Origin of the sequence: Mycolicibacter heraklionensis (genome assembly GCF_001021505.1) — a bacterium.
GTDB classification, from domain to species: Bacteria; Actinomycetota; Actinomycetes; order Mycobacteriales; family Mycobacteriaceae; genus Mycobacterium; species Mycobacterium heraklionense.
In genome coordinates this window covers 1-115,343 of record NZ_LDPO01000009.1, presented here as the reverse complement: position 1 = coordinate 115,343, position 115,343 = coordinate 1, and the positions used below count along the sequence as shown (strand labels likewise).

Annotated in this window: 100 protein-coding genes, 2 tRNA genes, 1 other RNA gene and 2 pseudogenes (1 of these 105 running past the window's edge); 61 read left to right on the top strand and 44 right to left on the bottom strand. The window is 67.1% G+C overall.

The window, feature by feature from the left end; genetic code table 11:
- Together ABW16_RS12655 and ABW16_RS12650 are read left to right on the top strand one after the other, a co-directional pair.
- Positions 1–1,046 carry the 3' portion of a TldD/PmbA family protein gene (locus ABW16_RS12655; RefSeq protein WP_047319519.1) on the top strand. 469 nt of this gene lie to the left of the window's left edge, so 1,046 of the gene's 1,515 nt are visible here — the last part of the coding sequence; its start codon lies off the left edge, out of view; the stop codon is at positions 1,044–1,046.
- Complete coding sequence (locus ABW16_RS12650; RefSeq protein ID WP_047319518.1) at positions 1,043–2,410, top strand: metallopeptidase TldD-related protein; 1,368 nt, start codon at positions 1,043–1,045, stop codon at positions 2,408–2,410. Before ABW16_RS12655 ends, ABW16_RS12650 begins: the two co-directional genes overlap by 4 nt.
- A gap of 21 nt (positions 2,411–2,431) precedes the next feature.
- On the opposite strand, the gene ABW16_RS12645 is transcribed toward ABW16_RS12650, so the two are convergent.
- A complete protein-coding gene (locus ABW16_RS12645; protein ID WP_047319517.1) occupies positions 2,432–11,545 on the bottom strand; it encodes a BTAD domain-containing putative transcriptional regulator in 9,114 nt (3,037 codons plus the stop codon).
- Between the two features lie 144 nt (positions 11,546–11,689).
- Between ABW16_RS12645 and htpG the strand changes: the two genes are divergently transcribed.
- Positions 11,690–13,624: a molecular chaperone HtpG gene (htpG, locus tag ABW16_RS12640; protein WP_047319516.1), complete on the top strand. Its 1,935-nt coding sequence runs from the start codon at positions 11,690–11,692 to the stop codon at positions 13,622–13,624.
- A gap of 9 nt (positions 13,625–13,633) precedes the next feature.
- On the opposite strand, the gene ABW16_RS12635 is transcribed toward htpG, so the two are convergent.
- Entirely contained in the window at positions 13,634–14,638 is a 1,005-nt protein-coding gene (locus ABW16_RS12635) for a zinc-binding dehydrogenase (RefSeq protein WP_047319515.1), read from the bottom strand.
- A 39-nt stretch (positions 14,639–14,677) separates the two neighbouring features.
- Between ABW16_RS12635 and ABW16_RS12630 the strand changes: the two are divergent.
- A pseudogene (locus ABW16_RS12630) lies at positions 14,678–15,418 on the top strand (carboxymuconolactone decarboxylase family protein).
- Between the two features lie 2 nt (positions 15,419–15,420).
- Here the strand turns inward: ABW16_RS12630 and ABW16_RS12625 are convergent.
- Together ABW16_RS12625 and ABW16_RS12620 are read right to left on the bottom strand one after the other, a co-directional pair.
- On the bottom strand, positions 15,421–16,284 hold the full coding sequence (locus tag ABW16_RS12625) for an alpha/beta fold hydrolase (RefSeq protein WP_047319514.1): 864 nt from the start codon (positions 16,282–16,284) through the stop codon (positions 15,421–15,423).
- A gap of 58 nt (positions 16,285–16,342) precedes the next feature.
- Positions 16,343–16,726, bottom strand: a complete 384-nt coding sequence (locus tag ABW16_RS12620) for a DoxX family protein (protein WP_047319513.1) — start codon at positions 16,724–16,726, stop codon at positions 16,343–16,345.
- A gap of 79 nt (positions 16,727–16,805) precedes the next feature.
- On the opposite strand from ABW16_RS12620, the gene ABW16_RS12615 reads away from it, so the two are divergent.
- Positions 16,806–17,678, top strand: coding sequence for a sigma-70 family RNA polymerase sigma factor (locus ABW16_RS12615; RefSeq protein WP_047319512.1), 873 nt, complete (start codon positions 16,806–16,808; stop codon positions 17,676–17,678).
- A gap of 168 nt (positions 17,679–17,846) precedes the next feature.
- On the opposite strand, the gene ABW16_RS12610 is transcribed toward ABW16_RS12615, so the two are convergent.
- A complete protein-coding gene (locus tag ABW16_RS12610) occupies positions 17,847–17,999 on the bottom strand; it encodes a hypothetical protein (RefSeq protein WP_047319587.1) in 153 nt (50 codons plus the stop codon).
- A 289-nt stretch (positions 18,000–18,288) separates the two neighbouring features.
- Between ABW16_RS12610 and ABW16_RS12605 the strand changes: the two genes are divergently transcribed.
- A tRNA-Ile gene (locus ABW16_RS12605) sits at positions 18,289–18,362 on the top strand.
- Between the two features lie 88 nt (positions 18,363–18,450).
- Here the strand turns inward: ABW16_RS12605 and ABW16_RS12600 are convergent.
- Positions 18,451–19,212 (bottom strand): PE-PPE domain-containing protein, encoded by a 762-nt coding sequence (locus ABW16_RS12600; protein WP_047319511.1) that lies wholly within the window; start codon positions 19,210–19,212, stop codon positions 18,451–18,453.
- 249 nt (positions 19,213–19,461) lie between these two features.
- Here ABW16_RS12600 and ABW16_RS12595 point away from each other — a divergent pair, with 249 nt between their 5' ends.
- A complete protein-coding gene (locus ABW16_RS12595; RefSeq protein WP_157864241.1) occupies positions 19,462–20,571 on the top strand; it encodes a hypothetical protein in 1,110 nt (369 codons plus the stop codon).
- 297 nt (positions 20,572–20,868) lie between these two features.
- Positions 20,869–22,830 (top strand): Ig-like domain-containing protein, encoded by a 1,962-nt coding sequence (locus tag ABW16_RS12590; protein ID WP_131721494.1) that lies wholly within the window; start codon positions 20,869–20,871, stop codon positions 22,828–22,830.
- A 49-nt stretch (positions 22,831–22,879) separates the two neighbouring features.
- Here the strand turns inward: ABW16_RS12590 and ABW16_RS12585 are convergent, their stop codons facing one another.
- The gene (locus ABW16_RS12585) at positions 22,880–23,581 is read right to left on the bottom strand and encodes a hypothetical protein (RefSeq protein WP_131721493.1); all 702 of its coding nucleotides are present in this window, start codon (positions 23,579–23,581) and stop codon (positions 22,880–22,882) included.
- A gap of 240 nt (positions 23,582–23,821) precedes the next feature.
- On the opposite strand from ABW16_RS12585, the gene ABW16_RS12580 reads away from it, so the two are divergent.
- The 8 genes from ABW16_RS12580 to ABW16_RS12545 all read left to right on the top strand — a co-directional run bounded on the left by ABW16_RS12580 (position 23,822) and on the right by ABW16_RS12545 (position 30,357).
- Complete coding sequence (locus ABW16_RS12580; RefSeq protein ID WP_412178203.1) at positions 23,822–24,697, top strand: alpha/beta hydrolase; 876 nt, start codon at positions 23,822–23,824, stop codon at positions 24,695–24,697.
- On the top strand, positions 24,697–25,554 hold the full coding sequence (locus ABW16_RS12575) for an SDR family NAD(P)-dependent oxidoreductase (protein ID WP_109519581.1): 858 nt from the start codon (positions 24,697–24,699) through the stop codon (positions 25,552–25,554). Before ABW16_RS12580 ends, ABW16_RS12575 begins: the two co-directional genes overlap by 1 nt.
- Positions 25,555–25,592: 38 nt before the next feature.
- Complete coding sequence (locus ABW16_RS12570) at positions 25,593–26,513, top strand: reductase (RefSeq protein ID WP_047319506.1); 921 nt, start codon at positions 25,593–25,595, stop codon at positions 26,511–26,513.
- A gap of 11 nt (positions 26,514–26,524) precedes the next feature.
- Positions 26,525–28,009, top strand: a complete 1,485-nt coding sequence (locus tag ABW16_RS12565; RefSeq protein ID WP_047319585.1) for a flavin-containing monooxygenase — start codon at positions 26,525–26,527, stop codon at positions 28,007–28,009.
- Between the two features lie 9 nt (positions 28,010–28,018).
- Positions 28,019–28,789: a MerR family transcriptional regulator gene (locus ABW16_RS12560; RefSeq protein WP_047319584.1), complete on the top strand. Its 771-nt coding sequence runs from the start codon at positions 28,019–28,021 to the stop codon at positions 28,787–28,789.
- A gap of 19 nt (positions 28,790–28,808) precedes the next feature.
- The gene (locus ABW16_RS12555) at positions 28,809–29,369 is read left to right on the top strand and encodes an ester cyclase (protein ID WP_109519580.1); all 561 of its coding nucleotides are present in this window, start codon (positions 28,809–28,811) and stop codon (positions 29,367–29,369) included.
- Positions 29,370–29,470: 101 nt separating this feature from the next.
- The gene (locus tag ABW16_RS12550; RefSeq protein WP_047319505.1) at positions 29,471–29,788 is read left to right on the top strand and encodes a hypothetical protein; all 318 of its coding nucleotides are present in this window, start codon (positions 29,471–29,473) and stop codon (positions 29,786–29,788) included.
- Complete coding sequence (locus ABW16_RS12545) at positions 29,785–30,357, top strand: carboxymuconolactone decarboxylase family protein (protein WP_047319504.1); 573 nt, start codon at positions 29,785–29,787, stop codon at positions 30,355–30,357. Before ABW16_RS12550 ends, ABW16_RS12545 begins: the two co-directional genes overlap by 4 nt.
- Positions 30,358–30,374: 17 nt before the next feature.
- Here ABW16_RS12545 and ABW16_RS12540 read toward each other — a convergent pair whose 3' ends face one another.
- Complete coding sequence (locus ABW16_RS12540; RefSeq protein WP_412178205.1) at positions 30,375–30,980, bottom strand: cutinase family protein; 606 nt, start codon at positions 30,978–30,980, stop codon at positions 30,375–30,377.
- 140 nt (positions 30,981–31,120) lie between these two features.
- Positions 31,121–31,753: a TetR/AcrR family transcriptional regulator gene (locus ABW16_RS12535; RefSeq protein WP_047319502.1), complete on the bottom strand. Its 633-nt coding sequence runs from the start codon at positions 31,751–31,753 to the stop codon at positions 31,121–31,123.
- 108 nt (positions 31,754–31,861) lie between these two features.
- On the opposite strand from ABW16_RS12535, the gene ABW16_RS12530 reads away from it, so the two are divergent.
- Genes ABW16_RS12530 through ABW16_RS12520 form a run of 3 tightly spaced genes read left to right on the top strand, consistent with a single transcriptional unit; the run spans position 31,862 to position 35,147 of the window.
- Entirely contained in the window at positions 31,862–32,893 is a 1,032-nt protein-coding gene (locus ABW16_RS12530; RefSeq protein ID WP_047319582.1) for a Rieske 2Fe-2S domain-containing protein, read from the top strand.
- The gene (locus ABW16_RS12525) at positions 32,890–33,978 is read left to right on the top strand and encodes an NAD(P)H-dependent amine dehydrogenase family protein (RefSeq protein ID WP_047319501.1); all 1,089 of its coding nucleotides are present in this window, start codon (positions 32,890–32,892) and stop codon (positions 33,976–33,978) included. The genes ABW16_RS12530 and ABW16_RS12525 overlap by 4 nt, the downstream gene beginning before the upstream one ends.
- 35 nt (positions 33,979–34,013) lie before the next feature.
- On the top strand, positions 34,014–35,147 hold the full coding sequence (locus ABW16_RS12520; protein WP_047319581.1) for an acyl-CoA dehydrogenase family protein: 1,134 nt from the start codon (positions 34,014–34,016) through the stop codon (positions 35,145–35,147).
- Positions 35,148–35,159: 12 nt separating this feature from the next.
- Here the strand turns inward: ABW16_RS12520 and ABW16_RS12515 are convergent, their stop codons facing one another.
- The 4 genes from ABW16_RS12515 to ABW16_RS12500 all read right to left on the bottom strand — a co-directional run bounded on the left by ABW16_RS12515 (position 35,160) and on the right by ABW16_RS12500 (position 40,161).
- A complete protein-coding gene (locus ABW16_RS12515) occupies positions 35,160–35,840 on the bottom strand; it encodes an MPT63 family protein (protein ID WP_047319580.1) in 681 nt (226 codons plus the stop codon).
- A gap of 149 nt (positions 35,841–35,989) precedes the next feature.
- The gene (locus ABW16_RS12510) at positions 35,990–37,066 is read right to left on the bottom strand and encodes a DUF1942 domain-containing protein (protein ID WP_052956883.1); all 1,077 of its coding nucleotides are present in this window, start codon (positions 37,064–37,066) and stop codon (positions 35,990–35,992) included.
- A gap of 111 nt (positions 37,067–37,177) precedes the next feature.
- On the bottom strand, positions 37,178–38,953 hold the full coding sequence (locus ABW16_RS12505) for a serine/threonine-protein kinase (protein ID WP_047319500.1): 1,776 nt from the start codon (positions 38,951–38,953) through the stop codon (positions 37,178–37,180).
- A 95-nt stretch (positions 38,954–39,048) separates the two neighbouring features.
- Positions 39,049–40,161 carry a glycoside hydrolase 5 family protein gene (locus tag ABW16_RS12500; RefSeq protein WP_047319499.1) on the bottom strand — a complete coding sequence of 371 codons (1,113 nt, stop codon included), beginning with the start codon at positions 40,159–40,161 and terminating at the stop codon, positions 39,049–39,051.
- Between the two features lie 112 nt (positions 40,162–40,273).
- On the opposite strand from ABW16_RS12500, the gene ABW16_RS12495 reads away from it, so the two are divergent.
- Together ABW16_RS12495 and ABW16_RS12490 are read left to right on the top strand one after the other, a co-directional pair.
- Complete coding sequence (locus tag ABW16_RS12495) at positions 40,274–41,110, top strand: SDR family oxidoreductase (protein WP_047319498.1); 837 nt, start codon at positions 40,274–40,276, stop codon at positions 41,108–41,110.
- A gap of 29 nt (positions 41,111–41,139) precedes the next feature.
- Positions 41,140–42,720 (top strand): class I adenylate-forming enzyme family protein, encoded by a 1,581-nt coding sequence (locus ABW16_RS12490; RefSeq protein ID WP_047319497.1) that lies wholly within the window; start codon positions 41,140–41,142, stop codon positions 42,718–42,720.
- Here ABW16_RS12490 and ABW16_RS12485 read toward each other — a convergent pair.
- Positions 42,711–43,421, bottom strand: a complete 711-nt coding sequence (locus tag ABW16_RS12485; protein WP_052956882.1) for an ankryin — start codon at positions 43,419–43,421, stop codon at positions 42,711–42,713. The genes ABW16_RS12490 and ABW16_RS12485 overlap by 10 nt on opposite strands.
- Before the next feature lie 45 nt (positions 43,422–43,466).
- Positions 43,467–44,849, bottom strand: coding sequence for an HNH endonuclease signature motif containing protein (locus ABW16_RS12480; protein WP_047319496.1), 1,383 nt, complete (start codon positions 44,847–44,849; stop codon positions 43,467–43,469).
- Between the two features lie 183 nt (positions 44,850–45,032).
- Between ABW16_RS12480 and ABW16_RS12475 the strand changes: the two genes are divergently transcribed.
- The 3 genes from ABW16_RS12475 to ABW16_RS12465 are packed head-to-tail and all read left to right on the top strand — an operon-like array spanning position 45,033 to position 50,397.
- Entirely contained in the window at positions 45,033–47,393 is a 2,361-nt protein-coding gene (locus tag ABW16_RS12475) for a Tex family protein (RefSeq protein ID WP_047319495.1), read from the top strand.
- A gap of 6 nt (positions 47,394–47,399) precedes the next feature.
- Positions 47,400–48,782 (top strand): FAD-binding oxidoreductase, encoded by a 1,383-nt coding sequence (locus ABW16_RS12470; protein WP_047319494.1) that lies wholly within the window; start codon positions 47,400–47,402, stop codon positions 48,780–48,782.
- Between the two features lie 55 nt (positions 48,783–48,837).
- Entirely contained in the window at positions 48,838–50,397 is a 1,560-nt protein-coding gene (locus ABW16_RS12465; protein ID WP_047319493.1) for an acetolactate synthase large subunit, read from the top strand.
- A gap of 56 nt (positions 50,398–50,453) precedes the next feature.
- On the opposite strand, the gene ABW16_RS12460 is transcribed toward ABW16_RS12465, so the two are convergent.
- The 3 genes from ABW16_RS12460 to ABW16_RS12450 form a co-directional block, all read right to left on the bottom strand.
- Positions 50,454–51,113: a cutinase family protein gene (locus ABW16_RS12460; RefSeq protein WP_109519579.1), complete on the bottom strand. Its 660-nt coding sequence runs from the start codon at positions 51,111–51,113 to the stop codon at positions 50,454–50,456.
- 92 nt (positions 51,114–51,205) lie between these two features.
- Positions 51,206–51,880 (bottom strand): cutinase family protein, encoded by a 675-nt coding sequence (locus ABW16_RS12455; protein WP_082134088.1) that lies wholly within the window; start codon positions 51,878–51,880, stop codon positions 51,206–51,208.
- Positions 51,881–52,034: 154 nt separating this feature from the next.
- The gene (locus ABW16_RS12450) at positions 52,035–53,282 is read right to left on the bottom strand and encodes an MFS transporter (protein WP_047319492.1); all 1,248 of its coding nucleotides are present in this window, start codon (positions 53,280–53,282) and stop codon (positions 52,035–52,037) included.
- Between the two features lie 151 nt (positions 53,283–53,433).
- On the opposite strand from ABW16_RS12450, the gene ABW16_RS27755 reads away from it, so the two are divergent.
- Positions 53,434–54,954 carry an Hsp70 family protein gene (locus ABW16_RS27755; RefSeq protein ID WP_052956881.1) on the top strand — a complete coding sequence of 507 codons (1,521 nt, stop codon included), beginning with the start codon at positions 53,434–53,436 and terminating at the stop codon, positions 54,952–54,954.
- Here the strand turns inward: ABW16_RS27755 and ABW16_RS12440 are convergent.
- Complete coding sequence (locus ABW16_RS12440; RefSeq protein WP_047319491.1) at positions 54,951–56,027, bottom strand: class I SAM-dependent methyltransferase; 1,077 nt, start codon at positions 56,025–56,027, stop codon at positions 54,951–54,953. The two genes, ABW16_RS27755 and ABW16_RS12440, sit on opposite strands and share 4 nt — an antisense overlap.
- Positions 56,028–56,109: 82 nt before the next feature.
- Between ABW16_RS12440 and ABW16_RS12435 the strand changes: the two genes are divergently transcribed.
- The gene (locus ABW16_RS12435; protein ID WP_047319490.1) at positions 56,110–56,826 is read left to right on the top strand and encodes an SHOCT domain-containing protein; all 717 of its coding nucleotides are present in this window, start codon (positions 56,110–56,112) and stop codon (positions 56,824–56,826) included.
- A 3-nt stretch (positions 56,827–56,829) separates the two neighbouring features.
- Here ABW16_RS12435 and ABW16_RS12430 read toward each other — a convergent pair whose 3' ends face one another.
- The 3 genes from ABW16_RS12430 to ABW16_RS12420 are packed head-to-tail and all read right to left on the bottom strand — an operon-like array spanning position 56,830 to position 60,357.
- The gene (locus tag ABW16_RS12430) at positions 56,830–57,462 is read right to left on the bottom strand and encodes an MBL fold metallo-hydrolase (protein WP_047319489.1); all 633 of its coding nucleotides are present in this window, start codon (positions 57,460–57,462) and stop codon (positions 56,830–56,832) included.
- Positions 57,459–58,544, bottom strand: a complete 1,086-nt coding sequence (locus ABW16_RS12425; RefSeq protein ID WP_047319488.1) for an S-(hydroxymethyl)mycothiol dehydrogenase — start codon at positions 58,542–58,544, stop codon at positions 57,459–57,461. The genes ABW16_RS12430 and ABW16_RS12425 overlap by 4 nt, the downstream gene beginning before the upstream one ends.
- Positions 58,545–58,554: 10 nt before the next feature.
- Complete coding sequence (locus tag ABW16_RS12420; protein WP_109519578.1) at positions 58,555–60,357, bottom strand: N-acyl-D-amino-acid deacylase family protein; 1,803 nt, start codon at positions 60,355–60,357, stop codon at positions 58,555–58,557.
- Between the two features lie 92 nt (positions 60,358–60,449).
- Between ABW16_RS12420 and ABW16_RS12415 the strand changes: the two genes are divergently transcribed.
- The 3 genes from ABW16_RS12415 (at position 60,450) to ABW16_RS12405 (ending at position 63,039) form a co-directional block, all read left to right on the top strand.
- The gene (locus ABW16_RS12415; protein WP_047319486.1) at positions 60,450–61,529 is read left to right on the top strand and encodes an AraC family transcriptional regulator; all 1,080 of its coding nucleotides are present in this window, start codon (positions 60,450–60,452) and stop codon (positions 61,527–61,529) included.
- 10 nt (positions 61,530–61,539) lie between these two features.
- Complete coding sequence (locus ABW16_RS12410) at positions 61,540–62,382, top strand: serine hydrolase domain-containing protein (RefSeq protein WP_233424759.1); 843 nt, start codon at positions 61,540–61,542, stop codon at positions 62,380–62,382.
- 135 nt (positions 62,383–62,517) lie between these two features.
- The gene (locus ABW16_RS12405; RefSeq protein WP_047319574.1) at positions 62,518–63,039 is read left to right on the top strand and encodes a DUF3145 domain-containing protein; all 522 of its coding nucleotides are present in this window, start codon (positions 62,518–62,520) and stop codon (positions 63,037–63,039) included.
- A gap of 14 nt (positions 63,040–63,053) precedes the next feature.
- Here ABW16_RS12405 and ABW16_RS12400 read toward each other — a convergent pair whose 3' ends face one another.
- Together ABW16_RS12400 and ABW16_RS12395 are read right to left on the bottom strand one after the other, a co-directional pair.
- Entirely contained in the window at positions 63,054–63,962 is a 909-nt protein-coding gene (locus tag ABW16_RS12400; RefSeq protein WP_047319485.1) for a diacylglycerol kinase, read from the bottom strand.
- Positions 63,959–65,539, bottom strand: a complete 1,581-nt coding sequence (locus ABW16_RS12395) for an FAD-binding oxidoreductase (protein ID WP_109519585.1) — start codon at positions 65,537–65,539, stop codon at positions 63,959–63,961. The genes ABW16_RS12400 and ABW16_RS12395 overlap by 4 nt, the downstream gene beginning before the upstream one ends.
- Positions 65,540–65,595: 56 nt before the next feature.
- Here ABW16_RS12395 and ABW16_RS12390 point away from each other — a divergent pair, with 56 nt between their 5' ends.
- From ABW16_RS12390 to ABW16_RS12375, 4 genes are all read left to right on the top strand, one after another.
- Complete coding sequence (locus tag ABW16_RS12390; protein ID WP_047319483.1) at positions 65,596–66,174, top strand: TetR/AcrR family transcriptional regulator; 579 nt, start codon at positions 65,596–65,598, stop codon at positions 66,172–66,174.
- Positions 66,171–67,709, top strand: a complete 1,539-nt coding sequence (locus tag ABW16_RS12385) for a glycerol-3-phosphate dehydrogenase/oxidase (RefSeq protein WP_047319482.1) — start codon at positions 66,171–66,173, stop codon at positions 67,707–67,709. The genes ABW16_RS12390 and ABW16_RS12385 overlap by 4 nt, the downstream gene beginning before the upstream one ends.
- A 48-nt stretch (positions 67,710–67,757) precedes the next feature.
- Positions 67,758–68,384 carry a TetR/AcrR family transcriptional regulator gene (locus ABW16_RS12380; protein ID WP_047319481.1) on the top strand — a complete coding sequence of 209 codons (627 nt, stop codon included), beginning with the start codon at positions 67,758–67,760 and terminating at the stop codon, positions 68,382–68,384.
- Positions 68,385–68,465: 81 nt separating this feature from the next.
- Positions 68,466–70,058: an FAD-dependent monooxygenase gene (locus ABW16_RS12375; RefSeq protein WP_047319480.1), complete on the top strand. Its 1,593-nt coding sequence runs from the start codon at positions 68,466–68,468 to the stop codon at positions 70,056–70,058.
- A gap of 4 nt (positions 70,059–70,062) precedes the next feature.
- Here the strand turns inward: ABW16_RS12375 and ABW16_RS12370 are convergent, their stop codons facing one another.
- Both ABW16_RS12370 and ABW16_RS12365 read right to left on the bottom strand, forming a co-directional pair.
- The gene (locus ABW16_RS12370) at positions 70,063–70,629 is read right to left on the bottom strand and encodes a methyltransferase family protein (protein WP_047319479.1); all 567 of its coding nucleotides are present in this window, start codon (positions 70,627–70,629) and stop codon (positions 70,063–70,065) included.
- Positions 70,630–70,708: 79 nt separating this feature from the next.
- Positions 70,709–71,587 (bottom strand): LysR family transcriptional regulator, encoded by an 879-nt coding sequence (locus ABW16_RS12365; RefSeq protein ID WP_047319478.1) that lies wholly within the window; start codon positions 71,585–71,587, stop codon positions 70,709–70,711.
- A 111-nt stretch (positions 71,588–71,698) separates the two neighbouring features.
- Between ABW16_RS12365 and ABW16_RS12360 the strand changes: the two genes are divergently transcribed.
- Positions 71,699–72,448, top strand: coding sequence for an SDR family oxidoreductase (locus tag ABW16_RS12360; RefSeq protein WP_047319477.1), 750 nt, complete (start codon positions 71,699–71,701; stop codon positions 72,446–72,448).
- On the opposite strand, the gene ABW16_RS12355 is transcribed toward ABW16_RS12360, so the two are convergent.
- The 8 genes from ABW16_RS12355 to aceE all read right to left on the bottom strand — a co-directional run bounded on the left by ABW16_RS12355 (position 72,449) and on the right by aceE (position 84,802).
- On the bottom strand, positions 72,449–74,905 hold the full coding sequence (locus ABW16_RS12355) for an arylsulfatase (RefSeq protein ID WP_047319476.1): 2,457 nt from the start codon (positions 74,903–74,905) through the stop codon (positions 72,449–72,451).
- Positions 74,906–75,112: 207 nt separating this feature from the next.
- A complete protein-coding gene (locus ABW16_RS12350) occupies positions 75,113–76,534 on the bottom strand; it encodes an acyl-CoA carboxylase subunit beta (protein WP_047319475.1) in 1,422 nt (473 codons plus the stop codon).
- Between the two features lie 56 nt (positions 76,535–76,590).
- Entirely contained in the window at positions 76,591–77,859 is a 1,269-nt protein-coding gene (gene kasB / locus ABW16_RS12345; RefSeq protein WP_047319474.1) for a 3-oxoacyl-ACP synthase KasB, read from the bottom strand.
- Between the two features lie 35 nt (positions 77,860–77,894).
- A complete protein-coding gene (gene kasA, locus ABW16_RS12340; protein WP_047319473.1) occupies positions 77,895–79,148 on the bottom strand; it encodes a 3-oxoacyl-ACP synthase KasA in 1,254 nt (417 codons plus the stop codon).
- A 2-nt stretch (positions 79,149–79,150) separates the two neighbouring features.
- Positions 79,151–79,450 (bottom strand): meromycolate extension acyl carrier protein AcpM, encoded by a 300-nt coding sequence (gene acpM / locus ABW16_RS12335; RefSeq protein WP_024440584.1) that lies wholly within the window; start codon positions 79,448–79,450, stop codon positions 79,151–79,153.
- A gap of 89 nt (positions 79,451–79,539) precedes the next feature.
- A complete protein-coding gene (locus tag ABW16_RS12330; protein WP_082134086.1) occupies positions 79,540–80,472 on the bottom strand; it encodes an ACP S-malonyltransferase in 933 nt (310 codons plus the stop codon).
- Positions 80,473–80,651: 179 nt separating this feature from the next.
- A complete protein-coding gene (locus ABW16_RS12325; RefSeq protein ID WP_082134085.1) occupies positions 80,652–81,968 on the bottom strand; it encodes a PucR family transcriptional regulator in 1,317 nt (438 codons plus the stop codon).
- A 44-nt stretch (positions 81,969–82,012) separates the two neighbouring features.
- Positions 82,013–84,802, bottom strand: a complete 2,790-nt coding sequence (aceE, locus tag ABW16_RS12320) for a pyruvate dehydrogenase (acetyl-transferring), homodimeric type (RefSeq protein WP_047319471.1) — start codon at positions 84,800–84,802, stop codon at positions 82,013–82,015.
- 253 nt (positions 84,803–85,055) lie between these two features.
- Here aceE and ABW16_RS12315 point away from each other — a divergent pair, with 253 nt between their 5' ends.
- From ABW16_RS12315 to ABW16_RS26395, 5 genes are all read left to right on the top strand, one after another.
- On the top strand, positions 85,056–85,577 hold the full coding sequence (locus tag ABW16_RS12315; protein WP_233424758.1) for a hypothetical protein: 522 nt from the start codon (positions 85,056–85,058) through the stop codon (positions 85,575–85,577).
- Between the two features lie 84 nt (positions 85,578–85,661).
- On the top strand, positions 85,662–86,084 hold the full coding sequence (locus ABW16_RS12310; RefSeq protein ID WP_047319470.1) for a DUF3052 domain-containing protein: 423 nt from the start codon (positions 85,662–85,664) through the stop codon (positions 86,082–86,084).
- A complete protein-coding gene (locus ABW16_RS12305) occupies positions 86,084–86,545 on the top strand; it encodes a peroxiredoxin (protein WP_047319469.1) in 462 nt (153 codons plus the stop codon). Before ABW16_RS12310 ends, ABW16_RS12305 begins: the two co-directional genes overlap by 1 nt.
- Before the next feature lie 112 nt (positions 86,546–86,657).
- Positions 86,658–86,732, top strand: a tRNA-Val gene (locus ABW16_RS12300).
- 38 nt (positions 86,733–86,770) lie between these two features.
- A complete protein-coding gene (locus tag ABW16_RS26395; protein ID WP_157864240.1) occupies positions 86,771–86,935 on the top strand; it encodes a hypothetical protein in 165 nt (54 codons plus the stop codon).
- Between the two features lie 27 nt (positions 86,936–86,962).
- Here ABW16_RS26395 and ABW16_RS12295 read toward each other — a convergent pair whose 3' ends face one another.
- Together ABW16_RS12295 and ABW16_RS12290 are read right to left on the bottom strand one after the other, a co-directional pair.
- Positions 86,963–87,169 carry a hypothetical protein gene (locus tag ABW16_RS12295; RefSeq protein WP_047319468.1) on the bottom strand — a complete coding sequence of 69 codons (207 nt, stop codon included), beginning with the start codon at positions 87,167–87,169 and terminating at the stop codon, positions 86,963–86,965.
- 7 nt (positions 87,170–87,176) lie between these two features.
- Positions 87,177–87,593: an ArsR/SmtB family transcription factor gene (locus ABW16_RS12290; RefSeq protein WP_047319467.1), complete on the bottom strand. Its 417-nt coding sequence runs from the start codon at positions 87,591–87,593 to the stop codon at positions 87,177–87,179.
- Positions 87,594–87,712: 119 nt separating this feature from the next.
- Here ABW16_RS12290 and fadD8 point away from each other — a divergent pair, with 119 nt between their 5' ends.
- Positions 87,713–89,305 carry a fatty-acid--CoA ligase FadD8 gene (fadD8, locus tag ABW16_RS12285; protein ID WP_047319466.1) on the top strand — a complete coding sequence of 531 codons (1,593 nt, stop codon included), beginning with the start codon at positions 87,713–87,715 and terminating at the stop codon, positions 89,303–89,305.
- 2 nt (positions 89,306–89,307) lie between these two features.
- Here fadD8 and ABW16_RS12280 read toward each other — a convergent pair whose 3' ends face one another.
- Genes ABW16_RS12280 through ABW16_RS12265 form a run of 4 tightly spaced genes read right to left on the bottom strand, consistent with a single transcriptional unit; the run spans position 89,308 to position 92,203 of the window.
- Positions 89,308–90,168, bottom strand: a complete 861-nt coding sequence (locus ABW16_RS12280) for an LLM class F420-dependent oxidoreductase (protein ID WP_047319571.1) — start codon at positions 90,166–90,168, stop codon at positions 89,308–89,310.
- A 34-nt stretch (positions 90,169–90,202) separates the two neighbouring features.
- A complete protein-coding gene (locus ABW16_RS12275; protein ID WP_047319465.1) occupies positions 90,203–91,039 on the bottom strand; it encodes an SURF1 family cytochrome oxidase biogenesis protein in 837 nt (278 codons plus the stop codon).
- Positions 91,039–91,533 (bottom strand): low molecular weight protein-tyrosine-phosphatase, encoded by a 495-nt coding sequence (locus ABW16_RS12270; RefSeq protein WP_167344279.1) that lies wholly within the window; start codon positions 91,531–91,533, stop codon positions 91,039–91,041. Before ABW16_RS12270 ends, ABW16_RS12275 begins: the two co-directional genes overlap by 1 nt.
- Positions 91,526–92,203, bottom strand: coding sequence for an HAD-IA family hydrolase (locus tag ABW16_RS12265; RefSeq protein WP_047319463.1), 678 nt, complete (start codon positions 92,201–92,203; stop codon positions 91,526–91,528). Before ABW16_RS12265 ends, ABW16_RS12270 begins: the two co-directional genes overlap by 8 nt.
- Positions 92,204–92,264: 61 nt before the next feature.
- Between ABW16_RS12265 and ABW16_RS12260 the strand changes: the two genes are divergently transcribed.
- Genes ABW16_RS12260 through ABW16_RS12250 form a run of 3 tightly spaced genes read left to right on the top strand, consistent with a single transcriptional unit; the run spans position 92,265 to position 95,228 of the window.
- Entirely contained in the window at positions 92,265–93,398 is a 1,134-nt protein-coding gene (locus tag ABW16_RS12260; protein WP_047319462.1) for a Nif3-like dinuclear metal center hexameric protein, read from the top strand.
- On the top strand, positions 93,395–94,129 hold the full coding sequence (locus ABW16_RS12255; protein ID WP_047319461.1) for a zinc ribbon domain-containing protein: 735 nt from the start codon (positions 93,395–93,397) through the stop codon (positions 94,127–94,129). Before ABW16_RS12260 ends, ABW16_RS12255 begins: the two co-directional genes overlap by 4 nt.
- Before the next feature lie 10 nt (positions 94,130–94,139).
- On the top strand, positions 94,140–95,228 hold the full coding sequence (locus ABW16_RS12250; protein ID WP_047319460.1) for a bifunctional RNase H/acid phosphatase: 1,089 nt from the start codon (positions 94,140–94,142) through the stop codon (positions 95,226–95,228).
- 25 nt (positions 95,229–95,253) lie between these two features.
- On the opposite strand, the gene ABW16_RS12245 is transcribed toward ABW16_RS12250, so the two are convergent.
- Positions 95,254–95,829 (bottom strand): helix-turn-helix domain-containing protein, encoded by a 576-nt coding sequence (locus ABW16_RS12245; protein ID WP_047319459.1) that lies wholly within the window; start codon positions 95,827–95,829, stop codon positions 95,254–95,256.
- Positions 95,830–96,065: 236 nt separating this feature from the next.
- On the opposite strand from ABW16_RS12245, the gene ABW16_RS12240 reads away from it, so the two are divergent.
- Together ABW16_RS12240 and ABW16_RS12235 are read left to right on the top strand one after the other, a co-directional pair.
- Entirely contained in the window at positions 96,066–97,187 is a 1,122-nt protein-coding gene (locus ABW16_RS12240) for a YeiH family protein (protein ID WP_047319458.1), read from the top strand.
- Positions 97,188–97,262: 75 nt separating this feature from the next.
- Positions 97,263–97,919 carry an SAM-dependent methyltransferase gene (locus ABW16_RS12235; RefSeq protein ID WP_233424757.1) on the top strand — a complete coding sequence of 219 codons (657 nt, stop codon included), beginning with the start codon at positions 97,263–97,265 and terminating at the stop codon, positions 97,917–97,919.
- Between the two features lie 8 nt (positions 97,920–97,927).
- On the opposite strand, the gene ABW16_RS12230 is transcribed toward ABW16_RS12235, so the two are convergent.
- Positions 97,928–98,650 (bottom strand): 2OG-Fe(II) oxygenase, encoded by a 723-nt coding sequence (locus tag ABW16_RS12230; protein WP_047319457.1) that lies wholly within the window; start codon positions 98,648–98,650, stop codon positions 97,928–97,930.
- Between the two features lie 366 nt (positions 98,651–99,016).
- Between ABW16_RS12230 and ABW16_RS12225 the strand changes: the two genes are divergently transcribed.
- From ABW16_RS12225 to ABW16_RS26020, 15 genes and pseudogenes are all read left to right on the top strand, one after another.
- On the top strand, positions 99,017–99,781 hold the full coding sequence (locus tag ABW16_RS12225) for an MlaE family ABC transporter permease (protein WP_047319456.1): 765 nt from the start codon (positions 99,017–99,019) through the stop codon (positions 99,779–99,781).
- On the top strand, positions 99,778–100,581 hold the full coding sequence (locus ABW16_RS12220; RefSeq protein WP_047319455.1) for an ABC transporter permease: 804 nt from the start codon (positions 99,778–99,780) through the stop codon (positions 100,579–100,581). The genes ABW16_RS12225 and ABW16_RS12220 overlap by 4 nt, the downstream gene beginning before the upstream one ends.
- A 14-nt stretch (positions 100,582–100,595) precedes the next feature.
- Positions 100,596–101,873, top strand: a complete 1,278-nt coding sequence (locus ABW16_RS12215; protein WP_052956880.1) for an MCE family protein — start codon at positions 100,596–100,598, stop codon at positions 101,871–101,873.
- Positions 101,870–102,898, top strand: a complete 1,029-nt coding sequence (locus tag ABW16_RS12210) for an MCE family protein (RefSeq protein WP_047319454.1) — start codon at positions 101,870–101,872, stop codon at positions 102,896–102,898. The genes ABW16_RS12215 and ABW16_RS12210 overlap by 4 nt, the downstream gene beginning before the upstream one ends.
- A complete protein-coding gene (locus ABW16_RS12205) occupies positions 102,895–104,163 on the top strand; it encodes an MCE family protein (RefSeq protein WP_052956879.1) in 1,269 nt (422 codons plus the stop codon). Before ABW16_RS12210 ends, ABW16_RS12205 begins: the two co-directional genes overlap by 4 nt.
- A gap of 1 nt (position 104,164) precedes the next feature.
- Complete coding sequence (locus tag ABW16_RS12200) at positions 104,165–105,472, top strand: MCE family protein (protein ID WP_047319453.1); 1,308 nt, start codon at positions 104,165–104,167, stop codon at positions 105,470–105,472.
- Entirely contained in the window at positions 105,469–106,587 is a 1,119-nt protein-coding gene (locus tag ABW16_RS12195; RefSeq protein WP_047319452.1) for a virulence factor Mce family protein, read from the top strand. Before ABW16_RS12200 ends, ABW16_RS12195 begins: the two co-directional genes overlap by 4 nt.
- A 1-nt stretch (position 106,588) precedes the next feature.
- Positions 106,589–108,025, top strand: a complete 1,437-nt coding sequence (locus tag ABW16_RS12190; RefSeq protein ID WP_047319451.1) for an MCE family protein — start codon at positions 106,589–106,591, stop codon at positions 108,023–108,025.
- On the top strand, positions 107,992–108,498 hold the full coding sequence (locus ABW16_RS12185; protein ID WP_047319450.1) for a tetratricopeptide repeat protein: 507 nt from the start codon (positions 107,992–107,994) through the stop codon (positions 108,496–108,498). The genes ABW16_RS12190 and ABW16_RS12185 overlap by 34 nt, the downstream gene beginning before the upstream one ends.
- Before the next feature lie 65 nt (positions 108,499–108,563).
- A complete protein-coding gene (locus tag ABW16_RS26390; protein ID WP_052956878.1) occupies positions 108,564–109,004 on the top strand; it encodes a hypothetical protein in 441 nt (146 codons plus the stop codon).
- 13 nt (positions 109,005–109,017) lie between these two features.
- Positions 109,018–109,506, top strand: a pseudogene (locus tag ABW16_RS12175) (CAP domain-containing protein); the annotation flags it as partial.
- A gap of 21 nt (positions 109,507–109,527) precedes the next feature.
- An RNA gene (gene rnpB / locus ABW16_RS23890) (RNase P RNA component class A) lies at positions 109,528–109,915 on the top strand.
- An 84-nt stretch (positions 109,916–109,999) separates the two neighbouring features.
- Positions 110,000–111,226: a tyrosine-type recombinase/integrase gene (locus tag ABW16_RS12170; protein ID WP_052956877.1), complete on the top strand. Its 1,227-nt coding sequence runs from the start codon at positions 110,000–110,002 to the stop codon at positions 111,224–111,226.
- Between the two features lie 346 nt (positions 111,227–111,572).
- On the top strand, positions 111,573–111,764 hold the full coding sequence (locus ABW16_RS24360) for a helix-turn-helix transcriptional regulator (protein WP_047319448.1): 192 nt from the start codon (positions 111,573–111,575) through the stop codon (positions 111,762–111,764).
- Entirely contained in the window at positions 111,728–113,338 is a 1,611-nt protein-coding gene (locus ABW16_RS26020; RefSeq protein WP_167344278.1) for a hypothetical protein, read from the top strand. The genes ABW16_RS24360 and ABW16_RS26020 overlap by 37 nt, the downstream gene beginning before the upstream one ends.
- A 6-nt stretch (positions 113,339–113,344) precedes the next feature.
- Here ABW16_RS26020 and ABW16_RS12155 read toward each other — a convergent pair whose 3' ends face one another.
- On the bottom strand, positions 113,345–113,695 hold the full coding sequence (locus tag ABW16_RS12155) for a hypothetical protein (protein ID WP_047319446.1): 351 nt from the start codon (positions 113,693–113,695) through the stop codon (positions 113,345–113,347).
- A 207-nt stretch (positions 113,696–113,902) separates the two neighbouring features.
- Positions 113,903–114,487: a recombinase family protein gene (locus ABW16_RS12150; protein ID WP_047319445.1), complete on the bottom strand. Its 585-nt coding sequence runs from the start codon at positions 114,485–114,487 to the stop codon at positions 113,903–113,905.
- 256 nt (positions 114,488–114,743) lie between these two features.
- Between ABW16_RS12150 and ABW16_RS12145 the strand changes: the two genes are divergently transcribed.
- Positions 114,744–115,235, top strand: coding sequence for a restriction endonuclease (locus ABW16_RS12145; protein WP_157864239.1), 492 nt, complete (start codon positions 114,744–114,746; stop codon positions 115,233–115,235).
- Positions 115,236–115,343 lie beyond the last annotated feature (108 nt).

The window sequence follows — 115,343 nt, the reverse complement described above, 5'->3', positions numbered from 1 at the left end:
ACCATGTGACGGCCGCGCTGACCGCGGTCAAGGAACAGACTTTCTACGCCGACACGTTCGGGTCTTCGATCACCCAGCAGCGAGTGCGGCTGATGCCGGTCTGCGATGCGGTCACCGTCGGGCCGGACGGCTTCGACTCGATGCGCACGCTGGCGCCACCGACCGCGCGCGGTTGGGAGGCGGTGGCCGGCGACGACGTGTGGGACTGGTCCGGCGAGCTGGCCGAACTCCCGGTGCTGCTCGCCGAGAAGGTCAAGTCCCCGGGTGTGACGGCCGGGCCGACGGATCTGGTGATCGACCCGACCAACCTGTGGCTGACCATCCACGAATCCATCGGACACGCAACCGAATACGACCGGGCCATCGGTTACGAGGCGGCCTACGCCGGAACATCGTTCGCCACCCCGGACAAGCTCGGCACGCTGCAGTACGGGTCGCCGGTGATGAACGTGACCGCTGACCGCACGGTGCCCTACGGGTTGGCCAGCATCGGCTACGACGACGAGGGTGTCGCTGCTCAGAGCTGGGACCTGGTGCGCGACGGGCGATTCGTGGGGTATCAGCTGGACCGGGTGTTCGCGCCCCGGCTGGGGCAATCTCGTTCCAACGGGTGCTCGTATGCCGACTCGCCGCATCACGTCCCGATCCAGCGGATGGCCAACGTGTCACTGCAGCCGGGTCCTGAGGACCTGTCCACCGCCGACCTGATCGCGCGGGTCGACAACGGCATCTACATCGTCGGGGACCGATCGTGGTCGATTGACATGCAGCGCTACAACTTCCAGTTCACCGGTCAGCGGTTCTTCCGGATCCGCGACGGCCGTCTGGACGGGCAGCTGCGCGACGTGGCCTATCAGGCGACCACCACCGATTTCTGGAACGCGATGGAGGCCGTCGGCGGCGCGTCGACGTGGCGGCTGGGCGGGGCGTTCAACTGCGGCAAGGCCCAGCCCGGTCAGGTCGCCGCGGTCAGCCACGGCTGTCCGTCGGCGCTGTTCCGGGGGATCAACGTGCTCAACACGCGCAGCGAGGGGGGCCGGGAATGATTCCCGCGCAACAGGTCATCGACACGGCTTTGGCGGCGGCCAAAGGCGACAAGACCGAGACCATCGTGCTGGTGACGGACCGGTCCGAGTCGTCGCTGCGCTGGGCGGGCAACTCGATGACCACCAACGGGGTCTCGACCAGCCGGACCACCACGGTCGTCACGATCGTTTACGACGACGAGGGGCCGCGGGTCGGCTCGCTGTGCTCGTCGGAGGTGGAGCCGGCGCAGATCGCCGAGTTGGTGGCCGCCTCAGCGGAGGCGGCTGCGGGCGCGCCGGAGGCTCGCGACGCCGTGGAGCTGTTGGGCGGCAATGGCATACCCGACGACTGGGACGCTGAGGTGCCGCAGACCGGCGCGGAGGTCTTCGCCGGGCTGGCCACCTCGCTGAGCCGTGGCTTTCGGGGCGCCGACCAGCTCTACGGGTTCGCTCGCCACGAGGTGGAGACGACGTTCCTGGCGTCCTCGACCGGGCTGCGGCGGCGTTTCACCCAGCCCACCGGGACGGTGGAGATCAACGCCAAACGCGACGGCGCCAGTGCCTGGGCTGGGGTCAGCACACCGGATTTCGTTGATGTGCCAACGGATTCGCTGCTGAAGCAGCTCTCGACGCGATTGGGCTGGGCGGCGCGCAGCGTCGAGCTGCCGGCCGGACGCTACGAAACGTTGATGCCGCCGTCCACAGTGGCCGACATGATGATCTATCTCGGTTGGACGATGAGCGGCCGCGGTGCCCAGGAGGGCCGCACCGCGCTGTCGGCGCCCGGCGGCGGCACCCGGGTGGGGGAGCGGCTGTCCGAACTGCCGCTGACCCTGTATTCGGATCCGCATGCGTTCGGGCTCGAGTGCGCGCCGTTCGTGGCGACCGGCACCTCGTCAGAGACCGCATCGGTGTTCGACAACGGCCTGGACATCGGCTGCGTGGACTGGATTCGCGGCGGGGTGATCAACGCGCTGGCCTACCCGCGGGCCGCTGCCGCCGAGTTCGGCGCCCCGGTCGCCCTGGCGGCCGACAACCTGCTGATGACGGGCGGTTCGGCCAGCATGGACGAGATGATCGCCTCGACCGAGCGCGGGCTGCTGCTGACCACGCTGTGGTACATCCGCGAGGTCGACCCGACCACACTGCTGCTGACCGGGCTGACCCGCGACGGCGTCTACCTGGTCGAAGACGGCAAGGTGACTGCGGCGGTGAACAACTTCCGGTTCAACGAGAGCCCGTTGGACCTGCTGCGCCGTGCCACGCAGGCCGGCATCGCCGAGCCGACGCTGCCCCGGGAATGGGGTGATTGGGCGACCCGGGCGTCGATGCCGTCACTGCGAATTCCCGACTTCCACATGTCGTCGGTGAGCCAGGCGCAGTGAGTTCTCACGTCGAGTCCTCGGTCAACTGAGCTCGTCGAATCTGGCGAGTGCGGCGCCGAGGTCTTCCTCGTCGAACAGCTCACTTCGGTTGATCAGGTCGCCATCGACGGTCAGCAGATTGACCTCAAGCCATTCGGCGTCGAAGCCGTTTGGCGACGTTCCCCGCAACACTTGGGTGACGACCGCTCCGAGATCGGTCAGCCGATGTACTGCCTCGACATAGATCTTGGCTTGGGGCGCAAGTTCCCATGCGGCATGGATGTAGGGGACCAGGTCGCCGGGCGAGAAGGCTCTTCCTCGGCGATGGTCGACATTCACCCAGTCTGGCGTTGTTGCGGGGAGCTGGTGTGCGTTGAACGCGTCGAAAGCGCGCAAAATAGTCGACCAGGTGTGCGCGTGGGCTGCCGCTTCCCCGGCGAGGTAACGGGCGTCGAGTTCGGCGACAGCGGCTTCGATGTCGTCGGGATCAAAAGTCACTGAGCGGTTCATCAGGGCGTCGGAGTCGACTTCGATGACACTCAACATGTCGACGGTGATCGGTTGATCGGGATCATCGCTGTCGCGATAGCTCCTTCGGGTCAGCGTGAGGCGAGACCCTCTGAGGGCGATGGGCTCCATCTCCATCCGCCAACTGCTGGGCGTCGTCTCCAACGTGGCATCAACGACTTTCTGCACCTCTGCGCCCTCGTGGGTGTCGCGCAGGCCTTTTCGCCGGTCCTCATATCGGCTATCCGCGCTCGCGAGCGCGAACAGTGCGTCCCCGTCACGACGGTTGTATGCGTCTGCTACGCGTGCGCAGACCCGGGTCGCGGCGTTCTCAAGCGGCGGCGTCCATCGACCGAGTTCTTCGAACCGTGCTAGCGCGGCGTCGAGGTCGTCTCCGTCGAACAGTTCGGAGCGATCGACCAAATCGCCGTCGACGGTCACTACGTTGATATCACGCCACTCGGCGTCGAAGCCCTCTTGGGAAATCCCCTGCGCCACATGGGTGACGACCGCTCCGATGTCGCTGAGTCGATGCACCACTGCGATGTAGATCCGGGTGTCCGGCGAGTCGTCCCAAGCGGCCTGGATGTACTGGACCATGTCGCCGGACGCGAAAGCCGCCCCGCGCCGGTGGTCAATACTTACCCAGTCCGGCGTCGTCGCGGCAAGATCGCGCCGGTTGAACCCGGCATAAGCACCGAGGACCAGTGACCAGGTGTGCGCGTAAGCGGCCGCTTCCCCGGCAAGGTAGCGGGCGTCGAGTTCAGCTAGCGCGGAATCGATTTCGTCGATGTCGAGCATGACCGCCGAGGTGATCCGCTGGCTGTCGTCGATCTCCAGGACGCCGAGCACGTCGGTGTGGAACGCCTCGGGCCGTTGGTCGTTGCCCGCGAAACGGTAGCGACCCAGGACAAGGCGCTCGCCGCGAGTCGCGATGACGCTCGACGACACGTTCAGGACACCGACATCAGCGGTCGCTCGCCAGTCGGCGATAACGGTGTCTCTACCACGTCGGACGCCTACGCCCACCAGCGGGCGACGATCGTCGGTGGAGGAGTCGTCGGCCAACAGCTCGGCCATCGCCTCCCAGTCGCGGCTCGCGAAGGACGACTCGAATCGCCGCTCCACTCGGCGTGCCGTGTTCTCCAGGTGCTCCAGTTGCCTTGGCTGCTGCTGTAGTTCGTCGAACCTGGCGAGCGCGGCGTCGAGGTCTTCCCCGTCGAACACCTCGCAGCGGTTGACCAGGTGGCCTTCGAAGGTGATCACGGTGATCCCGTGCCATTCGGCGTAGAAGCCGTCTGTGGAGAATTCCTGCGCCCTGTAGGTGTAGACCGCTCCACGGTCGTTCAGTCGGTGTACCGCGTCGATGAAGTGGCTCAGATCAGACGGGAAGGTCCACATAGCGCTGAGCAGTTTGGGCATTTCGCCGGGTGCAATGGGGGTCCCTCGCCGGTGATCGAGGTTCACCCAGTCTGGCGTGGTCGGGAAAAGTTCGCGCCGGTTGAGCGCGGCGAAACCTTGCATGATGAGTGACCACGTCTGTGCGTAGGCGGCGGCTTCACCAGCGAGGTAGCGGGTGTCGAGTTCGGCGAAAGCGGCATCGACGTCATCGAGGTCGAATGCGACATGGGCAACCAACTCCTCGTCGGCGTCGATCTCGACGACGCTGAGAAACTCGATGCGGAACGCCCCGGGCTGCTGGTCTCGCCCGGAGATAGCCGAGCGACACAATGCGAGGCGCCTGCCGCGGGTCGCGATGACCGTCGATGTGAGCTTGTCGCCGCCAAGCTCCGTGAAGGCTTGACCGTTGGAGATTTCGACGTCCCGACCGCGGCGGATGCCGGAGTTCACCGTATGTCGACGGTCGTCATTGACCATGTTCTGCGCCAAGGTCTTTGACATCGCAGTCCAGTCACCGACAGAGAAGTACTTCGCCACCCGGCGATAGGCCTCGCTGGCTGCGTTCGCCGGCTGCTGCGGCTGCTGGTGCAGCTCGTCGAATCTGGCGAGTGCGGCATCGAGGTCCGCTTCGTCGAACAGCTCGCAGCGGTTGACAAGGTCGTCTGCGAACGTAGCCACGAGGACTTCTTGCCATTCGGCGTCGAAGCCCTGGCCTGACGTCCCTCGCGCCGCTTGGGTGAAGACCGCCCCGTGTGTGCTCAGCCGATGCACCGCCGCGATATAGACGTGGAAGCTCTGCGCGTCGTCCCATGAGGAACGGATGTATGCGGCCAAGTCGCCCACCTCTATTGTCGCGAGTCGTCGGTGATCGATGGTCACGCAGTCCGGTGTCAGTCGGAGTTGTTGCTTGTTCGCTGCGGCGTACGTCGCTGTGAGCATTGACCACGTGCGTGCGTATGCGGCCGCCTCGCCGGCGAGGTAACGGGCGTCGAGCTCAGCGATTGCGGAATCGAAGTCGTCGACGTCGAATGTGACCAGCGCCGTGGCCAGATCGTCGGAGTTGACCTCCAGGATGCTGAGTGCCTCGGTGAGAAAGGCCCCGGATTCTCGGTCGGTGCCCGAGAAGCTGTTTCGCGCGAGGACAAGGCGTGCCCCACGGGTCGCCAGGAACGTCGTCGTCACGTCGGTGAACAGGCCGGCCGTGGCTTGGGCGTCTGCCATCGTGGCGTCTCGGCCATGTCGGATCCCCGACCCGACGACTCGACGACGATCGTCATTGACAAAGTTGTCGGCGAGTAGCTTCGCCGCGGCGTTCCAGTCGCGTGCCGCGAAGTGCGGCTGGAGGCGCGCTGCCACTTGCCATGCCGCGTTCTCCCGTTGGCGCGGCTGCTGGTGTAGTTCTTCATATCTCGTGAGCGCAGCGTCGAGGTCGGCTTCGTCGAATACCTCAGTGCGGTTGATCGTGCCGCTGTCCACCGTAAAGACCGCGATGCCGCGCCACTCGGCGTCAAGCCCGTCGCGCGAAGTCTCCTGCGCTGTGTAGGTGACGACCGCTCCGATGCTGCTCAGCCGATGCACTTGCTCGACATAGATATCGATGTCTTGCTCGACATCCCATCCGGCTTGGATGTATGCGGTGACGTCACCGGGCCCGAACGCCGCCTCTGTTCGGTGGTCGATGTTGACGCAGTCTGGCGTGATCAACGGCAGCTTGTGCTGGTTCAGCGCGGCGTAACTTCCCGCTACGGCCGACCAGACATCGGAGTGAGGTGCTGCTTCGCCGCCGAGGTAGCGCGCGTCGAGCTCGGCGATGGCGGCGTCAAAGTCGTCACGGTCGAACCCGACCCGCGCCGTCACCCGCTCGTTGGCGTCGACCTCAATCACCTCCAGCCCAACGAAGTAGTACGCCGCGGGCTCGTTGCTGGCGGTGTATCGGGTACGCGTAAGGATGAGCCGCCGGCCACGGGTCGCGACCACATCTGCGGTGAGGGCCTGATTCAGGCTGCCGGTACTGGCGAGCGCTGAAAGTTCGGTGATTACCGCGTCGCGGCCCAACCGAACGCCCGAGCCCACCACCCGACGACGGTCTTCGGTGGACACGTCGTCGGTCAGAACCTCTCTCAGAGCTTCCCAGTCGCGGGTCGTGAAGTACGACTGGAAACGCTGGTAGGCCCGGCTTGCAGCGTTCTCCAGCCGCTGCGACTTCGGGCGCAGTTCGTCCAACCTCGCCAGGGCTCCATCGAGGTCTGCCTCGTCGAACATCTCGCAGCTGCTGACCAGTCCGCCCTCGACCGTCAAGGTGTCGATAAGGCGCCACTCGACCTCCAAGCCGTCCCGCGAAGTCCCCTTGGCTACGTGGGTGATAACCGCGCCGCGGTCGGTCAGCCGGTGTACGGCTTCGGCATAAACGATGTTCTGCACCGTGTCGTCCAAGGCGACGCGGAGGTATGCCATCAGGTCGCCTTTCCCGACCGTGGCAAGCGCCCGATTGTCGATATCGGTGAACTCGGCAGTTGTCGGAGGCATTTCGCCTCGACTGAGCGCGACAAAGACCCCGGTGATAGCCGACCAAGTGCCAGCGCAGGCGGCTGCTTCGCCGGCGAGATATCGCGCATCGAGTTCGGCGAGGGCAGCCTCGATGTCGTCAAGATCGAACACGACGACCGCCACAACCTTGTCTTCCGAGTCGATCTCGATGACGTTGAGGACTTCGTTGTGAATCGCCTCGGGGTCACGGCCGGCGGCGCGAACGCGGGTGAGGACGAGACGCTCGCCGCGGGTCGCCACGGTGCCCAACATGGTTATCGTGAATCCGACCTCAGCGGTGGCCTGCAACTCCTGGATCCCGGCGGCTCGGCCATATCGAGTCCCGGAGTTGACCGTCCGCCGGCGATCATCGATCAAATAGTCCTCGGCCGCTGCTTGGGCGATAGCCTCCCAGTCGCGGGCCGCGAAGTGGGGGTAGAACCGCTCGACTACCAGCGCCGCCTTGTTCTCCAAGTGCCGGGTTCGTGAGCGTTTATCCGCGAATCGCGCTTGCAGCGCATCGAGTTCGGCGATCGCCGCATCCATGTCTTCGAGGTCGAACCACACCTGCAGCGCTATTCGCCCCTCTTCGTCGATGCCGTACACCTGGAGGAGCTCGTCGTGCGGTGCTCCAGGACTCGCGTCGGGGGTGCCGACGATCACCCGGGCGAGAGCCAGTCGCTCGCCTCGTACGGCGACGATGACATGGTCGACCCGGATGGCCCCCGCCTCGAGGTCCTGCCTGGTCTGATGCATCACCTGGTGGGTCGGAAGGTCGGTCTGCGCGAAGCCGACGATCTTGCGGCGGCTTTCGATTGACGGCTGGGGCGCAAACAGCCGCTCGAACTCGTCCCAGTCTTCGCGGTCAACAGCGGCCATCACCCGTTGCGCCGCACGGGTGGCTGCGTTGGTCAGGTCGATGGCCGGCGATTCGGCTGGTGCCGCGGGGACGGGCGCGACGCCCTCGCCCAGCATCGCGTGCGCCTTCGCGGCGAGTGCCTCAGCGCCTTTCCGCTCGTAGAGCGCCGTCGCTCGCTCCGCGGCGGCCCGTGCACCCGCCTCATCGCCGGCGGCGTTCAACACCGTCGCCAGCGCCAGACAGGCATCGCCGTGATCGACCAGGGCGTCGGTGCGTTCAGCCAGGTCGACCGCCGACTCGGCCATCTGCCGCGCCGCATCATGATCACCGCGGCGCGTCAACAACAGCGCCCGCAGCGTGCGCCAGGCGATCGACGCCTTCAAGGCGTGTCCCGCGAGCCGCTCACTTTCGGTGCACAACTCCTCCGCCTCGGCGACTCGGTCGAGGGCCAGGCAGGTACGGCCCAGCAGGGCAGCGGTCTCGGCGGTGTCGGCCTCCAGCCCCATCCGGCGAAAACCGTGGTAGGCCTGACGCAGGTGCGGCTCGGCGCCGCTGGGGTCGTCCACAACCAGCTCAATGATTCCGGCGAACTGCTCAACCTCGAGCAGGGCATGACGCAGGCCGATCTCGGTGACTGTGCGGCGCGCCGAGTCGATCATCCGTCGGGCGGTGGCGGCGCGGCCGCGGAAGGCCTCCAGGACGGCTTGGCATCGCGTCGACGTCGCCTCGACCGCAGGCGAATCCGTCGTGATTCGCAACAGTCGCACCACGTCAAGACAACGCCCGCCGGCACGCGGAACCGGATTCGGCCCCCACAGCGCCGCAAGGGGCGCTCCGGCCAGCACCGCGTTCACCCGACGGTGTTCACGTGCGTGCCGCGCCGCGGTCAACGCGCTGTCCAACGCGATCTCGCAGTCGCCGATTCGCCCAAGACGCGCAAGGCATCCGGCGCGTACGGTATGGGCCTTGGCTTCCCCTTCGGCGTCGCCCAATCCGGCCAGCTTGTCGGCGGCGGCGGCCAACGCGGTCTCGACCTCGTCCAATCGCTCTGGGCGGATCAGCATCGAGAGTTGGCCGTCGAAACACGTCGCCCACGCGGCCAGCCGATCCGAAGCGACTGTGACTGACTGCAATTGGGACACCGCACGGGTCGCCGAAGCCACCTCGCCGGCGGCAAGCAGCGCCTCACAGCGCGCGACCAGCAGCTCGGCGGCCTGGTCGGCGCGATCGGGCAGCTCGTCGTCGATCTCCTCCAGAGCGTGCAGCGCCCGGTCGTAGAGATCGGCGGCGCCTTCGTAGGCGAGGCGGGACATCGCCTGATCCGCCGCCCGTCGGCAATACTCGACGGCCTTGGCGGCGTTTCCCGCCCAAGCGCATTCGAAATAGTGGTACGCCAGTTCCGCCAGCAGCTCCCCGTCCGCGCCGGGCGTTGCTTCCAGCGTCGTGGCGATACGTTGGTGCAGTCGCATGCGCCGCACCGACGCCAGCTCGGCAATCAGCGCCTGCCGGACGATCGCATGATTGAACCGGTATCGACCGCCGGACTCTTCGATGACGATGCCGGCTTTGCACGCTTCCTCGAAGGCGTCGACGAGATCGCGTTCAACCACCTGCTCCACGAGGTCCACCGCGAAGCGGCTGCCGACCACGGCGGCCGCGGCAAGGGCCTTGTTGGTCTCTGCCGGCAGTCGCGAAAGCCTGCGGCTCACGGCTTCACGAACGCCCTGCGGCAAGGTGTTGGGGTCCCAGACGCCGCCACTTTCGTCCACATGGCGCAGTGCCTCGATCAAGAAGAACGGGTTGCCGCCGGTGACCGATGCCAACGCCCGGGCGAGCTGTTCGTCGTCGTACCCGGCCTCGGCGACATAGGCGGTCACGTCGTCGGCGCCGAGGCCGCCGAGAGCGAGGCGGTCCGCGGTGCCGTCCCGGTGCAGATCGGCGAGCATCGCCGCCAGGGGATGGGCTCGGTCGAGGTCGGTGCTGCGATACGTCGCGACGATTTGCACCCGGGTGCGGTCGCCAAAGCGCAACAGGTGCCGCAACAGCAGCAGCGTCGGTTTGGCCGCCCAGTGCAGATCATCGAGTATCAGGACGACGGGCGCACGGGCAGAGGCGAGTTCCAGCAGCGCGACGACGGCGTCGAACAGTGCATAGCGTTCGGTGTCGGGATCCGCGCGGGGCGGCGCGGACAGGTCGGGCAGCGCATCGGTCAGACCGGGAACCAGCGGAAGCAGTGCTTCAACACCTCGCAATCCCCGCAGTCTCTGCGGGCCGATGCAGGGCACCAGCGAACGCAGCGCTTCGGCGAAGGGCTGATAGGGCGCACCCAAGTCCTCGTCGGAACGGCCGTACAACACGACGGCGCCTTGCCCGAAGGCCTGTTGCGACCATTCGCCGGCCAGGCGCGTCTTGCCCACGCCGGGTTCGCCGGCGATCAGCATCGCGTGAATGCCGCCGGCGAGCGCGGCCTGCCAGGCTGCAGCAAGTTGCTCGAGCTCCAGGCCGCGGCCGACGAACCGCCCGGGGCCGGTCAGCACCGCGGGGAGGTCGGGCCGCTCGAGGGGTTCGTCGACGGTCGCTTCGAGTTGCTCGGCGGTCTGTACGCGGAGTTCGAAGACATGCTCCGGGCGCGGCAGGTTGCGCAGCGCGCGCATCCCGAGATCGGCAAGAACAACGTCGTCGGACAGGCTGTCGATGACGAGCTCGGCCGTCGCTCCGGAGCACAGGATCTGGCCTCCGATGGCCAGTGACCGCAGGCGGGCGGCGCGGTTGACCGCCCGACCGAAGTAGTCACCGTCGCGCAGCTCCACCTCGCCGGTGTGCAGGGCGATCCGGATACGCATGGGCTCGCGCAGCCCCCACGGCTCGTGAACGATTGCGTCTTGCAGTTCCATCGCCGCGGCGGCCGCAGCTGAGGGCCGGTCGAAGACCGAGAATGTGGCATCGCCTTCGCCACGCGTTTTGATGAGCCGCCCGCCGCGGGAGGTGACGACCTGCTCGACCAGTTCGTCGTGGCGCGCGAGCGCTATCGCCATGGCGGCGGCATCGGCCTCCCACGCGGCAGTCGATCCCTCGATATCGGTGAGCAGAAAGGTCACGGCGCGGGTCACCGACGGAAGATGCTGGGCCACCGGGTGATCCAGTGCGGAGTCCTGAGCGACGATCGCGGCTGCAAGCCGCCGAAGCTCCGGCCCGGGATCGACCCCGAGCTCGTCGGCGAGCAGCGACCGGACTCGTTGATACGCGCCCAGGGCTTCACCCTGTCGGCCCGCGCGATAGAGCGCGAGCATCAGCTGGGCCCACCGCCGCTCGCGCAGCGGCGCGTCGGCCACCGCGGCCTCCAGCTCGCCGACGATCTCCGCGGCCCGCCCCGTCGCGAGCAGCGCATCGGCACGGTCCTCGACCAGCGCGGCGTGTCCCTCGATCCAGCGTGTCTTCTCCGAAATTCCCCGGCGGGAGTCGGGCAGTTCGGGAGTTCCGCGCCAGAGGTTCAGCGCCTCCTCGAAGCGGACTACCGCTTGAGTGGTATCTCCGGCCGCTGCCGCATCTCGTCCCGCTCTGGTGGCCAGCTTGTAACGCGGGGCATCCACCTCAGTCGTGTTGAGGATCCAGCCCATTCCCTGCGTGAGGACGAAGCCGTCGCCCAACGCCCGGCGCAGTGAGGAGATGTGGGTCTGCAGCGCCTTGGCCGCGGTGCGCGGCGGTTCGTCACCCCAGAGCAGATCGATCAGTGTTTCGGCCGACACGACAGAACCGCCGTGCAGCCCGAGCATGGTGAGGATCGCGCGCGGTTTGGCGCCCGGGATTGTCACCCGGGCGCCGTCCCGCCGGGCCTGAAGAGGTCCCAAAACCCCCAGCTCCACGGCTTGAATGGTAGTCACGTGGCAATCGTCGGTGGGGCGATTCAACACGCGGTCAAGATCCGGTAAAGACCCGATCGGGGGCGCGTCGCAGGCGGCTTGACCCCCCGAGGAACGCGACGAAGGCGTCGGTAAAATTTGGCGCTTATGAGCGAACGTGTGGAGCAGCTGGAATTTCAGGCTGAGGCCCGACAGCTGCTGGATTTGATGGTCCATTCGGTCTACTCCAACAAGGACGCGTTCCTGAGGGAGCTGATCTCCAACGCCTCCGACGCACTGGACAAGCTGCGGCTCGAGGCGTTCCGCAACAAGGACCTCGAGGCAGACACCTCCGACCTGCACATCGAGATCGAGGTGGATAAGACGGCCCGCACCCTGACGGTCCGCGACAACGGCATCGGTATGTCGCGTGATGAGGTGGTGGATTTGATCGGCACGCTGGCCCGCTCCGGCACCGCCGAGCTGCGCCAGCAACTGCGCGAAGCGCAGAACGCCAAAGCATCCGAAGAGCTGATCGGCCAGTTCGGGATCGGCTTCTACTCGGTGTTCATGGTCGCCGACAAGGTTGAGATGGTCACCCACAAAGCCGGCCAGAGCGAAGCCATCCGGTGGGAATCCAGTGGTGACGGCACCTACACCATCGAACCCGTTGAGGAAGCGCCGCAGGGCACGTCGATCACCTTGCACCTCAAGCCCGAAGACGCCGAAGACGCGTTGCACGACTACACCGCGGAGTGGACGATCCGTGGCCTGGTCAAGAAATATTCCGACTTCATCGCCTGGCCGATCCGGATGCAGGTCGAGCGCCGGACGCCGGCTGCCGAAGAAGGTGGCGAGGAGACGGTCACGGTGGAGACCGCGACGCTGAACTCGATGCAGGCACTGTGGGCGCGTCCCAAAGACGAAGTCTCGCAAGAGGAATACAACGAGTTCTACAAGCACATCGCGCACGCCTGGGACGACCCGCTCGAGGTCATCGCGATGAAGGCCGAAGGCACCTTCGAATACCAGGCCCTGTTGTTCATCCCGTCGCACGCCCCGTTCGACCTGTTCAACCGGGACGCCCAGGTCGGCGTCCAGCTGTATGTCAAGCGCGTGTTCATCATGGGCGACTGCGACCAGCTGATGCCCGAGTACCTGCGCTTCGTCAAGGGCGTCGTCGACGCAGCGGACATGTCGCTCAATGTCTCCCGGGAGATCCTGCAGCAGGACCGCCAGATCAACGCGATTCGCCGGCGGTTGACCAAGAAGGTGTTGTCGACCATCAAGGAGCTGCAGTCGCAGCGGCCCGACGACTACCGCACGTTCTGGACCGAGTTCGGCCGCGTCGTCAAGGAGGGGTTGCTCTCCGACTTCGACAATCAGGAGGCCCTGCTTGCGATCAGCTCGTTCGCCTCGACGCACAGCGACTCCGAGCCGACCACGCTGGCCGAGTACGTCGAACGCATGAAAGACGGCCAGGAGCAGATCTTCTACGCGACCGGCGAATCCCGCCAGCAGCTGCTGAAGTCGCCGCACCTGGAGGCGTTCAAGGCCAAGGGCTACGAGGTGCTGCTGCTCACGGATCCGGTCGACGAGATCTGGGTCAACACCGTCGCCGACTTCGCCGGGAAACCCCTGCAGTCGACGGCCAAGGGTGAGGTGGATCTGGACTCCGAGGAGGACAAGGCCGCGCACGAGGCGCAGCGCGAGGAACAGCAGAAGGATTTCGCCGACCTGCTGGCGTGGCTGGAGCAGACGCTGACCGAGCACGTCAAAGAGGTGCGGCTGTCGACCCGGCTGACCGAGTCACCGGCCTGCCTGATCACCGACACCTTCGAGATGACCCCGGCCTTGGCGCGCATCTACCGCGCCAACGGCCAGGAGGTTCCGGTCGGCAAGCGCATCCTCGAACTCAACCCGCACCATCCGCTGGTCACCGGTCTGCGCCAGGCGCACAGCGAGCGCGGCGGCGAGGATGCCGACTTGGCCGAGACCGCGGAGCTGCTCTACGGCACAGCGCTGTTGGCCGAAGGTGGGGCGCTGGAGGATCCGGCGCGTTTCGCCGAGCTGCTGGCGCACCGGCTGGCCCGCACCGTCTGAGCGCGGCCGTTAGGGCACCAGCACCACTTTGCCGACGTTCTCGCGGGCGGCCAGAATGCGGTGGGCCTCGGGCGCATTCGCGAACGGCACCGCCGCATGCACCACCGGGGCCGCGGTCCCGCCTGCCAGCGCCTCGGACAGTGGGGCGATCCAGGGTCCGAGGGTGCCCCGATCGTCCCACAGCCGCAGCATGTTCAGGCCGATGACGGCTTTGGACTGCTCCATCTGCGTGATCAGACTGAAACCGCGCAGCATCGCCAGCGCCTGCGGCGCCGCCCGCAGCAGCGACCGCTTCTCACCCTGCTGCAGCGACGAAAGACCGTAGGCAACAAGGCGTCCGCCGGGACGCAACAACTTCAGCGAGCGCCGCAGCGAGGTGCCGCCGAGCCCGTCGAGCACGATGTCATACGACGGCAGGCCGTCCCACCAGCCTTTGCGGCGGTAGTCGATGGCGCGGTCGATGCCCAGCGCCTCGAGCTGGGCGTGTTTGCCCGGTGACGCGGTGCCGTGCACGACGGCCCCGGCAGCCTTGGCCAGCTGGATCGCCGCGATGCCGACGCCGCCTGCCGCGGCATGCACCAGCACGCGCTCGCCCGCCCGCAGCGACCCGTAGCCATGCAGCGCCGCCCACGCCGTCGCATAGTTCACCGGTATCGCCGCGCCCTCCTCGAAGCTCATCGACGGCGGCAGGGTGACCGTGTCGTTGGCGTTGGCGTTGACGATCTCGGCGTAGCCGCCGAAACGGGTGCCGGCCAGCACCCGCTCGCCGATACGGGCCGGGTCAACACCGTCACCGACCGCCTCGATGGTCCCGGCCACCTCGTAGCCGACCACGGCGGGCAGCTTCGGCGCATCGGGATACAGACCCACCCGGGCAAGGTGGTCGGCGAAGTTCACGCCCGCCGCACGCACCCCGATCCGCACCTGGCCGCTGGCGGGCGGCGGAGGGTCGGGGCGATCCTGCACCTGCAGCACCGACGGGGGCCCGTGTTTGGTGATGACGACGACGCGCATGGGTTTCAGCCTATTGCCGCGCGGTCCATAATCCTTGAGATGGACGTTCTCGATGAGCTGAACCGGTTGGTGGCGTTGTCGGGCGAAGTGGCGGCCGAGTCCGATCCCGCGGTGGCCGAGTTCGCCGAGCAGTTCCGTGTCGATGTTTCGATGATCACCGATGATTAGCGGGACCGGCTGCGGGAGGCACTGGGGGAGCAGACGTTCGGTGCGGTCGTGCAGATGTTCATCGCGGACTTCGCGCCACGGGTGCGTGCCGGCCTCGATGCCCTGGGGGTGGCGCTGCCGCCACCTGCGGTTGAGCGCGACGCGTCGGGCCATCTGGCCGATGCCTTGTTCAACGGGTTCATGCCGGTTGTGGCCCGGCTGCGGTCGCTGGACGCGGTGACCTCGGAGGTGGTACGGCTGCGCGGTGCGGCCCAGCACAACTGCCGGCTGTGCAAGTCACTGCGCGAGACGACTGCGCTGGACGCCGGAGGCTCCGAATCGCTCTACGACGACATCGAACGTTTCGAGGAGTCGGTGCTGCTCAGCGATGCGCAGAAGGCCGCGTTGCGCTACGTCGACGAGCTGATCTGGACGCCGGCGCACATCGACGCCGACGTAGCCGCTGCAGTGCGCCGGCACTTCACCGACGAGCAGGCCATCGAGCTGACCCTGGACGTGATGCGCAACGCCGGCAACAAGATTGCGGTGGCACTGGCCGCCGACGCGCCGCGGGTCGCCGACGGCACCGAGCGCTATCTGCTGGATGCCGACGGCCAGACCGTATTCGGCTGAGCTCAGGCGGAGTGACGGGCCAAAAAGCCCAGGATGGCGTCGGCGAAGATGTCGTTGCGGTCCCCGGCGACCATGTGACCGGCCCCGGCAACGTCGACGAACTCCACCTGCGGGAACCGGGCCAGGAACTCCTCGGCGTTGGCGGCGCTGACCAGGTCGCTGAGCTGACCGCGTACCAGCAGCATCGGTACGCCGCCGTCGAGGATGGTCTGCACCGCGGCATTGAGCCGGTCGACGTCGTGGATCTCCAGCGGGGCCAGTTCCTCGCTGCCGTTGACGAACTTCGGATCCCAGTGCCAATACCAACGGTCACCGCGGCGGCGCAGGTTGGCGGTGAGCCCGTTCAGGTCCGCCGGGCGGGGTCGGTGCGGGTTGTAGGCGGCGATCGCGTCGGCGACCTCGTCGAGGGAGCCGAAGCCGGACTCCATCCGCTCAGCCATGAACGCCTGTATCCGCTCGGCACCGCCGGCGTCCATGTTCGGGACGATGTCGACGAGCACCACTGCGCTCGCCGCACCGGGAGCCAGTTCGCCGCAGAGCAGCATCGAGGTACACCCGCCCAGTGAGGCGCCGACCAGTACCGGGTCCGGCGGCAGGGTGCGCAGCACCTCGTGGACGTCGGCGGCGAAGCTGACCAACCGGTAGTCGCCCTCGCTGGCCCAATCGGATTCGCCGTGGCCGCGCAGGTCAACGGTGACCGCCTGCCAGCCACGCTCGGCCACCGCCGCGGCGGCCCGGGCCCAGGAGCGGCGGGTCTGCCCGCCGCCGTGCAGGAAGACCACCGCACGTGCGTCGGGATCACCGTGCCGGTCGGCGATGATCCGGACATCGCCGGGGGCGTGGGTGACGAACGTTTCGGCGGTCATCTTGGGATCGTAAGCCGGGGCCCACCGCGGCAGTCACGGTGTCGTCGGGAATCACCGTTCAGACGAATGGCTGCAGGTCGAACCGGCCCCAGGCGAGAAAGGCGAACACAGCCAGAAACGCGACGTCGCCGGCCATGTGCCCCCACTCGCTGCGGCGGAATCTGGTGGTGGCGGCGCCAGCCATGAACAGCATGAGGCCGCAGGCCGCCAGCGGCACGAGCACGGGTGCCACGCCGAGCGCCGCCGGGAGAATCAGGCCGAGGGCACCGATCATCTTGATGGTTCCGATGGCCTTGATGTGGCCGCTGCTGAAGTCGTCGACCCAGTGCTGGCTGGCACCCAGTGACCGGATCTTCTCTTTGGGCGTCAGCACCTGAATGGCGCCGCCGATGAAATACGCGATGGCGGCGACGCCGGCGATGGTCCACAGGGCGGTGTTCATGGTGTACTCCTTCGTGGTTACCTCGATCGGGTGGGGTTCGTCATTACCTATGACGGACCGGCACCACGAGAGGTAACCGATGACGACCGAGTCGCAACTGGCGCAGGCATTCGAGCAGCAGCGTCACCGATTGCTGGCGCTGGCGTATCGGGTGCTGGGCTCGGGGGCGGACGCCGAAGATGCGGTCCAGGAGGCGTGGTTGCGGCTGTCCCGCCAGGACGTCGATGCGATCGACAACCTGCCGGCGTGGTTGACGACGGTGATCAGCCGCATCTGCATCGACACCCTGCGTTCACGCGCCGCCCGGCCCGAGATCTCGACCGATCAAGACCTTCCCGAACTCGTGGTGACCGACGATAGCGACACTCCCGAAGACGCTGCGGTGCTGGCGGATTCAGTCGGGCTGGCGCTGCTGGTCGTGCTGGGATCGCTGCGCCCCGATGAGCGGCTCGCGTTTGTGCTGCACGACATGTTCGCCGTTCCGTTCGCCGAGATCGGTCCGATCGTCGGGAAGTCGGCTGATGCCGCCAAGATGCTGGCCAGCCGGGCGCGCCGCAAGGTCCGGGACGTACCCACGCCGGCGGGGGATCGGCATGTGCAGCGGGAGGTCGTCGATGCCTTCCTGGCCGCCGCGCAGGGAGGGGACTTCGACGCTCTCCTGCGGGTGCTCGATCCCGAGGTCACGTGGCGTCAGCACACGGTCCGCGGTGTGACCGTCACGACCGGGGCCAGTGCGGTCGTGGAGGCGGTCCGTCGAGGTCAGGGGGCGCGCATCACCGCGCGCCGTGTCCTGGTCAACGGCGAGCCGGGAATCGTGGGCTGGGGTCCGACGGGCCGGCCGCTGGCCTTGATGGCGTGCACGGTGCGGGACGGTCGCCTGGTGGGCATCGTGTCGATCACGGACCCGGTGCGGTTGGCCGGCATGGAGTTGCCCGATCCGCCGGACGCATAACAGCTGACTCTTAATCAGCGGGTCCGGGGGCGGGCACACCCGCCGTAGGTAGGGACCTAGCTCAGTTGGTTACCTGCAAATGAGGAAGGCCCCGCTGTTGCGTGGCCTTCCTCATCGGTTGCGCACGGTCCATTGCCGACGTTGCGTACACGGCCACGCGGCGAGCGATCAGTGCTCGTCGTAGTGGTCGCCGTGAGCGGCGTGACGATGACCATCGTGTAGGTAGTCCACGTGGTCGCCGTGCTGAATTGCCTCATGGCCGCAGTCGGGGCCGTGGGTGTGTTCGGTGTGGGTGTGGGTCTGGTGCTCTGTCGTGTTCATGGTGGTAACCATACAGAACATATGCAGACATTGCAATATAAAGATGTTAGGCGGCCATTGGCGCGTGACGTTGCGGAAGGGCCCGGTGTTTCGCCGGCCGTGGATCAGCCGAATGTTGTGGCCGGGAAGTCAACCGCCGATGGCCGGCGGGCAGCTCCCCGCCAGCGCGGCCGACAGCGGATGCGAAGTCGTCGACGAACAGATCATGACGGCGTGGAGCGGGGCCGGCGGCGCATGGAGACGCTGCTGGCGCGGCATGGCACGATGGTTCCCGCGCGCATGCGTATCAGGGGCGGTAGCTCAGTTGGTTAGAGCCGTGGACTCATAATCCATTGGTCGCGGGTTCGAGCCCCGCCCGCCCTACTACGAGCCCTACTACGAGTCGCTCTCTAAGTGGAGCTGAGCCGTGCGACCGCACCGCAACCGCACGGCTCAACGCCCGATCTAGAAATCACACCGCAAAGAACGAATTGAACAGCGCTTGGATCAGGTCGCCGGTGTCGAGTGTGGGAATCTCGTTGAACGTGGTCATCCCGTCGACAACCGATGTGGCCGAGTCGATTTGGTCTGGCGTCAACCCGAGGTAGACCTGATGCAGTGCCAGCCCGTACAGCAGGTCCTGCCAACTGGTGTTTCCGAACAGCAGGTCCCACCAACTCTTGCCCAAGTTGTCCGCGAAGACGTCGCCTTGGATGTTGAACACTTCGGTGGGGTAGAGGTCGGTGGGGACGGCGGCGGGGTTGGCGCCGAGCATCACGAAACGCAAAGCGTCGGTGGGCACTCCGGCATCAGCGAGTTGCTCCTGGGCGTAGGAGGCGATCAGGCTGCTCTGGGAGTAGGTGAAAATGGTCAGCGGGTCGCTGCACGCGCCGGAGGCGTCGCAGCCCATCTCGCCGGCGTTGTAGTCGGCGAGGATCGCGTCGACGAGGATGGTTTGACCCTGCGGGACGCTCTCAAGGAAGTCCCAACTGTTGGGGATGCTCAGCGCCACGGAAGACGCGACGGTGCCGCCATAACCGAGCGGATCGAGGTACAGGTCGATCCCGTTGCTGATGTAGTTGGCGGTCGGTGTCGCGATGCCCGTTGGACCCAGGACCAACGCGTCGGTCGAGCCGTAGAGGAAGTCGTACTGGTTATCGTTGGCGGCGTTGGCTGCACCGGCGAACGCCAACGCGGCGCCACACAGTGCGACGCCGAAGATGATTTGCTTCATCGAACCCCCTTGTTCGTAGCGATCACTGGTGATGTCGCCAAGCTGATTGCACGGCAGGCGATTACGTCTTCCGACATGCCCCCAGCAGATGTCGGATCGTAGGCTGTGCAGTCAGTTGGCAACTGACAGGATTATTGCAAGTAGCGTCAATTTCCGTCTTTGGATTTGAAAGATTCGCTGAATGAAACCGGCAACGTCCGGCCCGTTGATGTGCTAAAGGAGTCAGCGGGCGGGAATAAGAAGACTTAGGTGCGCATCTGGGGACTCAACCAAGGGATTGCCGGCCGCCACCTACCCGCTCATTGCGCTGCAACCGGCTGCAACACCGCTCCGTTGTCGACGCCGCCGCGTCTCGTGCGGCCCGGCTCCTATGGCGGTCGCCCGGCTCGCAGGCGGTATGCCCAAAAATCACCCATTCCCGCGGTTGACCAGCGTGCCCAGAGTTACCGTAGTGGCTCCAGTCACGAAATGAGTGTTGTGGGATCAGTCAGGCACCCCGGTATCACCGTCGGCATCGCAGCATTGGCCGCGGGAACCCTCATCGCGACGCCGTCGGCGGCGCCGCCCCCCGACGTTGTCGTGCGCGCGGTCGACCTGACGGCCAGTCCCTTCGACCCGTATGTGGACCTGATTACCAACACCTTCAACAATCTGGGCACTATCGGCGCGCACTGGCTGGACGACCCGCTGCCCACGGTGGTCCAGCTGGCCACCAACTGGTTCGACTACGCGCAGACGACGTTCAACTTGCTCGGCGCCACCGCCCAGTCGTTCGTCGACGGAGTTATCAACCTGCCCGGCCAGCTCGAAACGCTGTTCGACGCCATCTCGTCCAGCGATATCACCGCGGCGCTGGGGCAGGGGATCATCATCGTGCTGAGTATTTTTCCGGTCGCCGGTCTGGTGGATCACCTGCTGGCGATTCCCTACAACATCGTCGGCAATGTCGTGAACGCGTCTATGGCCGCCCTGCACGCATTGCAGGTGCCGGTCGGCCTTGCCGCGCTGAGCTCCGTGCAGGCCGTCGTCGCCGAGTTCGAGACGGTGGCCCGCAATATCGTCGACGACGTGTCGGCCGGGGATATCACCGGTGCACTGTTCGGGCTGATCGGCGCACCGGCGGAACTCCTCAACGCTTATCTCAACAGTGAAAGCCCGGGCCTGGCCGGCCTTCTCGCGCCCTTCGAGGATGTGAACCAAACGGGTTTTGTCGATGCCCTGGTGAATTTTCTGCCCCGTGCCGTCGCCGAGTCGATCGGCGCCCCGTCCGCCCCGATCAATGATCCGCTGCCGCCGGATCTCGGCGACTTCGTCATGGGCGACTCGGTGCAGCCGAGCGCTCTACTGCCGGATTTCTGAACCGTTCGGCGTTTGCCACGCCTCGCGTGGCGACCTGCCGAAGTGCGCAGAAGCCAAGTTAATCAGCAAAATTCATTGAGTTCGATCTGTGATCGTGTCGTGTTACGGGTGTGATTCTTGATGCTCATTGTTACGGAAGTTGCCTGAGTGTTCCGTGAGCGAGTCGGTGTCGTAACCGAATAAGGAGTTTGGTCCGTGGTCGATGGGGCGGCAGTTGAGCGTTCTCGGCGCCACCCCGGGTGGACCGCCACGACGGGGCTCCCAACCCGCCGACTGCGTTTGACCGCGGTAATCGCAGTGCTGTCAGTACTTTCCGTCTGCGCGGGGGCCGTGCTGGGACTGCCGGGGTCGGCGTCGGCGGCGATCACCCAGGCGCAGAACGTGGTGGCCGTGACCACCACGGCCACCCCGGTGAGTGCGGGACTGGTTGCCGTCCCGGCTATTCCGGCCACCCAGTTCGCCATCGTCACCCCACCTGCACACGGCACGGCGACCATCAGCGGCGCCACCTTCACTTACACACCGGCCAATGGGTTTGTCGGTACCGATGCCTTCAGCTACGCCACGACCGACGGCGCGACGGTCTCGACGCCGGCCACCGTCGGCATCCAAGTCATGTCGCCCGCTTCGGCGCCGCCGTCACTGGCGACCGCCTGCACCGACCTGGGCCCGGCCTTCACCCCGGTATGCACGGCGATCGGCGACGTCACCGACCCGCTGGTGCAGGCCTGCAGCACGGTGGGCTCGGTCGATGCGTGCAGCTGGTTCGGCGGTAACAAGCACGGACTGATCAGCGCCTGCTTTGACGTCGCCACCGGGCAACTGGCCGTGACGTGCAAGACGCTCGACACCGCGGCGCAACTGGTGGCAAGCCAGTGCCGAGTGGTCAACGGTCCGATCGACTATTGCGCGCTGCGCAGCGGCAGCCCCATCGGCGACCGCTCCGTGCAGAGCTACCTGGCCGGCCCAGTGCACAAGGCGCTGACCCAGCAGTACCAGCTGAGCTCGACCCTGCCGCTGGGGGAGGCCCAGATACCGGCGACGCACAACTCGTTCAACTACACCAACGCCAACATCCCACCCACCTTGTCGGGTATGGACCCCGACCAGCTGTATTCGTTGGTCAACCAACTCGACTTGGACATGCGGTTCATCGAGCTCGACCTGCACTGGTACCCCAGCCTGGGCGCCCCCGGCGGCTACGCGCCGATCTTGTGCCACGGCTTCGACAACCACCTGGGCTGCACCTTCGAACGGACCGCGGCCTCCGGCTTGCAAGAGATCCGGCGCTGGTTGGACGCCCACCCCGACCAGGTGATCGTCCTCTACATCGAGAATCGGCTCGACGACCCGGTCGATGACATCAGCAAGTCGCTGCCGGCCGGGGCCGCGGTCATCGAGAGCACGCTGGGCAACACCTCGGCGCGGGACCTGTTGTTCCGCCCCGCGCAGGTGCAGCCCGGCTCCTCCTGCGACACCCAGCCGATACCGCTGGGTGTGTCCATGGCCCAGATCCTCGCGAGCGGCAAGCAGGTGCTGCTCTATACCAACAGCGGTTGTGGCCACGACGCGGCGTGGGACGCGCTCGGCTTCAACGACAGCAACGTGCAGGAGAAGGGGATGCCGGTGACCGTGCAGTTCCCTGACTGCTATTTCACCAGAGCACAGTTCGAGAGCTCCTATACGCGGTTCTTCGACTCCAACACCCTGGTCGACGTGCTCGCCGGCGGCGGCAATGCCCAGCCGATGACGGCCGACCAGATCCACGAGATGATGCGCTGCGGCGCCAACGCGCCGGGCCCGAACTTCGTGGACCCGCACGCCGATCAGCTGGCGGGCTTCGTGTGGAGCTGGTCCTATGGTCAACCGCTGTCCAGCCCCGCCCAGCAGTGCGCAGTGCACAACGGCGACGGCCGCTTCCAGGCCGAGGCCTGCGGCCAGTTCCTGCCCTACGCCTGCCAGGCCCCCGACGGCTGGCACATCAGCAGCGGCGCCGGCCAATTCGGCGGTGGCGCCCTCGCGTGCGTCGGCCAGGGCGCCTTCGCGGTACCCCGTACCGGATACCAGAACGAACTGCTCAAGGCCGCCAAAGCCCAGGCCGGTGTTGACCGGGTCTGGCTGGCTTACACCGCGGGCAACGACGGCAACTGGACCATGGGAGCAACGCCACCAGCGGCACCGTCGGCTCCAGTCACACCGAGCCTGCCGCCGATGCTGGCGTCAGTACCCGCCCCGCTGTTTCCGGGGAGGGTGTCATGACCACTGCTCGGGCTGTCTGCTCCGTTGCGGCCCGCTGATCGCCGGTGCCTTACAGGCCGACGAGCTCCAGCAGACTGTCGCCCACCAGGGCCGGAACACCGAGGAAGACCATTGCGGGTAGGAAGACGAACAGGCTGTCCAGGCCCGCGAACGTGTGGTACAGACTGTCAGCGATCTCCAGAGCGAAGAGATTCTGGACGCCCGCGCTGATTTCGTAGATGCCGGCTTCGAACATCTCCGTCAGGCTGGGAACCAGCGAAGACCAGTCTGTGAACGGCGGGTTTACAGCGAAATCCCCCGCGAAGGCCAGGTAGCCCCCGAAATCCTGGCCCAGCACGCCGCCCACGGCAGCCACCAGGATGTTCTCCGGGATGGCCGGCAAGATATTCGCCACTGCTGGGGTGAAGTTGCCGACCGCGCCGAGCAGGTCCAGGTTGAACAGGTCTGTCAGACCTTGCTGGAAATCGCTGGCAGCCAGTTCGAAGTTGGCATGCAGGGCCGGGAACAGATCCGCGGCCGCGGCCGCGGAACCGGCGAAGTCGGTGAGCTCGACTGCGGCGGTCGTTAGCTGGACGCCAGCCTGCTGCAGGTGGGGGGCAGCGGGGACGGCGGCGATGAGGCCGGCGCTTGCGACGGCGACGGCAACGGCGGCGTGGGCGCGACGAGTGTGTTCCATGGGATCCCCCCCGATCAAGTTAACGGAAATATTTTCCCTTTTCAGGACGATAGCGTGAGCTGATGCTGAGCGCAATATAAAATTCAATTGGGTAACACTCAGGAGTGTCGGCTGGCTGGCGCCCGCTCGCCAGCCCGCACTTCTACACCGTTGACCGTGCCATTGACAAATGGCACGATTGCTGGTGTTGTGTGTGCCGTGACGGATCCGGATGGTTCGACCCTGCCGCCAGTACCCACCCGCGCATCGACGCGCGCCGTGGTTGCGGCCACGTCCACGCGCTGGACGTTGCACGTTCTCAACAACATGATTCCGATGAATCGACCGGGCATCGCGTTCGCGCGCGGACTGATCGCCAGCATTATGGGAACGCTCGGTTCGATGCCGACCGGCACCAGGGTCATGCCGGTGCGCGACGCGGGGGTGCGTGGCGAATGGGTGCTCGGGCCCGGCGTCGAGTTCGGCCGGCGGGCCGGTTACTACGTGCATGGCAGCGGATACGTGCTGTGCTCGACGCGGACTCACCGCAAGCTGGTCGCCAGGCTCTCGGAGGCAACCGGATTGCCGATCTTCTCCGTGGACTACCGGTTGGCTCCCGAGAACCCGTTCCCCACAGCCGCCGACGACGTCGAGGCCGGCTACCGGTGGTTGCTGGCCCAGGGGCATGCCGCCTCCGACATCGTGATCGGCGCGGACTCCGCGGGCGGTCACCTGACCTGCGACATGTTGCTCGCACACGCCGATGAACCGGGCTTCCAGCCGGCCGGTGTGGTGCTGTTCTCGCCGTTGGTCGACCTCACGCTGAAGCTGGCCGAGGAACAGGAGAAGGTGCGGCGCGACCCCGCGGTGTCGGCGGCCTCAGCCCGCCGACTGGTGCAGCTCTACGTGCGGGACCAAGACCCCGACAACGTGCGCCTCCGGCTCGATTTCGCCCGGGCCGATCGGCTCCCGCCGGTCTTGACCCAGGTGGGCGGGTTCGAGATGCTCAGCGCCGACGCGCGCCACCTGGACGCCGAAATACGCCGGAACGGTGGAGTCAGCACCTTGGAGGTGTGGCCGGGAATGGTGCATGTCTTCCAGGCCCTGCCGCGACTGGCCCCGGAGGCCAAGCCCGCGCTGCGCCGCGTGGCGGCCTTCATCGCGGGTGTCTATGCCGACCAGCGATTCGACGAACTCGGGGCGGTGCGCTGATGTTCGGACTCGACACGGTGCTGTCCCTGTTTCGCAACGATCGGCGGACGGCCAACGCCAAGGCGGTGGTCACCGGCGCCGGCAGCGGCATCGGGCGGTCGTTCGCGCTGGAGTTGGCTCGTCGGGGCGGAGACGTCATCTGCGCCGACATCAACGCAGAGCGGGCCGCGGAGACGGTGGCGCTGATCGAGCAGCTGCCGACCGGGACAGGGCATGCGGTGCAGTGCGATGTGTCCGACCGCGGCGCGATCGAGCTGCTGGCCACTCGCGCCCAGGAGATCTTCGGTGGCCCGCCGACCCTGGTGATCAACAACGCCGGTGTCGGCATCGGCGGAAAGTCAGTCGGCGACATCGGCTTCGAGGACTGGGACTGGGCGCTCGGGATCAACTTGTGGGGCGTGGTCTACGGCTGCGAGGTTTTCACTCCGTTGCTGCGGGAAGCCGGACGCGGCGGAATCATCAACGTGGCATCCGCCGCAGGATTCGCGGCGGCGCCGTCGATGGCGGCCTACAACGTGTCGAAGGCCGGCGTGATGTCGCTGTCGGAGACACTGGCCGCCGAACTGGACGGCACCGACATCGCGGTCACGGTGCTGTGCCCGACCTTTGTGAAGACCAACGTCTTTCAAGACGGCCGGATCACACCCCGGTCGATGAACCTCAGTCAGCAGCTGGCGCACTGGACCGGACTGTCTGCGGACAACGTCGCGGCGCGCACCTTGGACGCGCACGACAGTGGCCGGCTGTACGTGGTGCCGCAACTCGACGCCACGGTCATCTGGCACCTGAAGCGGCACTTCCCGGAACTCTACGTCCGAGGCACCGGGTTGCTCGCCCGCCTGCTTCCCCAGAACTGACCTGCGAATAACCGTCTTGTGAAAGGAAGGAACTGATCATGGCGATGAACCTCGACGACATGCTGCAGAAGATCAAGGACAAGCAGTGGGCCTTGGTCGACATCGACTGGGACGCCCCCGGCGCCGACCTGATCGAGCCGGAGCTCTGGGCCAAGCTCAAGCCGTTCATGACCGACCTGATGTGGATCGAGAACGTCGGTGCCCGCGGCTTCGCCGCGCTCGCCAAGAAGGCGCCGACCCCAACCCTGAAGAGCATTTACGAACACTTCCACGCCGAGGAGCAGAAGCACGCGAACGCCGAGCTCGCCTTGATGCGGCGCTGGGGAATGCTGGACGACGACGAAATTCCAGCTCCGAGTGTCAACGTCCAGCTGGTGATCACCTGGCTCGACAAGTTCTCCGATGGCATGTCGCTGTCGATCCTGGGCACCGTCATCCCCATGCTGGAAGTGGCCCTGGACGGCGCGCTGATCAAGTTCATCACCGACGAGGTCAAAGACCCGGTGGCCCAAGAGGTCTTCAAACGGATCAACTCCGACGAGTCGCGTCACCTGGCCGTCGACTTCGAGGTGATGGACATTTTGGGCCACGCCAGCATGCGGAAGTTGGCGGTCGAGTTGGTCGGCAGCTGGATGAACCCCGCGCTGCTGATCGGCACGTTGAGCTACTTCCCGCTGCTGAACAAGATGCGCGACAACATCGTGGCGATGGGCGTCAATGAAGAACGCCTCTACCAGGCCATGCGTCGCTTCCAAAGCGTCGGTGAACGAAGTGCTTTCGCCCGCCGGGTGCCGATGTACCAGTTCATCTCCTGGCACGGCAAGAAGGTGATCGACCGCAGCTCCAAGTACCACTGGTTGGCCGACTCCCTGGTCAAGATCACCGGTGTCATCCCGCCCTCGCTGGTGCACAACACCCCGACCTGGTCGCAGGAACTGACCTACGAGCCGGTCGCGTGAAGGAGCAGGACATGACGATCTCCGTAGCGATCATCGGCGCCGGCTTCGCCGGCATCGGTGCCGCCATCCGACTCAAAGACCAGGGAATCACCGACTTCGTGCTGTTCGAACGGGATTCGCGGGTCGGCGGCACCTGGCGCGACAACACCTATCCCGGCGCTGCCTGCGATATCCCGTCGCGGCTGTACTCCTACAGCTTCGCGCCCAACCCGGATTGGTCGCACACCTACTCGGGCAGCTCCGAAATACTCGGCTATATCGACAGCATGGTCGAAACCTTCGGGATCGCGCCGCATATCCGGTTCGAGCACACCGTCGCCGGGATCAGCTACGACGCGCACGCCGGAGAATGGACCATCGACCTGGCCGGCCGGGAAGCGGTGCGCGCCAGGACCGTCGTCGTGGCCTCGGGGCCGTTGTCCAATGCCAGCTTCCCCGACATCCCCGGTATCGAGGACTATGAGGGGCACAAGATCCACAGCGCCCGTTGGGATCACGACTATGACTTCGCCGGCAAGAAGGTGGCCGTGGTCGGTACCGGTGCCAGCGGGGTGCAGATCATCCCCGAACTGGTCAAGGTGGCCGAGTCCGTCAAGGTGTTCCAACGCACCCCGGGGTGGGTGCTGCCGCGGCTCAACACCGCGACCAGTGGCTGGCTGAAGAAGATCTACAAGGATGTGCCGCTGGCCGAAAAACTGATGCGGTCGGCCTGGTTCTGGGGCCATGAGTCGGTCGCGGTCGGCGTGGTGTGGGACAGCCCCTTCACGCGTCTGGTGGAAGCCCTGAGTTTGGCGAACCTGCGCGCGCAGGTGAAGGATCCGTGGTTGCGTCGACAGCTCACACCGGACTTCTCCGCCGGCTGCAAGCGGCTCCTGATGACCAGTGACTACTATCCTGCGTTGCAGAAGGACAACTGCAAGCTGGTGACCTGGCCGATCGCCCGGTTGTCGCCCAAGGGAATTCGCACCGTCGAAGGCATCGAGCACCAGTTCGACGCCATCGTGTTCGCCACCGGATTCGAGGTGTCCAAAGCCGGCACCCCCATCCCGATCACCGGAATCGACGGCCGCGACCTGGCGTCGGAATGGAGCAGGGGCGCCTACGCCTACCGCAGTGTCGCCGTCTCGGGCTATCCGAATCTGTTCTTCACCTTCGGGCCGAACTCCGGACCGGGCCACAGCTCGGCCCTGGTCTACATGGAGGCTCAGATCGACTACATCGTCGGCGCCATTTCGAAACTGCTGCAGTACGAATGGAAGTCGCTCGATGTACGGCCCGAGGTGCAGGATCGCTACAACAAGGACATTCAGCGACGCCTGCAGTCCACCACATGGAATTCCGGATGCCAGAGCTGGTACCTGACCGAGGACGGCTTCAACGCCACCATGTTCCCAGGTTTCGCCACACAATTCGTCAACCAACTCAAGACGCTGAACCTGGAAGACTTCAAGATCACCGCCGCGCAGACAAGCAGTGACCCGGTCCTGACTGCCTAGGATGTCATGGTGACCGAGTACCGGATCGACGATCTTGCGAGACAGGCTGGGACCACCACTCGCAACGTCCGGGTGTACCAGGAAAGCGGTCTGTTGCCCCGGCCCCAGCGCCGGGGCCGGGTCGCCATCTACACCGACCGGCACCTTAAGCAGCTACAGGCGATCGTCCGTTTGCTCGGCGAGGGATTCACGGTCAAACACATCTTGAAGTTCCTGACCGGGCTCCAGCGCGGCGAGGCGCTGGTCGAGGTTTTGGACCTGGCCGATCTGGGCGAGTTGGTGACCGCGCCGTGGTCACGTCCGCTGTCACAGACCATGACGCGCGAACAATTGGAGGCGCGGCTGGGCCGCCTCGACGCGGAGTTGCTTCGGCGCTTGCTTACCAGTGGAGTCATCGAGCCGACCGACGTCGACAACGTCTACCGGGTGGCCGACACGGATCAGATCGATGACCTCGCCACGCTGATGTCGCGCGGGATGCCCCTGGCAGCGATGCTGGAGACGGTGACCGCAGTCGACAAGAAGTTGGACGAGGCGGCCGAACTTCTGACCCGCAGCGGACACGCCGAGGTGGTCCGGCAGCGCGGGCCCGGGTGGTTGCCGGCCAATGACGACGAACTCGCCTGGGCCGCAGACCTGGTCGACGCCATGCGCAGGGTGGCACGGCGGTCCGCGCACGCCAGCCTGAACCGAGCGTTCGATGCGGCCGTGCGTGCCGAGCTGCGGCAGTATCGGCAAGGCAGCGACGAGCGTGAAACTCGCCGGCAGGACAACGCTTGACTCAATGAGGGGAACGCCCATGACCGACCGCTACGCGATCCCGTCTCTTGAGGTCCTCCAAGCCCGCGAAAAGCTGGTTCTCGACCATTTCCGGGATGAAGTGCGTCAGGACTGGGACGACGTGCTGGCGACGTTCCCGCGTCCCCACTACGAGATCATCCCGACGCTGACCGTGCACGACGGCGACGACGAAGTACGTGGCTACTACCGTGACACCCGGGTGGCTTTCCCCGACCAAAACCACGAGATCATCACGCTGCGCCACAGCGCCGACGCGGTGATCGTCGAATTCTGGCTGACCGGAACACATCTGGGGCCCCTTGGCGCTGTTCCGGCGACCGGATCACGACACCGGACCCGCATGACCGCGTATTTCATCTTCGATGAGCACGAGAACCTGGCAGTCGAGCGGATCTACTTCGACACGCTGTCCATGGTCAAACAACTGATCGGCGGCGTCAACCTGCGCGATCCGCGTTCCTGGCCGCTGGTGATCCGCGTTCTGCGGGGTCTGCTGCGTATGTCGGGGGCACCCGACCCCAGCCTCATCCAGACCCCACCGGCGGGTCTGTCGAGCTGAGCCGCCCAGATATGGACGGCACGGACCCGACGGTCGCACAATGGACCGGTAGCGACCAGCCGATGTGACCCTCAGTCAGACGAGGAGGTCCACGTAGAGTCATGTCCGACATCACCGAATTGCATCAAGCGCTGCTGGAACGCATTCTGGGCAAGGACGGGGCAGCGCCGCTGGAATTGCGTCGGGCGGCTTACCGCAACGCTGGGCTGGATGAACCGATCAAGACCCTGATCGACAAGGTTGCCCTGCGCTCGTACGGCGTGGCCGACGCGGATGTTGACACCGCCCGAGTCGTAGGCCTGAGCGAAGACCAGATCTTCGAGATCGTCGTGTGCGCCGCGGTCGGCCAGGCGACCCGACAGTACACCAGCGCGCTGGAAGCGCTCGCCGGCGCCACCGAGGACCGGGGCACGCAATGAGGCTGACCATCCTCGACCACGGCCACCGGCTGCGCACCAAAGCCCTGCTGGGAATCATTCGCCTGGTGTCACGGCAGCCGGTCGTCGACGCCGTCAAGCTCGCGTTCTACCGCCCGGAGTTTTACGGCGGTGGCCCCCTCACCAACGAAGCGATGCGCGGGCCGTCGGCGTGGTCCATCGAGGAACGAGAACTGATGGCCGCCTACGTCTCGAAGGTCAACGACTGTCCCTTCTGCGTCGCCGCCCACACGGCCACCTCCAACATCTGCTACGGCGATGCGACCGCAGCCGCCACCCTCGCCGATCTGGACACCGCCCCGATCACCGAAGGACTGCGGGCAACGCTTGGCCTGCTCGGCAAGCTGACCCGCCAGCACCGCATCGACGCCGACGATGTACGAGCCGTTCTGGCGACCGGTGTTACCCCCGAGCAGGTCAAGGACGCGCTGGCCGTCAGCCTGGTCTTCAACATCACCGATCGATTGGCCAACGCATTCGACTTCGAGGTGGCTGGCCCGGCCGCCATGGCGGCCGGTGCACGCCACCTGGTGAAGCGTGGTTACGGCTAGCCGACGCTGAGGACCAGCTACAGCTTTCCGGCGACGAAGTCAGCCGCTTGGTTGACCATCCCCGACGAGATGTAAGCGCTGGCCAGGTGTTGCGGCCAGTTCTCTTCCCAGGTGTTCGGGTCGGCCGGGTTGCAGATCGGGTCGGCGCCATGACACTGCTCGATGGTCCGATCGTTGTAGATCGGGTTGAAGTTCGTGATGGGTCCGACCCACTGACTGCCGTTGCCGAACAGCGCCACTGCGGCGATGTGCTCGTCGGCGCCCGGCGGTAGGGGATTGTTGAAGCCGAACGCGGAGAAGGGGACCGCAAGCACGACGTCGGTGACCGCCGCGCCCAGCGAGTAGCCCCCCGGCACGATGCGGGTGTTCGGGCATCCGTTGATGGTATTCTGGATGTGGGCGCTCATGTCATTGGCGCCCTGGTCGATCTGATTGTCAGCGGGGTAGTTCACCGCATACAGGCTGACGTATTTGGAGGTCTTGGCCCGCAGCGCGCTGACGAACGCGTTGCCGACCGCGCCGGCCCCGGGCGATTCCAGACGCCCACGGGCAAACACCACTTCGACGTCGGGGCATGCCGCACCAGCCGGTGCGACGGCACCGGGGGTTCCCGCGGGAATCATGACGGGGGCGGTCAGCAAGGCTGCCGCCAGCACAGCGCCTGAACTCGCGAGCCGCAGTCGGCGGGCCGAGGAATCGCTCACGAAGTGGATAGTAGTGGTCCGCAATCCCTTCCTGCCGCCGCGGTCGGATCCCCGCAGCCCTAGCTGGACCGCGACCCTTCGAGATATGCGGCCAGCGCATTGGTCAGCCCGCGGCGGGCCTCGTCGAGATCGGCATACGAGCCCAGCTGGCGCTCGGAGACCAGCCCGCGCATCGCACCCGGGATGAGGGCGGCCACCTCGCGCACCCGCTGGGGGTCGACACCGAGATCGGCGAAGGCCGCATGGCACGTCGTCAGCCAGCTCTTGCCCCAGGAGTACAACTCCGCCGCGGTGCGCGGATACAGCCGCTCCAATTCGCGGTGGTCGCGGGGGAGTGCGGCGCGCAGATTCTCGATCGCACGTGAATCCGGCGACGCCAGCCCGTCATAGAGCGTGTCGATGATCGCCGCGACCCGTTCCCGCAGCGGCGCATCCGATTTCACACTGCCGAACGCCGAGATCGCGGCGTCACGTCGTTCGGCGGTGCGGTGCAACACCGCCGCCCAGAAGCCGTCGACGTCGCCGAACTGATACTGCACGGCGCCCCAGGTGGCACCGCTCTCCTTAGCGATCCGGCTGGCCGACACCGCGCCGGGGTCCCCGGTGGCCAGGGAGCGCACCGCGGCGTCCAGCATCGTCTCGCGGGTTGCCAGCCCCCGCCTATTGCTGCGCCGCGCCTCTGATTGAACCATCGCCCGAATCCTAACAACATTTACATAGCACCCACTATGATTCCTTTGCGAAGCGCACTATGCTGCGACAGTCGGCCCGGTCGGAGACCACAGAGAGGACGCGTGGACATGGCCAAACCGCCGTTGTCGATGAACCCGACAGGCTGGTTTCAAGTCGCCTGGTCCGACGAGATCGGCATCGGCGACGTCCACACCATGAAGTACTTCGGCCGGGAGATGGTGGCCTGGCGGGCCGAGTCGGGTCAGCTCACCGTGATGAACGCCTATTGTGAGCACCTCGGCGCACACCTCGGTTTCGGCGGCACCGTCTGTGGCGAGGTGCTGCAATGTCCGTTCCACGGCTGGCAGTGGAACTCCCAGGGCCGCAACGTCTGTATTCCCTACCAGGACAAGCCCAACCGCGGTCGGCGCATCACCACCTATCCCGCCGTCGAACGCAACGAGTCGGTCTACATCTGGAACGACGCGCAAGGGCGTGCGCCGTTCTTCGACGCGCCGGACGTGTTCGCCAGCTTCGACGACCGCAGCGCCGACGACTACTACCCGCAACAACGGCTGTTTCGCCAAGGCCTGGAGCTGCACCCGCAGTACGTGCTGGAAAACGGTGTGGACTTCGCCCACTTCAAGTACGTGCACCGGACCCCGATCGTGCCGGTCTTCACCCGCCACGACTTCGCCGAACCGGTGTCCTATGTCGACTTCACCATCACCTTCGAAGGCGACGACGGTCAAAGGATCGAGGACGTCAACAGCGGCGTGGAAGCCATCAACGGCGGCTTGGGGATCGCGGTGACCAAGAGCTGGGGGATGATCGACAACCGGACCATCTCGGCGATCACGCCGGTCGACGACTCGACCTCCGACGTCCGCTTCATGGTCTACATCGGCCGGTCGCCGCATAAACCCGTCGACGCTGGTCGCGCCGAGGCCCGGGCGGCCGAGTTCGGGCGTGAAGTCATCCGTCAGTTCGAGCAAGACATCCACATCTGGTCGCATCAGCGCTATTCGGATCCGCCGGCGCTGGCGACCGCCGAGTACGAGGGCTTCACCGCAATCCGCCAGTGGGCCAAGCAGTTCTATCCCGACGGCATCGGCGGCAGTGCTGCTGAGGTCTACGCGCAGAAAGGTTTCACCGCATGAACGCAGCCGCCGCACCCGTCCGGGTATTCCAGGTCGCCACCGGAAACGTCGGAACCGAGATGATCCGGCGGTTCGCCGCCCGCGATGACCTCGAGCTGGTGGGCGTGCACTGCTATTCGCCGGACAAGATCGGCAAAGACACCGGCGAGCTGGCCGGGATCGCCCCCAACGGGGTCATCGCGACCGGCAGTGTCGAGGAGATCGTCGCCGCCAAGCCCGACGTGCTGACGTTTCACGGAGTGTTCCCCGACGAGGACCTCTACGTCCAGATCTTGGAAGCGGGCATCAACATCGTCACCACCGCGGACTGGATCACCGGCTGGCATCGTGACCGCAACCACCCGCATCCGTCGGGCAAACCGGTCACGCAGCTGCTGGCCGAAGCCTGCGAAAAGGGCGGTGCGACGTTCTACGGCACCGGGATGAACCCGGGGCTCAATCAGATTCTCGGCGTGGTGTGTTCGGCCGACGTGGCCGAGATCGAGAACATCACCACCATCGAGTCGGTGGACGTGTCGTGTCACCATTCCAGGGACACCTGGATCGAGGTGGGCTACGGACAGCCGGCCGATGACCCGGAGATCCCGGCCAAGCTGGAGAAGTTCACCCGAGTCTTCGCCGACAGCGTGCTGATGATGGCCGACTGCTTCGATCTGACCCTCGACGAGGTGACGTTCGATTACGAGCTGGGGGTCTGCACCCGGGATGTCGACCTGGGCTGGTACACCCTGCCGAAGGGCTCCTTGGGCGGCAACTACATCAAGTATCAGGGGATGGTGGACGGGGTGCCGCGCGTCGAGACGCACCTGGAGTGGCAGATGACGCCGTTCACCGAACCGAACTGGAATATCAAGGGCTGCTACATCACCCGGGTCACTGGTGATCCGTGCGTCTACAACAAACACATGATCTTCCCCAAGCCCGGTGTGGACCTGTCCAATCCGGACAACTTCGCCTCGATCGGCATGACCGTGACCGGGTTGCCCGCCCTCAATGCGATCAAGTCGGTGGTGGCGGCGCCGCCGGGCCTGCTGACCAGCGCCGACCTGCCACTGCGCGGATTCGCCGGACGATTCCGCACGTGACCGAGGCCGGTGGGATTGTCGCGTTGGCGCGCGGCATGCGTGAGCTGGTGGCAGCCGAGGCGGCCGCGTCCGAGCAGCGCCGCACGCTGACCGCCCCCATCGTCGACGAGATGTGGCGCACCGGCCTGATGTCGGCGTTCAACCCCGCCGCGGCTGGAGGTGTCGAGCCGACGTTTGCCGAGATGATCGAGACCTGGATCGAAATGGCATGGCAGGACGGCTCGTTCGGCTGGATCGGCATCGCCAACATGCCGTCGTCGTTCGCGGCCGCCGCCTACCTGCCCGACGATGGATTCAACGAGGTGTTCACCGCCCACGGCAATCAGGTGACGCTGGGTGGCCAATACTTTCCGAACGGACAGGGCGTCGCCGTCGACGGCGGTTACCGGTTGAGCGGAGCCTGGAGCTTCGGCTCCGGCATCGGCCACTCCCAGTACGTCGCCGCCGGTTTTTTCCCGATGGACGACGGCGAGATGCGCTGGGTCAGCGACGGGATACCCGACATGCAGGTCGCGGTGGTGCCACGTGCGCAGATCTCGTTCAACGATGGCTGGCATGTACAGGGGCTCAAGGGAACCGGCTCTTATGACTACAGCGCACACGACGTGTTCGTGCCGGGCAGCCGGACTTTTCCGCTGTTCTGCCGTGTACCCCTTCGGGGTGCCTCGCCGGCAGCTCGGATGGGTTTGATGCCGGTCACGGCCGCCGGACACGCGTCCTGGGCGCTCGGTGTGGCCAAAAGCATGCTCGACGACGTGACGGAGCTGGCAGCCACCAAATACCGGATGAGCGACATGGCGGCGTTGGCCAGTCGCCCGACGTTTCAGAAAGATCTGGCTCACCACGTCGCCGCATGGCGCGCCGCTCGTCTGCTGGTGCTGGATGCCTTCACCACGGCCGAGTCCGCCGTCGCGGCAGGCGAAGACCTGACGCCGCGACTGCGGGCCGACATGCGAGTGGCAGCCGTCTACGCCACCGACACCGCCAGAAGCTGCGCCGAATGGGCACATCTGGCGGCCGGAACGACGGCGATCCGCGAAGGCAGTCGCCTCGAACGAGCATTCCGCGACATCTACACCGGAACCCAGCACGCCTTCATCAGTGAGAAGGTCGCTATCGACGCGGCCCAGATCTGGCTCGGGCTGATCGACGACCAGTTCGGGCTCTGAGCAGCCGCTGAATCAGGGCAGCGGGGTACCGGAACTGCCCTCGGGCAGCGGAGTCCCGGAGCTGCCGGACGGCGGCGCTGACGGTGCGGGGTGCGCGGGCCGCGACGCCGGGGGACGAGCCGGTGCGGCAGGCGCCCGGTTGCTGCCTCCGGTGGCCGGGACCTGCGACCCGCCGGCGGGGGCTTGGGGCTGCGGCGGAGCCTGGGGCGCCGGCGCCACCCAACGGATCAGATCGTTGCCGCCGGTTTGGTACACCATGCTGTTGGGGGCGTCGCCGGTGACGTCGAAGTAGACTTTGCCGCTGGCCTTCTGGCCCTGAGTCAGGGCGGCGGGAGCGATGCCCTGTGCGGTGGGCACGGTGAACAAAGCCTGGTAGTTCTGGCCGCTGGCCGAACGGGCACTGAGGTTGGCGACGATCGGAAAGACGGCGCCCTGGATCGCCTCGTCGGTGGCGGTGGCCTCCCACAGGGTGCCGCGGGGCTGATAGGGGATGGCGTCCGAGCTGGGCCGCAGATCGCTGATCGTCCAGCCGTGGACTCCGGGTCCTTCGGGCACGGTGCCCTGGGTGCCGATCGGTTGGGTGGCAGGGGCGGGCGCCGGGGCCGGGTCAGGGTCCGCGCCGGCAATCCCGGTGGTGAGGGCGCCCGCGGCGGCCAGTGCTCCCGCGGCCAGGGCGGTCGAGATGGACTTCATGGGACTGTCTCCTCAAATCGGCTGCATGCCGACGACATTGGTACTCAAGTACTTCAATCGTAACGGGCTGGGGACCAGGCTACCCAGGAACGAGTCCGGCCCGACCTCGCGGTAGTGGAGGTCGGGCCGGCCTGGCGAGAGAACTTCGGTCAGTGCGAAGCGGTCGAGGTGTTCGCGCCGCTGGCCGCCGGGGTGCCGGGGGTGGCCGCCGGAAGCGGCGTGCCCTGGTTTCCGGCCGCGGCCGAAGCGGTGCCTTCCGAACCAGTGCCTGTCGTGCCGGTCGTGCCGGTCGCCTCCGTCGTCGAAGCACCGGGGGCCTCGGCGGGAAGCGGCGTACCCGAGCTGCCGGCGGCAGCCGAGGCCTCCGACTGGCTCGGGGTACCCGGGGTCTGCTGCGAGGACGGTGCCGGGCCGCTGGCGGAAGTCGACGCTTCGGCGCTGCCCGCGGTGCCCTGGGCTTGTGTGCCCGAGGTGCCCGACGTGCCCGCCGTGCCTGAGGAGCCCGCGGCCTCCGAGCCGGAGGCAGCGGCGGGAGTGCCGTCGGCCTCAGCCGGCAGTGGGGTGCCCTGGCTGCTCGCGGGCAGTGGGGTGCCCTGGCTGCCGGCTGCAGCCGGGGTGGTGTCGGTAGCAGCCGGAGCGCCCTGGGTGCCTGACTGGGCGGGCTTCGCGCCGGTGGCCGCCGGACCGGAAGCCCGTTGCGAACCGGTGGCCGCCGGACCCGACGAACCGCCGGTCGGCGTGGTCGGTGCGGCGGGGGTCCAAACCAGCTGGTCGTGGCCGGCGAACTGGTACACCGCGCTGTTGGGCGCGTCGCCGGTGACGTCGAAGTAGACCTTGCCGCTAGTCTTCTGGCCCTGCGTCAGGTTGGCCGGGTTCACGCCCTGCGCCGTGGGCACCCCGAACAGCGCCGGGTAGGTCTGACCGCTCGCTGAACGCGCACCCAGGTTGGCGATCACCGGGGTGACGGTGCCCTGGATCGCCACGTCGGTGGCGGTGGCCTCCCACAGGGTGCCGCGAGGCTGGTAGGGGATGGCGTCGGAGCTGGGGCGCAGGTCACTGACGGTCCAGCCCTGGATGACACCCCCGTTCTCCACCGTGCCCTGGGTGCCGATCGGGTGGGTCGAGGGGGCGACGTCGCCGGCGTCCGCACTGGCGGTCGCGGCGGTGACGGCACCTGCTGCGGCCAACGCGCCCGCGGCTGCCACGGCAGTTGTGAAGAACTTCATTATTGGTTGACTCCTCGGCTCGACTGGATCTCGAAGGTGATGCAGTGACTCCAAGTGGAAAATCCTAACGGATTTGACGGCTGCGGTTATTCGCGTCGCCAGGATCGGCGGTCAGGAATGCGAACTCCACCAGGTGTAGAACTGCTCCAGAGTGGGGGCGGCGCGTTCGGTTCGCAGTGAGCCGATAGTCAGGTTGGCATCGTTGGTCCAGACCAGCACGGGAGACCCCTGCCGCATGCCGCACAGCAGCGTCCCGGCCGTCTTGTCCGGGGTGGCGGTGCGGTGCCAGGGGCCCGGCGACTGGATCCGGCCCGGACAGGTGACGACGGTGGTGGCCTGCACCGTGCTGTCGAAGCTCTGGCGCAGCGCACCGGCATCGGGGAACAGCGAGTAGGTCGCCGCGGGCGGGCCGTCGAGGTCGACGTTGCGGCCACACGTGACCTCCGCGATGGCGCCGGCCGACGGCGGGGTCGACGTGCAGGTGTCCTGCGGATAGCCCGACGGCAGCAGCTTGAGCAGACGGGCCTGCGCCTCGGCCGACGACATGGTCGTCGTGGGCTGACTCGCCCCCGCGGCGGACCGCGAGGTGTCGCCGCCGGCTCCCAGCTCGTCGGAGCCCGATCGGCTCGTCATCCAGGCGATCAACCCCACGACGACGATCAGGGCCGCCCCGATCCGCAGCAGCAGCTTGCGTTTTGCGGGATCGTGAGACAGGCGCGGTGGCCGGGACGAACTGAACCAGTCGTCGGCGGTGGTCGAGACCCGGGGCAGGCCGGGATGACCGGTGGGACGCGCCGCGGTCACGGGCTCGGGAATCGGGGTGGGCTCGGCTGGCGGCGGGACCGACTGGGTTGGTTGCGCCTCGGGGACCGTCGGCACCTCGTGCACGGGGTCCGGGGGAACCTCGGCCGTCGCGGCGGGCGGCACCGGTGGCTCGGCAGCAGGCACCTCGGTCGGTTCCACCGGTGGCGAGCCCGGCTGAGGTTGCTCGATCAGCGGCGGAGTGGACTGCTGGCTGGCCTCATAAATCTGCAGTGTCCGGTGCTGATCGGGCGCGCTGAGCGCCTGATAGGCGGCGGTCGCGAGCTCCGCGGCGCTGGCATAACGCTCCTGCGGGTCCTTGGCCATACCTTTGGCGACGACCTCGTCCAAGGCGGCCGGGATGGTCGCCCCGGCAAGGCTGGGCCGCGGAATCGGCTTGTTCTGATGCGCATTGGCCAGCATCTTGAGGCTGTCGGCCCGGTACGGCGGCGAACCCGTCAAGCACTGGTAGAGCACGCACGTCAGCGCATAGATGTCGACGGCCGGGCCGAAGTCACTGCCGGAGAACAGCTCCGGCGCCGCGTACTTCCAGCGGGCGCCCGCATTCTGGGCGTCGGCCGCGTCGGCCCCGGGCGCGCCGGCCAGTCCGAAATCCACCAGATAGACGAAGTCGTCACTGGTCACCAGGATGTTGCGCGGTTTGACGCCGCGGTGGATCACCCCGGCGCCGTGCGCGGCATCCAGGGCCGACGCCGCCTGCCACACGATGTTCACCGCACGCGACGGGGGCAGTACGCCGTTCCGTTTCAACAGCGCGGCCAAGTCGGCTCCGGCAACCAGCGGCATATCGATGAACACCTGGCCGTCGAGCTCGCCGTAGTCGCGAACCGGGACCACGTGCGGCTCCTGCACCCGCCCGACCACGAGCGCCTCACGCTGCAGCCACTCGCGAAACGCCGGATTCCCGCCCAACGCCGGCGCCAGCAGTTTGACCGCGGCGGCGCGGTCCTTGTGGGTGTCGACCGCCTCGTAGACCTCACCGGTGGTGCCGCGTCCCAGCAGTCGTTTGAGGAGGTAACGCCCCACCCGTGACCCAGCCCGCGAACCCGACGCGGTCTCGCCCATCACCGACTCCTCACGACGACATTGCCGCCCATGATTTCATCACTGAACCGCGCCGCTATCAGCCGGTAGCGCCAACATCGCAGGTATGGGGCTGGTCAGCGGCCGGTGAGATTGCTGATCGTCATGATCTCCAGATTCCGGTACGCGCGACCGGTGGGCTGCACCAGGTCGTGGAACCAGACCTGCGGCTCCGCGGTGTAGGGATGGTCCCAGGAGTCCCACGGCAGGTAGGTCTGCGTTCGCCCGGCGACGAATCCCCAGTTGTAGGCGCCCACATTGTGGCGCTTCATGATCGGCAGAATCCCGTCGATGGTGTTGCCACGGGTGCGGGCCAGATATTCGGTGCACATCATCGGCCGACCCAGGGGCGCCAGTTCGGCGATGCGATCACTGAACGTCGCCGGCTTGTCGTAGGAGTGGAACGTGATGACGTCGGAGCTGTTGAGCTGGGTGTTGACGATCGTGCTGCCCTGCCGCGAGCCCTCCCAGATCCCACTGGTCAGCGGCTGACGGGCGTCGACCGAACGCGCCCAACTGAACACCTGGGGTAGCAGGTCACTGATGTAATCCAGCTTGTCCGACCGTTCGACGGAGCTGTACTCGCGGGCCATGTTGTCCGGCTCGTTCCACAGGTCCCAAGCCAGCACCCGTTCGTCGTACCGGAACTGGGTCATCACACCGGTGACGTAGTCATACAGGGTTCGGTAGTAGCTGCGGTCTCCGAGCCGTTCGGCTCCGGGACTCTGCACCCATCGCGAATTGTGGATGCCGACTCGGGGGGCCAGCTGTGGTCCGGCCTTGGGGTGCGGGTCCCAGCAGGAGTCGAACAGGACGAACATCGGCTTGATGCGGTGGCGAGCGGCGACCGCGACGAACTGGCCCAGCCGGTATTGAAAGCCCCGCTGATCGGCGGCCCACAGCTGGTCGTGCAAGAACACCCGCACGGTGTTGAAGCCGGCCGACCGGGCCCAGCCCAACTCGGCGTCGATCCGGCGCAGGTCGAAGGTGCTCGGCTGGAACATCTCGAGCTGGTTGACCGCGGTGGAGGTGATGTAGTTGGAGCCGACCGGCCAACCCTGCGCCTGGTACCAGCGATTTACCCGGTCGATCGACCACCGGCCGGGGTCCGCGCCGGCCCGCGGGAGCCGGCTCAAGGTGGGACCCGCCGCCAGCAGGAGGGGTAGCCCCAGTGCCGTTCGACGCTTCACGAAGTAAACATAACGTCCGGACCCGTTACCGGACGTCCGAACACTCGGCCTGTCGCCGAGCAAATCGGGCGGTGACAACTGGCGCGACAGCGGCCACCTAAACTGGCCGACTATGTCGCAGCACCTGCAGGACAAGGTCGTCGTCATCACCGGTGCCGGGGGCGGATTCGGCAAACTGATCGCGGAGAAGTGCGCCGCCGCCGGGGCCCGCGTTGTCGGCGTCGACATCGGTGCCGAGAACCTTGCGGCGGTCTTCGACGGGATCCGCGAGGCCGGCCTGTCCGGTACCTATCAGGTGGCCGACGTCACCGACATCGAGCAGATGAAAGCCGCGGTGCGACACGCGGTGCAGACTTTCGGTGCGGTGGACGTCATCGTCAACAACGCCGGTGTGATGCCGCTGGCCTATTTCGCCGATCACGAGAAGGCCTGGCAGCACTGGCACCGGGCGATCGACATCAACATCAAGGGCGTGGTGAACGGCATTTCGGCGGTCTACGACCAGATGATCGAGCAGGGCCGCGGCCATGTCGTCAACATCTCCTCGATCTACGGCAACGCCGGTGTGGCCGGCTCGGGCGTCTACAGCGCGACCAAGGCCGCGGTCACCGTCCTATCGGACTCGCTGCGCAGCGAGGCGAAGGGAAAAATCAAGGTGACCACGGTCAAGCCGACCGGGGTTCTGGGCACCAACCTCGGCAGAGGAGTGGTCAACGGCGCGGCGATCATGGGGATCGTCGGCTCCCGCGGTGAGAGCTACATGCGGTCGGTCACCGCGTTCGCCGAGGGCACCCTGGACCCCGAGCAGACCGACATCGACTCGGTGAGGTACTGGCTGATCACCCCCGAAGACCTCGCCGAGGCGGTGGTGCACGTCATCGACCAGCCCTGGGGTATCAGTATCAGCGACATCACCGTGCGAGCGAGCGGCGAAGACTACATCTACTGATATCGAGTGACCGAAGGCGGTGAGCGACGATGTCTCCCGAGATCGACTGGGAATCACCGGCTTACACCGCCGCCGAGGCCGCCCACTATCACGCCGTCGGCTGGTGGTCGCAGACCACGCTGTCGGACGCGGTGCGCCGCAATGCCCAGAGATTCCCCGCCCGGGACGCCTATGTGGACTACCTGGGTGCAGGCTTGACCTGGCCGGAATTCGACATCGCGGCGCAGGAGTTGGCGACGCGGCTGGCAGGTGGCGGGGTTCGTCCCGGAGACCGGATCGCGGTGTGGCATCGCGATTCCGCGGCCATCCACGTGCTGTTCGTGGCGATCGAGCGGTGCGGGGCGGTAGTGGTCGGTATTGGTGCACGGGCCGGAACCCGGGAGGTGTCCGCGATCCTGGCCGCCTCGCAGGCCCGGCTGCTGATCACCGACGAGCAGCGGCACGCCGCCGCGGCCGGACTCGAGATCGCAGCGCTGAGCATTGACGAGCTGCAAACCGCCGCCGAAATCGGTGTGCCGGGACCGCAACTCGGACCGGATGACGTCTTCCTGATCAACTCCACCTCCGGTACCACCGGACTGCCCAAATGCGTGGTGCACACCCAGAATCGCTGGCATTACTTTCACCAGCTGGCCGTCGCCAACGGGCAACTGAGCCCCGAGGACGTCTTCCTGCCGATCATTCCCACGCCGTTCGGTTTCGGCCTCTGGACCAGCCACACCACCCCGATTCACCTCGGCGCTACGGCGATCCTGCTGGACCGATTCACCGCAGCCGCGACCTGTGCCGCGATAGCACGTCACCGGGTCACCGTATTGTGCTGTGTCAGCACGCAATTGACCATGATGATGGCGGATCCGGCCAGTCGCGAGTTCGATTTGAGCTCGTTGCGGGTGGTGTTCACCGGCGGGGAGGCGTTGCCCTACCGGCCGGCCGCGGAGTTCGAGGAGCTCACCAGGGCGAAAATCCTGCAGTTCTACGGCTCCAACGAGACCGGGGTGCTCAGCGCCACCACCCTCGACGACTCGTTGGAGCGGCGGTTGCGGACCGGTGGGCGAATCGTCGGCGAGATGGCGGTCCGGCTCTTCGGCGGCGAGGACGGCAACACCGACGTGACCGACACCGGCCGTGGGCAGCCCGCCTGCCGGGGGCCGGCCACCAGCCTCGGCTACTTGAACGGCGTCGATCACGACAAGCTGTTCACCGCCGATGGCTGGATGCGCATGGGGGACATCTGCGAGATCGACGCCGACGGCTATCTGAGCGTCACCGGCCGGACATCGGATTTCATTCTGCGCGGCGGCAAGAACATCAGCGCCGCCCAGGTCGAAGACGCGGTGATGACCCATCCGGCGATCGCGGTGGCCGCGGCGGTGCCGATGCGCGACGAGGTGTTCGGCGAAAAAGTCTGCGTCTACGCCGAACTCGCCGAGGTGGCACGCGCGGACGGCGGCACCCTCGAGTTGGCCGAACTCGTCGAGCACCTGCTGGCACTCGGGGTGTCCAAAGAGCTGTTGCCGGAACGCCTTGTCGTCATCGACGAGTTGCCGCGCTCATCCGGCGGCAAGATCGCGAAGGGACAGTTGCGCGAGATTAGCGGCTATTCATAGCCTTCGTAGACCTGCGACGGGCCCTCGGGTGTGATGAGATAGCCGACCGTCGCAACGTGCACGTCACCGACCGGGTCGAGTTCTCGATAGCCGCCGACCATCTCGATGTCGTTGTCGCGCAGACCGATCCGGAATCCGCCCCACAGATACGGCACTGGGAACCACAGTTGTCTTCTGGGCAGCTCGTGCAGCACCTCGACCGGGGGATAGCGGAGCATCTGGCGCAGGTCGCCACCCCGGAACAGGTGTTGGATCAGGTCGTCGATCACGGCGGTGAGCTGAGTGTTGAGCGCAGCGATCCGGTCGTGGTCCAGCGGCGCCGGCGGCGGTTGGAGCACCTCCAGCAGTTCGGCCGACCGCCGGTGCTCGACGGCGAGGTCATAGGCGGTGCGACCGGCGGCGTCCGGTTGTGAGCGCAGCGCGCCCCGCTCGATCAGCCAGGACGCGACGTCCGGGGACGCGCCGTGCCAGCCGGCCTGATGCAGCACCGTCAGCCAGGACTTGCCTCCCGGCCGCCATGCCTTGATATCGACCACGTGATCGCCGCGGTCGAGCTCACGGATCACCGTGCTCCACTTGCCCCGCTTGGCCATGTCGGCCAGGTATAGGGCGGCTTGCGCTTGCCGATTGCCGAGCAGTGCGCGGTCCATCACACCCGGCCAGAGCGGCGCGTTGTTGCGGATCTCGGCGTAGGTCGTCACGGTGACATCTTCTCGCGGTTTGGGCCGCGGCGCTTGAGTCCGCCGCTATGGGTCTTCGACGTCATCGAGAAGTTCCTCAGGGTGGTGGAGATGGTTGATCTGGGGCGGGCCGGTGCCGTCGGTCCACGCCAGTCGGCCTTGCTCGGTGACGTGAGTCTGGAGGTCGCCGCGGGTGGCAGCGCCGTGGTCGCCGCCGCAGGCGAAGTAGAGCTCGTCGGCGTTGGTGCGGCCATCGTGTGCCCAGTCGGTCGAATGGTGAACTTCGCAGTGGTAGCCGGGCTCGGTGCAGTTCGGCCTCGTGCAGCCGCGGTCGCGAGCGTGGCAGATGATCCGGTGATCCAGCGTGGCGATGCGTTTGCTGCGGCCCAGATACAGCGGCCGCTCGGAGTGGTTGTCGAACACCGCGAGATAGTGAATCGAGTTGGCCGCCATGCGGATCAGATCACGCATCGGAAGGCGGCTGCCGCCGCCGGTACGGGCCGGAGCCGGCATCGGGATATCCGGGTCGGTCATGGCGCGGGCCGCCTGGTCGAGGTCGGCGAGTTTTGTGGTGACGATGACGGTCACGGGAACCCCGCGGTGGGTGCCCATGGAGCCGAACTCGATGCTGTGGCGCAGCGCGAGCTTGAGTGCGTCGTGGTCGCGTTGTCCCGATGAGCGGGTATCGCGCTCTTCAGAGTTACCGGGCCGCCGGTGGCCGGGGCGTACCGCAGCCATGACGGCCTCCAGATAGGCGCGGGTTTCGGGGTCGATGCAGCCGGATAGCCGGCTCATCCCGTCGGGGCCTTGGCGACCCAGGACGAGGTTGCGGCGGCGCGCTCGGTCCTCGTCGGTGAAGTTGCCGTCGGGGTTGAGGACATCGGCGATGGCGTGACCCATGATGGTGACGAAGGCGGCGTCCTGTTCGGTGGCGTGGCGAACCAGGGTGCGTTCGGCGGCCTCCCGGTCGGCCGGTGCGATACTCGCGGGTAGCTGGTCCAGGGCGCTGGTAACGGATTTGATGTGGTCATCACCGATCCGGCCGTCCTCGACCGCGGCGGCGACGTCGGGCAGCTCCGGCGGAGTCGGGGGTCCGGTGAGATTGCGGCGCGGCCGGATGCGGGCGGCGATGCGGAAGCGGCGTCGGACCTCGGCGCGGGTGATGCGCAGGCGTGACCACAGCAGGTCGGCGATCTTGGTGTCTGCGGGTAGCCGGGGGTCGTCGGGGCCGTCGGCAGGGTCGGCGATCTCGCCGAAGATGCGGTAGGACAGGCCGCGATTGACACGGTGTTGGGTTTCGAGGTGTTCGGCCATTTCGACCCGAAACGCGTTGCCGACCAGGTCCGTGTCGGCCGCCCTCAGCCGTGCCTGGGCGTCGTCGATCAGTGTCAGATCCGCGCGGATAGCCGCGCGCGCCGCCGCAGCGGGGGGAAGGACCTGATCAGACACATCCCCAGGTTATCGAACGTTTGTGCGAATACCGGGGCTCGAACGCTGATCTGTGGATGAACCGGGCAACTGTGGATGAATCACCCGAAATTGCCTGGCGGCAACGCTGTTCAAGCTGATGGTGATCCAGCACGCCGTGCCGCACCCAGGAACTGTCAGCGGCGTTCGGTAGGGTCCGTCGGCGTGACCGCGAACCTGACCCTCAAACCGGTGAACGCCCGCCTTGCCGACGAACTCGAAGTAGCCGAACGGCAGGTCGCGGCCGCCGTCGCGCTGCTCGACGAGGGGGCGACGGTTCCGTTCATCGCCCGCTACCGCAAAGAGGTCACCGGCAGCCTCGACGACGGCCAGTTGCGCACCCTGGAAGAGCGGCTGCGCTACCTGCGCGAGCTCGACGACCGCCGGGCCGCGGTGCTGTCCTCGATCGAGGAGCAGGGCAAGCTCACCGACGAGTTGCGAAACGCGCTGCTGTCGGCCGACACCAAGGCTCGCGTCGAGGACATCTACCTGCCCTACAAACCCAAGCGCCGCACCAAGGCACAGATCGCGCGGGAGGCGGGCCTGGAGCCGCTGGCCGACCGGCTGCTGGCCGATCCGGCACTGGACCCGCAGCAGCTCGCTTCGGAGTACACCGGCGAGGAGGTCGCCGACGCCGCGGCCGCGCTGGAGGGTGCCCGCGCCATCCTGGTCGAACGCGCCGCCGAGGATGCCGAGCTGGTGGGCGCGGTCCGGGAGAAGTTCTGGTCGTCCGGCTCGCTGACAACCGCGCCGCGCTCCGAAGACGCTGCGAAAAGTGCTGCGGCACAGAAATTCCGGGACTATTTCGAGTTCAGCGAAGCGCTGGAGACCATGCCGTCGCACCGGGTGCTGGCCGTGTTGCGGGGTGAGAAGGAAGACGCCCTGGCGCTGTCCTTCGACGGCGGCGACAACGAGCCCTACCAGGCGATGGTGGCCAAGTCGCTGGGTGTGGACATGACGGCCCCCGGTAAGGCGACGCCCTGGCTGGCAGACACCGTTCGGTGGGCATGGGACACCCGGCTGGCGTTCTCGGCAGCAGTTGACGCGCGGATGCGCCTAAAGCAACGCGCCGAACAGGACGCGGTGGCGGTGTTCGCCAAGAACCTCAAAGACCTGCTGCTGGCCGCACCGGCGGGCAACCGCACCACGCTCGGGTTGGACCCGGGTTTTCGCACCGGGGTGAAGGTCGCCGTCGTCGACGGCACCGGCAAGGTCGTCGACACCTGCGCGATCTTCCCGCACCAACCGCAGAAACAGTGGGATCAGGCCAAGGCGGCACTGGCCGCACTGGTGGCCCGGCACGGCGTCGACCTGATCGCGGTCGGCAACGGCACCGCGTCGCGCGAGACCGACGCCCTGGCCGCCGAGCTGATCGCCGACCTCAAGGCCGCCGGTGCTCCCGCACCGACCAAGGCGATGGTCAGCGAGGCCGGCGCCTCGGTGTACTCGGCGTCGGCCTACGCCGCGCACGAGCTCCCCGATCTGGACGTCACGCTGCGCGGGGCGGTGTCGATCGCGCGGCGACTGCAGGATCCGCTGGCCGAACTGGTCAAGATCGAACCGAAGTCCATCGGCGTCGGCCAGTACCAGCACGACGTGACACCGGGAACCCTGGCGCGCAGCCTCGACGCGGTGGTCGAAGACGCGGTGAACGCCGTGGGTGTTGACCTCAACACCGCCTCGGCCCCGCTGCTGGCCAAAGTGTCCGGGGTGTCGGAGTCACTGGCTGAGGCCATCGTGGCGCACCGTGACCAGACCGGGCCGTTCCGCAGCCGGGCCGCCCTGCTCGACGTGCCACGGCTGGGGCCCAAGGCATTTGAGCAGTGCGCCGGTTTCCTGCGCATCCGCGACGGTGACGACCCGCTGGACTCCTCGGGGGTGCATCCCGAGGCCTACCCGGTGGTCCGGCGCATCCTGGACCGCTCGGGAGTGTCGCTGGCCGAGATCATCGGCGACGAACGATTGCTGCGGTCGCTGCAACCCGGCGACTTCGCCGACGACCGGTTCGGGGTCCCGACCGTGACCGACATCCTCGCCGAGTTGGAGAAGCCGGGACGTGACCCGCGGCCGGCGTTCTCGACGGCGACCTTCGCCGCGGGCGTGGAGAAGGTGGCCGACCTCAAGGTGGGCATGGTCCTGGAGGGGGTGGTGACCAACGTCGCCGCCTTCGGAGCGTTCGTCGACATCGGGGTGCACCAGGACGGTCTGGTGCACGTCTCGGCCATGGCCGACCGCTTCGTGTCCGACCCGCACGAGGTGGTCCGTTCCGGACAGGTGGTGAAGGTGAAGGTCGTCGACGTCGATGTCGACCGCCAGCGCATCGGGCTCAGTCTGCGGCTGGCGGACAAGCCGGCGGACAAGCCCGGCACATCCTCCCGCGGCCCGGCGGCCAAACCGGCTGCGCGCGGTGACAACGCCAAGCAGAATCGTGGGCGGCGTCCCGGCAACGGTGCCGGGCGCCGGGATGCGGCACCGGCAGGCGGGTCGATGGCTCAGGCGCTACGTGACGCCGGATTTGGAAAGTAGGGACGGATGGCCACGCAAGACAACGGCGTCGCACAGCAGTTCGCCGACATCGTGGGTGCAGGCGGACTGCTGACCGGCGAGCAGATCGGTCCCGACTACGCCCACGACGAGGCGCTGGTCGGAGCGCCGGTGACGCCGCGCTACGTCGCCCGCCCACAGACCGCCGAGCAGGTTGCGGCGCTGCTGGCCGCGGCAACCGAAGCCAAGGTTCCGGTGACCGCCCGCGGATCCGGCACCGGCATGTCCGCGGGCGCGCGGCCGTGCCCCGACGGTCTGCTGATCTCCTTCGAGCGGATGAACGCGATCCTGGAGATCGACACCGACAATCAGGTCGCGGTGGTGCAACCCGGTGTCACCTTGGCCGACCTCGACACCGCGACGGCCGAGGCGGGGCTGATGTACACCGTCTTCCCGGGCGAACTGTCCGCCAGTGTCGGCGGAAACGTCGGTACCAACGCCGGCGGCATGCGCGCGGTCAAGTACGGGGTCACGCGGCACAACGTGCTCGGCCTGCAGGCTGCGTTGCCGACCGGCGAGCTGATCCGCACCGGCGGCCGAATCACCAAGCTGTCCACCGGTTATGACCTGACCCAGCTGATCATCGGCTCCGAGGGCACCTGCGCGCTGGCCACCGAGGTCACCGTGCGGCTCTATCCCCGCCTTGGGCACTCCGCCACGCTGTTGGCGCCGTTTCCGGATCTGCCCGCGGTGCTGCGTGCGGTGCCGGCGGCGGTGCGCAGCGGCGTGGACCCGGTGATCCTGGAATACGTCGACAAACTCACCCTGGCCGCGATCAGCTACTCGCAGAACCTGAACCTGGGCATCCCCGACGCGGTGCGTGAGACCGCGGAGGCGTACCTGGTGGTGGGGGTGGAGAACCGCGACCGTGAGCGCCTCGATGACGACGTGGCCATGCTGGGCGAACTGCTGGGCTCGCTGGGGGCCATTGATGTCTATGTGCTGGAGGGTAATTCAGCGCACGCCCTGATCGAAGCCCGCGAGAAAGCGTTCTGGACGGCCAAGGCCGCCGGGGCCCACGATGTCATCGACGTGGTGGTACCGCGGGCCGAGATGCACCAGTTCCTCAGCAAGGCACAAGAATTCGCCCAGTCGGCGGGTGCCGGTGTGGTCGGCTGCGGACACGCCGGTGACGGTAACGTCCACCTGGCGGTGTTCTGCGCCGACGACGACGTCCGCCACCGGCTGCTGCACGACATCTTCGCGGCCGCGATGGCCCTCGGCGGCGCCATCTCCGGTGAGCACGGCCTGGGACGGCTCAAGACGCAGCATTTCCTGGAGCTGGAGGATCCGGTCAAGATCGCCCTGATGCGCCGAATCAAGGATGCCTTCGACCCCGCCGGGATCCTCAATCCGGGCGTGCTTCTATAGGCAGCAGATCGCGCGCGTCCCGCATACTTCGGTGCCCGGCAAGAAAGGCAGCCACATGACTAACGGAGCACAGGCCCTGATCGCCACTTTGGTCGACAGCGGGGTTCAGGTCTGCTTCGCCAATCCCGGTACTTCCGAGATGCATTTCGTGGCCGCCTTGGATTCGGTGCCGCAGATGCGCGGGGTGCTGTGCCTGTTCGAAGGCGTGGTCACCGGTGCCGCCGACGGGTATGCCCGGGTGGCCGGAAAGCCCGCTGCCACCCTGCTGCACCTGGGGCCCGGGCTGGGTAATGGCTTGGCCAACTTGCACAACGCCCGCCGGGCGCACGTGCCGGTGGTCAACGTCATCGGCGATCACGCCACGTACCACAAGAAGTACGACGCGCCGCTGGAATCCGACATCGAACCGCTGACCGACTGGACCCACGGCTGGGTGCGCCGCACCGGCAGCGGCGGCGACGTGGGGCGCGACGCCGCCGAAGCGGTCGCGCAGTCACTGGCCAGTCCGGCACAGGTCGCCAACCTGATTCTGCCCGCCGACATCTCCTGGGAAGACGGCGCGCAGGCGGCCGGGCCGGTCGAACCGGTCCCCGCGGCTGCTCCCGACGCACAGGCCGTCGCCGATGTTGCCGCCGTGCTGGGCAGCGGCGAGCTGGTGGCGATCCTGATCGGCGGGCCCGCTGTCGCCGATGTACGCGCTCTGGAGGCCACCGACCGGATAGTCGCCGCAACCGGTGCTCGTGCTCTGGTCGAGACTTTCCCGGCCCGGCTCGTCCGCGGCGCCGGGGTCCCGGCGATCGACCGGCTTGGCTACCTGGCGGAGCAGGCCGCCTTCCAACTCGACGGCATCAAGCACCTGGTGGTGGCCGGCACGCGGGCTCCGGTGTCGTTCTTCGCCTACCCCGGCAAGCCCAGTGACTTGGTTCCCGAGGGTTGCGTCGTACACAACCTGGCCGGCCTCGAGACCGATGTGGTGGCCGCACTCGAGCAGCTGGCCGATGCGGTGGCTTCCGGCGTGCAGCCGCGGCCGGCACCCGCCGCCGTCCCCGAACTCCCGACCGGGCAGCTCACCCCGCAGAACTGGGTACAGGTGATCGGGGCACTGCTGCCTGACAACGCGATCATCTCCGACGAGTCCAACACCTCGGGCCTGATGCTGCCCGCGGCCACCGCCGGCGCGCCACGTCACGACGTGCTCACGCTGACCGGCGGCGCGATCGGGCAGGGTCTGCCGGTCGCTCTGGGTGCGGCCGTGGCCGCACCGGACCGGCCGGTGATCGCGCTGCAGGCCGACGGCAGTGCGGCCTACACCATCTCCGCGTTGTGGACGATGGCGCGCGAGAACCTGAACGTGACCACGGTGCTGATCAACAACAGCTCGTATGCGATCCTGCGCCTGGAACTGGCCCGGGTGGGTGCGCAGGGCGGTGGGCCGAAAGCAAACGATCTGCTCGACCTGTCGCGGCCGAATATGGACTTCGCGAAGATCGCCGAGGGCTTCGGGGTGCCGGCGACGGTAGCCACCACCTGCGAGGAACTCGCCGAACAGTTCCGCCGGGCCGTGGCCGAGCCGGGACCGCACCTGATCGATGCGCGGATCCCGACCCTGTTCTGACCGGACGACGGTGCTCTGACCCGCCGCCGTGGCCGGCTTCGGTCCGGCCGAGCGTGCTAGCTGACGCTCTGGCCGCCCGTGACCCGATTCGCCACGAATGTCGCGGCCTCCACGGTCTTGCCGTCCTGCACGTACATCAGGTGCGGGACGACGCTGCCGCTGTCTTCGCAGTAGATGTCGCCCGCCAGGCAGAAGTCGATGGTCTTCGGGCGGTAGGACGCGGCGAGGACCGGCAGCGGACCTCCCCACAACGAGGTGGAGTACGGGCTCGACGGCGGGCCGAACAGTGCCACCGCGACCACGTGGTTGGCGACCGGAGCCGGCAGCGCATTGCTGGACATCGCGATGACGCTGGCGCCCTGGGAGTAGCCGCCGAGCACGAGCTTGGTCTTGGGGCAGTTGGCGACCGTGCCCTGAATGTGGGCGGTGGCGTCACTCTCACCGAGGACCGCGCTGTTGTGGTAATCGGTGCTCGCCGGGTACTCGACCGGGTAGACGTTGACGTTCACGCCCTGCAACTGCTCCTGCAGGGAACCGACGAAGGCCTCACCGACGTCACCGAGTCCGACGGGCTGACCGGAGCCGCGGGCGAACACCACTTCGGCGTCCGGGCAGGGCTCTGCGGCTGCGGTGGGAATGCCCATCGGCGCGGCCACCAGGGTTCCGGTGAGCATCACCACGGCAGCGAAGGTGCGAACAGTGTTACGCAAATTCATCCTTAAATGCTGACATGCCCCGGTCGTGCCGGTGGCCCGCGGGTCGTGAATCAGCAAACCGCAAAGCTGGTCCTGCGGGGCGAACACGGTGGTTAGAGCCGGTTTGCCGCGTAGGCCGCGCCTTCGTCTGCGATCCCGTCGTAGGCGCCCGGTGCGTGCGCGGAGAAGTTCAGTCCCTCGGAGCAGACCGGGTCTTCGGGCGCACACAGCTGGATGGTCTTGGCGGTATACGCCGGGCCGATGGCCAAGGGCGGCTGGCCGAGGAAATTCATCGCCCGGTCGTTCGGAGTTCCGAAGAGCACCACGGCGGCGACGTGGTCTGCCACTTCCGGGGGCATTGGCCGTGGTATATCGACCCCTTCCACGCCGTCTGGGATGGCGTTGGCGGTGGAGAAGCCCATCACCGCGGCGCCCTGCGAGAAGCCGCCGAGCACCATCTTGGTCTTGGGGCAGTTCGCCGCAGTGGCCTCGATGTGGGCGGTGGCGTCACGGATGCCCTCAATGCCCGTCGGCCAGTCATTGGTGGCCGGGTAGTCGATCGCGTAGACGTCCACCGGACGGTCCGGCAACCGGGCCCGTAGCGAGTTGACGAATGCTTGCCCGGTCTCGCCGAGGCCGGCTTCCTCACCGGTGCCTCTAGCAAACAATACTTGGACATCGGGACACGGCTCGGCGGAGGCAGGGGCAGGGATGGCGGCGGTGCTGTGCAGCAGCCAGGTCAGGGCCAGAACAACACCGAGGGAACGAAGTATCCGACGTGGGTTCACCGGTACATGGTGGCATAAGAATCGTGTCGTGTGCAGCAGACACCCCTGGCAGTGAACGTATTCAGTGAAGGCTGACCCACTGATGAGCAGGACGCTGAGTGGCTCATAGCGAAGATCTGAGTCAAAACTGAGATCGGCTCCGAACGGTCGCTGGTTACTGGGAGATGTCTGTCTGGTGTCGGTGAGATGACTTCCGGCGATTGTCGCCCGAGCAAACTTTGGACACACCCCCGACAGTGAGCGCGAGCAGTTGGATTCCCACGATCGACGCCATCAACGTGTGGACCGATACGTCGTAGAGCCAGCCGGTCAGCGCTCCGCCGGCCGCGGCGGCCCCGCCCAGCGCGGCGGCGAATGCCCCGTAGGCGCTGGCCCGGCGCCCCGGTGCGACCAGGTCGGCGACCACGGCACGCAGCGTCGACTCCTGAATGCCCACCGCGGCACCCCACAGCAGCGCCCCGGCCACCACCGCGGGGACGTTTCCGGCGAAGGCGAACACCGCGACGGCAGCCGACAGAATCGGGAGGGCAAACAAGACCTTGCCGCCGAACCGGTCATAGCACCACCCCGAGGCGAGCGCCGCCAGCGCGTCGGCGACCATGGCCGCCGCATACAGCACCGGGACCGCTGCCGCCGGCAGCAAACCGCGGTTGACCAGGTGAAACGACACCAAGCCGAAGGTCGTGAAACCGATCATCGTCAGCGCGACGAACCCGCAGTACCGCCAGAACACCGCCGGCAACCGCCCGGCGTCGCCGCGCGTCGGGTGGGCGCGCGCCGCGCCGGGTTCGTAGCTCGCGGGCTCGGGCACCCGCAGCCGCAGCCAGACCAGCAGGGCCAGCGTTGCGGCACCGGGTAACGCCAGCACACCCAGCGCGGGGGCGTAGTCGCCGCCGGTGAGTGCCAGCACCGCGGCCACGGTCAACGGACCGATCACCGCACCTACCTGGTCGAGCGCTTCATGCACGGCGAAGCCCCGGCCACGGCCGGTGGCACTGGTCGCGTGCGACAGCAAGGTGTCTTTGGCGGGGCTGCGGACCGCCTTGCCGACCCGCTCGGCAATCACCAAGGCGCAGGCAACCCAGAGCGTGCCGGCAACACCGAGCAGTGGCACGGTCAGCACGGTCAGGACGTACCCGGCAATCGTCCAGGCCCAGAAGCGTCGGGTCCGATCAGCCAGCGGCCCCGACACCAGTCGCAGGCCGAGCGCGGCGGCCTCGCCGACCCCCGTCACGGTGCCGACCACCAGGCCGGTGGCGCCGAATGACGCCAGCAGCGGCCCGGTGATGGAACGAGCGCCCTCGTAGACGAAATCTGCCAGCAGACTGACGGTGCCGAACACCGTGACGAACCGCCAGGCACTCAACGCCGGGCGGGATGCACCGGGGCTCGGCGCGCGCATATGACCAGATGCTAGACGTCCGGAGTGGCCGTCGGTGGCCCTTCTCCGGCGCACCAACGGCGCTGCAATACCGGGTATATCGGATATTCATCGATAAAATTGCGCGGACCGGTGCGTTCTGATCGCCGGATGACACCGTGGATGGGACAGCATGGCGCAAGAGACAGGCCCCGCGTTGGGGATGTCCGTCGGGGCGACCACATTGGCGGCAGTAACCGCCGACCGCGCGATCACCCGTCGGCCCGTGCTGACGCTGTTCCGGGATCGGCCATCCCAAATCGGCATGCCCTCGGAGAATTCCGCGGTGAGTTCTGACCTGCACGACCGTGGACTCGTGGTGACCGACTTCGTGGATCGGGTCGGCGGCGGTAGGCCGGTGGTGGCGAGTGACGGGTCTACCCACCGTGCCGAGCAACTGCTCGCTGATGGGTTGCATGCCCTGGCCTATGCGGTGACCGAGGGACGTCCGATACCGCCGGCGGTGGCGGTCACCTATCCCGCGCACTGGTCGCGTGACGCGGTCGGTGCGCTGCGCACCGCGCTGGGGCGGGTTTCGGAGTGGGCGCAGCATCCGGTGTCGCTGATCTCCGATACGACGGCAGTTTTGACTGCGCTGCAAGCGAATCCGGGTCTACCAGACCACGGGATCATCGCGGTGTGCGACTTCGGGGGAAGCGGAACCAATGTCACCCTCGTCGACGCGGGCCGCGGTTTCGAACCGATCAGCGCCACCCGCCGCAGCACCGTCTTGTCCGGAGACGTGATCGATCAGGCGCTGCTGGATCACGTGGTCGCCGATCTGGGTGGCAACGGCGACGGGCCTCCGACGGTGGGGTCGCTGACCCGGCTGCGCAGCCAATGCCGTGACGCCAAGGAACAGCTGTCGTCCGAGACGGTGGCCGAACTCGCGGGGTTCCACGGCGGCGTGTGGCTGACCCGCGCAGAACTCGACGAGGCCCTGCGCCAGCCCCTTGACGGCTTTTTCACGGTCTTGCAGGACACCTTGGACGACAACGAGATTGTTCCCGATGCGCTGTCGGCGATCGTGTCGGTTGGCGGTGGGGCGAACATGCCGACGGTCACCACCGGCCTGTCGCAACGCTTTGGGGCCGCCGTAATCAGCTCGCCGCGACCACAGTTGACGGCGGCTATCGGCGCCGCGCTGAGCGTCGCCGGCAATGTGGTGACCATCCCGAAGAAGGCGCCGCCGCCGGTGGCGCCGCCACCGTTCCCCGATTCGGTCCCGCCGCCGGAGCACGCTCCGCCGCCGACCCCCGAAAGTGCCCCGGATGCGGGGCTGCAACCGTTGGTGACGCCACCGCCGGCTCGCCCGGCTCCCGTTCCGCCACGCCAGCCTACGGCACCGGAACCCGACGTGATCGGCGGCCAGGGTGGCGTGGAGTGGTATCAGCGGCCGGTCGCGGTGGTGATCCTGGCTGCGCTGGTCGCGATGTTGCTGGGCACGGTCGCCGTGCTGGTGCTGCGGCATGCCGCCGACACCGGACCGGACTCCGGCGTGCTGACCACCGTCTCCACCACCACCACCACACCGTCACCGACGGTCGAGCCGCCGCCGGCGTTCGCGCCCAGCCCCGAAACCATTCCGCCGACTCTGCCCGAGTTTCCGGAGACCCCGGCCCCAGAACCCACAGAGAGCCCGGTCAGCCCTTAGCGCTGCTTGGCCAGAACGACCAGCGCCAGCGGAATCTGCACCTGCTGCGGGTTGCTCGCGAGCCGGGCGGCGACGCCGGCTTCCAGGTGACGCACGAAGTCGGCTGCGCGCTGATCGTCGGTCCCGCCGGTCAACCCGGCGGCCAGCGTGGGGAATACGGCGGCGCTGACGAAGGCGGCCCACTGGGCGCCGAGCGCAACCGCATCGCCGTCGAGCAGGTATCGGTCCCAGAACCGGTCCTCGGCGTCGAACACCTCCAGCCGCTCGATCGTCAGCGACTCGAACCGCCCGGCGGGGGCGAACGGCGCGCGAAGTTCCTTCTCGCTGCGGCCGAGCACCGGGATCGCCATGCGGGCGACCTCGTCCCGGGTCAGTCGGCCCTCGCGCACCTGCTCGTCGAGAACCGCGACGATCGCATCGAGCAGCGGCCGGTAGCCCGATCGTCCCGCGGCGTCGACGGCTGCGGTCAACACCAGCAGCTTCCCGCCGGGGCTCAATTCCCGGCCGCGGAACGCCACGAAGTCATGCCAATCCTGGGCGGCCTGGCGCGCGTAGGCGCGCCGCGCGGCGTCGTCGTCGCTGTGCTCGACGTGGACGTGGTCGGCGAATCCGGGTAGCTCCGCGGCGGGCCGGCGCAGCCACATGGTCGCCCAGGACGTCCAACCCAGGGTGACGCTCTGCGAGGGCAGGATCTGGGCGTAGAACGACCGGCCTATCGCCGACGGGAAGCTGGCCGTGTCCTTGCGGACGTAGCTGTCGGGATCCTCTGCCAGCGTGGTGAACAACGCGGTGAAGTCGTTGTCCGGCAGGTCGGTGTGGGCGACCAACACGGCATGGTCTGGCCGGGTCCGCCGGCGGAAGGCGGCGATGGCGGCGCCGATCGGAAGCAGTGAGTTGTAGCCGGTGGCGGCGCCATAGTCGGCGACGACGATCGGAAGCGGCGCGGATGGCAGCGGAACCGTCGCCGCGAGCTGTTCGAACACACCGGTGGCGTGGGCCAGTCCGGCCGCCTGCAGCCGGCTCGAGGGAGCGCCGCCGGGCTCGGGACGGACCACGATGCTCGACTCTGGCATGGGCACCTCCGACCGGAGCGAACCGTCATCGATATCACCACTGACGGTAGCGCTATCGGCAATCCGTGGCACACTTCCGTAAGTGAGCGCGCAGCGGGCGATCGGACGCATTCCGGTCGTGGTGGCGGCCGGCCTGATGACCATCGGCGTGATCGGCTTTGTGGTTGCGCTGATTCTCAATGTCTTTGTGCTGGACCGCTACGACGCCTACGGCGAGGTGCCGATTCCGGGCACGGGCCGGGTACATCTGCCGGCGGGCGAGGTGACGGTGAATCTGCACACCCGGGTCATCTCCAGTCCCACTGGTGGCGGACTGCCGGTGCCACCGATCAGCGTGACGGTGACGCCACCGGACGGGGTGCCCGATCCAGAGTTCCAGGAAAGCGTCGGGATGACCACCACGGTCAACAACGACACGCGGCGGCGGCTGTGGCGGATCTACGTAGCCGAGGCCGGCGACTACCAGATCGCCACCGACGGGCAGGTCGGGGCATATATCGCTCCGCGGCTGGCATTCGGAAAGCCCGCCGGCCACTCGACGCTGCTCTGGGTGTTTCCGGTGGTCTTCGCTCTCGGTCTCGTGGATCTGGTCGCAGGCCGGTTGTTGACGGCACGCCGTCGCCGCTCGCCGACGGAGACTGTCGGCAGCGGAACAGATTTCGGCCACGACCGGTTCGTTCCCGAGGGCGAAGGAATCCGCATCGAGCAGCTCAAGACGATCACGGCGCTGCGTGATTCCGGAGCGCTGACCGAAAAGGAGTTCGCCGAAGAGAAGCGGCGAATCCTGCGCGGGCACTGAGGCTCAGTGGCCGCGCGCCACCCACTCGTCGTAGTGGACCAGTTCGTCACCGATCCGCGTGCTGTCGCCGTGTCCGGTGTAGACGACAGTCTCGGCCGGCAGTTCGCCCAGCCGCCCGGAGATCGACGCCAAGATCGTCGGGAAGTCCGAGAACGAGCGGCCGGTCGCCCCCGGGCCGCCGCAGAACAGGGTGTCGCCGCTGAAGACCGCGCCCAGGTCCGGCGCATGCCAGCACACCGAGCCCGGCGAGTGACCGGGGGTGTGCAGTGCCCGCAGTTCCAAGCCTCCGACCGTGAGCGTGTCGCCGTCGGCTACGGCACGAAAGTCACTGTCCGGGTGCGTCATCTGCCACAACATGTCGTCGCCGGGGTGCAGCAGCACCGGTGCGTCGAGCGCTCGTCCCAGCTCCGGCGCCACGGTGATGTGGTCGTTGTGGCCGTGCGTGCAAACCACCGCCACCACGTTGCGCCCGTTGACGGCGTCGATGATCGGGGCCGCGTCGTGCGCGGCGTCGAAGACCACCACATCGGAATCGTCACCGACGATCCAGATGTTGTTGTCGACTTCCCAACTGCCGCCGTCGAGTTCGAATGTGCCGTGGGTGACGACCCGCTGAATCGGGCTGCCGGCGCTCACAGCACCACGACCGACCGCAGCACTTCGCCGCCGTGCATGCGATGGAATGCCTTCTCGACATCGCCCAGCCCGATGCGTTCGGAGACGAACTTCTCCAGCGGAAGCCGACCCTGCAGGTACAGGCTGATCAGGGTGGGGAAGTCACGTTCGGGCAGGCAGTCGCCGTACCAGGACGACTTCAGCGACCCTCCGCGGGAGAAGAAGTCGATCAGCGGCATCTCCAGTTGCATGTCCGGGGTTGGAACGCCCACCAGCACAACGGTTCCGGCCAGGTCACGGGCGTAGAACGCCTGCTTCCAGGTCTCCGGGCGCCCGACCGCATCGATCACCACGTCGGCACCGAAACCGTCGGTGAGGTCCTGGATGGTCTCCACCGGGTCGAGCTCACGGGCGTTGATGGTGTGGGTGGCGCCGAATTCACGGGCCCAGTTCAGTTTGGTGTTGTCGGTGTCGACGGCGATGATGCGCCGGGCACCCACCAGGGCCGCACCGGCGATCGCGGCGTCGCCCACGCCGCCGCATCCGATCACCGCCACGGTGTCGTCGCGGGTGACGCCGCCGGTGTTGATCGCCGCACCCAGACCGGCCATCACCCCGCAGCCCAACAGTCCCGCCACCGCCGGGTCGGCGCTCGGATCGACCTTGGTGCACTGACCTTCGTGAACCAGGGTCTTGTCGGCGAACGCCCCGATGCCCAGTGCCGGGGTGAGTTCGGTGCCGTCGGTCAGGGTCATCGGAACCGAGGCGTTGAAGGTGTCGAAGCACAGGTGCGGGCGGCCGCGCTTGCAGGCGCGGCACTGTCCGCACACCGCGCGCCAGTTCAGGATCACGAAGTCGCCGGGCTCGACCGCGGTGACGGCCGATCCCACGGACTCGACGGTGCCGGAGGCCTCGTGGCCCAGCAGGAATGGGTAGCTGTCGTTGATACCGCCGTCGCGGTAGGTCAGGTCGGTGTGGCAGACCCCGCAGGCGGTGATGGCGACGACGACATCGTTGGCACCGGGATCGGGGATGACGATGTCGGTCATCTCGACCGGCTTGCCCTTTTCACGGGAGATCACCCCGCGCACTGTCTGACTCATGGGGTCAACCTTATGTTGCCGCCTGCGCGCCCGGTGCCGGCACCGGGGCTTGCGCGGCGACCGCCGGGGTGCGGGTGTCGGCACGCAGGAAACTTCCGGTGCGTTGGGTCCCAAGCACACTGGTGGGCTGGCCGTCGAGCACCACCGCCTGGCCGGAGACCAAGACCGCGCTGACGGCTTCGTCGTTGCGGTTCACCATGCGTGACATCCCGCCGTACTGGGCGAACGGTTCCTCGACGTAGGCGTCCAGGGTGTCATCGAGGTGGGTGGGGTCGATGACCACCACGTCGGCGCGGTCACCGACCCGCAGGTGGCCGGCGTCGATCCGGTACCAGTCGGCCAGTTCACCGGTCAGCCGGTGCACCGCCTGCTCGACTGACAAGAACGCCTGCCCGGACTGCTGGGCGTCGAGGACGTGGCGCAGCAACCGCAGCCCCATGTTGTAGAACGCCATGTTGCGCAGGTGCGCGCCCGCGTCCGAGAAGCCCATCTGGATGCCGGGTTCGGCGGCGAGCTTCTTGAGCACCTCGGGCCGGTGGTTGGAGATCGTGGTGTGCCAGCGCAGGGCGCTGCCATGCTCCAGCACAAGGTCGAGGAAGGCGTCGACGGGATGCACTCCGCCGCGCTCGATCCCGACCTGCCCGAAGGACTTTCCGATCACCGAGGCGTCGGGGCAGTCGACGATTTCGGCGTCGAAGAAGTCGCGGTGCCAGACCCGCGGGCCGTACTTGTTTTCGTAGTCCTTGCGGAAGCGTCGCCGGTAGGACTCGTCGCGCATCAACTCGTCACGCTCGAGCGATTCCCGCAGGTGCAGCGCTTCGGCTCCCGAACCGAACTCTTCGAAGATCACCAGATCGATGCCGTCGGCGTACACCTCGAACGGCACCGGCAGGTGCTGCCAGCGGAAATCGGCGCCCAGCTTGGTCAGCATGCGCGAGGCCTTGACCATCGCCGGAATCGCCCACCGGTTGCTCTTGACGTCGGCGGCGGCCAGCAGGCTGGTCTTGAGCGGCCGGCGGAAGATCCCCAGGGCCTGCGCCAGCTGGGACACCACGTCGAAGGGGTTCTTGACGTCCGGGCCGGCCTGCAGAATCCGCCCGCTGCGGCGCAGCTTCGACTTGAGCCGGCGCAATTCCTTGGGCTTGGCGTACGTCGACGGCAGCGTGCGCGAGCGGCAGACGTCGCCGTCCATCTTGTCGAAAAGCAACTGCTGCGAAGACATTCCGACGAATCCCGCTTCCAATGCCTCGTCCAGCATCTGTTCCATCCGGGCCTGCTCGGCCGCCGTGGGCCGAGCGTCGGAGCGGGTGGCGCGGTCCAGTCCCATGATGGCGGCGCGCATGTCCGAATGCCCAATGAACGCAGTCACATTCGGGCCGAGCGGCAGCTTCTCCAGGCTGGCGATGTAGTCCTCACAACTCGACCAGGTCTTGTGCGCATCGATCGTGTCGACCACGTACCGGCGCGGGATGGCCTCCACCCGTCCGAACAGGTCGCCGGCGTCCTGGCCGTCGACGTGGATGGTGGACAGCGAGCACGAGCCCACCAGCACCGTCGTCACGCCGTGGCGCACCGACTCCGACAGCGAGGGGGCGACGAGTATCTCGACGTCGTAGTGGGTGTGGATGTCCAGCAGCCCGGGCAGCACCCATTTGCCGGCCGCGTCGATCACCTGGCCGCAGCCCGCCTCGTCGAGTGGTTCGGCGGAGATGGCGGCGACGTGCCCGTCGCGGATACCGATGTTGCGGATCGCCGACGGTGCGCCGGTGCCGTCGAACCACCGGCCGCCACGAATCACGGTGTCAAAGCTCACGGGTGTTCCTTTCCGCCGAATGCCGTTCCAGCATGTCCGGCGACGCGGGCGAAGTCTTGACATCTGCGGACATTTCTTTGATATTTGCGGACATGTCGGTGGTGCGCGGCACCGCGCTGTCCGGATACCCGGAGCTGGTCACCGAGCTCGGCGGTGATCCCGCGGCATTGCTGGCCGCAGCCGGGGTGCCGGGCGGATCGGTCGGAGCCCACGACGTCTTCGTGCCGTACCGCGCAGTGATCCTGGCCGTTGAGTCTGCAGCGTATGCCACCGGTTGCCCGGATTTCGGGCGCCGGCTGGCGCTGCGTCAGGACATCGGCAACTTCGGGCCGCTGGGTGTGGCCGCACGCACCGCGGCCACCGTCGGCGGCGGGTTCTCGATCGTGGAGCGGTTCCTATCCGCCTACAGTCCGGCGATCTCGGCGCGCATCATCCCGGGCGGCCGTGCCGGCGGTTCAGCGAGGCTCGACGCAGGAGAGGGGAAGCTGGGACCGCCGCATGAACCCGGCGAGTCGTTCTATGCGTTCGAGGTGCTCATCGAGCGATCCCCGCCGCACCCGCAGACCACCGAGCTGTCGCTGGGGGTCTCACTGGGAATCATGCGGATGATGTTCGACGCCCCGTATTCGCCACTGTCGGTGCACCTTCCGCACGAGGCGCTCACCCCGGTGCGCGACTACCTGGCCTACTTCGGCTGCCGCCCCTACTTCGCGCAACCGGTGGCTGGGTTCACCTTTCGCACCGTCGATCTGGACCGACCCCTGCACCGGGACGACCAGGCCCACCAGGCCATGGTGCGCTATCTGCGTGGCATCACCGCCGAGTCACCGGGCATCGCGGCGTCGGTGCGTGCGATCGCTCGCCAGCTGTTGCCCACCGGCACCGTGAACCTCGAGCTGATCGCGGGCCAGCTCGGCCTGCATCCGAAGGCGCTGCACCGGCGACTGGCCGCCGAGGGGACTACGTTCGCCGCCCTCGTCGACGGGGTCCGCCGGGAGGCCGCTCACCGCTACCTGCGTGACACCGACATCAGCCTGGCGCACCTTACGCGCGAGCTCGGCTACGCCGAACAGAGCGTGCTCAGCCGGTCCTGTCAGCGCTGGTTCGGCTGCAGCGCGAGCAGTCACCGCAAGGCCGTCCGCGCGGCGACCGGGTTCGACGGCCGAGGCTAGGGTGATGGCGGTGTCCGCCGCTGAAGCCCCGTCCGCCCTCTCCGCCCTAGACGACTGGCCCGTCGACCACGCGGCCGCTGCCGTCGTCGGCCCCCAAGGCGTGCTGGCCACCCACGGCGATACCGCGCGGCCGTTCTACCTCGCGTCGGTGACCAAGCCCTTGGTGGCGCGGGCGGTGCAGGTCGCGGTGGAGGAGGGAGCCGTCGAACTCGACACCCCGGCCGGGCCGCCGGGTGCCACGGTGCGGCATCTGCTCGCGCACGCCTCCGGGCTGTCGCCGGACTCCGATCGGGTCCTGGCTAAGCCCGGCACCCGGCGGGTGTACTCCAACTACGGCTTCGCGGTGCTGGCCGACACGGTGCAGCGGGAGTCCGGGATCGAATTCGGCCGCTACCTGACCGAAGCGGTGTTCGAGCCGCTGGGCATGACGGCCAGCCGGCTGGACGGGGGAGCGCCGGCGGCCGGTTTCGGAGGCACCTCGACCGTCGCGGACCTGGCCGCCTTCGCCGGTGACCTGCTGACGCCGGCCACGGTGTCGCCGCAGCTGCACGCCGAGGCCACCCGCGTGCAGTTTCCCGGCCTGGACGGCGTGTTGCCGGGTTACGGGCCGCAGCGGCCGAACGACTGGGGGCTGGGCTTCGAGATCCGGGACGGCAAAACACCGCACTGGACCGGTACGGCCAACTCGGCGCGGACGTTCGGCCATTTCGGCCAGTCCGGCACCCTGATCTGGGCTGATCCGGCGATCGAGCGGGCGCTGGTGGTGCTCACCGACCGCGACTTCGGCGACTGGGTCACGGGCCGCTGGCCGGCCCTGGCCGACGCAGTGGTAGCCGCGTTCGGCCGGGACTAGCCAACAGGCGTCACACGAGGCACAATAGACACATACAACACTGAATACACTCCAGTTTCTGCAGCAACACTGCTCAAATTCGGTCCCACCAGGTCGTTGGGGAAGACGTCCCTCGTGGATCCGAAGGAGCAACTGATGCGCGCGACGAATCAATTCGCCGACGTGACCAGCGGCGTGGTGTACATCCACGCCTCGCCCGCGGCGGTGTGCCCGCACGTCGAGTGGGCACTGACCTCGGCTTTGGGTGCCCGAAACGGCCAGGCGAAGCTCAACTGGACGCCGCAACCGGCCATGCCGGGACAGCTGCGAGCCGTGGTCAACTGGGTCGGTCCGGTGGGCACCGGCGCCCAGCTCGCCAGCGCGCTGCGCTCCTGGTCGGTGTTGCGGTTCGAGGTCACCGAGGATCCCAGCGCCGGAGTCGACGGCCAACGGTTCAGCCACACCCCGCAGCTCGGTCTGTGGAGCGGGACGATGAGCGCCAACGGCGACGTGATGGTCGGGGAGAACCGCCTGCGCACGCTGATGGCCGCCGGCGCCGACGCGCTCGCCGCGGACCTGGAAACGGTGCTGGGCACCGCCTGGGATGACGCGCTGGAGGCCTATCGCGACGGCGGTGAGGGCGCGGAGGTGTCCTGGCTCAGCCGCGGCGTGGGCTGATTTCCTACGGCGGGCTAGGGACGGCGCAGGATCTGCAGCGCACCGGGCACCGCCGCCACTGTCACCGGCAGCGGGGCTACGTAGTCGCCGTCGGCGTAAGCATTGATTCCGGGGCACTCGACTCGAATCGACTTCGCCCGCCGGGTGGTCACCTCATCGAGAAGCACATGGGTGCCCTTGAACACGGTGGGGAACAGCCGGATCAGCTTGGTCCGTGAACCCGAGTGCACCATGGTGACATCCAGCAGGCCGTCGGCGTGATCGGCGCCCGGGCAGATCAACATGCCGCCGCCGTAGCTGCGGGTGTTGCCGAACGCCGCCAGCGTCAGCTCGATGTCCACCGGCTCGTCGTCGTCGAACGTCAGGCGGAACGGCAGCAGCCGTAGCTTGGACATCTCCGCCACCATGGCCACGTTGTAGCGCATCCGGCCGTGCGGCCAGCGCATCCGATTGACGCGGTCGCTCACCAGCGAATCGAAACCGGCCGCCATCACGGTGCCAAACCAGGACACCGCGCCGCTGTCTTCGGTGATGCGGCCCAGATCGATCGTCTCGGTGCGGCCTTCGGCGACGACGTCGGCGGCCGCCTCGGGATCGCCGGTGGGCAAACCGTATTCCCGGGCGTGGTCGTTGCCGGTGCCGGCCGGGATGATCCCCAGCGGCACGTCACCGAGCGCCAATGACTGCAACGCCAGTGAGATGACACCGTCGCCGCCGGCCACCACCACGGCATCCGTTCCGGCCGCCAGCGCCTCGTCGAGCAACTGCCGCGCGTGGCGGGCGTCGGAGCCGACGATGTGGTTGACGTTGACGCCGCGCTGCTGGAACCGCGCCAGCGCCCGCTCCGCCGCATGCCGGGCATTGCCGTGCCCGGCCGCCGGGTTGGTCAGCAGCGTGATCCGGCGGATTTCTCGGCTCGTCATGGAATCAGTTTGCCGGGGTTGAGGATTCCGGCCGGATCCAGCGTGGCCTTGACTGCTCGCAGCACCTGCACACCCAGCTCGCCGATCTCTTCGCTCATCCACGGCCGGTGATCGGCGCCGACGGCGTGGTGGTGGGTGATGGTTCCGCCCGCGCGCATGATCGCATCGCCGGCAGCGGCTTTCGCGGCCTGCCACTGTTGGATGGGGTTGCCGCGCTGGCCGGCGACCACGGTGAAGTAGAGCGACGCGCCGGTCGGGTAGACGTGCGAGATATGGCATAACACCAGCGCGGGCGTCCCGCTGTCGCCCAGCGCGGTGGTCAGTGCCTCGGTGACCGCCGTCTTGAGCGCCGGAACGCCGGCCCAGTCGGTGGCGGTCTCCAGCGTTTCGCACAGCGCCCCGGCAGCCAGCAGCGAATCGCGCAGGTACGGCGCGCCGAAACGGCCGTGCTCCCAGGCGCGCGCCGGTTCTTCGCCCAGCGACGTGCCGCCGTGCGCGGCCAGCACCGTCCGGGTTTCGGCGTGCCGGCTTTCGGTGTGCTCGGCGGTCCCCTCGAACAGCGTGATCGCCAGGCAGCCGCCGGTGATCTGTTGCTCGCCGATCTGCTCGGTGGTGGCCAGGTTCACGCCGGTCTCGGCTTCGTCGGACAGCCGGATGACGGTCGGTCCGGCGCCGGTCTGAGTGACGGCGCGCAGGGCCGCGGCGCCGGTGGCGAAGTCCGGGAACGACCACGCCTCGTAGCGGGTGGTCGCCGGCACCGGATGCACGCGCACCCGCACGCGGGTGATGACGCCGAAGACACCCTCCGAGCCCAGCACCAGCTGGCGCAGGTCCGGTCCGGCCGCTGAGGCCGGGGCGCGGCCCAGGTCCAGCACGCCGGCCGGGGTGATCATCCGCAGGCCGCGGACCATGTCGTCGAAGCGGCCATAGCCGGCCGAGTCCTGGCCCGAGGAGCGGGTGGCGGCGTACCCGCCCAGGGTGGCGAACTGGAAGCTCTGCGGAAAATGGCCCAACGAGAAACCGCGCTCACCGAGCAGTCGCTCGGCGTCGGGCCCGGTCACCCCGGCGCCGAATTCCGCCTCGCCGGAGACTTCGTCGAGGTTCAACAGGGCATCGAATCGGCGCAGGTCCACGCTCACGACGGCAGCGAAGTCGCCGCGGATCGGGTCGAGCCCGCCGACGACGCTGGTGCCGCCGCCGAACGGGACCACCGCGATGGCGTGCTGGCTGCAGTAGTCGAGGATGGCGGCGACTTCATCGTCACTGCCGGGCAGCAGCACCGCGTCGGGCGCATCTTGGGTGCCGGAATCATTGCGCCGCAGCAGATCCAGCGTGGATTTGCCCCCGGCGTGCAGCAGCCGCGCAGTGTGATCGGTGCGGCAGTGCCCGTCGCCGACGATCGCCGCCAACGCGGCGTGGTCAGCGTCGGTCAATGCCGACGGCGTGAGCGACACCTGGCTGGGATCGCGTTCCGCGGTGCTGGTGCCTTCCACGCCCAGGGCTGCCTTGAGCAGTTGACGGATGCCATCGCTCAAGGGCTTGGCCGCTGCCGGATCGCCCCAGGCGTTCCACTTCATCGGCGGGGTCAGGGCGTCCCGGGCATCGGCCTGCGTCATGCGTTACAGTATTACATATGCTGTCAATCAGTAATGACGAGCAGGTGGGGGTCGGGGAGCGGATCCTCGATGCCGCCGCGAGCTGCCTGCTTGCCTTGGGAATGGAGCGGGTGACGTTGTCGGCCATCGCGCGTCGCGCCGGGGTGAGCCGCCCGACGGTGTACCGGCGTTGGCCGGACAGCCGGTCGGTGATCGCCGCACTGCTGACTTCACGGATCACCGCCGCCTGGGGCGAGCTGGAGCAACCTGGAACGGGACGTGAGGCGCTGGTGAAGCGGATCGTCGCGGTTGCGGCGCGGCTGCGCCACGACGAGGTGGTGATGCAGGTGCTGCATCACGCACCCGATCTGGCGATGGTCTACATCGCCCAGCGGATGGGGTCCAGTCAACGGCGGTTGGTCGATCTGGTGGCCGGCGAACTCGGCGACGCCCAGGCCGCCGGCGGTGTGCGAGCCGGCGACCCACGCCAACTCGCCGCGATGTGTCTGTTGATCACCCAATCGGCGATCCAGTCCGCCCAAGTCGTCGCGCCCATCTTGGACGAGGACGCGCTCTCCACCGAACTGGCCTACACCCTGAACAGGTACCTCTCGTGATACCCGACACCGCCGCGCTCAATGCCGCCCGCCGCACCGCCGAACTGAGCGCACTGGCGGAGCACCCGACTGTTGATGTCGTCGTGATCGGCGGGGGGATCACCGGTGCCGGCATCGCCCTGGACGCAGCCACCCGCGGGCTGCGGGTGGTGTGCGTGGACAAGCAGGACCTGGCCTTCGGCACCAGCCGGTGGAGCTCCAAGCTGGTCCACGGCGGGCTGCGATACCTGGCAACCGGCAACGTGGGCATCGCGCGTCGCAGCGCGATCGAGCGCGGAATCCTGATGACTCGCAACGCTCCGCACTTGGTGCGGGCGATGCCGCAACTGGTCCCGCTGCTGGGGTCGATGCGTCGGCGCGACCGGGCCCTGGTGCGGACCGGCTTTCTCGCCGGTGACGCGCTGCGCCGGCTGGCCGGCACACCCGCGACGGTGTTGCCCCGCTCGCGACGGGTCTCGGCCGAGCGCGCCGTGAAGTTGGCGCCGACCGTGCGCCGCGACGGCCTCGACGGTGGCCTGTTGGCCTACGACGGGCAACTGATCGACGACGCCCGCCTGGTCACGGCCGTTGCCCGTACCGCGGCCCAATACGGCGCGACGATCCTGACCTACGTGGCGGCATCGCAGGCCGCCGGCGACAGGGTACGGCTGACCGACCAGTTCTCCGGTGAGTCCTTTGACGTCGCCGCCCGGGCCGTGATCAATGCGACCGGGGTCTGGGCCGCCGACATCGACCCGGCGCTGCGGCTGCGGCCAAGCCGCGGAACGCATTTGGTGTTCGACGCGAAGGACTTCGGCAATCCGACCGCCGCGCTGACGGTGCCGATCCCCGGTGAACTCAACCGGTTCGTGTTCGCCATGCCCGAGCAGCTCGGACGGGTGTACCTGGGTCTTACCGACGAAGAGGCGCCGGGGCCGATTCCCGATGTGCCGCAACCTACGTCGGCGGAGATCTCATTCCTGTTGGACACCGTCAACACCGCGTTGGGCACCGCATTGAGCGCGGCCGACGTCCGCGGCGCCTATGCCGGGCTGCGGCCGCTGATCGATACCGGCGAAGGCCGCACCGCGGACGTCTCGCGCAACCACGCCGTCGTCGAATCGGAGACCGGGGTGTTCAGCGTGATCGGCGGAAAGCTGACCGAGTACCGGCACATGGCCGAAGACGTGCTGGACCGGGCCGCGCGCCTGCGGGATCTGCGGGCCGCACCGTGTCGGACGCGGGACCTGCCACTGATCGGCGCACCGGACAACCCGGGGACTGCCGCGACGCCGGCGGGAGCGCTGCCCGAGTCGCTGGTGACGCGCTACGGCGCGGAAGCGGCCAATGTGCTGGCCGCCGCCACCTGCGAGCGGCCCGCAGAAGCGGTGGCCGACGGAATCGACGTGATCCGCGCCGAGTTCGAGTACGCCGTCAGCCACGAAGGTGCGCTGACCGTCGGGGACATCGTGGACCGCCGGACCCGGATCGGATTGGTCGCCGACGACCGCGACCGTGTGCTCGAGGTTGCCCGGGAGTTCGCTCCGCACGAGTGATCGCGAGTCTCGCAAACGGAACCGACTCGTATCGCTAAGCTGGGGCCTATGGCAGAGGAGGGGGCCGGCGCCGGACCGCATCCAAGGCGCAGCCCGGGGCGCCTGGACCGGACGCGCGACCCGGCCATCCTGAACGCGGCACTGCAGGGTGTGGCCGAGCTGGGATACGACCGGCTCAGCGTGGACGACATCGCGGCTCGCGCCGGTGTCGGCAAGGCCGCGATCTACCGGCGCTGGCCGTCGAAAGCGGTGGTGGTGGCCGACGCGATCGCGCACTGGCGCAGACAGCAGGGCTCGGTCGAACCACCCAACACCGGCAGTCTGCGCGGTGATATCGAGACACTGGTCGCGATGGTGCCCGAGTTCGATGACGCTGGTCTGAGCATGATTCAGGTCATCGTGGGGGTCGCGGCGGCCGCCATGCACAACCCCGTGCTGGCGGCAGCCCTCGATGATCTGGTGCTCGACCCGCCACGCCACGTGATCCGGGTGCTGCTGGACCAGGCACTGGCGCGGGGCGAAATCCCGGCCGGCCGCGACCTGAGTCTGATCCCCGACGTCGCGTTGGGTCTCAACATGCTGCGCGTGATGACCGGACGACCGGTCGACCGGGTTTTCGTCCGGCGCGTGCTCGAAGACGTGATCCTGCCACTCACCGGTACGCCGACGCCCTAAGCGGGTTGCGCGACGCAACTGCGCGTGCCACATTGGCACCTATGCGGAACTAATTAGTTCCGCATAGATCGGGAGGTGGCGATGACCGGCAATCGAGTCCCGGTACTGATCGTCGGCGCCGGCGCGGGCGGCTTGAGCGCCTCGGCACTGTTGGCCAAACACGGCGTGCGGTCCCTCGTGGTCGAGAAACGCCGCGAGGTCTTCCTCTACCCAAAAGCCCGCAACCTGAGCTTCCGCAGTCTGGAGATCCTGCGCGGCCTGGGCCTGGCGGACGAGGTGCACGCGGTGGCCGAGGGCGTCTCGGACATGCTCACCAAAGCCTCGCTCACCAGCACACAGGCCCGGCCGGCGTTTGACGTCGACGCGATCTTCGCACCGTTCGGCGGCCTGAGTCCCGAGCCGGCCGCGCAGTACTGCCCGCAAAGCGCGCTGGAGCCGATGCTGCTCGAACACATCCGCGGGCAGGGCGACGAGGTTCGCTACGGCACCGAGTTGTGTTCCCTGGAGCAGGACGACATCGGAGTCACCGCCGTTGTCCGTGACCGCGACACCGGCGGCACCGAGGTGGTGCGTGCGGACTACCTGATCGCTGCCGACGGCGTGCACAGCCCGGCCCGCGACGCGCTCGGCATACCGACCTCCGGGCATGGGGCGTTGCCGATCTACGTCGTGTTCATCTACTTTCGCGGGCCCTGGCGACAGTTCGTTCCGCAGCTCGGCGACGGTGACGCCATACAGGTCGCCAACGACGAGGTGGACGGCATCTTTCTGCCGGTGCATGACGACTTCGGCATGTTCCTCACCACCTATCTGCCCGGCCGAGGCGAGACCGCTGCGCAATTCACCGCCGATCACTGCCGCCGGCTACTCACCAAGGCGATCGGTGAGCACATCGACATGGAGATCGTCGAGGTGACGCCGTGGCAGCCCTACGAGCGCGTCGCTGACCGGTTCCGCTGCGGCAGAGTGTTTCTCGTCGGGGACTCGGCTCACGCCATGCCGCCGTTCAAGGCCGGCGGCGCCAACTGCGCCATCCAGAGCGCACACAATCTGGCCTGGAAGCTGGCGGCCGTTTCGGCGGGGATGGCCGATCCGGCGCTGCTGGACACCTATCACACCGAACGGCACCCGGTGGGGTGCTTCAGCGCCCGCCAATCGCTGACCGGGCCGGTGCTGCCCCTGCTGCGGCTCGACGACAGCGGCCCCGGTCTCCCGTCGGGGGAGGAGGCGCCGATGTTCGCCCTGCTGATCGGCTACCGGTATCGGTCAGCCGCGGTGCTGACGGACGAGCCGGCACCGTCCGACCCCAGCGCGATCTCACTGGTGTCCGAGCTGCGCGGACAACCCGGCACCCGGGTGCCGCATGTATGGCTGACGCATGGCGGACAACGGCTTTCGACCCTTGATCTGCTCGGCCCGGGTTTCACCGTGCTGACCGGGTCCGACGGTGGACGGTGGCGGGCCGCCGCGGCACAGACCTCGGAGGCACTGGGCATCCCACTGGTCGCGCATCGGATCGCCGATGAGGGCTGGGCGCGTACCACCGGGCTGGCCCCCGACGGCGCATTGCTGATCCGCCCGGATGACTTCGTGGGATGGCGCGCCGACGGGCTGCCGGCCAACCCCGACAGCGAGCTGCAGCGAGCGTTGTCGACCATCCTCGCCCGCAGCTGAACTCCTACAGATACCGGCGAACTCGGCCGCAGTAGTCGGCGTACTCACGGCCGTAGTGCTCACGCATGAAGGCTTCCTCCCGCAGCACCTGGCGGTTGAGCAGCCACAGAGCGGCGAGCAGGTAGATGAGCGGAACCCAGCTCGGAAACACCAAGAACTGGCCGAGCAGCACCAGCCCGAATCCGACATAGATGGGATTGCGGCTGATCGCGAACACGCCCGACGTCACCAGCTTGTCCGGGTTATCGGTGTCGATACCGACACGAAAGCTGCGGCCGAAGGCGACCAGGCTCAACCCGACCAACAGCACGCCGCCGAAACACAGTGCGACCCCGGCCCAGGCGACGGGGGTTGAGCTGAAGAACCGCCCGGAGCCCACCAACGGCCATCCGAACGCGCCGGCGAAGACCGCGTAGAAGTAGGCCAGCGCGAAGGGCGGAATCAGGAAGTCTTTGTTGTCGATGCGCCCGAAGTGCAGGGCATCGGTTCCGCGGCGCCGCAGCACGATCAGACGAACAGCCACCAGGACGGGACACAGCGCGAGTGCCAGGGCGGCCAGATATCCGGGCATCGGAAACCCTCCGGTCTGCTGCGGCTAGAGCTATCTAATTCATCGTAGGATGAATTGTCTTGGGTTGTCGTGCCGGTTGTCAAGGGCGTCGACGCAGAATGAGATCCCGTACCGCTGAACTGGTATGCGGCTGCCACAGCGCCTGCATGGGCACCAGCAGCGGCTCGTCGAGGTCGACCACCGTGACGGCTCCATCGAGGGCCGGGCCGGCCGGTGCGGTGACGAACGCCGCGGCGCTGTCGGTCAAGGCCGCTACCTCAGGCGGGCAGCCCTGCACCCGACTGACCTGATACTGCGGTTCGAACCCCGCACGCCGGCAGGCGTTGATCAGGAAGTCGCTGTAATAGGAGGCGCCGGGCGGCGCCCACAGCGCGATCACTTCGTCCGCCAGGTCGGCGATGCGGAGGGGGGAGCGCGCGGCCAGCGGGTGGTTGCTGGGCACGGCGACCCGCAGCGGGTCGTAGCGGATCACCGCGCCGGCGAGCAGCTCTTGGGGCACCACCGCGCGGCGCAGCCCCAACTGCACGGCGCCGTCGCGCACCCCGGCGGTGAGCCGGTCCGGAAACAGCTGCACGACGGTGAATGACGTGTCGGGCGCCGCGGCGATCGCCGGTTCGATCAGTGTGTAGACGTCGCGGTTGCTGATCGCAGGGGAGTGGCCGATGACGAATTCCTTCGGTTGCGCGCTGGCCGCGGCGCGGGTGTGCGCAGTGAGGGTTCTGGCCGCTGCGAGCAGAGCGCGGCCCTCGTCCATCAGGGTCTGGCCGGCCGGGGTCAACGCGATGCGGCGGCCGGAGCGCACCAGCAGTGTCACGCCGATCTCCTTCTCCAGCTGTTGCACCGAATGCGACAGCGCTTGCTGCGACAGGTGCAGTTGCGTGGCGGCGCTGGTGAAGCCGGAAGACTCGGCGACGGCGATGAAGTGGGTCAGGCGGCGCAGGTCGGGGACCGGGAGCATCGATCCATGCTAGCCACAAGTAATTCTTGTCGATAACTCGTATAACGCTGTTTCTCATTTGTGTGTCGCCGGGTTAGTTTCGTGGCCAGAGACAGCAGAAGGGGACTTTCCATGAGCGATTTGACCGGGAAATCGGCGGTGGTGGCCGCCGGGGCCAAGAACCTGGGCGGGCTGATCAGCACCACGCTGGCCTCGCACGGCGTCAACGTCGCGGTGCACTACAACAGCGACAGCTCCGAGCCCGACGCCGACAAGACCGTCGCCGCGGTGCAGGCCGCCGGCGCCAAGGCGATCAAGGTGCAGGGCGACCTGACCGTTCCGGCCAATGTCACCGCATTGTTCGACGTCGCGGTGGATGCGTTCGGCGGGGTGGACTTCGCGGTCAACACCGTCGGCAAGGTGCTGCGCAAGCCGATGCTGGAAACCACCGAAGCCGAGTACGACTCGATGTTCGACATCAACGCCAAGTCCGCGTACTTCTTCTTGCAGCAGGCCGGCAAGCGCCTGTCCGACAACGGTTCGGTGGTGACGATCGTGACCGCGCTGCTGGGGGCGTTCACCGACGGCTATTCCACCTACGCGGGCTCCAAGAGTCCGGTGGAGCACTTCACCCGGGCAGCGGCCAAAGAGTTCGGGACCCGGGGCATCAGCGTCAACAGCGTTGCGCCCGGGCCGATGGACACCCCGTTCTTCTACCCGCAGGAAACCCCGGAGCGCGTCGAGTTCCACAAGTCGCAGGCGATGGGCAACCGCCTGACCCGGATCGAGGACATCGCACCGCTGGTGGTGTTCCTGCTCGACGGCGGGCACTGGATCACCGGGCAGACCATCTTCGCCAACGGCGGCTACACCACGCGGTGATCAGTCGCGAGCGAGTGCCGCGGCGGCTTCCCGTTGCAGATCGATGAAGGCCTCCGGGCTGACGTCGATGATGACGCCCTGGATGCTGCCACCGGTGAAGGTCCCCGGGTTCTGGTATTGACCGGAGACGTTGTCGCCGCTGTCGTACCCGACACACAGTCCGTCGCCGGCGAGCGTGAACTTGCCCACCTGGGCGCGCATCGGACCGCTGTCGACGGCGTTTCCGTCAACGTAAAGCGTTGTGGTACCGAGGGACTCACCGTATTTTCCGGACTCTTTGCGGACAAACTCCATGCCGAGAGTGTGCTTGCCGGGGGTTAGCCGCTGTGAGACGAACTCCTGTTCGGGCTTGATTCCGAGGAAGTTGTACACGTAGTGCAGCTTGCCGTCCTTGATGAACAGCGCGTGCCCGCCGAACCGGGACCCGTGGGCAAAGAGCACCCCCTGGGCGTCGCGGCTGAGATCGACGTTGGCGACGATCTTGTACGACCGACCGCGGATATTGGCTGCCACGCCTTCCGGGACAGGCGCGGTATCCGGGTAGTAGGTGTAGCGATCGCGCGGTGGTTCGAAATGCGGCCGGTCGATGGCGATCATTTCGGTGGCTGTGCGGTCGTCGAGCGGCAGAACGTAGTTGTCCTTGGCCTCGGAGAACCACGCGTCGATGAGCGCCTTGAGTTTGTCGGGATACTTGTCGGCGACGTTCGTGGATTCAGAGCGATCCTCATCGACGTGGTAGAGCTCCCAGCGGTCCTGGTCGAAGTGGCCTTTGCCGCTGATCGGTGCGTGCAGCGCCGCCGCCTTCCAGCCGTCTTCCCAGATTCCGCGAGTGCCCAGCATGGCGTAGTACTGCCGCTTCTTGGCGGTGGGCGCATCCGGGGAGTCGAAGCTGTAGCGCATCGACACCCCGTTGAGCGGGTACTGCTTCACGCCGCGGTACTCCTTCGGCATCGGGATTCCCGCCGCATCGAGGATGGTCGGGACGATGTCGGTGGCGTGGTGATACTGATGGCGCACTTGGCCTTTGGCCTTGATACCTGCGGGCCAGTGGATCACCATGGGGTCGCAGGTGCCACCGGAGAACTGGGAGTAGCGTTTGAACATCTGAAACGGTGTGGAGAACGCGGCCGCCCAGCCGGTCGGATAGTGGTTGTAGGTGTCGGGCGTCCCCAGCACGTCGAGGTAGCGCATATTCTCGGCCAGCTCGTCGGGGTAGCCGTTGAAGAACTTGTTCTCGTTGACCGAGCCGTTCGGGGAGCCTTCGCCGGAGGCGCCGTTGTCGGCGCAGTAGAAGATGAGCGTGTTGTCCAACTGGCCGGAGTTCTCGAGGTAGTCGACGATCCGGCCCACTTGGGCGTCGGTGTATTCGGAGAACCCGGCGAAGACCTCGGCCATCCGGGCGAACAGGCGCTTCTCGTCGGCGTTGAGCGAATCCCACGGCCGCACAGCATCTATCGGCGCGGCGACGTCGTCGGGAAGGGGGTTCAGCGGCGTCAGGCGGGTGCCGTGCGGCATGATGCCCTTGTCGACCATGCGGGCCAACACCCACTCCCGGTACGCCTCGTAGCCGTTATCGAACCTGCCGCGATATTTCTCGGCGTATTCGGTCGGGCTGTGGTGCGGGGCGTGATTGGCGCCCGGGCAGAACCACATGTACCAGGGTTTGGACGGATTGCTGGACCGTTGGTCGCGCAGCATGCGAAGTGCGTTGTCGGCGAGGTCTTTCGACAGGTGGTAGCCGTCTTCCGGGCTGTAGGGCTGTTCGATGAACCTGTTGTCCTCCACCAGATCCGGGTACCACTGGTTGGTTTCACCACCGAGAAACCCGTAGAACCGGTCGAAGCCCTTCTGCAGGGGCCACTCCGATTTGCTGCCCCCACTGGAGACGTCCTCCTCGGGCACATTGTGGTTCTTGCCCACCCAGAATGTGCTGTACCCGTTGTCCTGCAGCACCTGCCCGATCGTCGCGCATTGCGCGGGCAGCCGGGCCGCCGCACCGGGGAAACCGTCGGATCCCTCGGTGATCGAGGCGAAGCGGTTCACGTGGTGGTTGCGGCCGGTCAAGACGCACGACCGGGTCGGTGAACACAGCGCCGTGGTGTGCCATTGCGAATACGTCAGCCCGTTGTCGGCAAGGCGCTGCATGACAGGCATGTCGATCGCCCCGCCGTAGGGTGACCACGCCGCCATCCCGGTGTCGTCGTAGAGCACCACCAGCACATTGGGCGCGCCCTGGGGGGCATGTTTGAGCTCGAACGGACCCCAGTCGGGCTGCGAATCCCGCACGTCGAGTTCGATCTTCCCGTCGAACCCGTCGTTGATCCCGGTGCCATAACCCGGGGCGCCGGCAGTGTCACCGCTGCTGCCCTTGCTTTCGCAGCCAGACAGCGCCGAGACGCCGGCGCCGCCCACCCCCAGAGCGGCTAGGCCACCCAGTACCTGGCGCCGCCGCAGCATTGCGCGGGGCTGGTCAGTTCCGGACTCGGATCCATCCGGTGCGGCTGCTGGCGTTTCGTCGGCGGACGGCATAGGTGTAGTTGTATCCGACAGCCGGGCGCGACGCATTGGTTCGGGCGTAACCGGCTGCTGCCGAGCGTGCGCAGTTGCGCGCCCGACAGCGGCGGGTCGGGGTGCAGACACGCACCCTCGCGGAAAATATCGGCGCTACAGCGGGATGTTCTTGTGGCGGCCGCGACGGGCGGGCGCCTCGGCCAGTGCCTGGGTGATCTTGCCGCGGGTGTGCGAGGGGTCGATCTTCTCGTCGACCACGCCGATGTCGATGGCGCTGTCCACCCCGCCGGCGATCCGCTCGTGCTCGGCGGCCAACTCCTCGTGCAGCGCGTCCCGCTCGTGATCGGGCGCGGCGGCCAGCTTCTTCTTGTGCAGGATGCCGACCGCGGCCTTGGCTCCCATCACCGCGACCTCGGCGTCCGGCCAGGCGAACACCTTGGTGGCGCCCAGCGACCGCGAGTTCATCGCGATGTAGGCCCCGCCGTAGGTCTTGCGGGTCACCAGGGTGACCCGCGGAACGGTGGCCTCACCGAACGCGTGCAGCAGCTTGGCGCCGCGGCGCACCACGCCGCCCCATTCCTGACCGACACCGGGCAGGTAGCCCGGCACATCGACGATCACGATCAGCGGAATCCCGAACGCGTCGCAGAGCCGCACGAAACGTGCCGCCTTCTCGGCGCTCTCGGAGTTCAGGCAACCGCCCAGCCGCAGTGGGTTGTTGGCCAGCACCCCGACGGTGCGACCCGACAACCGGCCCAGCCCGACCACCATCGACGGCGCCCACTTGGCCTGGAACTCATCGAAGGGTGCGTCGGCGTCGAGCAGCCCGTTCACCAGTGGGTGCACGTCGTAGGCGCGCCGCGCCGACTCCGGCAGCAGGGCGTGCAGGTCGATCTCGCCCGCCTCGGCCTTGTTGCGGTCGAAATGGCCCTGCTGGCAGAACAACCCGACCAGACGGCGGCCCCGCTCGTAGGCGTCGAGCTCGTCGTCGGCGACGATGTGGCACACGCCGGACTTCTTGTGGTGGGTGTCGGGGCCGCCCAGCGCGGCCATGTCGACGTCCTCACCGGTGACGCTGCGCACCACGTCGGGGCCGGTGACGAACACCCGGCCCTCCGGTGCCATCACGATGACGTCGGTCAGAGCCGGGCCGTAGGCGGCGCCGCCGGCGGCGAAACCGACCACCACCGAGATCTGCGGGACGAATCCGGACGCCCGGATCATGGCCTCGAAGACCCGGCCCACCGCGTGCAGGGCTCGCACGCCCTCGGCCAACCGGGCGCCGCCCGAGTGCCACAGGCCCACGATCGGGCTCTGCTCGGCGATCGCGGTGTCGTAGGCGTTGACGATGTGATCGCAGCCCTCGATGCCCATCGCACCGCCCATCACGGTGCCGTCAGTGCAGAACGCGATGGTGCGTACGCCGTTGACGGTGCCACCGGCGGCCAGCACTCCGGAGCGGTCACGCTCGTGCAGCAACTCCACGGTGCCGTCGTCGAAGAACGTCGACAGGCGCAGCAGGGGATCGCGCGGGTCGAGCGATTCGCCCACCGTTTCGGGAGCAATAGTCGTCATCGCGCTTCTCCTTGGTTGATTGATCGCGGGTCTCGCTTCTGGTCCGTCTATGGCCTTCAGTACCGACCGAAGACGATCGCGACGTTGTGCCCGCCGAACCCGAACGAGTTGTTGATCGCGTACTGGTAGTCGCCCGGCCGCGGCTCACCGGCCACCACGTCCAGGTCGATCTCCGGGTCGAGATTCTCCAGGTTCCGCGTCGGTGGGATGACCTGTTCACGCAGCGCCATCACCGTCAGGATGGACTCCACCGCGCCGACCGCGCCGACCGAGTGGCCGAGCGCCGCCTTGGGCGCGTACACCGCGGCGTTGCCGCCGTGCGGGCCCAACGCGAGGTTGATGGCGTGGCCTTCTGCCACGTCACCCACCGAGGTGCCGGTGGCGTGCGCATTGACGTGGCTGATGTCGCCGGGTGTCAGGTCGGCGATCTGGATTGCCCGCGTCATCGCCCGACCGGCGCTCTGGCCGTCGGGGTCCGGCGCGACGATGTGGTAGCCGTCGGAGGTGATCGAGGCACCCATGATCCGGGCGAGGATGTTGGCCCCGCGCGCCTTGGCGTGCTCCTCGGTCTCGATCACCATCAGCGCGCCGGCCTCGCCGAACACGAACCCGTTGCGGTCGCGGTCGAACGGGCGGCAGGCGCCCTCCGGGTCGTCGTTGGTGGTGGACAGCACGATCCGCATCTGGGCGAACCCGGCGATCGGCACCGCTTCGATCCGGGTTTCCACGCCACCGCAGATCGCGATGTCGGCTTCGCCGAGCACGATCTGCTGCCAGGCATGCGCGATGCCCTCCGAACCGGAGGCACAGGCCGAGATCGGGGTGATCACCCCGGCCTTGGCCTGACGGTCCAGTCCGACGGCCGCGGCCGCTCCGTTGGGCATGTACTTCTGCACGACCAACGGCGAGACCGCCTTGAGGCCGCGCTCGCGCATTCCGTCATAGGCCCAGACGAGCTCCTCGCTGGAGCCCATCCCGGTCCCGACCGACACCATCAGGCGCCGGGTATCGACTTCGGGTGAGCCGGCGTGCTCCCAGGCACGCCGGCTCAGCACCAAAGCCATCTTCTGCAAGTAGGAAAGCCGACGCAGCTCGGTCCGGCTCAGCCCTTCGTCGAATGACTCGGGGCTCTCGACGAGATGCCCGCCGATGCGAACCGGCAGGTCATACTCTTCGACGAACGAATCGGTGAGCTTGCGTATGCCGCTCTGGCCGTCCAGCAGCTTCTTCCAGGTGTTCTCCCCGTCCGCGGCCAAAGCCGTCGTCATGGCGTAGCCGGTGACGACGACGTTGGGGAGACCCTTTCCCGTTGCCAGCGTTGACATGGCTGTTGCGAACTTCCCTCTCTCGAGATCCGGTGTCAGTACCGCCCAAAGGCGAGCGCGACGTTGTGCCCACCGAACCCGAATGAATTGTTGATGGCGTACTTGTAGTCGCCGTAGCGGGGCTCGCCCGCCACGATGTCCAGATCGATCTCCGGGTCCGGCGTCTCGTAGTTCAGCGTCGGCGGGATGACCCCGTCACGCAGCGAGAGCACCGTCAGCACCGACTCCAGCGCCCCGACCGCCCCGATGGAGTGGCCCAGCGCCGACTTGGGTGCGTACACCGCGGCGTGCTGGCAACCGGCTTCCCGGATCGCGTTCGCCTCGGCGGTGTCCCCGATCGGAGTGGCAGTTCCGTGCGCGTTGATGTGGTCGACGTCCTTGGCGGACAGGCCCGCCAACTCCAGCGACCGCGTCATCGCCCGGCCGGCCCGCTTGCCGTCGGGGCCGGGAGCCACCATGTGGTAGGCGTCGGAGGTGATGCCGGCGCCCATCAGCCGGGCCAGCGGCTTGGCGCCGCGTGCCTTGGCGTGCTCTTCGGTCTCGATGATCATCATCGCGCCGGCCTCACCGAACACGAAGCCGTCCCGGTCCTTGTCGAACGGCCGCGACGCACCCTCGGGGTCGTCGTTGCGCGTCGACATCGCGCGCATCATCGAGAACGTCGCGATCGGCAGTGCCTCGATGCCGCCTTCGACGCCACCGCACACGACCATGTCGGCGTCACCCATGACGATCTGACGCCACGCGTGCGCGATCGCCTCCGAGCCCGACGAGCAGGCCGACACCGGGGTGATGACCCCGGCACGGGCGCCGACCTGCAGGCCGACCACCGCGGCGGCGCCGTTCGGCATGATCATCTGAACGGCCAGCGGCGACACCTTGCGGGGGCCGCCCTCGTTCATCAGGTCGTAGGTCTCGACGATCTTCTCGCCACCGCCCAGGCCGGTGCCGATCACCACGGCGAGCCGGTCCTGGTCGACCTCGGGAGAACCGGCGTTCTCCCAGAGCCGGCCGCTGAGCAGCTTGGCCATCCGCTGGACATAGGACATGCGACGCATGTCGAGGCGGCCCATGTGGTCGTCGACCGGGTCCTTGAGATGCCCACCGATCTTGACCGGCAGGTCCCATTTGGTGACGAACTCGTCTTCGAGGACGTGGATTCCGCTTTCGCCGGCCAGCAGGCCCTTCCACGTGCTCTCGATGTCCGCACCGATCGAAGTCGTGGCCTCAACGGCGGTTACCACCACACTGGGGTAACCGCCGTTGGCCGTCGAAAGTGAGGAGGACACGATCAGCTCTCAGAACCGAACTTCTCGCGCAGCGCGGCGGCAGCCTCGGGGTTCTCGGCCTCGAGCTTCTGGATGTAGCCCACCACGTCACCGACGGTACGCAGACCCGCGAGGTCCTCGTCGGGGATCTTCACGCCGTACTTGTCTTCGGTCTGAACGGCGATCTCCACCATCGACAGCGAGTCGATGTCCAGGTCGTCGACGAAGGACTTCTCGACGGTGACCTCGCTCGGCTCGATACCGGTCACCTCTTCGATGATCTCGGCGAGACCGGCGATGATTTCTTCCTGACTAGCAGGCACTGTGTTTCCCTTCGGTTGGATCCGCACGGGGTGTGCGGGCTGATTACTGCGTATCTGGTTGTGCAGGGTTGGAGCGGGCTTGAAACGGGTTAGAACTCGGGCAGCCCGTCCAGATCCGCGGGGGACTTGACGGCGTGCGTCGGGGTCCCCCGAAGTTCGCGTTTCGCGATGCCGGCCAGGGTGCCGGCGGGCGGGAACTCCACGATCGCCGTGACCTCGCGGGCGCGGAGCGTCTCAGTGCACAGGTCCCAGCGCACCGGCCGGGTCAGCTGCGCGACCAGGTACTCCAGCGCCTGGGCCGCCGACGTCACCGGCTGACCGTCGCGGTTGGACAACAGGGTAGCGGTCGGTTCCGAAACTCCGGCGGCCTTGACCTGCTCGACGGCGGCGGCGTAGGCCTCCAGCGCCGGTGCCATGTACTGGGTGTGGAACGCCCCGGCGGTGGCCAGCTTGCGGACCCGGGCCTTGGCGGGCGGGTCTTCGGCGAGCTTGTCCAGCGCCGGCAGCGGGCCGGCCGCCACGATCTGGCCGACGGCGTTGCGGTTGGCCGGGGTCAGGTCGAGCTGCTCGAGGCGGGTCAGCACCTCGGCCTCGTCGCCGCCGAGCACCGCGGCCATGCCGGTCGGCTCAAGTGCGCAGGCCTTCGCCATCTCACGACCGCGGGTGGCGGCCAGCATGACGGCGTCGTCGGGGGAGATGACGCCCGCGATCGCGTAGGCGGCGATCTCACCGACGGAATGGCCGGCCACGATGACATCGCTGCCGCTCACCGCGCCGTTGCGCCGCTTGACCAGCTCGGCGTAGGCCAGCAGGGTCGCCGCCACCACCAGCGGCTGCGTGACCGCCGTGTCAGTGATCTCCTCGGCGGTCGCGGTGGTGCCCAGCGTGATCAGGTCCAGGCCACTGACCTCCGACCAGGCGGCCAACTGCTCGCGCGCGGCATCGGCGCCGGGCGCCTCAAGCCACGGCGACAGCATGCCGGGGGTCTGCGATCCCTGTCCGGGAGCGAGCAACGCAATCACGTCTTTAAGAGAACATTGTGAAGCGCGGTTTGCAGGATGTCCTAGATTATGAACATTGTCTTATGTTTTTGTGGAGACCCTACAAACCTGCCGTTCCATGCGACGTGTTCGATACCGAACTGCGACAACTGTCCGCCGTTGGTGCGCATCGGTACGTGCCCGCAGCACGCCTCGGTGGGTCATCCCGCTGTGCTGACCTGAGGTTCGTCGGGACCGCGGGCGCCCACCTGTGGCCTGGCGTAGGCCGCCTCTGCATTGCTGAAACTCGCGTGCTGCGCTTGGTTGGCCAGCCGCCCGACCGTGGCGGCCACCCGCAGGACATAGGCGTCGCGCGGCACGGCCGGATCACGTCCGGTGAAGTCGGCGATCCGCTTGAGCCGGTAACGGACGGTGTTTGGATGAACGAACAACTTGCGGGCGCAGGCCTCGATCGCGCCGCCACAGTCCAAATAGGCGTCCAGTGTCTCGGTGAGCGTGGGGCCGGCCTCGGCCAGCGGCCGCATCACGTCGGTGTGCAGGGCCGCGATCGCCGACGCATCCCCGATCAGTGCCCGCTCCGGCAACAGTTCACGAGCCAGCACCGGTCGCGGTGCCCCGGTCCAGCCCACCACGGCGTTCATCCCCGAGATCGCCTCGCTGGCACTGTGATAGGCGGCGGTCAAGGTGGGAGCCGTCGGTCCGATCACCACCGGACCGTCGGAGAACGCGCCGAGCAGGTCGGCCAAGAACTTCTGAGTGGGCGCCAGCGGACCGGACACGATGGCCACCAGCCAGGTGCCGTGCACGTCGGTCAGCGCCGCCCGGCCATGGTGTTCGGCCACGTCGCGGATGTCCTGGCTGGCTTTCTGGCCGGCGAAGGCATCCGGGCCGGGTGGTGCCGTGCCCACCACGACCGTGGCCGGGGCGGTGGTGTCCCAGTTCAGCGCGGCCGCGCGGCTCAACAACTCCGGACCGGTGTCGCCGCGTACCACGGCGTCCACCACGCTGGCCTCCATCCGGGAGTCCCAGGTGCCCCGGGCCTCGGCGGCGTCGGCGTAGGCGGAGGCGGCGGTGAACGCCAGATCCCGGCTGTACTTGAGGATGCCCACCGTCAGCGCGGTCACCTGCTCCTCGGAGCGGGCCAGCAGCGGCACCACTTCCTCGAAGAACTCCATGGTGACCCGCACCATGTCCACGGTGTGCCGCAGCGCGATGTGGCGGGTCAGGTCCTGGGGCACCAACTCGAAGGCCTGCGCGGTGTGGCTGACGTTGCCGTGCGGGTCGTGCATCCACTCGGCGAAGTTGACCACCGCGGTCTGCACCACCAGGGCCACGCTGGCGCGCTGGGAGGCCTCCAGGTCGGCGAAGAAGGGCAACCGGTCACCCATCATCGACACCGCCTCGGTGGCCAGCCGGCCCGAGTAGTGCTTGAGCCGGCGCAGCAGGGTGTCCGGGACGGTGCTCAGCAGGTCCAGCGTGGAGCGCGGCAGGACGGGGCCCGCCGGGTTGTCAACCATCCCTAAAAGCTACGCCCTTTTTCTAGCTGGAACCCACAAGACCGCTAGGCCACGCCGGAATCCGACGTCTGCTCGGGGGCGGCCAGCACGTCGTCGATCTGGTACTGCGTGGCCGCGGTCACCGCGACGGACGCGTCGATGGCGCCGTCGCGGGCCAGCGCCGCCAGCACCGCCACCACCACCGACTCGGCGTCGGTGTTGAAGTAGCGCCGCGCGGCCGGACGGGTGTCGGAGAACCCGAAACCGTCGGTGCCCAGGGTGACGTAGTTGCCGGGCACCCAGGGCCGGATCTGCTCGGGCACCGCACGCATCCAGTCCGACACCGCCACGACCGGGCCGGTGGCGTCCGCCAGGGCCTGCGTCACATACGGCACCGCGGCCGGACGCTCCGGGTGCCGCAGCCGCTCGCGCTCGATGGCCACACCGTCGCGGTTGAGCTCACCCCAGCTGGTCACCGACCAGACGTCGGCGGCCACATCCCAGTCGGCGGCCAACAGGTCGGCGGCACGCAGCGCCTCGGGCACAGCCACCCCCGAGGCCAGGATCTGCGCGGTGTTCGACCGGGGTTCGGGAGCCTTGCGGAAGCGGTAGATGCCGCGCAGCAGCCCGTCGGGGTCGAAGCCCTCTGGCTCGGCCGGCTGCACGTAGGGCTCGTTGTAGAGCGTGACGTAGAAGTACACGTTCTCCGGGGTTGGGCCGTACATGCGGTGCAGACCGCTTTCGATGATGTGGGCGACTTCGTAGGCGAACGCGGGATCGTAGGACACCACCGCCGGGTTGGTGGACGCCAACAACAGCGAGTGCCCGTCGGCGTGCTGCAGCCCCTCACCGGTCAGCGTGGTGCGTCCCGCGGTGGCCCCCAGGACGAAACCGCGCGCCATCTGATCGGCGGCCGCCCACAGGCCGTCGCCGGTGCGCTGGAAGCCGAACATCGAATAGAAGATGTAGATCGGCACCATCGGCTCGTCGTGGGTGGCATACGACGTGCCGACCGCGGTGAACGAGGCCGTCGAGCCGGCTTCGTTGATGCCCTCGTGCAGGATCTGGCCGACTTCGCTTTCCTTGTAGGCCAGCATCAGGTCGGCATCCACCGAGGTGTAGAGCTGCCCGTTGCGGTTGTAGATCTTCAACGACGGGAACCACGAGTCCATCCCGAAGGTGCGTGCCTCATCGGGGATGATCGGCACCAGACGCGGACCTAACTGCTTGTCCCGCAACAACTCTTTGAAGACCCGCACGGTTGCCATGGTGGTGGCGACTTCCTGGGTGCCCGATCCCTTTTTGACCGCGGCATAGGCATCGGAGCCCGGCAGCTCCAACGCTTTGGCCTGGGTGCGGCGGTGCGGCACGAAGCCGCCCAGGGCACGCCGGCGATCCAAGAGATAACGGATCTCGGGGGCGTCTTCGCCGGGGTGGTAGTAGGGCGGCAGGTACGGGTTTTCCTCGAGTTCGGAGTCGGCGATCGGAATCCGCATCTCGTCGCGGAAGTCCTTGAGGTCTTGCAGCCGGAACTTCTTCATCTGGTGGGTGGCGTTACGACCGGCGAAGTAGCTGCCCAGGCTGTAGCCCTTGATGGTCTTGGCCAGGATGACGGTGGGCTGGCCCTTGTGCTCGACGGCGGCGCGGTAGGCGGCGTGGACCTTGCGGTAGTCGTGCCCGCCGCGCTTGAGGTGCCAGATGTCCTGGTCGGACAGATTCTCAACGAGCGCCTTGGTGCGCGGGTCGCGGCCGAAGAAGTGCTCCCGTACGTAGCCGCCGTCGTTGGCCTTGTAGGTCTGGTAGTCGCCGTCGGGAGTGACGTTCATCAGGTTGACCAGGGCGCCGTCCCGGTCGGCGTGCAGCAGCGCATCCCACTCGCGGCCCCACACCACCTTGATCACGTTCCAGCCCGCGCCGCGGAAGAACGATTCCAGCTCCTGGATGATCTTGCCGTTGCCGCGCACCGGGCCGTCCAGGCGCTGCAGGTTGCAGTTGACCACGAAGGTCAGGTTGTCCAGGCCTTCCAGCGCGCCGACGTGCAGCAGCCCGCGGCTCTCCGGCTCGTCCATCTCGCCGTCGCCCAAGAAGCACCACACGTGCTGATCGGAGGTGTCTTTGATGCCCCGGTCATGCAGGTAGTGGTTGAACCTGGCCTGGTAGATGGCGTTCATCGGGCCCAGGCCCATCGATACCGTCGGGAACTCCCAGAAGTCGGGCATCAGCCGCGGGTGCGGGTAGGACGGCAGGCCACCGCCCGGGTGGCTGTGCTCCTGGCGGAAGCCGTCGAGATCATGGGTGCTCAGCCGGCCCTCGAGGAAGGCGCGCGCGTAGATGCCGGGGGAGGCGTGGCCCTGGATGAACACCTGGTCGCCGCCGCCGGGGTGGTCCTTGCCGCGGAAGAAGTGGTTGAACCCGACCTCATACAGCGTCGACGACGACGCGTAGGTCGAGATGTGGCCGCCAACGCCGACCCCCGGGCGTTGCGCGCGGTGCACCATCACCGCGGCGTTCCAGCGGATCCAGCTGCGGTAGCGGCGTTCGGTTTCCTCGTCGCCGGGGAACCAGGGTTCCAGTTCGGTCGGGATGGTGTTGACGTAGTCGGTGGAGGTGAGCGCCGGGATCGCGACCCGCTGCTCTCCGGCGCGTTCGAGCAGTCGCAACATCAGGTAGCGGGCGCGGGCCGGGCCGGACCGGACCAGCAGTTCGTCGAAGGACTCCAGCCACTCGGAGGTCTCGTCGGAGTCGATGTCGGGAAGGTAGGACGCCACCCCCTCGCGGATCACCCGGACCCGGTCGGATTCTCCTGTGCTGCTTGGCTTTTTGGCCAGATCCTGATGTGCGGCCTCAGTGGTCAACGCATTGCTCCTTGGTTCGGAGGTCAAGACGTGCCTCCCGGCTTGTGGCCAGGACGACACCGACCGATCGATTCGCCGGTCCCGTCTTTTCTATCGTGCCCCACCGGACACCCGAGCGGCGGTGGGCGAGTGCCGCGGGGTGGGCTGATCTCGGCCTGGTGGCGGGTACGCGGTAACGTTTGAAGTTGTGCTGACCCGACGGCTGACTGCCTCGCGCGCCCAGACGCGGCGACACGCTCGGGTAGGCGCGTCGGTGGCCGGTGTGGTTGCGGCGTTGGCGATGGGTGTCGTCGGCTGTACCAGCATCATCGGCGGCAACCCGCAAGCCGACACCTCCGAAGCCCCGGCCTACCGCTCCTCGGTGTCGGCGTCGGTGTCGGCGTCGGAGGCCACCTCGAGCATCCGGGAGACCCAGCGCCAGCAGTCGATGACGACCCAGGCGGTCCGCGGCGCGTGCGGCCGGTTCGCCTCGAGCAGCAGCGACGCCGTCGACGTGGTGAACAAGTACGTGGAGGCGTTCAACAACGGCGGCGACATCTCCGGCACCGCCGGGCCGGCGGTGGAGGCGCTCAACCACAGTGCCGACGAGGTCATCGCCGCGATCAACGAGAAGCTGTCGCAGGAGCTGACCGACGCGTTCAACGCCTATGCACAGGCCGCGCGCGGCGTCGCGACCGCGATTTCATCCAAGGCGCCGGTATCGGTGTACAACGCCCGCAAGGATGAACTCAACCGGGCCCGGGACAAGGGGATGCAGCTGTGCAAAGCCTTCTGATCCCGCTGATCCCGCCCAGCACGGTGAGCTGTGCAACGATGATTCACATCACACGCAGCGCTGACGATCGAAGGAGGTCGCACGGTGGTCGCGGCGGATAACGCCCCGAACTTCGCCCGCAAACTGGGCATCGAGAGCAAGCAGTTGGTCCAGGAGTTCGGCTGGGACGAGGACGCCGACGACGACATCCGGGCCGACGTCGAAGAGGCCGCCGGCAGCGAACTGCTCGACGAGGACACCGACGAGGTGGTGGACGTCGTGCTGCTGTGGTGGCGCGATGGCGACGGTGACCTGGTGGACACCCTGATGGATGCGATCACCGCCTTGGCCGACGACGGCGTGATCTGGGTATTGACACCCAAGACCGGCCGATCCGGGCATGTGCAGCCCGCCGAAATCGCCGAAGCGGCGCCGACCGCCGGCCTGATGCCGACGTCGTCGGTCAACCTGGGTGACTGGAGTGCCAGTCGCCTGGTGCAGCCCAAGTCTCGCGCGGGGAAGCGTTGATGCTCCAAGTCGGTGCCGAGGCTCCTGACTTCACCCTCAAGGACCAGAGCCAGCAGCCGGTGACGCTAAGCAGCTTCCGGGGCGACAAGAACGTTCTTTTGGTGTTCTTCCCGCTGGCCTTCACCGGAATCTGCCAGGGCGAGCTGGGTCAGCTGCGCGACCACCTGCCCAGCTATGTCAATGACGACAGCGCGGCGCTGGCGATCTCGGTGGGACCGCCGCCCACCCACAAGATCTGGGCGACGGAGAGCGGGTTCCTGTTCCCGGTGCTCTCGGATTTCTGGCCGCACGGCGCCGTCAGCCAGGAATACGGGGTGTTCAACTCCGACACCGGCTTTCCGAACCGCGGGACGTTCGTCATCGACAAGTCCGGCATCATCCGGTTCGCCGAGATGAAGCAGCCCGGTGAGGCGCGCGACCAGCAGCTCTGGCTCGACGCCCTGGGCGCCCTGAAGTCCTGACCCGTTGCCGCGAAATCGGGCTCACGCAGAGATCCACTCGAACTTCTGCTGCGTCAGTCCGATCTCGCGGTTTTGGGAGCCCGGCACCATCCGGGTAACCTGCCCGAGGCAGGGGCGCGTAGCTCAGTGGTAGAGCTCTGGTTTTACACACCAGCGGTCGGCGGTTCGATACCGTCCGCGCCCACCAGTTGTTTGACACCGCCGTAGAGCGTCAATGCGGTAGGCATGTCAACCTTTCCGACACCGGACGAACCCACCCCGCCGTCGACCAGCCCGCAGCTGACGCCGTCGGGCCGTTCTGCGAAGCCGGCAGGCGTGCGTGCTGTGTTGTGGGCGGCCCTGCTGGTGCTGATCGGCATCATCGCCCTGCTGATTGTGCTGTCGGCCTGACCGGGCGGGCGGCGCTAAGACTCCTGCTCAGTGCGAATGCGCGTGACCTGCATGCTCCAACCCCACCTGATGAGCGTGCGGATGGCTGTGCACGGTCCCGTCTTCGTGAGCGTGCTCATGCTCATGCTCGACGTGGTCGTGCTCGTGAGTGTCGTGCACGTGGGTGTGCGTGAGGCCGCCATGGGTGTGCTCGTGCGCGTGCGGTGCGTCGTGCTCATGGTTGTGGGGCGACATGGGTGGCTCATCTCCCTTGTTCGATGGCGCGCTGCCGTAATTCGGGCAGCGCCTCTCCGGCAGCGGCCGGGAGGTTCTGGGCGGGGCGGTGGTGCGGCGGCACCCCCGGGCCGGCATGCTCGGCGTTGAAGACGGCGTCGGTGACCAGCTGGCAGACGTGCTCGTTCTCCATGCTGTAGAAGATCGTGGTGCCCTCGCGGCGGGTGCGCACCAGCCGCGCCATCCGCAGCTTCGCCAGGTGTTGTGACACCGATGGCGCCGGCTTGCCGACATGTTCGGCGAGTTCGTTGACCGACATTTCCCGGCTGGTCAGTGCCCACAGCACCTGTACCCGGGTGGCGTCGGCCAACATCCGGAACACCTCGACGATCAGGCCGACTTGATCCTCCGGCAACCGATCCGCTGGACCATTATCTGCATGCATACGCAAATAGTAGATCTTGGGGGCCGGGAGGTGTCAACCCTCGGCTCGTCCCAGGGACGGATGAGGCTGTCGGTAGTGTCCTGCGGGCAGGCAGTCAGTGCACTAGTGGAGGTAGCCCGATGTCGACGCAGTCCATGCGCCAGCCCATTCATTCCGGGCATCTCACCGCCGGTGCGCTGAAGCGCAACCAGGACAAGCCGGTGCTGTTCCTCGGCGACACCACGCTGACCGGCGGCCAGCTCGCCGAGCGCATCAGCCAGTACATCCAGGCCTTCGAGTCACTCGGGGCCGACATGTTCGGCCTGCTGTCGCTGAACCGTCCCGAGGTGTTGATGATCATCGGCGCCGGGCAGATCCAGGGCCATCGGCGCACCGCACTGCACCCGCTGGGTTCGCTGGACGACCACGCCTACGTGCTGGCTGACGCCGAGGTCGACACGCTGGTCATCGATCCCACCCCGGCCTTCGTGGAACGTGCGCTCGGCCTGCTCGAGAAGGTGCCGACGTTGCGCCAGGTGCTGACCATCGGGCCGGTGCCACCGGAGCTCGACGGGAAGGCCGTCGACCTGGCTGCCGAGGCGGCCAAATACGAGCCGAAGCCGCTGGTGGTTCCCGACCTGGCCGCAGATCACATCGGCAGCCTCACCTACACCGGCGGCACCACCGGCAAGCCGAAGGGCGTCATCGGCACCGTCGGGTCCATCACCGCGATGACGACCATTCAGCTCGCCGAGTGGGAGTGGCCGGAGGCGCCGAAGTTCCTGATGTGCACCCCGCTGTCGCACGCCGGCGCAGCATTTTTCGTGCCGACCATCGTCAAGGGCGGTCAGCTGGTGGTGTTGACCAAATTCGACCCGGCCGAGGTGCTGCGGGTGATCGAGGAGCAGAAGATCACCGCCACCATGCTGGTGCCGTCGATGATCTACGCGCTCATGGATCACCCGGATTCGCACACTCGCGACCTGTCGTCGCTGGAGACGGTGTACTACGGCGCCTCGGCGATGAACCCGGTCCGGCTCCAGGAGGCCATCGACCGGTTCGGCCCGATCTTCGCCCAGTACTACGGCCAGTCCGAGGCGCCGATGGTGATCACCTACCTGGCCAAGGGCGACCACGACCAGAAGCGGCTCACCTCATGCGGTCGCCCGACGCTGTTCGCCCGGGTGGCGCTGCTGGGCGACGACGGCAACCCGGTGCCCCAGGGTGAGGTCGGCGAGATCTGTGTGTCCGGGCCCCTGCTGTCGGGTGGATATTGGAAGCTTCCGGAGGCCACCGCCGACACCTTCAAGGACGGCTGGATGCACACGGGTGACCTGGCCCGCGAGGACGAAGACGGCTTCTACTACATCGTGGACCGGACCAAAGACATGATCGTCACCGGCGGTTTCAACGTGTTCCCCCGCGAGGTCGAGGACGTCATCGCCGAGCACCCGTCGGTGGCCCAGGTGTGCGTGATCGGCACTCCCGACGAGAAATGGGGCGAGGCCGTGACCGCAGTGGTGGTGCTGCGTCCGGGTGTCGTCAGCGATGCCGCCGCGGTAGCCACCATGACCGCCGAGATCCAATCCGCAGTCAAAGAACGCAAGGGCTCGGTTCAGTCGCCCAAGCAGGTGGTCGTCGCCGAATCGGTGCCGGTGACCGCGCTGGGCAAGCCGGACAAGAAGGCGGTGCGCGCCCAGTTCTGGTCCGGCGCAGAGCGTTCCGTCGGCTGAGATCAGCGCAGCGCCGCGGCCAGCTGCCGCCACTGCTCCCGCGGGAAGGCGCGCGGGTCGGCATCCAGCAGCTGGACGCAGACGTGGTCTGCTCCGGCGGCCCGGTGCTCGGCGACCCGGCTGAGCACGGCCTCCGGGGTTCCCCAGGCGATGATCGCGTCGAACAACCGGTCGCTGACGCCGGCGATGTCATCCTCGGTGAATCCCGACCGCAGCAGGTTGTTGGCGTAGTTGGGCAGTGCCAGGTAGGAGCCCAGCCACTTGGTGCCGATCGCGCGTGCCTCGTCGCGGCTGGCGCACAAGATGGCGGTCTGCTCGGGCAGCAGCAACGGGCCCTCGCCCAGCTGCTCGCGGGCAAACCGAGTGTGCGCAGGCGTGGTCAGGTACGGGTGGGCGCCGCCGCTACGGGCGGCGGCCAAGTCGAGCATCCTCGGGCCCAATGCCGCGAGCACCCGTGACTCGACCGGCACCGGCGCATCGGCGGCGTCCAGTCCGTCGAGAAACTCGCTCATGGCGCGCAGCGGCCGGCGGTATCGCCCGGGATCCCCGGCGTCGATCAGCGGAGCATGGCTGACACCGATACCGAGCAGGAACCGATCACCGTGTACCGCACTCAGCGCTGCGTAGGACGCCGCGACGTCGGCCGGGCTGTGCATCCACAGGTTCAGGATGCCGGTGGCGATGACCGCGCGGCGGGTGGCCGCCAACAGATTGCCCACCGCGTCGAACACCGGACCACCGACATCCGGGATCCACAGCGCGCCGAAGCCCAGTTCTTCCAATTCGGCAGCCGCTTCGGCGGCCTCGCCCTGATCGCCGTAGCGCAGCGGCGCACTCCAGATCCCGACACCCGAGATGTTCACCATCGCCCCAGGATGGCATAGCGCAGTCGGGGGTCTACCGTCGCCGGCCGTATCGGTCGGCGAGCTTCTGCTCGACGGTCATCGGCGGCGCGGGTTCGTCGGCATCGGCCTGATCCTGCGTCGCGGCGCGCTCCTCCCGCCGGGCCCGCAGTTCGGCGAACGCGAAGTACCCCAAACCTATTGGTGCCAGGATCCCGAATGCGATCCACTGAATCCCGTAGGACAGGAACGGCCCGGCATCCCGGCGTGGCAGCGCGATCACACCCAAACCGCCGGGCTGGTCCTCGACGAGCTGCAGATAGGACCCGGTCAGTGCAACGCCGGTCGTCGCCGCGACCTGCTCGGTGTTGATCGAGTACACCTGCCGAAAACCGTTCTCGGTGAAGGGGTTCTTGCCTTCAATGGCGCCTTGCGAGTCACGCAACCGCGCGGTGATGGTGACCTCGGAATCCGGTGGCGCAGGGATCTCCGGCACCCGCGAGCCGCCGTCGTCGGTACGCACGTAGCCGCGGTTCACCAGCACGGTCGGCCCGCCTTTGACCGCGAACGGCGTCAGGACCTCCATCGCCGGCACTCCGTCGATGACCCGCAGTCGCACCAGCACCTGCGCCTCGGCCAGGTAGTGCCCGGTGGCGGTCACCGGCCGCCACTGCTCGTCCGGCGCCGACGAATCCTGATGCGGTAGCAGCGTGGTCACCGGTACGGGTTCGGCGGTCAGTGCGTGTTCGAGTTGGCTGTTCGCCCGGGAAGTGGTGGTGTTCTTGCCCAGCTGCCACGGCGCCAGCACGGTGAAGCACAGGTAGGCGAAGCCCAGCACCACCGCCGCCAGGGCCAGCCAGCTCGGGCGCAGCAGGAAGGCCAGGCGTCGCATCAGCCGCTCTCGCCCAACGCCAGCTGCCCGTCTACCCAGGCATGCAGTCCCGGCAGCGCAGCCGCGATGACGGTGAAGGCCCGCACGAAATCGTCATGACCGCCGTAGTAAGGATCGTCGACGTCCGGTACGGCCGCACCCGAACGCGGGTCGAAGGACCGCAGCATCCGGATCCGCTCGGCCGGAATGCCCAGCCCCTGCAGCAGCCCGACGTGGTTGCGTCCCAGCGCCACCACCAGGTCCGCGGCCTCGTGCTCGGGCCCGACCTGGGCGGCGCGATGCTCCACCGGATAACCGTTGTCGCGCAGCACCCGGTTGGTGCGTTCGTCGGCGCCCTTGCCGACGTGCCAGTCCGCGGTTCCGGCGCTGGTCACCCGCACGGTGCCGCTCAGTCCGCGCTGCGCGAGCTGGTGGGCGAACATCTTCTCGGCCATCGGCGAGCGGCAGATGTTGCCGGTGCAGACGAACGTGACATGCAGCATCGGGTCAGACACCGAGCACCTCCCGTAGTTCGGTGACGGTCTGCACGTGGGCAACGGGACCGTCGGCGAATTCGGCATCGGCGATGTCCGCATAGTCGGACTGACCGTAGCCCCAACCGACCAGCACCGTGTCGATGCCGTGCGCGGCCGCACCGTCCACATCATGACGCCGGTCGCCCACCATCAGTACCCGCGCGGGCAGCGGCGCCAGCTGATCCAGGGCATGGGCTACCACGTCGGACTTGGCGGCCCGGGCGCCGTCGACACTGGCACCGGCAACCACCTCGAAATAACCGTCGAGCCCGAAATGCGCGAGGATCTTGCGCGCGGTCGGCTCGACCTTGGAGGTGGCCACGGCCAACCGGACCCCGGCGGCCCGCAGGTCGCTCAGCAGCGCGGCGACGCCGTCGAACATGGTGTTCATCTGCCACCCGCGGCTGGTGTAGTCGGCACGGTAGGCGGCGACCGCGGCTTCGGTCTGCTCGCCGAGGCCCATCGCGGCCAGCGTGTGGTGCATCGGCGGGCCGACGAGCCGGGCAGCCAGATCACCCTCGGGAATCGGTGCGCCGATGTGGTCCAGCGCGTGCCGGAAGCTGGCGACGATCCCGGCCGCGGAGTCGGTCAAGGTGCCGTCCAGGTCGAAGATCACCAATTCGGCGGCGGCGGTGCTCGTGCGCGTCACGGTCCCATTGTCCCCGACGTGCGCGGAGAGCTCGCCGGGTGGCGCACTACTGTCTTGCAGTGTGACCGCGCGGCTGGCTGACGTCATTGACGTACTGGATGCGGCCTACCCGCCCGGGCTGGCCCACTCCTGGGACTCGGTCGGGCTGGTCTGCGGTGACCCCGACGACCTGGTGAGCTCGGTGACGATCGCGGTGGACGCCACCTCGGCGGTGGTCGACGAGGTGCCCGACGGCGGCCTGCTGCTGGCCCACCACCCGCTGCTGCTGCGCGGGGTGGACACCGTGGCGGCCAGCACCCCCAAGGGTTCGCTGGTGCACCGGCTGATCCGGACCGGTCGCGCCCTGTTCACCGCCCACACCAACGCCGACGCGGCCGCGCCCGGGGTCTCCGACGCGCTCGCGGCAGCACTCGGGCTGACCGTGGAGTCCGTGCTGGAGCCGGCCGGCCCGACCGCCGACACCGACAAATGGGTGATCTACACCCCGGCCGAGCACGCCGAGGCGGTTCGCGCCGCGGTCTTCGCGGCCGGCGCGGGCCGTATCGGTGACTACACGCAGTGCAGTTGGAGTGTGCCGGGCACCGGCCAGTTCCTGCCCGGCGACGGTGCAACGCCGACGATCGGCCAGGTGGGCGCGGTGGAGCGCGTTCCCGAGGACCGCGTCGAGGTGGTGGCGCCGGCGCGCGCCCGCGGGGCGATCCACGCGGCGCTGCTGGCCGCTCACCCCTACGAGGAGCCGGCGTTCGACATCTTCGCGGTGCAGCCGCTGCCCGCCGGGGTGGGAATCGGCCGGGTCGGCAGCCTGGCGACCCCGGAGCCGTTGAGCGCGTTCGTCGCCCGCGTCGCCGCCGGCCTGCCGGCCACCTCGTGGGGGGTGCGGGCCTGCGGAGACCCCGACTTGCCGGTCTCGCGGGTGGCGGTCTGCGGCGGCGCGGGAGATTCCCTGCTGGATGCCGCGGCGGCCGCCGACGCGCAGGTCTACGTCACCGCGGACTTGCGGCACCATCCGGCGGACGAGCATTCCCGGCGGTCTGCGGTGGCGCTGGTCGACGTGGCCCACTGGGCCAGTGAATACCCGTGGTGCGCGCAGGCCGCCGACGTACTCCGCTCGCATTTCGGTGCGACGCTGCCGGTGCGTGTCAGTACGCTGCGCACCGACCCCTGGAATCTCGCGCATGAAGGAGACCGGTCATGAAGGCTGCTGTAGCTCAACAACGTTCGCTGCTGGAGTTGCTGGAGCTGGACGCCGAGCTGGCCCGGATTGCGCACCGCGCCGGGCATCTTCCCGAGCAGCAGGACCGCGAGCGGATCCAGGCTGAGCACACCGCGGCCGCTGACCGGCTGGCCGCGCTGGAGTTGGCCTTGGAGGACTTGGACGCCCAAGCCGGCCGTTTCGAGTCGGAGATCGACGCGGTGCGCCAGCGTGAAGACCGTGATCGTGCCCTGCTGGATTCGGGACAGGCCAACGTCAAACAGGTCGTCGACCTGCAGCATGAGCTGGAGACGCTGCAGAAGCGTCAGTCCAGCTTGGAGGACTCGCTGCTGGAGTTGATGGAGCAGCGCGAGCAACTGCAGACCCAGGCGACCGCGGAAGCAACCGTGCTTGAAGGCCTGGCCGCCGACTTGGCCCGGGTGCAGGAGGCGGTGGACACCGCACTGGCCGAGATCGAGACCACCCGCGGGCAGCGCGCGGCCAGCCGCGACGAGCTGGCCGCCACGATCGACGACGAGCTGCTGGCGCTCTATGAGCGGCAGCGGGCTTCCGGTGGGGTCGGCGCGGGACCGTTGCGGGGCGGTCAGTGCGGCGCCTGCCGAATCGAGATCGACCGCGGTGAGCTAGCCCGGATCTCGGCAGCGGCGCCCGAGGAGGTGCTGCGCTGCCCGGAGTGCAACGCGATCCTGCTGAGGGTCAAGGACTTCGGTTAGTGCGTCGCCGATGAAGGTGATCATCGAAGCCGACGGCGGGTCGCGGGGGAACCCGGGTCCGGCCGGCTACGGGGCGGTGGTGTGGTCCGCCGATCGCTCCGAGGTGCTCGCCGAGGCCAAGGAGGCCATCGGCGTTGCCACCAACAACGTCGCCGAATACCGGGGCTTGGTCGCGGGATTGTCGGCAGCGGCCCGGTTGGGTGCCGCCGAGGTCGCGGTGTTCATGGACTCCAAGCTGGTGGTCGAACAGATGGCCGGCCGGTGGAAGGTCAAACATCCCGACCTGATCCCGTTGCACCGGCAGGCGCGCGAGCTGGCCTCGGGCTTCGACCACGTCCGCTACACCTGGATACCGCGGGAGAAGAACTCCCACGCGGACCGGTTGGCCAACGAGGCCATGGACGCCGCCGCCGGAATCGACCGGCCCGCAACGACGCCGGCGGAGAAGGCTCCTGCGCCTACGGCTCCCGGCTGGACCGGCGCGACGGGAACGGCGACTCGGCTGCTGTTGCTGCGGCACGGCCAGACCGAGCTGTCGGTGCACCGCCGCTACTCCGGACGCGGGAACCCGCCACTGACCGACACCGGCCGCCAGCAGGCCGATGCGGCGGCGCGCTACCTGGCCCAGCACGGCGGTATCGCGGCGGTCATCAGCTCACCGCTGCAGCGCTGCCGCGACACCGCCGAGGCGGCGGCGAAGCTGCTGCGGTTGGACGTCACCGTCGATGAGGACCTGACCGAGACCGACTTCGGGGCCTGGGAGGGGCTGACCTTCGCCGAGGCCGCCGAGCGCGATCCCGACCTGCACCGGCGCTGGCTGAAAGACACCGCCACGCAGCCCCCCGACGGGGAGAGCTTCGACGCCGTGCAGCAGCGGGTGCTGGCCGCGCGCGACCGGATCGTCGCTGACCACAGCGGCAGCACCGTGCTGGTGGTGTCGCATGTGACGCCGATCAAGACCGTGCTGCGCCTGGCGCTGGACGCCGGCCCGGCCATCTTGTACCGGCTGCACCTGGACTTGGCGTCGCTGAGCATCGCCGAGTTCTACGGCGACGGGCCCGCGTCGGTGCGCCTGGTGAATCAGACCGCCTACCTGTAGTCCCTGTAGTCGCGCATCGCGCGCGTCAATCGTGCAGGTGCACGCGTTCACCGTGGGTTCCGAAGATCACGATGGCCTCGGCCGGGCCGTCGACCGCGCCGAACCAATGCGGTGTCCAGGTGGAGAACTCGACCGCTTCACCGGGCCCGATCAGGAAATCGTCGTCACCGAGCACCAACCGGAGCCGGCCGGACAGCACGTACATCCACTCGTGGCCCTCGTGCACCGGCAGCTCGGCCGGGCGTCGGCGGCGTACACCGACCCGGATCTTGAAGGCATGCAGACCCCCGGCCGGCCCGTGCCGAGTCAGCGGCCAATAGGTGATGCCGTGGTGTGTGTGCGAGGCGCCCCGCACCCGCGGATCCTGGTGCTGCGGGGCGCGCAGCAACTCATCGGTGCTGACCGACAGGGCCTCGGCCAGCCGGGGCAGGTGATCCAGCGCCAGGCGTCGCTTGCCCGATTCCAGCCGGCTCAACGTCGAGACGTCGATGCGCGCGCGGGTCGCCACGTCCTCCAGGGTCAGCCCCTGCTGGGTGCGCAGCTCACGCAGCCGACGCCGCACCCGCCGGTCTACACCGCCGTCGTCAGTGCTTGCCTGCATAGCAATCCAGGTTGCCAGGACCGGCGGCGGGCAGGCAAGCATGGGCGCGCCTTTTCAGCGACGGTGATTTGAACTCTGTCATCGCGCACCGGCGGTGTCATACGGTTACGCCGAAACCACTGAAGAGAGGCCGCAGATGAAGTGGTTGGGCGTGGACGGATGGGCGAACCTCGTGGTCGGTGTGCTCATTGCGCTGGCCCTGGCCGACCTGCTCCCGAAGATTCCGTGGTGACGAAATGACCACGACGCGCCCAGATTCAGAGCAGTTCGCCACGGACGCGGTCTTCACCAGCCGGCGCCCGCTGGACTATCTGCCCGGCGTCGCGTTGCTGCTGGCCGTCGGGCTGCTCGGCAAGTACGCCCAGCGGTGGTGGCTGGCGCTGGGCCACCAGCTGCACGCGACGGTGCCCGACATCGAATATGTGCTGTGGGCCATCGTCATCGGGCTCGTGATCAGAAACACCGTCGGACTGCACCGGGTCTTTCTCCCGGGCGTGCTGACCTACGAGTTCTGGCTCAAGGTCGGCATCGTCGCGCTGGGTTCTCGATTCGTGCTCGGCGATATCGCCAAACTGGGCGGTATCAGCCTGATTCAGATTCTGCTCGACATGACGATTGCCGGCGCAATAATCCTTGGCGCAGCACACCTTTTCGGGTTGTCCGGAAAGCTCGGGTCCTTGCTGGCCATCGGCACCTCGATCTGCGGGGTGTCGGCGATCATCGCGTCGAAGGGTGCCATCCGCGCCAAGAACTCCGAGGTCAGTTATGCGATTGCCGCCATCCTGGCGCTCGGGGCAGTGGGCCTGTTCGTGTTGCCGCCGCTGGGCCACCTGATCGGGTTGAGTGACCACGAGTTCGGACTGTGGGCAGGCCTGTCCGTGGACAACACCGCGGAGACGACCGCCACCGGTTACCTGTTTTCCGACGAGGCCGGCAAGATCGCGGTGCTGGTGAAATCCGTCCGCAACGCCCTGATCGGCTTCGTGGTCCTGGGTTTTGCGCTGTACTGGGCGGCGCGCGGACAGGCAGAGCAGGTGGCATCGGGCTACCGGGCCAAGGCGGCCTTCATCTGGTACCAGTTCCCCAAATTCGTCTTGGGGTTTCTGGTGGTGTCGACGGTGGCCACACTGGGCTGGCTGGACAAACCTCAGCTGACCAGCCTGGGCAACGTGTCGCGATGGGCTTTCCTGCTGACTTTCGCCGGCGTCGGTCTGTCCACCGACTTCCGCCAGATCGCCCGGGCGGGTTGGCGGCCGCTGCTGGTGGCTGTCATCGGCCTGGTGGTGGTGGCCACCGTGTCGTTGGGTCTGGTGCTGGTGACCTCCCGGTGGTTGGGCTGGGGTGTGGCTGCCGCCTGAGGGCTGATCTCGGGGTCATTTGCCTGAATAGCAAACAAGCGTGCCGTTTAGGGTTGCAGCCCGCATGCTCGATGCATGAGCGAACGACCGATGACGGACGCAGTGCGCGACGCGCAGGAGTTCTGGGACGAGTTCTACGGAGGCGACGATCCGGTCTGGAGTGGACGGGTCAACGTTGCGCTCGCCGAGATCACCACCGACCTAGCTCCCGGCCGGGCACTGGATCTGGGCTGCGGGGAGGGCGCCGACGCCATTTGGCTGGCCGGGCACGGCTGGCAGGTGGTGGCGGTCGATATCTCGGCCAATGCGCTGGCACGCGGCCGGGCCGCCGCGCAAGAGCGCGACGTGGCTGCGCGCATCCGATTTGAGCGCCACGACCTGTCCAGCAGCTTTCCGGACGGCCGATTCGACTTGGTGTCGGCGCAGTTTCTGCACTCGCCGGTGGAACTGGACCGCGAACCGGTGCTGCGCCGGGCGGCCGACGCCGTGGCGGTGGGCGGCCGACTGTTGATCGTCGACCACGGCGCCGCGCCGCCGTGGGCCGGCGAGCACGTCCGCGAGCATCATTTCGCCACGGCCGACGAGGTGCTGGCCGGGCTGGGCATCGATGACGCGCAGTGGGAGCTGCTGCGGATCGGAACTGCCGACCGCGATGCCGTCGGACCCGACGGCCAGACCGGAGTGCTGACCGACAACGTGATCCTGCTGCGGCGTACCGAGCACACGGGGTAGGCGCGTCTTCACGCGGCGTCGTGAAAGATCAGCCCCAGCGTGTAGCGCTGACCCGAGCGGATCGGTGAGACGCCGTGGCGCACCGGCGCTGTCGACCAGCCGCGGGTGGAGCGCACCGGCCGGTCGCGGGTGGTGAACACATAGCCGTGCCCGTGCGGCAGCTGCACGGCCACGCCCCGCGACTGCGCGCGCGGGCGCTGCTCGACGAGCAGAAACTCACCCCCGGTGTAGTCGGTGGCCGGGTCGCTGAGGTTGATCACCACCTGTAGGGGAAACACCAACTCGCCGTAGAGGTCCCGGTGCAGCGCATTCCAGTCTCCAGAGCCGTAGCGCAGCATCAGCGCGGTCGGCTTGGTCTGACCTGCCCGGTGGCAGTGGCTCAGCCACTCATCGAAGTCGTCGGGCCACGGCGCGTCCCGGCCCAGCCGGGTAGCCCAGTCCCGGGCGATCGGCAGCAGGCGCGGGTACAGCGCCCGCTTGAGCGCGTCGACGGGATCGGGTGCCGGTGCCGCGAAATATCGGTATTGCCCGGAGCCGTAGCGATGACGCTGCATGTCGACGGTGGCGCGGAAGCGCTCGTCGTCGTCGTAGCAACGCCGCAGCCGCGCCGCCTCGGCGACCGTCAGCAGCCGCGGCAGCAGGGCGCCGCCGCACTCGTCGAGTTCGGCGGCGACGGCGTGCCAGTCGCCGGCGTCCACCCGCCGCTCCCAGCGCGTCGCCGTCGTCGCCATACCGGGGTTCCTTCCGATCGGGTGCTATCGAGTGTGCGCCACCGTGCCGAAACCACGGTGCGGCGCGCGAGCGGTGTCGCCGTTCCGGTCGGTTCGATTAAATCGCCGTGCGCCAAATCTCCGGCAACTGGCAACCAGCAGCTTCCATGAACAGTGCGGTAGTAGGCCATTTGGGTCCGTTGACAGCTAACTCGTGCCCTCCTACTGTTCCGGCCAACTACAGGAGGGGAGCGACGAATGCGCGGGAGATCAGCAGTGACATGCGCACCTGGTGGGGCAGCAGTGGCGGAGCCGTCGTCGACCGGACGGCTCGTCGTACGCGCGCGAACGGGCTGACGCGTTGGCGCACACCACAGGCAGGCAGCGATGAGCGGGCCGTCCTGGTCCAAGCCCGCGGTCGCCGTCGGCGATTTCGTCGTGCTTGCCGGCGAGACGTTCGCGGCGATGGCGCGACCACCGTGGGCCTGGCGCGAGCTGATCAACCAGATCTGGTTCGTGGCCCGGGTGTCGATCGTCCCGACGATCATGCTGTCGATTCCCTACACCGTGCTCATCGTCTTCACCCTCAACATCGTGCTGCTGGAGATCGGCGCCTCCGACCTGTCCGGCGCGGGCGCGGCGCTGGCGGCGGTCACCCAGGTGGGCCCGGTGGTCACCGCCATCGTCGTCTCGGGCGCGGGCGCCACCGCCATGTGCGCTGACCTGGGCGCCCGCACCATCCGCGAGGAGATCGACGCAATGAAGGTGATCGGGGTCAACCCCGTCGAGGCACTCGTGGTTCCTCGCGTGATCGCGGCGACATTCGTTGCGGTAATGCTCTATTCGGTGGTCGCGGTGGTCGGCCTGACCGGAAGCTACGCATTCGTGGTGTTCGTGCAGCACGTCACGCCCGGTGCTTTCGTCGCCGGCATGACGCTGCTAACCGGGCTGCCGCAGGTGGTGGTTTCGCTGGCCAAGGCGCTGCTGTTCGGTCTGTCCGCCGGGCTGATCGCCTGCTACAAAGGCCTGTCCGTGGGTGGCGGCCCGACCGCTGTGGGCAACGCGGTCAACGAAACCGTCGTCTTCGCTTTCATGGCACTGTTTCTGATCAACATTCTGGCCACCGCCTTCGGTGTGAAGGTGGCGCCGTGACGGCCGCGGAGACCACCCGGCGGCTGGGCGAACAGACCGCCTTCTACGGCGCCGCACTGGTCGCCGTCGGGGATGCGGTCCGCCGCTATCCCGGCGAGGTGCTGCGGTTGATCGCCGTCATGGGAATGGGCGCCGGGGCGCTGGCAGTCATCGGCGGCACCGTGGTCATCGTCGGTTTCCTCACCTTGTCCACCGGGGCGCTGATCGCCGTGCAGGGCTACAACACCTTGTCCAACGTCGGAATTGAGGCCCTGACCGGTTTCCTGGGTGCCTTCCTCAACGTCCGGTTCATCGCCCCGGCCACCGCCGGGGTGGCCTTGGCGGCGACCATCGGCGCCGGTGCGACCGCGCAGATCGGCTCGATGCGGATCAACGAAGAGATCGACGCGCTTGAAGCGATGGGTATTCGGTCGATCACCTACCTCGCCGCCACCCGGATCGTCGCCGGGGTTCTGGTGGTGATACCGCTCTACACCGTCGCCGTGCTGATGGCGTTTTTGGCAACCCGCTTCGGCACGACCGTGATTTACGGGCAGTCGCGGGGCGTCTACGACCACTACTTCTCCACATTTTTAGAACCCACCGACCTGCTGTGGTCGTTTTTGGCCGCGCTGTCGATGGCCACCGCGGTCATGGTGGTGCATACCTACTACGGTTTCACCGCGACCGGTGGCCCGGCCGGAGTCGGCGAGGCCGTGGGCCGCGCCGTGCGAACCTCGGTGACCGCGACGGTGTTTGTGCTGTTGACCATCACGCTGTCCGTGTACGGACAGTCCGGCAACTTTCACCTGTCGGGGTGAGGCCGGGTGAGTCAATGAGCGCCGGCACCCGCAACAGATCCCGCCACGGCGGGATCGATCCGATCTGGTGGTCGCCCGTCCTGGTCGTGGTGATCGCGGCCCTGTGCGCGATGACCGCCCTGCTGTTCTCCGGAGCATTCCGGCGATACGTCCCGCTGACGCTGGTCTCCGATCGAGCCGGCTTGGTGATGGAGAACGGGGCCAAGGTAAAGCTGCGCGGCATTCAGATCGGCGAAGTGAGATCCATTGGCACCCAACCGGGGTCGGATCAGAACCGACTGTCCACGCTGAATCTGAAGATGTACCCGCGGCCCTTCGGATACCTGCCGAGCAACATCGAAGCCGAGATCAAGTCCAGCACCGCGTTCGGCGCGAAGTACGTCGATCTGGTCATCCCTTCGAGCGGCCCCAGCGGCCAGCGGCTCCAGGCGGGCGCGGTGCTGCGCTCACGCAACGTGACGGTGGAAGTCAACACGATGTTTGAGAACCTGCAGGCGGTGGTCCACGCCATCGACCCTGCCAAGCTCAATTCGGTGCTGTCGGCGGTGGCCGAATCGGTGCGGGGCAGGGGCGACGTCATCGGCCAGGCGATCACCGGCGCCAACACGATACTGACAGCGGTGAACCCACGGATGCCGACCGTGCAGCGCGACTGGCAACTGTTCGGCCAGACCACCGGAATCTATTCCATTGCCGCACAAAACATCCTGAACGTCCTGGACTCCGCGTCCACCACCAGCGCGACCTTGTCCGGCCAGGCCGGCGAACTCGACGCGCTGCTGCTCGCCGCGGTCGGCTTCTCCGCGACCGGGGTGGACACCATCGGCGGAAACCAGCCCGGACTGGTTCAAGCGCTCAACTTGATGGCGCCGACCACCGACCTGCTCGAGGAGTACTCGCCGACCTACACCTGCCTGTTCCAGGGTGCGCAATGGTTCCTGGAGAACGGCGGACGAGACGCCATGGGGGGCAACGGCAGGTCGGTCATCATGGACGCCGCGATGCTCGCCGGCGACGATCCGTATCGGTACCCGGACAACTTGCCTCTGGTCAATGCCCGGGGCGGACCCGGCGGCAGGCCCAGCTGCGGCTCACTGCCCGACGTGAGCAAGAACTTCCCGGTGAAATATCTGGTGACCGACACCGGATTCGGCACCGGCCTGGATGTTCGGCCCAACCCGGGTATCGGTTTCCCCGGCTTCGCCAACTACTTCCCGGTGACCAAGCCGGAGCCGGAACCGCCAAGGATCCGCTATCCCGGGCCGCCCGCGCCAGGACCGGAGTCGCCATGAGAGGCAACATCGGTAAGACCCTGACCTGGGTCGTGCTGTTCACGGTGACGTGCCTGGTGTTCATCTTCATCCTGGTCACGGTGTTCGGGCAGTTCCGGTTTGACTCCCGGGCCGGCTACCGGGCCGAGTTCACCAACGTGTCGGGTCTCAAGGGCGGCAACTTCGTTCGCATCGCCGGTGTCGAGATCGGCAAGGTCACGAACATGGCGTTGCACCCGGACGGCACCGTCACGGTCGACTTCTCCATCGACCGGGGCCTCACGCTCACCGAGGGCACCCGAGCGGCGGTGCGCTACGAGAACCTCATCGGCGACCGCTACCTGTCGTTGGAGCAGGGGCCGGGATCGGTACGCACACTGCAGCCGGGCCAGACCATTCCGCTGACACGGACCCAACCCGCACTCGACGTGGATGCCCTCATCGGAGGTTTCCGGCCGCTGTTCCGTGCGTTGGACCCCGACCAGGTGAACGCCCTCAGCGGAGAACTGCTCAAGGTGTTTCAGGGCCAGGGCGGCACCATCGCCTCGGTGTTGGCGCAGACGTCGACATTGACCACCACGTTGGCCGGGCGCGACGAACTGATCGGCCAGGTGATCAACAACCTCAACACCGTGCTGGGCACCTTCAGCACCCGCGGCCAGGAGTTCGGCCACGGGCTGGATTCCCTGGCCCACATGATCCAGGGGCTGGCAGATCGCCGAACCGACCTCACCAACGGTGTGGCCTATATCAACGCCGCGGCCGGTACGGTCGCCGACTTGCTGACCGTGGCCCGCGAACCCATCCGCGACGTCGTGACGCAAACCGATCGGGCCGCCGGCCAGGTGATGGCCGACCGCGACTATGTCGATGATCTGGTCAAGACGCTGCCCGACGCCTATCAGGTTCTGGCGCGCAACGGACTCTATGGCGACTACTTCGGCTTCTACATGTGTGACCTGGTGATCAAGGTGAATGGCAAAGGCGGCCAACCGCTCTACTCCAAGATCATGAACCAGACGACCGGACGGTGCGCCCCGAAATGACGAGACCGAAACTGCCGCGGATCACCATCAAACCGCTCGCCGAACGCAACCGGCCGGCGGTCGGCGTCGCCGGCATACTTCTGCTGGTCGCTTTGGTGGTTGCGGTGTTCAGCTATGACAGGCTGCCGTTCATCAAGGGCACATCCGACTACGCCGCTTACTTCACCGAGGCCGGTGGCATCAAACCCAACAGTGATGTGCGGGTGTCGGGGCTTGAGGTGGGCCGGGTCGCCGGCCTCCGGCTGGAGGGCAACCGGGTCCGGGTGACGTTCACGGTCCGCAAGGGCGTCGTGCTCGGCGACCGGACCGAAGCCGCGATCAAGACCGAGACGGTGCTGGGCAACAAATTCCTGGAACTCACGCCGCGCGGCGACGGCCACCTCACCGGTCCGATACCGGTCGAACGCACGACCTCGCCCTACGATCTGCCGGATGCCCTGGGAGATCTGACCGCCGTCATCAGTGGTCTGGACACCACGCAATTGTCCTCTGCGCTCACCACCTTGGCGGAGACCTTCAAAGACACGCCACCCGACCTCAAGATGGCGCTGCAGGGAGTGGCCCGCTTCTCGGACACCCTCGACAAACGCGACGCCACGCTGCGTCAACTGCTGGCCAACGCCAACAACGTCACCGGCGTGCTGGCCCGGCGCAGCGAGCAGATCGCCGGCCTCGTCGCCAACAGCAACGCCCTGCTGAGTGAGTTGTTATCGCAACGCAATTCGGTCGACGCATTGATGACCAACCTGACCGCGGTGTCGCGGCAGGTCTCGGCCGTGGTCGACGACAACCGCCAGCAACTCAAGCCCGCGGTGGACAAGCTCAACGGCGTCCTGGAGATTCTTGACAACCGCCGAGCCGACCTGCAGCGCACGCTCTACCTGTTTCGCCGCTACGCCATGTCGTTCGGCGAGGTGCTGGGTTCCGGGCCGTTCTTCAAGGCGTCGGTGGTGAACCTGATTCCGGGCCAGCTGGCCCAGCCGGCCATCGAGGCCGCATTCTCAGATCTGGGTCTGGACCCCAATGTGCTGCTGCCCTCGGAGTTGAACGACCCGGCCGTCGGCCAGCCGGGCACCCCGCCACTGCCGATGCCGTTTCCCCGCACCGGACAGGGTGGCGAGCCGAATCTGACCTTGCCGGACGCCATTACCGGCAAGCCCGGAGATCCGCGCTATCCCTACCGGGAGCCGTTGCCGGCGCCGCCACCGGGCGGACCACCCCCGGGCCCACCCGCACTCGGCCCGCCGGTAGACGGGGGGAGCTGAGATGAGCGCCCACTCCGTGGCCGGTGGGAGCCTGCCGTCCAGCCGCGCGCGACTCCTGCGGCTGGCGACCGCGGCCCTGCTGGTGTCGAGCCTTGTCGTCGCGCTCTTCCTGGTGGCCGGGCCACCCTGGGCGAGCCTGCGTAAGCACGTCTACACCGCCTACTTCGCCAACACCAACGGGCTCTACACCGGCGACGAAATCCGCATCCTGGGCGTCGCCGTCGGAACCGTCGAGCGCATCGAACCGCTCCCGGACACTGCCAAGGTGACCTTCTCCGTCGGCGCCCAATACCAGGTACCCGCCGATGTGAGGGCGGCGATCCTGTCGCCGTCGTTGGTCAGCGCCAGGGCGATCCAGCTCGTCCCGGCGTACTCGGGCGGCCCCGAACTGGCCAACGGCGCCAGCATCGGCCAGGACCGCACGGCGGTTCCGGTCGAGTGGGACGACTTTCGGCAGCAGCTGGAAAAGCTCACCGATTCCCTGCAGCCGACCGACGCTGCCGGCCGCAGTGCCGTCGGTGCCTTCGTCAACACCGCGGCAGCCAACCTTCGAGGCCAGGGTGACACCGCCCGCGAGACGGTGATCAAACTGTCGCAGGCGATGTCGGCGCTGGGCGACCACAGCACCGACATCTTCAGCACGGTCCGCAACATGCAACTGCTGGTGTCCGCGCTGACCTCCAGCAGTGACCTGCTGGCGGCGTTCAACGTCAACCTCGCCGATATCACCACCGTGCTGGACAATTCGCCCCGCGAGTTCGCCGACGCGATGACGGGTCTCGACGGTGCGGTCAACGACCTGCGCGGCTTCATCAGCGAAAACCGGGAGGGCTTCGGCGTCACCGTCGATCACCTCACGGCGGTCACCACCGCACTCAACGAAAGCCGCGGCGACCTCAAACAGGTCCTGCACATCGCACCCTCGGTGTTCCAGAACTTCGTGAACATCTACCAGCCGGCCCAGAGCGCGATCACCGGCGTGATGGCGCTTGGGAACTTCGCCAACACCGTCCAATTCATCTGCAGCGGAATCGAGGCCCTGGCCCGGGCGAACTCACTGCAGGCATCGAAGCTGTGCGTGCAGTATCTGGCGCCGATCATCAAGAACCGCCAGTACAACTTTCTGCCGATCGGCGGCAACCCGTTCGTCGGTACCGCGGCCCGGCCCAACGAGATCACCTACAGCGAAGAGCGCCTTCGGCCGGGCGCTGCGCAACAGCCGGCCGAACCGGCTCCGCAACCCGTCGACCCCGAGCTGGGTCTGCCCGGCCTGCTGCTGCCGTCGCCGCCACCGGAGGGCGCCCCGTGAAGCGGCTCGTGGTCATCGCGTTGAGCATCGCCTCGCTGTTCGGCGTCACCGGCTGCCAGTGGCGGGGTCTGAACTCGCTGAGCCTGCCGGGCACCGGACGCGGCGACGGCACCTACACGATCTCGGCCCAGTTGCCCGATGTCGTGGTCATTCAGCAGAACTCGCGGGTGCGGGTCGCCGACGTCAACGTGGGCAATGTGACCAAGATCGAGGTCCAGGACTGGCACGCGCTGGTGACCATGCGCATCGACAACAGCGTGCACCTGCCGGCGAACAGCACCGCCAAAGTCGGTCAGACCAGCCTGCTCGGCTCGATGCATATCGAGTTGGCGCCTCCGACCGACGAGCCGCCGCGCGGCGAACTGAAAGACGGCGCGGTCATCCCGCTGTCGAGGGCCGCCACCTATCCGAGCACCGAGCAGACCCTGGCATCGGTCTCGCTGCTGCTCAACGGTGGCGGACTGGCGCAGCTGCAGGAGATCAACCAGAGCTTCGCTCGCGCGCTGGCGGGACGCGAGAGCGACATGCGCAGCCTGCTCACGCAATTGGACACCTTCATCGCGGCGCTCAACGATCAGACCGACGACATCATCTCGGCCACCGAGAAGCTGAACGGTCTCGTCGGCCAGTTCGCCCAGCAGAACCGCACCGTCGACCGGGCACTGACGACGATCCCGCAGGCACTGGCGGTGCTGGCCGAGGAGCGCACCAAGATCGCCGACGCCGCCGACGCACTCGGAAAATTCAGTGCCATCGCCGTTTCCACCGTCAACCAGAGCCGGGAGGCCCTGGTGGCCAACCTGCGCAACATCGCCCCGGTGTTGCGCTCGCTGGCCGACGCCGGTCCGGCGCTGACGCAGGGACTCGACTTCCTGTCCACCTACCCCTGGGTCAAGAGCAACATCCCCAATTGGTTCCGCGGCGACTTCGCCAACATCAGCCTGGTCGTCGACCTGACCTTGAGCCGGATCGACAGCGGCCTGTTCACCGGAACACGCTGGGAAGGCGACCTCACCGAGCTGGAAATGCAGTGGGGGAGAACCGTCGGCCAGATGCCCAGCCCGTACACCGCAGGCAACCCGCTGGTCGCCCCCTACCACTTCGGGGGGTACTGAGGTGTTTCGGCTGTCCCGCACCGTCTGGACCCAGCTGGCGATCCTGGCGACGGTCACCGTCGTCGCCGGTGGGGTGATGGCGTTCGGTTTCGTCAAGGTCCCAGCGCTTTTCGGCATCGGCCGCTACACCGTGACCGTCGAACTGCCGGCGTCCGGCGGGCTGTATCCGACGTCGGTGGTGACCTACCGCGGCACCGAGATCGGCAGGGTCAGCGCGATCGACGTCGACGCCGACGGGGTGCGCGCGGTGCTGAAACTCAACTCGTCGATCAAGGTGCCCGCGCAGGTGACGGCCGCGGTGCACAGCCGCTCGGCGATCGGTGAGCAGTTCATCGAGCTCACCCCGACCGCCGGCGCCGCCCAGCAGCGGATGCTGCGCGCCGGGGACGTGATTCCCGCGGACAAGGTGCGGATTCCGGCCGACATCGCCAACCTGCTCGACGCCACCAACCGTGCGCTGCTGGCGATCCCGCACGACGATCTGCGCACCGTCATCGACGAGGCCGACAAAGCGGTGGGCGGGCTTGGCGCCGAACTGTCCCGCATCGTCGCCGGATCGACGTCGCTGGCGATCGAAGGCGGCGAGGCCGCGCAACCCTTCGCGCAGTTGATCGACCAGACCCCACCGGTGCTGAATTCGCAAGTGCAAACCGCGGATTCGATCACGGCCTGGGCGCAGCGGCTGGCATCGATCACCGGCCAGCTCGAGGCCGAAGACCGGTCATTCGCGGGCCTGCTCAGCATCGGCGCCCCAGCACTCGATGAAGCCAATGCGCTGCTGGGCCGGGTGGCTCCGGCGCTGCCGGTGTTGCTGGCCAACATGGTCAGCCTCGGCGAGATCGCGGTGACGTTCCACCAGGGCATCGAGCAGCTGCTGGTGCTGTTTCCGCAGGGGACCGCGGTGATGTCGGCGATCACGCTGGCCGACTCGGGCCTCAACACGCCCTATCGCGGCATCTACCTGGACTTCAACCTCAACATGAACTACCCGCCGCCCTGCAACACCGGATTCCTCCCGGCGCGCCAGCAGCGGATGCCCAGCGCCGTCGACTACCCGGATCGGCCCGCCGGCGAGCTGTACTGCCGCGTTCCGCAGGACTCGGACCTGAATGTGCGTGGTGCGCGCAATATTCCCTGCGAGAACAATCCCGCCAAACGCGCGCCCACGGTCGAGATGTGCGAGAGCGACGAGTCGTTCATCCCGCTCAACGACGGCTACAACTGGAAGGGCGATCCCAACGCCACCTTGTCCGGTCAGGCCGTGCCGCAGGATCCGCCGCGCCCGGCTGCGCCCGCGCCGCCGGTCGCCTTCGTTCCCTACGACCCGGAGACCGGAAGCTACCTCGGCCCGGACGGCAAGCGATACACCCGAACCGATCTGGCCCCCCAGCGGAAGGAGCAGACATGGCAGACGATGTTGCTGCCCCCGGGCGAATAGAACGCCGAGTGGCCGCAGGCGCGATCCTGGCCGTGGTGGCGCTGGCCGGTGCGGTCGGCTGGCTCGGCTACCGCGACCACCACATCCAGCAGGCGCAGGAGCAGCGTGAGAGCTACGTCCAGGTGGCCCGCCAAGCGGCGATCAACCTGACGACGATCAGCTACGCGCAGGCCGACGCCGATGTGCAGCGCATCATCGATTCGACGACCGGGGAGTTCCGCGACGACTTCAGCCAGCGATCCCGGCCCTTCGTCGACGTCGTCAAGCAGGCCCACTCGGAGTCGGAAGGCACCGTCACCGAAGCCGGATTGGAATCGGTGGACGGCGACCGGGCCGACGTGTTGCTGGCGGTCTCGGTGCGCACCACGATTGCCGGGGCTGTCCAACCGGAGCCGCGCCGCTGGCGGATGCGAATCAGCCTGCAACGCACCGGCGACGGCCCCAAAGTGTCCAACATCGCGTTCGTTCAGTGAGCGGGGCTTTCACCGTGTCGAGAACTGTTCTGCGGCGCTTGGCGTTAGTAGCTCTGCTCCCGGGCGTGGTCCTGACGCTTGCGATAGCGGCCGGCTACTTCCGTTGGCAGGACGTCTCGGCGCGGGTGGCGCAGCAGGCAGCGGCGCAGTCGGTACAGACCGCGACCGATGCCACCATCGCGATGCTGTCGTACCGCCCGGAGACCGTCGACAGCGCGTCGGCGGCGGCCGCCGACGGCATGACCGGCGCCTTCCGCGACGAGTACACCCAACTGATCAAAGAAGTCGTCGCACCCGGTGCCAAACAGCAGCACATTTCGACGGTGGTGACGGTGCCCGCGGCGTCATCGGTGAGCGCGAGTGCGCGCCATGCGGTGGTGCTGCTCTTCGTCGACCAGGCGACCACGATCGGCAATGGGCCGCCCACCACGACCGCCTCGAGTGTCCGGGTCACCTTGGACAAAGTCGGTGGCCGATGGCTGGTCTCGCAGTTCGACCCGGTGTAGGGCTAGGTGCCAGATGGGAATTGATGTGCGCCGTGCGGCGCTGCTGGCGATCATGATTGCCGGCGCGGGGGCGCTGCCTGCCGCCGGTGCCGACAACTCGCGTCTCAACGACAGCGTCGTGACCAACGTCTACACGATCCACCACCAGGCCGGCTGCGCCGAGAAGGTGATGGTGGATCCCCGGCTGGTGCTTGCCGCCGAATGGCACGCCAAAGACGTTCTGGGACATCGCGATCTAGACGGCGACCTCGGGTCCGACGGTTCCACGCCGCAGACCCGCGCGCAGGCCGCCGGCTTTCCGGGGACGGTGGCCGAAACCGTGGCGATCAACCCTGCGGTGGCCATCAGCGGCATCGAGATCCTCAACCGGTGGTATTACAACCCCGCGGATTTCGCGATCATGTCCGACTGCGCCAACACCGCGATCGGCGTGTGGTCGGAGAACAGCCCCGACCGATCCGTGGTGGTCGCCGTTTACGGTGCGGCATTGCGGGGCACTGCGTAGTACGGTGATCAGCGCGGACGAGTTGGCCGGGCGGCCGCGGCGCGCGTACAGCGCGTCGAGGAAAGTCCGGACTTCACAGAGCAGGGTGATTGCTAACAGCAATCCGAGGTGACTCGCGGGACAGTGCCACAGAAAACAGACCGCCACCGCAAGGTGGTAAGGGTGAAACGGTGCGGTAAGAGCGCACCAGCGTTCCGGGTGACCGGGACGGCTTGGTAAACCCCACCCGAAGCAAGGCCAAGAAGGCCGCATTTCGGTGCGGTCGCGCAGGTGTTTGAGGGTTGCTCGCCCGAATCTGCGGGTAGGCCGCTTGAGGTACCCGGCGACGGTGTGCCCAGATGGATGGTCGCCGCCGCATCGCGTAAGCGGTGCGGAACAGAATCCGGCTTACAGGCCAGCTCGTCCGCCCTCCTGCGTTTACCAGGCAGTATGCTCCCGCTGAGCCTTGCTGCTACGCAGTGACTACGCAGGGCAGCGTACGATCCGAGCCATGAGCGCACCGGCCATCAAACGCTCCGAACGGGCGGGCGTAGAGGATCAGTGGCACCGGGCACCCCGCAGGGGTGAGCAGGTGTTCTATCCGGCTGACAACGCCGACGGACCGCTGTGGTGCACCGAACGCGCCCACTTCAAAATTCCTGGCAGCGTGGTGTGCACCAAGCTCCATGGCAAGGGCAGGCGCTGGCGCGTCCGATGGGTCGATCCAACGGGGAAGGAACTCACGGCGTCCTATGACAAGCGCGCTGACGCCGACAAGCACCTGAAGCAAGTTGGTTCCGATTTGCACACCGGCAGCTACATCGATCCCGCTGCGGGTCAGGTCACCTTCCGTGACTACGCGGAGGCGTGGCGAAAGCGCCAGGTTCATCGGGACAGCTCAGCGGAACACGTAGAGAGCCGCTTACGGCTCCACGCGTATCCCGTGCTTGGTGACCGCCCGCTATCTGCCATCCTCCCGAGCGAGATACAGGCTTGGATTGCCGGCGTTGCGCTGGCACCGTCGAGTGTCGCGGTCGTGCACGGCATCGTGTTCGGCATACTCAGGGATGCGGTGCGCGACAAGTGCATTGCGTCCAATCCGTGCGACGGCACCAAGCTCCCGAAAGCGGAACCTAAAAGGGTTGTGCCTCCGACGACTGAACAATTCGAGATCGTGCGGAGCGAGTTGCCTACTGAGCTGCAAGCGTTGGCGACGTTCGCCGCTGGTACCGGGATGAGGCAAGGGGAGTGCTTCGGCCTGGTTGTAGACCGGCTGTATCTGCCCGAGAAGTCAGGCGACCGTAGCGGCACAGTGAAGGTGGACCAGCAACTTGGCCGGGGGAATCCTCCGAAGTTGGGGCCGCTGAAAACGCGGGCGAGCTATCGAACGATCCCGTTACCGGATGTCATTGTGGCGGCGCTCAAGGAACATCTGACACAGTTTCCGCCTGGACACGATGGCTTGGTGTTCACCTGGGGAAGCAAACCCATACCTCGCTCGACGTTCGGTTACCACTGGACCAGGGCGGCGCAAGTTGCGAAGCTACCGCCGCGCAGCGGCCTACATACTTTGAGGCACTACTACGCAAGCCTGCTGATCCGGTACGGGGAGTCTGTCAAGACGGTGCAGGCCCGCCTGGGTCATGCGTCGGCCTCAGAGACGTTGGATACCTATTCGCACCTATGGCCTGATTCAGACGACCGGACGCGGGATGCGATCGACTCAGTGCTCAGGTAAACGGCCCTGAGTCGTAGATCCGAGCTGTTGGGACACCGCAATGCCGCAACCACGACGAACGTGTATAGCCACACGGCAGCCCGATGGCTTTGAAGACCTGGCGGCCTCGATATACGCGGGGGTGCGGGCGTACTAGGCGTCTGGGTGACGATTCCAGCAATGGACAAAATTGTCACCCTAAAAAGCTTGGGAGCGCCGTCCACCAACTGCTACTGTTGGCTACAGCCGAGTGGACGCAGGCAGCAAAAGAAATCGTCGGACATACGACCCGCGTCCAGTAGCGCAATATCGCGCCGGTATCCCAAACTGCACAAGGGTCTAATTGTGCTGCCCACAAGGGGTAGATATGTCCGAATACGGTGTATTTATTGACGCTGCTGGTATAGCTGAGTACAGCGGGCGAAGCATTGACACAATTCGCTATTGGGAGCGGCTAGGCCAGCTTCCAGCATCTGCGAAGATTGGCCGGCGGCGTGTCTGGAGGCGCGCCGATATTGAAGCATGGTTCGAATCGATGTTCGTCGGGATGGGCGCCTGATGATCGACCCAAATCTGACCGAGAAGTTTTTTATCGGATCTGAGTCCAAACAGCTCCAAAAAATCTATCTATGGGCACGAGCCCGCTACGCTGCGCCATGGGCAGTGTTCTTTGCCGTTCTAATTCGCGTTGCCGCCAGCGTCGGCCCACACGTACAGTTGCCCGCTGTGATCGGCGGTCGTGCCTCGCTGAACCTGCTATGTGCTTTCGTGTCACCATCTGGCGGCGGCAAAGGAATCAGTGACCAGGTCGGTCGCCTCGCCTGGCCAACATCGATCACCGAGTTGCCCATCGGATCGGGCGAGGGTTTCGCGGCGACCTTCATGCCGTCAGCCAAACCGGACGGAGACGGTGAACCTATCGCCCCCGTGATCTTCAACTGTTCCGAAATCGACATTCTCACTGGGAGTGCCATCCGCCAGGGCTCCACCATCTTGGGCACGATGAAGGCCTTTGCAATGGGCGAGCTATTGGGCTCTACCAACGCCACGAAGGGCAACAGTCGCCATGTCCCAGCCCACTCCTATCGCGGATGCCTATCCATTGGTGCACAGCCGGGCCACACTGGCGTCATTTTCAATGACACGACTGGCGGCTTGCCGCAACGATTTCTGTGGGCTCCGACTACCGACCCGGATATGCCCGCTAAGGGCAGCGCAGACCCCGACCCGCTGGACACCAGCATGCCGACGTGGACGCCCGCAATCGACGGGGTGGTGGAGATTGGCTATGGACCGTCCGAGGTCGCTGACACGATCATCGCCGCACACCTAGCTCGCCAACGTGGCAACGGCGAAGCGCTGGACGGGCATTGGATGCTAACTCGATGCAAGGTCGCTGCACTCTTGGCGGTAATGCATCAGCGCTCGGTTGTCTCCGAGCAAGACTGGAACCTGTCCGCGATGGTTATGCAGGTGTCCGACGCCACCCGCCAGATGCTTCTCGATCACGCCAAGATCGCCAACAAAGCAAGGATAAGGGACCAGGCATATACCCGCGCTACGCGCGACGAGCACTACGAGGAGCACCGTCTAGAAACCGTCAAAAGCAGCCTTATCGGAGCGCTTGAACGAACCGGGGAACAGTCTGGCAGTGACCTCCGGCGCAGGCTGGGAAGACCGGAGAAGCGCGCTCTGTTCGACCAAGCAATAGGAATGCTTATCGACGATGGACAGGTAACTAGAGTACGGGGCGAGCAATCTGGCTGGCGCTATAAGCTCAGTGGTCACGGTGACCAGGGCGGTCACCCCCGATATTCGCAGGTCAACAACGGTGACCAGGGCGGTCACGGTGACCCGCCTAGCAACATCACCGACCCAGAGCCGCGTATGCCGCCGGGTTCCAAACGCAACAAGGTGTCATGTGCAAAGTGGCTTGATCAATATGTCGCTGAGCTACGGGCGGCCGGCCACTCGATCGTTGAGTCATCTGATGTTTTCAAGGCCGGTGAGGCAGCTGGATACAACAGAAACAACATCGCCGTCAATGCCAGCAAGCATCATGCTGTAGCAGTCGCTGGCCGAAAAGGCAATGGTCGGACTACTTGGTCGATCACTAGCTCACCATTTTCGTAGCGGGCGCTAGCAGGCTGGCGGGTAGTTGCCGTAGATACCGGAATCGTCACCAGACATCACTTGGTCGTGCTGCTTGAGAGCGTCGTCGCCCAGTTTGCGACGGTAGTCAGCCCTGTCCCTCGCTTGGCCGACTAGGTATTTGATGCCGTAGTAGATGCCGGCGGGTACCCCGAACAGCATGAAATGGACGAAGAAGAACCAGAAAACCTGCCCGTGGTTAAGGGCTGCGATGAAGAAGGCAACTTCCGCAATCGCTGCTAGCAGGATGATGTATAGGACCGCGACCTGCCAGAACGGCACCTCCGACTTAGGTTCAATGTGATGATAGTGCTGGTGGATGTGCTGGTGCTCGGCCATAACGGTCAGAGTAGCCCTTCCAGTAGGTTCCGTCAGTGTTGATGAGCACGGAAATCGGCACGTACAAACTGTCGGTCGGAGTAATTGCAGCGCCAAATTCCCAGAGAGAAAAGCGGCGCTGGCTGTTCGAGGCGGGAGTTGGGCTTCTCGGGGGTCACCCCCCAGGGGGGCACCCAATAGCCCTGCCGTCCCCGACGGGGTTTCCGGTTAGTCGGCCAGCACCCGATAAACAGTGGCCCTGCTGACGCCGAGGGCTTTGGCGATGACCGGCGCCGGTTCCCCACTGGCCCGCATCCGCCGCGCCAGCTCCGCCTTGTCGGTGTCCAGCGCTTTGGGTCGGCCGATGTGTTGACCGCGTACGCGCCGTGCCTCACGGGCAGCGGAGCGACGTTCTTTGCCTAGCTCCAATTCGAGTTCGGCCAGCGACGCCAGTACGCCCGCGATCATTCGGCCGGTGGCGTTGCTGGTGTCGATGCCCTCGCGTAGCGATCGGATGATGATGTCGCGCTGTCCTAGGTCGCGGATCGTTGCCATAACTTCGGCGGCGTTGCGGCCCAGACGGTCAATGCCGGTCACTGTGATGGTGTCGCCAGGCCGGGCGTAGTCGAGCAGGGCTGCGAGACCGGGGCGCTGCTCGCGAGTGCTCGTGCCAGTCAGCTTGTCGCTGTACAGCCGGTCAGGGTCCACGCCTGCGGCAGTGAGCGCATCAGCCTGTGGATCAAGGCTTTGATGGCCGGTGCTCACTCTCATGTAGCCGAGGATCGTTCCGGTGGGGGTAGCGGCGACGGGCATGATTCGATGCTATCTCAAAAGTCGCAGAACAGATAGATATGAAACGGCTATTTTGAGGCAACTTATGCGACACTGTGACGTGAGACTTCGGGAACTGCAATAGCATCATGTGCCAGTGTCTCAGTTCTTTAGTTATGAGATAGTCCGAAACCACCCTCCCTGCGCAACTCCCGGTTCCTTGGGCTGCCTTGCGACACCCGAGCAACGGAACGCCCAATGCCACCCCTCCGTAGTTCCTTTCGCCACAATGTGTGGCATGACAGACGGCGAGATGCCTCCACCGAACGTTCAACCGCTAACAGTGGTCGATCCGCACGTCCTAATACTTGCTAGCGATGAATCCGATGAGGCGGCCCGCAATAAGCGTGGCGCCTTGTTCGAGAGCTTCGTGGCTTCGCTTCTCAACACCTACGGTTACAACGAGCCGACTCGCGACCGGCTGAACACCACGGCCAATGGCATCGAACTGGATGTCTCGGCACAACATGGGCTAACCAATCACCCTGCTATTGCGGAGTGCAAGGCGTACAGCAGTCCTGTCCCTGCGCACATGCTCGGTACCTTCCACAGCAAGCTCGTCATGGGGCGCTATACCGACGCTAATCTCCAAGGGTTCTTCGTTGCCATTCCGCGTCTGACCGGACCTGGCCAGGAGCAGGCCAAGCTGATCGAAGTCAACGACGCGCACTTCAGATGCCTTACGGCAAAGGGTATCTACGAGTCTCTCTTAGCCTCGATCCACCGATGAGCCGGGGCTGGCGGTCTGACCGGTTTTGATTTTGGTTTTCCGGTGGTGGGCGCAAGGTATCCGCTGGTCTGCCCAGCTTCCTTATGCGTTCTCCGGTTGGGGCCGTGT

Bases quoted from the DNA above. Each gene is read 5' to 3' on its own strand.
- ABW16_RS12650 (WP_047319518.1), top strand. From the start codon at position 1,043: ATGATTCCCGCGCAACAGGTCATCGACACGGCTTTGGCGGCGGCCAAA.
- htpG (WP_047319516.1), top strand. From the start codon at position 11,690: ATGAGCGAACGTGTGGAGCAGCTGGAATTTCAGGCTGAGGCCCGACAG.
- ABW16_RS12635 (WP_047319515.1), bottom strand. From the start codon at position 14,638: ATGCGCGTCGTCGTCATCACCAAACACGGGCCCCCGTCGGTGCTGCAG.
- ABW16_RS12625 (WP_047319514.1), bottom strand. From the start codon at position 16,284: ATGACCGCCGAAACGTTCGTCACCCACGCCCCCGGCGATGTCCGGATC.
- ABW16_RS12620 (WP_047319513.1), bottom strand. From the start codon at position 16,726: ATGAACACCGCCCTGTGGACCATCGCCGGCGTCGCCGCCATCGCGTAT.
- ABW16_RS12615 (WP_047319512.1), top strand. From the start codon at position 16,806: ATGACGACCGAGTCGCAACTGGCGCAGGCATTCGAGCAGCAGCGTCAC.
- ABW16_RS12610 (WP_047319587.1), bottom strand. From the start codon at position 17,999: ATGAACACGACAGAGCACCAGACCCACACCCACACCGAACACACCCAC.
- ABW16_RS12600 (WP_047319511.1), bottom strand. From the start codon at position 19,212: ATGAAGCAAATCATCTTCGGCGTCGCACTGTGTGGCGCCGCGTTGGCG.
- ABW16_RS12580 (WP_412178203.1), top strand. From the start codon at position 23,822: ATGAATCGACCGGGCATCGCGTTCGCGCGCGGACTGATCGCCAGCATT.
- ABW16_RS12575 (WP_109519581.1), top strand. From the start codon at position 24,697: ATGTTCGGACTCGACACGGTGCTGTCCCTGTTTCGCAACGATCGGCGG.
- ABW16_RS12570 (WP_047319506.1), top strand. From the start codon at position 25,593: ATGGCGATGAACCTCGACGACATGCTGCAGAAGATCAAGGACAAGCAG.
- ABW16_RS12565 (WP_047319585.1), top strand. From the start codon at position 26,525: ATGACGATCTCCGTAGCGATCATCGGCGCCGGCTTCGCCGGCATCGGT.
- ABW16_RS12555 (WP_109519580.1), top strand. From the start codon at position 28,809: ATGACCGACCGCTACGCGATCCCGTCTCTTGAGGTCCTCCAAGCCCGC.
- ABW16_RS12550 (WP_047319505.1), top strand. From the start codon at position 29,471: ATGTCCGACATCACCGAATTGCATCAAGCGCTGCTGGAACGCATTCTG.
- ABW16_RS12545 (WP_047319504.1), top strand. From the start codon at position 29,785: ATGAGGCTGACCATCCTCGACCACGGCCACCGGCTGCGCACCAAAGCC.
- ABW16_RS12540 (WP_412178205.1), bottom strand. From the start codon at position 30,980: ATGATTCCCGCGGGAACCCCCGGTGCCGTCGCACCGGCTGGTGCGGCA.
- ABW16_RS12535 (WP_047319502.1), bottom strand. From the start codon at position 31,753: ATGGTTCAATCAGAGGCGCGGCGCAGCAATAGGCGGGGGCTGGCAACC.
- ABW16_RS12530 (WP_047319582.1), top strand. From the start codon at position 31,862: ATGGCCAAACCGCCGTTGTCGATGAACCCGACAGGCTGGTTTCAAGTC.
- ABW16_RS12525 (WP_047319501.1), top strand. From the start codon at position 32,890: ATGAACGCAGCCGCCGCACCCGTCCGGGTATTCCAGGTCGCCACCGGA.
- ABW16_RS12520 (WP_047319581.1), top strand. From the start codon at position 34,014: ATGCGTGAGCTGGTGGCAGCCGAGGCGGCCGCGTCCGAGCAGCGCCGC.
- ABW16_RS12515 (WP_047319580.1), bottom strand. From the start codon at position 35,840: ATGAAGTCCATCTCGACCGCCCTGGCCGCGGGAGCACTGGCCGCCGCG.
- ABW16_RS12510 (WP_052956883.1), bottom strand. From the start codon at position 37,066: ATGAAGTTCTTCACAACTGCCGTGGCAGCCGCGGGCGCGTTGGCCGCA.
- ABW16_RS12505 (WP_047319500.1), bottom strand. From the start codon at position 38,953: ATGGGCGAGACCGCGTCGGGTTCGCGGGCTGGGTCACGGGTGGGGCGT.
- ABW16_RS12495 (WP_047319498.1), top strand. From the start codon at position 40,274: ATGTCGCAGCACCTGCAGGACAAGGTCGTCGTCATCACCGGTGCCGGG.
- ABW16_RS12490 (WP_047319497.1), top strand. From the start codon at position 41,140: ATGTCTCCCGAGATCGACTGGGAATCACCGGCTTACACCGCCGCCGAG.
- ABW16_RS12470 (WP_047319494.1), top strand. From the start codon at position 47,400: ATGGCCACGCAAGACAACGGCGTCGCACAGCAGTTCGCCGACATCGTG.
- ABW16_RS12465 (WP_047319493.1), top strand. From the start codon at position 48,838: ATGACTAACGGAGCACAGGCCCTGATCGCCACTTTGGTCGACAGCGGG.
- ABW16_RS12460 (WP_109519579.1), bottom strand. From the start codon at position 51,113: ATGAATTTGCGTAACACTGTTCGCACCTTCGCTGCCGTGGTGATGCTC.
- ABW16_RS12450 (WP_047319492.1), bottom strand. From the start codon at position 53,282: ATGCGCGCGCCGAGCCCCGGTGCATCCCGCCCGGCGTTGAGTGCCTGG.
- ABW16_RS27755 (WP_052956881.1), top strand. From the start codon at position 53,434: ATGGCGCAAGAGACAGGCCCCGCGTTGGGGATGTCCGTCGGGGCGACC.
- ABW16_RS12440 (WP_047319491.1), bottom strand. From the start codon at position 56,027: ATGCCAGAGTCGAGCATCGTGGTCCGTCCCGAGCCCGGCGGCGCTCCC.
- ABW16_RS12425 (WP_047319488.1), bottom strand. From the start codon at position 58,544: ATGAGTCAGACAGTGCGCGGGGTGATCTCCCGTGAAAAGGGCAAGCCG.
- ABW16_RS12415 (WP_047319486.1), top strand. From the start codon at position 60,450: ATGTCGGTGGTGCGCGGCACCGCGCTGTCCGGATACCCGGAGCTGGTC.
- ABW16_RS12405 (WP_047319574.1), top strand. From the start codon at position 62,518: ATGCGCGCGACGAATCAATTCGCCGACGTGACCAGCGGCGTGGTGTAC.
- ABW16_RS12400 (WP_047319485.1), bottom strand. From the start codon at position 63,962: ATGACGAGCCGAGAAATCCGCCGGATCACGCTGCTGACCAACCCGGCG.
- ABW16_RS12395 (WP_109519585.1), bottom strand. From the start codon at position 65,539: ATGAAGTGGAACGCCTGGGGCGATCCGGCAGCGGCCAAGCCCTTGAGC.
- ABW16_RS12390 (WP_047319483.1), top strand. From the start codon at position 65,596: ATGCTGTCAATCAGTAATGACGAGCAGGTGGGGGTCGGGGAGCGGATC.
- ABW16_RS12380 (WP_047319481.1), top strand. From the start codon at position 67,758: ATGGCAGAGGAGGGGGCCGGCGCCGGACCGCATCCAAGGCGCAGCCCG.
- ABW16_RS12375 (WP_047319480.1), top strand. From the start codon at position 68,466: ATGACCGGCAATCGAGTCCCGGTACTGATCGTCGGCGCCGGCGCGGGC.
- ABW16_RS12370 (WP_047319479.1), bottom strand. From the start codon at position 70,629: ATGCCCGGATATCTGGCCGCCCTGGCACTCGCGCTGTGTCCCGTCCTG.
- ABW16_RS12365 (WP_047319478.1), bottom strand. From the start codon at position 71,587: ATGCTCCCGGTCCCCGACCTGCGCCGCCTGACCCACTTCATCGCCGTC.
- ABW16_RS12360 (WP_047319477.1), top strand. From the start codon at position 71,699: ATGAGCGATTTGACCGGGAAATCGGCGGTGGTGGCCGCCGGGGCCAAG.
- ABW16_RS12355 (WP_047319476.1), bottom strand. From the start codon at position 74,905: ATGCTGCGGCGGCGCCAGGTACTGGGTGGCCTAGCCGCTCTGGGGGTG.
- ABW16_RS12350 (WP_047319475.1), bottom strand. From the start codon at position 76,534: ATGACGACTATTGCTCCCGAAACGGTGGGCGAATCGCTCGACCCGCGC.
- kasB (WP_047319474.1), bottom strand. From the start codon at position 77,859: ATGTCAACGCTGGCAACGGGAAAGGGTCTCCCCAACGTCGTCGTCACC.
- ABW16_RS12325 (WP_082134085.1), bottom strand. From the start codon at position 81,968: ATGGTTGACAACCCGGCGGGCCCCGTCCTGCCGCGCTCCACGCTGGAC.
- ABW16_RS12305 (WP_047319469.1), top strand. From the start codon at position 86,084: ATGCTCCAAGTCGGTGCCGAGGCTCCTGACTTCACCCTCAAGGACCAG.
- ABW16_RS26395 (WP_157864240.1), top strand. From the start codon at position 86,771: ATGTCAACCTTTCCGACACCGGACGAACCCACCCCGCCGTCGACCAGC.
- ABW16_RS12295 (WP_047319468.1), bottom strand. From the start codon at position 87,169: ATGTCGCCCCACAACCATGAGCACGACGCACCGCACGCGCACGAGCAC.
- ABW16_RS12290 (WP_047319467.1), bottom strand. From the start codon at position 87,593: ATGCATGCAGATAATGGTCCAGCGGATCGGTTGCCGGAGGATCAAGTC.
- fadD8 (WP_047319466.1), top strand. From the start codon at position 87,713: ATGTCGACGCAGTCCATGCGCCAGCCCATTCATTCCGGGCATCTCACC.
- ABW16_RS12275 (WP_047319465.1), bottom strand. From the start codon at position 91,039: ATGCGACGCCTGGCCTTCCTGCTGCGCCCGAGCTGGCTGGCCCTGGCG.
- ABW16_RS12255 (WP_047319461.1), top strand. From the start codon at position 93,395: ATGAAGGCTGCTGTAGCTCAACAACGTTCGCTGCTGGAGTTGCTGGAG.
- ABW16_RS12250 (WP_047319460.1), top strand. From the start codon at position 94,140: ATGAAGGTGATCATCGAAGCCGACGGCGGGTCGCGGGGGAACCCGGGT.
- ABW16_RS12245 (WP_047319459.1), bottom strand. From the start codon at position 95,829: ATGCAGGCAAGCACTGACGACGGCGGTGTAGACCGGCGGGTGCGGCGT.
- ABW16_RS12240 (WP_047319458.1), top strand. From the start codon at position 96,066: ATGACCACGACGCGCCCAGATTCAGAGCAGTTCGCCACGGACGCGGTC.
- ABW16_RS12235 (WP_233424757.1), top strand. From the start codon at position 97,263: ATGAGCGAACGACCGATGACGGACGCAGTGCGCGACGCGCAGGAGTTC.
- ABW16_RS12230 (WP_047319457.1), bottom strand. From the start codon at position 98,650: ATGGCGACGACGGCGACGCGCTGGGAGCGGCGGGTGGACGCCGGCGAC.
- ABW16_RS12225 (WP_047319456.1), top strand. From the start codon at position 99,017: ATGAGCGGGCCGTCCTGGTCCAAGCCCGCGGTCGCCGTCGGCGATTTC.
- ABW16_RS12215 (WP_052956880.1), top strand. From the start codon at position 100,596: ATGAGCGCCGGCACCCGCAACAGATCCCGCCACGGCGGGATCGATCCG.
- ABW16_RS12210 (WP_047319454.1), top strand. From the start codon at position 101,870: ATGAGAGGCAACATCGGTAAGACCCTGACCTGGGTCGTGCTGTTCACG.
- ABW16_RS12205 (WP_052956879.1), top strand. From the start codon at position 102,895: ATGACGAGACCGAAACTGCCGCGGATCACCATCAAACCGCTCGCCGAA.
- ABW16_RS12200 (WP_047319453.1), top strand. From the start codon at position 104,165: ATGAGCGCCCACTCCGTGGCCGGTGGGAGCCTGCCGTCCAGCCGCGCG.
- ABW16_RS12185 (WP_047319450.1), top strand. From the start codon at position 107,992: ATGGCAGACGATGTTGCTGCCCCCGGGCGAATAGAACGCCGAGTGGCC.
- ABW16_RS12170 (WP_052956877.1), top strand. From the start codon at position 110,000: ATGAGCGCACCGGCCATCAAACGCTCCGAACGGGCGGGCGTAGAGGAT.
- ABW16_RS24360 (WP_047319448.1), top strand. From the start codon at position 111,573: ATGTCCGAATACGGTGTATTTATTGACGCTGCTGGTATAGCTGAGTAC.
- ABW16_RS26020 (WP_167344278.1), top strand. From the start codon at position 111,728: ATGGTTCGAATCGATGTTCGTCGGGATGGGCGCCTGATGATCGACCCA.
- ABW16_RS12155 (WP_047319446.1), bottom strand. From the start codon at position 113,695: ATGGCCGAGCACCAGCACATCCACCAGCACTATCATCACATTGAACCT.
- ABW16_RS12150 (WP_047319445.1), bottom strand. From the start codon at position 114,487: ATGCCCGTCGCCGCTACCCCCACCGGAACGATCCTCGGCTACATGAGA.
- ABW16_RS12145 (WP_157864239.1), top strand. From the start codon at position 114,744: ATGACAGACGGCGAGATGCCTCCACCGAACGTTCAACCGCTAACAGTG.